The following is a 115,343-nucleotide window of genomic DNA, read 5'->3' as shown; positions in this document are numbered from 1 at the left end:
TCATTTCCCGGGTTGTTCTGCAATTCCCTTTCCAGCAGTTTGTAGGTATCGTTCCGGATCTCCAGCTCCCGGCGGGTGGTGCTGTCCAGCCCCAGCTCTTCCGGCGGCAGCGCCTTTAGCTCGTCCAGCTTCTGCTCGATCTGCGTAGTATAATATCCCTGCATTTCCGCTATTTCCGGCAGTACGACGCCGGCGTCTTTCTTCGCGTTCATTTTCAGCAGGATGCCGGCGTTGGCGATCAGTGCAACGAGTATGGCGGCCTTCCACCAGTGACGCGCGAGCATGCGCACCACCGTGGGACGTTGGCGTACCGGCAGCTCTTTTTCGAGGGCGGCCCAGACGCGCGGCCCCGGCCCTTCTTCTTCAAATTCGCTGCGATGCTGCTGTATGAAATCTTCCAGTTTCATTGCTTTATTTTTAGTTTCACGAGCTGCCGCACTTTTTCCTTGGCGCGCATGAACTGTGTTTTAACGGTCGATTCGGTGATCCCTAACAGGGCGGCTATTTCCCGGTGCGAATATTCCTCAAAGATGTAGAGGTTCAGCACGGTGCGGTACCCGTCCGGCAGCTCGCGGATGGCCTCTTTTACCATAGACACCGTGAGCGCGTGCGCTTCTTCATCCACTTCCGTTTCAACGGCTGCCTCCATCTCTCCCACTTCCTCCCAGCTGACCTTCTTTTTACGCAAATAGCTAAGGCAGTGATTGACCACGATGCGCTTGATCCAGGCGGTGAGGCTGCTGTCTGATTCCAGCTTTTCCAGGTTTTTGAACACCTGCACAAATGCCTCCTGCAGCACATCTTCGGCATCGCTGGAATGCCCCGTCATCCGCAGGCAGATGTTGTACATCGCCCTGGAATACGCCTCGTACAACTCATGGAAAGCCCGAACGTCGCCCTTGCGGCAGCGTACCACGATTTGATCTGTTACAGGCATTTTTTCCAAGGTCTCTGGTAATAAGCTCATATTAAAGACGGTGGTTCAGGAAAAGGGTTGCACGGGGAACGGGAATTTTTTCCGAAAATACGAAAAACAGAACGCAGCCCACGAGGGACTGCGTTCCTTCCATCCTTATATACCTAAAACATGATTAGGTACGCTGTTGATACTACTTCACCCGGTTCAGCTCGTCTTCCAGCCCGGTCTTGCGGTTGCGGGCCTCTTTTACGTTGGAGTTGCCGAAGCGGTAGGTGAAGGATGCACGGATCTGGCGGCTGTCCCAGCGGGTGCCCAGACTCACGTCCCGGTTGGCGGTGCTGTACTCGCCGCGGAAGCGTTGGGTATTGAAAACGTCGTTCACATTCAGCTTCACGGTGCCTTTCTTCTTCAACACCTGCTGGGAAAAGCCGATGTTGAAAGCGTACATGCTTTTCATTTTGAACAGTCCTTCGTCGGATATCTGCGGGGATACGTAGAAGAAGGATGCCTCGGCGGAGAGGGTCTTGCTCAAAGTAAAAGTATGCTGCGTCTGGCCGTAGAAGCCGCCGGAAGAGCGTTTGATCTGCTCTCCGCTCACCACCGTTTCAAACGCATTGTAGAAAACGGAAAGGTTGGTGAAGCTGTTCCACCATTTGGTGACGGGAACAGGCGCGGAGATGTTCAGGTTGACGTTGTCCCTTTTGGCGACGTTCATGTATTTATAGACGAGCACGGTGGTGTCTCCGGTCTTGGGGTCTACCCCCGGTTCCAGGATGCGGGACAGCATATCGTTGGTATGGCTGTACCCGATGGCCGTGTTCAGGAATGATTTGAAGGTGTGCCGCAGCTCAAAGTTGCTGGAAAACTGTGGCCGAAGGTTCGGGTTGCCGCCGGCCTTCGTATACCGGTCCAGGAAAAACTCGAAGGGGTTCAGGTTGTTGTAGTTCGGGCGCTGCAGCCGGCGGCTGTAGGACACTCCCCACTGATGATCGGTGCTGGCCTGGTAGCTGAGGAACACGCTCGGGAAAAAGTTCAGGTAGCTGGTGTCGTTCACCTGCTGCAAGGTAATGGAGTTGCCTTTCACGTTCGTCTGCTCCGCGCGCAGGCCGGCTTGTACGCCCAGCTTTTTGAACTGCCGGCTGTAGTTGATATACGCGGCGTTCACGTTTTCCTCGTAGATGAAATAGTTCGAGCGGTTGATGTCGTACTCCCATTGCGCCAGCTTGAGCGAATCGAACCGGGAATTGTTGTCCGAATTCACAAAGCTCAGCTTGATGCCTGCTTCCAGCTTCGCTTCTTTTTTCAGGGGATGCGTGTAATCGATCTTCACGGTTTTGATGTCGATGATGGAAGGCTGCAGGCTGCGGGTGGTATCTCCGCGGTAATATTGCTTGCCGCCGCCGTCCATGTAAGCGGAATACAGGAGGTTGTTGCGCTTGTCCACGTTGCGGGAGTAGTCCAGGTCAATGTTCAGCTCCTTGCCCGTAGTGTCCAGCCGGCCTTTGTAGTTCAGGTTCCAGGACTGCCGGTCCCACTTGGAACGGTTGTCTGTCTTCGTTTTCAGGCTGGAATCGATCGCCTCGCCGTTGCCGATCCAGGTCATGCTGTTGCCTTTCCCCGTCCAGTCGCCGAGCGATACATTCGCCATCACCCCGATCGTGTGGTTTTTGTTGATGAAATAATCCAGGCCGGCTTTGGCGCCGTGGTAATTGGATTTTTTGTCCAGGTAAGAATTCTGATCAAATACCATCCGGCCGCTCTCTTCCATGTTATCGCGGTAAATGTCCAGGTTCTCGAAGTTCCCGTTGTAATTGTAATTATAGGAACCGTACACGTTGATGTGCTCATTGCGGTGGTTGACGCTGACGCCCGTGTTGAGCTTGGGCAGCTTGCCCTGTCCCCCTCCGATATTCACGCTGCCGTTGGTACCGTAGGTGCTGTTCTTTTTCAGCTTGATGTTGATAATCCCGGCGTTGCCTGCTGCATCATATTTGGCGGAAGGATTGGCGATAAGCTCTATCTGGTCTACGTTAGAGCTTGGCATGTTTTTTAGCAGCAGAGCAACGTCCTGGGCTGACATGTTCGTGGGTTTGCCGTCGATCATAATGATCACACCGTTCTTGCCACGCATGGATATATTGTCGTCTTTATCTACCTGTACGCCGGGGGATTGCTGCAGCACTTCCATGGCGGTGCCTCCTGCGGCCACCACGCTGTTTTCCACGTTCACGACCATTTTGTCTGCTTTCTGCTCGATGAAGGGGCGTTTGGCGGTCACGTTCACTTCTTTCAGGTTGCGGGTGTCTTCTGACAGCACGAGGGCAGGCACTTTCACCGGGGCGCCGTTCACGGTGAAGGGTACACTAAAGGTTTTTTTCATGCCCATGTTTACGGCGGCTACGAGGTACCGGCCACCGGGGATGCCTTCAAACTCATATTTGCCTTCCACGCTGGCGATAGCCCCTTTCACCAGGGAGGAGTCTTTTACCCGCAGCAGGGTGATGGTGGCAAATTCCACCGGTTTTTTATCTGTACGGACGACCGTACCACTGATTCTTCCCTTTTGGGTTTGCTGGCCGTTGGGGGCCTGCGCCTGAGCCATGTTGTTTATACTAATCAGTAAAACGCTCAGGGTCAACAATTTGATGATCTTTTTCATATAAGGCGGATGTAGATTTAGATACTTGGCGATGCTTTTTCAATTCCTATAGTTCCTTTCTTAACTGTAGTTCCTTTCTTAAACAACTACAATGCAAAAGTAGGTATTATGCTTTACATAGTACATAAGTTTACACAAATGGTCATATTCTGGTGACGATTGGTAAAAACCTGTTTTAATGATTCGGGTAAAACGGGGATGTACGATATAGCCGGTTATAAGGAAGACGAAGGGAAAGGGGGTTTGTTACAAAGGGGAAGCTGAAATGGGGATGAGCGGGCGGAAACCGGGATGCTGCGGGCGGATTTAGATGCCCGGATGCGATGCACCGTTATCTTACGGAGAAAGGCGTTGCCGTAAAAGCGCCCTTTATAACGGGATACGGATTTAAAGCGGTCACATTGAGCGATCCGGATGGGTATGGGTTATGGTTCCACTGGCCGGCGGACAATCAGGGGTGATTATCGAAGCTGATGTTCGCGATCACGTCCGGCAGCATCTCCTGTAACTTTTCAAACACCACTCTTTCCTCTTTCCGGATGTGCGCTTCCAGGCTGCAGGCGATGTTATGCATGCCTTCCACCAGGTCCGCGTGGTCTACCAGCGCGCTGTACATGCCGGAAATGATGCGGTGTTCCTCCAGCAGCTCGTCCAGCAGCACATCTATTTCGGGATGATGCCCGCGGCACACCTCAAACAGATGGTCTTCCTTCTGAATATGCGGCACCATAATTTCCTGGAATACTTTTACGATGTAGGCCAGCTTGGATTGCGCATCCAGCGGGAACCCCTCGTAAGGGGCTGCGTCCTTTTTCAGATACCTGCAAACGAACAGCAGGCTTTTATGCTCATGCGATAGTGGAATCAGATTGGGATGACGCTGCATATATTAATGATGTGCGCTAGGCGGTTTTAAGCGGATTCGTTTTACGGGCGTACCAGATCAGCAGCGCCCCTCCTATCACGAGGCCGGTAGCGATGATCTCGGCCTGCGTGGGATGAAAGCCAAAGATGTCGTATTTCGTATTGACCCTGATCTTTTCCACGAAGAAACGTTCAATGCCGTTCAATATAAGATAGATACCGAAGATCACGCCGGGCGTGGTCACCTTTTTGCGGATCGCCATCAGTACAACGAAGAACAGTCCGCAGACAATGATCTCGTATAACGGTGTCGGGAACACGCCAACGGGCAGGGCGCTGCAATATTCATGATCGCAGTTCTGCAGCTGGATGCCGTCGTTCACCACGTTATGCGGATAGCTGTATGCAAAGAAGAAATCGGGCATGAAGCTGAGGGAAGCGGGCTTCTCGAAGCTGCGGTGCGGTACATTTTCGAGACTGCCGAACTGCCGCACGAAGTATGCGGAATCCCGGTGCAGTATCTCCTGATATTGCGCCGGCGAGATCTTCACCACTTTGCCGGTGGGATCGGTGCCATATGCGCTGTTATTGATACCCCAGTCCCCGTCGCCGGAAAACTGGCAGCCCATGCGGCCGATCGCGTAAGCCAGCATGAGGGCGGGCGCGGCGCTATCTACCAAGTGTTTCCAGTTGATCTTCTTTTTGCTGGCGTAGCGGATGATCACATATGCCGCTACGATCAGGCCACCGTAAAAGGTGAGGCCGCTGGCGGAGAAAAGAGAGCCCCAGGGATCTCTTACGAACTCGCCCCAGTTCTCGAGGTTGTGAAATATTTTGGCGCCGATCAGCCCGGCTACCGCGGCCTGTATGGTAAAGTCCGGCACCCGCTGGTGCGGCATTACCAGCACTTCCTCTTCCTTCGGTTTGGCCAGCGCTGTCTTTTTCTTTGAGCTGTATTTCCAGTAAGCCATCGCGGCAGCGCCTAATATGCCACCGATCAAGCTTCCCTGCGCGGATAATATATAATCACGCAGATCTCCCCCGCTGTTGCCACCAAGACCGGGAATCAATCCTATCAATTTAAAACCGAGGATAAATCCGATCACGGCGCTAACGGTCATGTCTCCCACCGATGCCGGCTGCCCGACCATTACCTTTTCCTTCACTCCCTGCAACAGGCCAAGCCGTTCCCGGCGCCGCAGCTCCGAGGTCAGCACATAAGCAGCGGCCAGGAAAGCAACGGCCACAAAGAAGCCGAACGTCTGCAATATCTTAAAAACCGGTATTTCGATCCCGAAGAGATCTTTGAACGCGTAGTATAAATTAGGATACATAGACAAAAAAAATGGTGATCTGAGTTTTCCTATGAACAAAGCCGAATTATATCAAAAGGAAAATCAAACCACCAAGTTACATTTCAAATGTGAATAATCAATTATGAATTACGTTTTGTCAATAATTAACTTTTGCGTAATCCGGATGATCCTCACATTCGGTCTCAACAGTACTCGTCAAATGCAGCCAGCAAATTGGTTGCAATCAGTTGTGCCGAGCGTCCTTCGATCATATGACGCTCTATAAAATGAACGAGCTGTCCATCTTTAAATAATGCAATGGCCGGGGAAGACGGCGGATAAGGCATCAGGTGCGTGCGGATCTGTTTCACCGCATCCGTATCAAAACCGGCAAAGCTGGTCGTCAGCCTGTCCGGCTTCTTCTCGCTGGTGGCAACGGCCATCAGCACACCGGGACGGGCAGTACCGGCCGAGCATCCGCATACGGAATTGATCATCACCAGGGTAGTGCCTTTCTGAGCCAGCACTTCATCTACTTTGGAGGGGCTCAGCAGCTCCTCAAAACCATTATCTGTAAGTTCTGCCTTCATAGGCATCACGAGTTCCGCAGGGTACATAATCTATGTTTTTTGCAAAGTTAAACAATATATTGATATTCTTCAATAAATTAAGAAAATGACATTATGTCTTTATAAGTTGTTTTATTACGACAAATTGTCTTTAAAATCAGGCTTTTTAGCAGCTTTCCGGCATTGGTATCTCCTTTGATCTATACCGGGCGTAACCGAAAAAAATGGTTTAACACTAAAAATAATAATGACTATGACACTCGTGAAATTCAATCATCAGCCTGCAAAGACCCTTGGTGGCATCATGGACGATATTTTTTCCAACAAATTCCTGAACAGGGATTTCATTACATCGGATTTCTTCGGCAGCCATGCGCCGGTGAACATCCGCGAAACCAAAGATGCGTATGCCCTTGAGGTAGTAGCGCCGGGCTTTGAGAAAGCCGACTTCTCCATCAACCTGGAAGGTCCCACACTGACCATCAAGGCGGAGAAAAAGGCCGAACAGAAAGAAGAAAATGAAAAACACATTCGCCGCGAGTTCAGCTTCCGCTCCTTCTCCCGCTCCTTCAAGCTGGATGAAAGCGTAGACGCTGAAAAGATCAACGCGAAATACGAAAATGGCGTCCTCAGGCTGACCCTGCCTAAAAAAGAAGAAAAAAAGGACACCGTTAAAGATATTACAGTTGCATAAGGGTTAGGAATAGTAAGTACAAGAGCCGCTCTCTCCAGAGCGGCTTTTTTTATGCCGCTCCCCCCGGAAATTTACCACTAACGTTGAATAGGCGGGTTGACAGATGGTATTACCTTGCCGGTACTTATAATGCTCCCCAATGATACCTGTGCTTAAAAGCATACGGAACCTGGCCAATGATCTCTATGGAAATACCGAATTAACGGTAACGGGCACACTTTTATCCAGAACGCCGGACCCGCTGGAACGCGCCCGCATTAAGATGCTGTTCGACTTCATCTTCTTCTACAGCCTGCTGCTGATACCGGTGATCATGCTGCTGATGTACGGGCAGGACTATACGAATCTCACTATCCATACCGGCTTCCTCGCCATTTTTGTGCTTTGCGCCGGGATGATGATGGCTGGCAACGGCACCGCGGTGGTGGGCGTGGTGGCAGCGCTCAACACGCTGGTGATGCCCATGTTCTCTTCCTTTACGAATGATCTGGACGTGTCCCTCTTATATGCTATTCCCTGGATGATGGCCTGCCTGCTGGGGTATTTCGTGGCGGGCATGCGCACGGCGGTGGCTTTGGGCGTTATCCTCTTCCTCTACCTGGGGCTGGTGGCGTTCATCAAGATCCGGCACATACCGGTTTTCCTGGCCACCTCGTATTCGGCGCCGGACAAGTATATGGCCACTCCCTTTATCATGGCGGGCTACCTGCTGGTCTGCCTCCGCGTATGGGGCCACTATTACCGCAACCTCGCCAGGCAGGAGCAGCTGCATACGTTGGAAAAGCAGCAGCAGCACTCCGCGCTGGTAGCGCAGAACCTCACCAAACAGTTCCTGCTGGTAAAGGGCCTCTCCCGCTCCGGCAAGAGTGAATACAAAGATGGGAATATTGAGTTGCTGGATGCCTGCTTCTCCGAGATCGAGAAACAATGCGATACCGCCATTCATTTCCTGGACGGCAGCAAGCCGGAGGAATAGCGCGTATCTACGAGATAAATGATCTTCCAGCCGGAGGCCGATTTCATCAGCTGAAACGAGTTGACCCCGCAATGCGAGAATTTTTCGTTGAGGTAAAACCGGTAGGGCGTCCACACGCTTGCCAGGGCCCCGTCCACCATGATCCGCTCAAAAGTGATCCGCTCATCCCACACGTCCGTGTGAGGCGCGCCCACCGCCCGGAGAAACTGCTGCAGGGAGCCGGTGACCAGTACCGGAGCACCCTCCTGCTTGCCCGAAATGGTCTGCAAAATGGCATTATCCGCGAACACAGCCTTTACCATCGCGCTATCACCATTTTTCATCCCCTCAAACAGTTTGTTAATGGCGCTCTTAACAAATTCCTCCTCTGAAGACTGTGCCCACACTGGACTTGAACATATGACTAATAATAGCAACGGGATTACATAACGCTGTTTCATAATATCAAAAATAAGTATATGAATACATCAGCCGCCGGCGGATCATATTAAAAGATACAACTAATTGGTATTTGCAATCGATGCAGGTGCAACTATTTTTGTGCTGTGCGATTTAGTTGCGGCCGTTCGTGATATGAAACCTTGAAGCAGACAGCACACCGCACCACACCGAAGAACGGCCAGATGGCGAACAGGGCACTTGCAGCCTTTAATGACAGGACAGGATAGGATATATTATACAGACCAGACTGCGAACTTTCAGCACGGACCTACAAACAAATTACGAGCGGGCTTCCACCCGATGAGAGCAAGGTTGATGGCCACCGTTGAGCCGCCGCCGTGAGGCATTTCTTTTTATTCCATACCATAAGTTTTCCTGAACGTTCCTTTTTATAACTATACCATGAGTGTTCGTTATTCCTTACATATGAAATATGTCCCGTTTTACACTATGCCTTGAAATCGTTTATCCCTTACTATGAATGTTGGATCGATCTATCCTATGAAATTATGGGCTTCCTGACAAGGGGGCCTGTTTTTTTTAGCGCCTTATTGAAAAAAGAAACCCCTCGGAGAACCGAGGGGTTTTTAAGTGGATTACTAACCCATTATTTTAATAACCCAAAATCTTGAGCATGCTCTGGGAGGTTTGCTCCTTCGCATATAACCAGTCTTTTAATTGTCCATTTTTGTCGTAGCCTACAATCACGTGTTTGGGCGACGGGATTAGGCAGTGTTTGATACCGCCGTAGCCGCTCAGCTGATCCTGGTAGGCGCCGGTATGGAAGAACCCGATATACAGCGGTTCCCCGTTCGTCAGTTTGGGAAGGAACACAGCGTTGATGTGCTCTTCCGAGGTGTAGAAGTCGTACCCGTCACAGGTCAGCCCGCCAAGATGCACCTCCTGGTATTCCTGGTCCCATTTATTAATAGGCAGCATGAGGAACTTCTCCCCGATGCCCCAGGTGTCCGGCAAAGTCGTAATAAAAGAACTATCGATCATGTACCAGCTTTCGCGGTCGTTCTGCATCTTTTCACCCAGCACGCTGTAGATCACCGCACCGCTCTCTCCCACTGTAAAGGAACCGAACTCGGTATAGATGTCCGGCACGGGTACCTTGTTCTTTTTACAAACACTCTTGATGTTGGCCACGATCTCGTTTACGATGTAAGCGTAATCGTAGTCGAACCCGAGGGAGTGCTTGATCGGGAAGCCGCCGCCGAGGTTGATGCTCTCCAGTTCCGGACAGATCTTCTTCAGCTGGCAATAAAGGTTCAGCACTTTGTTGAACTGGCTCCAGTAAAAGATATCATCCTTGATCCCCTTGTTCATAAAGAAGTGGAGCATTTTCAGCTCGAACTTCGGATTGCCCTTCAGCTTGTCCACGTAAAACTCGAGGATGTCGCGGGAGGCGATGCCCAAACGGGACGTATAAAAATCAAATGTCGGTTCCTCTTCTGCCGCGATGCGGATACCCAGCTTCACCGGTTCTTTGGATCGGACGAACTTTGCGTAGTCGTCCAGTTCCAGTTTATTGTCCAGCACCGGGAGCACATTGGTGAACCCGCTGTTGATCAGCTTGGCGATGCTCCGGGTATAAGTCTTGGTCTTATAACCGTTGCAGATCACGAACGTGTCTTTGGTGATCTTCTTGCGCTCGTACAGCTTGTTGATGATATCTATATCATAAGCGAAAGAAGTTTCAATGTGCACGTCGTGCTTCAGGGTCTCCTCCATGATAAAGGAGAAGTGTGAACTCTTGGTACAGTAACAATAATAATACTTGCCGTCGTACCTGTTCTTTTTGATCGCGTCCTGGAACATTTTCTTCGCCCTGTTGATCTGCATCCCGATCTTGGGAAGGAACGTCAGCTTGAAGGGTGTTCCGTACTTGTCAATTAATGCCCGGATATCCAATCCATTAAACTCCAGGTTGTTATCCTTCACTTCGAAGCCATCCTGTGGAAACTCGAAGGTTTGGTTAACGAGATCCGTGTAGGTGTTGTTCATTTAACGCTGTGAATGATTGTTAAGGATTAAACAATAAAACTTAAACCACATTTAAATGAGCTGGAAACTTCTGGTTTATACACCTACGTAAGTCGTTTCACCAGCAAAATTGGATGCAAATCTACTATTTTGTTCGAATGGAATTCCAAAAATCTTCCATCTTTTTTATGAAAGGGGAAAATGTGATACTATAAATTGATTATTAATTATTTATATCGATGAAATTACAATTAAAATATCAACAAAGAGCCGGTTTTATGCCGGCTCCTCTTTCTTTTACAATGCGTTCATTATCATTTCAATAGTTCCGAAGCCCGTTTTCCTTCACAGAAAATCAGGTCGAGGATGCTCAGGCCGGGCACAAACCCGGTGCGTTCCCCGAAAACCTGGGTGTACTGCGGCAGCTCCCCCGCACTTTTACCCGGCGCCAAAACATCCCGCAGATCCTGTATCCCCTCCGCCGGGTCATACGATTTCCGGAAACTCTCCGTATAGCTTACCGGCTTCTCCAGGCCAAGGACCGTTTCCGCCCATTCAAAGCAGGCCATGTTCCAGTCCAGCAGAAAATCGAATTTCCGCTCATACAGATCAGCCAGGCCGTCTTCAAAATATTCGAACCAGGGGGAGCGGCGGTAAGCCGAAGTCAAAGTCTTCCAGTGAAGGGCCTGCCATTTTTCTTCATGACTGATCCGGACGTCCTTCATGATCGTCCGCTGATTTTTTCCTTTCGTCAACGGAACGCTCAACAAGATCACTCCATTCGGTCCCGCAATGTAACACCGGTTCCTGTAACTCACCTTTTGGTAGTGTTCATATCGCTCAATCTTTAATATGTCGACCTCAATTAAAGTTTTATAAAATGAAATCGGCGGAAAATATTGAGATTCAATTAATAATGTTTTGAATTTCGACTGCTCTGTCATATAGTCACGATTAGAAATTAAAAGGTGTAAAATCCATTGTTTTTGCCCTCCTCAAATTAAATGTTAAGCATCAGTTATAACAACGTAATTTATTGGAAAACAGTTCATAGAATTTAATTAAATATGCTATCTACTTTAGCAAAATGTCATTTTAAGCTGAAATTTAAAAGTCAACAAAAATACTAAAGTTATTAGTTGAAAAAATGATTGATTTTGGGCTCATTTTACTTAAAGTAAAATTTTAAATAGGGAAGTTCTCTCCGACCCTTCGGAGCGATCAAATCTTAACGTCTTGTTAGAACATAGTTTCGTAGGTTTGGAGAAATTTCATTATCCGCCGTTCATGAAAAGGATTCAACAGTCAATTTTAGTGTTCCTCATTTGGGGAGTGGTCAGCGCTTGCGGGAACGTAAAAGACCTGGAATTTGTCCGGGTAGCCAGCGTTAATTTCGATCAGCTTGGCTTTTCCAAAAGCATCGTAAAAATGGAGCTCGCCTATTTCAACCCCAATAATTTTTCCCTCCGGCTTAAAGACGCCGAATTCGATCTTTTCCTGGACGACACCAAAGTGGGGCATTCCCTGCAGGACACGATGATCGATATCCCGGCGAAGGATACTTTCTATTTCCCGGTAAAACTGGAGGTGGATATGGGGAATGTTTTCCGGAATGTGCTCGGCGCGCTGACCAATAAAGAAGTGACCATCAAGGCCGCCGGAAATTGTAAAGTGGGCAAAAAGGGCGTATTTCTGCCCTTCCCGATCAAGTGCGAGACCCGCCAGAAAATCGACTTTTTTTGATTTTTGTGCGCGGTGTAAAGGGGATCTGGTAACGGCAAAAAAAAAGGGCCGGCCAGGAATCTGGTCAGCCCCCTCAGGCACAAAGCCCTGAAAATATCTTCTAGCCTTTCTTCTTCGGTTCCGGCCCTCCGCCGTCTTCCGGTTTCTTGCAGCACTTCGGCAATTCTTTGTAAGAATCCTCATTCGCCGTCACATCGTCCGCATCATATCCCGCATTGGCGATGCCGGTCTTAATGTTCTCCACATTGGTGCGGTCAGTATAGTATTTAACCGTCGCCACCTTTTTCTTGTAATCCACCAGCATGGATTTCACCCCTTCTTCCTGGTAGAAATAACGTTCGATCCTTTCTTTGCACATTTTACACTGCACGGTAGGAACGCTGATCTTGGCGGTCGCCAGGGTCCCTTTTTTCACCTGTGCCATCGCCGCTCCTGCCCCGCAAAGCAACAGCACCAGCACTAATTTGATTGTACGCATAGCATGATATATTTTATACAATATACGAAAATAATGAATATATCGATCCTTACTTCCCCCAAACGTCCGGCGCACTCCGCCAGTTCTGCAAAGTCTCCTGGTCATCAGCGGATACCAGGCCCTTTTCAACCGCCAGTTCGATCATGGCGCTGTAATTGCTGAGGGACTTGAACGGCACCCCCGCGCTTTCGAACGCTTTGGCGGCCACATCAAATCCATAGGTAAAGATCGACACCATGCCCATCACCTCGCCGCCTGCGGCGCGGATGGCCGCCACCGCTTCCAGGCTGCTTTTGCCGGTAGAGATCAGGTCTTCTATCACCACCACCGGCTGGCCCGGCTGCAATACGCCCTCTATCTGGTTGCCCATACCATGCTCTTTAGGCTTGGAGCGCACATAAATAAATGGTAATTTCAACTGATCGGCCACCAGGGCGCCGTGGGGAATGCCCGCAGTTGCCACGCCGGCGATCACCGCCGCATCCGGGAAAGTCTCGAATACCGTGTTGCACAATTCCGATTTGATGTAATCACGAACATATGGAAAAGACAAAACCGTACGGTTATCGCAATAAATGGGTGATTTCCAGCCGGAAGCCCAGGAAAAGGGCTTTGCCGGGCTAAGCTTGATCGCCTGGATCTGAAGCAGCTTCTCTGCTACCTGTTTTTCGCTGACATTGTTCATAACGGCGCAAAAGTACGAATTTGAATGCAGGGATGGATTATTTTTGCCGGATGGAAACACCCGTCAATATATATATCAACGAAAGGCCGCTGGTGATCGCGGATGAACATGCCTCCCTGCCCACGGAATATCATAACGCCCCTGTATACAGGGCGCCCGATGAAAAGGAGATCAGCCGGATAATAGACCAGCTGGAAAAGAATGAACTGGCAAATGCTGTGTTTCTTGACGCCGACCCCGTATCTTTATTCAACCGGGTAAAAGCGCACTTTACGGTGTTTGAAGCGGCGGGCGGACTGATCAGCAATCCTGCGGAAGAAGTGCTGCTGATGTTCAGACGGGGTAAATGGGACCTGCCGAAGGGGAAGCTGGACGAAGGGGAAACCCTCGAAGCCTGCGCCCTGCGGGAAGTACAGGAAGAAACAGGACTGCATAACATCAGCCTCGACGGAAAGATCACCGAAACCTTCCACTACTATCCCTGGAAGAACAAGAAGGTGCTGAAGCACAGCCATTGGTACCGCATGCGGTTCACCGGAACTGAATTGACCATACCACAGATAGAAGAAGACATCATGGATATTCAATGGATACGCCCCGAAAACCTGGGCAAATACATGCAATATTCCTATCAAAACATCATCGATGTGCTTCTCAAAGCTGGCTATAAACTATGACCTATGAATGCTCAAGCCCACTATGACAACCACCTGGCCGCGTTTTATGCCTGGATGACCGGCAATTTCGACACCAAACAGCAGGAACAGGAAGCCTATTTCTCCAACAAGCACATCACGCCCACCGGCAGTGCCGTAGCCATCGATCTCGGCGCCGGACACGGATTGCAGACCATTTCACTGGCTAACCTCGGCTTTACCGTGTATGCGGTGGACTTCAACCAGCACCTGCTCTCCGAGCTGAATGCCCGCGCCAAAGGCATGACCGTGCGCACCATCCTCGCCAACATCGCCAACGCGGCGCAGTACACTATGAACGCCGAACTGATCACCTGCATGGGCGATACGCTCACGCACCTGGAAAGCGTGCAGCAGGTGAACACGCTGCTCGGGGAATGGAACAGCATCCTGCCGGAAGGCGGCAAGCTCGTGCTTTCTTTCCGCGACCTCACACAGGAACTGGAAAAAGAAGAGCGCTTCATTCCCGTCCGCGCCGAAGACGAACGCATCCATACCTGCTTCCTGGAATATTTTCCGGGATTTGTACGGGTGTTTGATATGTTGATGGAAAAGCAGAACGGGCAATGGATCCAGAAAGTGAGCAGCTATCAGAAGCTGCGGCTCGGCATCGAGCAGGTGAAGATCATGCTGTCCGCCGCGGGTTTTGTGGTGCAGGACCATGAGGTGATACAGCGGATGCATTACCTGGTGGCAGTGAAACGGAAAGATTAAGCGGGGCAGGCTCCCCGGGGCCATGCAAGCCGGCCAATCACCGCTTCGGCAATACCGCCACCGTCAAACGGCTGACGCAGACCAGCTTCTCATGATCATCACAAATGCGGATGTCCCACACATGCGTGGTGCCGCCGATGTGCAAAGGCTTTGCCACCGCATGCACATACCCTTCCCGTACGCCGCGCACGTGGTTGGCATTGATCTCCAATCCCACGCATATTTGCTTTGCCGGATCGATGATCAACGCGGACGCCACGCTGCCCACGGTTTCCGCCAGCGCCGCGGAAGCGCCGCCGTGTAATAACCCGTACGGCTGTACGGTGCGGTGGTCCACCGGCATCATCGCCCGCAGGTAATCCGGGCCGATCTCCGTAAACTCCATGCCCAGGTAGGCGCCCATCGTGTTTTGCGCGTTCTCGTTGAGGTGATCGAGGGAAATATCAAGGGAGAACCAGACAGGTTTCATGTTGATGATTTTTTAAGGCTTCTTGTTTTGAATGGCCTTTGCCACCGGCTCCGGCAGGAACTGCGCGGCATCGCCACCGTGACGGATCACATCGCGCACCAGCGTGGAGGCGATGGTGGAATATTCCGGCGAACAGGTCAGAAAGATGGTTTCCACTTCGTGCTCCATCTTCCGGTTGATGTCCGCAATTGCTTTTTCATATTCAAAATCACTCACATAACGGATACCGCGCAGGATAAAACGCGCATTCACCGCTTTGCAAAAGTTGACGGTCAGCCCTTCATATGAAGCTACCCGGATCTTCGGCTCATGCCTGTAGATCTCCTGAATCCACTCCACACGCTGCTCCACACTGAACATCGGCACTTTCGTGGCATTGATCCCTATGCCGATGATCAGCTCGTCGAACAGCGGCAGCGCACGGTCGATAATATCGGTATGGCCGAGCGTAACAGGATCGAAAGTACCGGGAAATAAGCAAATACGTTGCATGCTGATGATATTATGGCCGGGCTATTTTTTAAGTTCTTCCCGGTTGATGAATATGGAAAAAATGGTGGTGCCGTAGTTCCGCTCGGTGCGGTAGTAGCTGAACTGCTTGTAGTTGTTGCGCGGCGTATGTTCCAGCACGAACCAGCCTTCGGGCTTCAGCAGCTGCTTTTCGAACACCAGCTTCGGCAGCTCGTCGATATTCCCGAGCGCGTATGGCGGTCCCGCGAAAATGAAGTCGAACTGCTCGTTGCATTGCTGCAGGAATCTGAACACGTCCATCCGCACCAGCTTCAGCGGGATGTTCAGCATGGCGGCGGTTTTGCTGATGAAATCCGCCATGGCGGTATCCTTCTCCACGATGGTCTGATCGGTGGCGCCGCGGGACGCCAGCTCATAGCTGATGCTGCCCGTGCCCCCGAATATGTCCAGCGTTTTCAGGGAAGCTATGTCGAGATTATTTTCGATGATGTTGAAGAGGCCGCCTTTGGCAATGTCCGTAGTGGGACGGGTATGCGGCATGTTCGCGGGCGGGCTGATGCGCCTTCCGCTCATCTCTCCTCCTATTATACGCATAAGGCCAACGCATAAAGATTGTGAAAATGATGGGCGGGCACATCGTTCATCTTCGCGATGTATAAAAAGTTATGCGGCTTCTTTACCCAGTCCAGCCGCGGCAGGAAGCGGTTCAGCTCCTGGTATACCTGTGAGTCGTGCGTGAGGGCGCCGCCCAGTTTGATCTTTGCCTGCTGCTCGTTCAGGCCCAGCTGGCGCAGGGAGTTGACGATATAATATACTATGTCGAGCCCGCTGCGGTAGGCGAACTGCTGCTGCAGCAGGAGCTTTCCCGCGGCATAGATGGTCAGTGCAAAATGCTGCGGCTGTATTTCTATGAACACCACGCCGTCCGAGAACTGCACATCATTATCCTGCCGGTACGATTTCAGCAATGCGGTGTAGGCATGCACCACGCGGTCGGAGGAGAACTCCTTGCGCAGGAAGCCCAGTATGTCCTTGTCGGTCGCGAACACATGCACCATGCCCAGGTCCGGAAGATGGTCCGCCAGCACGGCTTCCTGCATTTTTTCCAGGTGCGCCGCGTGCAGGAAATCCTTTTTCAGCTGCGACTGGTACAGCGATTCGGGCACCAGGGTGCTGTCCGGCGAATCAAAAGCCAGCAGCACATCCTTGAAAGCCGTGAACAGCAGCTTGTCCGCATCAAAGATCTGCTCGATCATTTCCAGGTCCGCCACCGCAAGGGTGCGGGGCTGGTAGCTGTAGCTCTTCAGGGCCAGGAACCTCCGGGTAACAGGCGACAGCACGGCATAACTGAATGTACCGCTGCCTATCAGTACCAGCAGAGTGCAGGTAGTGAGGTCCGTTTCCAGCAAAGAGGCATCGTCTATCGCGTATGTCGGTTGTATCGTGTAAGCCACGGGCATGCGTTTCTGATTGTAAAGCACAATAATAATCAAATTTGGGCAAAGGGTGTATTTTTGCCCCGCCGGAAAACAATATGCAAGTCAACTTATCGAACAGGCAGGTCTTCTCCATTGCGGGGCCTATCTGCCTGGCGCTCATACTGCCGCAGGTCAATCACATGACGAACGCCGCCTTTCTCGGGCATCTCGGGGAATTCCCCTTTGCCGTGAACGGCATTGCCGGTATCTATTACCTGGTCATGTACATGATCGCGCATGGACTGAACAACGGCCTGCAGGTACTGTTCGCGCGGCGCGCCGGTGAGCTGAACTACACGGGGATGGGCCGGTATTTTTCCAACGGCATCGTGCTGGCGCTGGTGTTCTCCTCTTTTGCCGTAACGGCCACCAGCCTTTTTGTGCCCGCTTTCTTCGGACGTACCCTGCATGATCCCGCCATCCGCGAGGCCGCCGCTGCGTTTATGCGTATCCGTATCTGGGGATTGCCTTTTTTGATGCTGATGGGCTTGTGCAACGCGCTGTACATCGGCACCAGCCATACGCGGCTGCTGGTCATTACCTCGTTGTTCCAGGAAGTGCTGAATATTGTGCTGGATTATGGATTGATATTCGGGAAGATGGGGCTGCCGCAACTGGGACTGAACGGCGCGGCCTATGCCTCCGTGATGGCCGAGATCACCGGCTGCGCCGTGGCCTTCGCCATGATCTTCGGGTTGAAATTCCATCGTACCTATCACCTGTTCGCCCGCCTGAAGCCGGACTGGGCGGCAATCCGCAACATCCTCACCATTTCGGCGCCGCTGATCGTGCAGTTCCTGTTCAGCATCGGCAGCTGGCTGATATTCTTCATTTTTATAGAACACCTTGGGCAAAGACCGCTGGCCATTTCCAATATGATGCGCAGCATTTTCGGGCTGTTCGGCATTTTCACCTGGGCGCTGGCCGCTACCTGTAATACGATGGTAAGTAATCTGATCGGGCAGGGGAAAGAAGAAGACGTGCTGAAGATGGTGAGGAAGATAGCCGGTTTCGCCATCATCTGCGCAATGGGCGTGAGCCTGCTGATCAATCTCTTCCCGTATCAGCTGCTGCGCATTTACACGGCAGACCTGACGATGATCACGGAAGCTATTCCCTCCATCCGCGTGTGTACGCTTGTTACCTTGCTGTCCGCCGTCACCGCCATCGTTTTCAACGGGGTGACCGGCACTGGCAATACGCGCATCAACCTCGCGATCGAATTTGCCGCCGTGGCGATATACCTTGTTTACTGTGTGATCGTGATCGAACGCTGGCGCAGCCCGCTGCACTGGGCCTGGGGCGCGGAGTTCGTGTACTGGACCACCATGTGCCTGCTGGCGTTGTGGTACCTAAGAAGCGGCAAGTGGAAAGGGAAGGTGATCAATTAAAGGAGAATGCCCGGCCACTGCTGAAAGCAGCATCTGATGCTCCATTACAAACAGGCCGTTTATTTACGGCGCACATGCGCCCACCTCACTGCATATCTTCCAGCATCTTTTTACACTCCGCCTTGATCCCCGGATCATCCTGGTAGATCGGGCGCAGCCGCATCACCTTGTTCAGCACCTCGAATGCCTGTGTTTCCTGGTTGTTCTCCCGGTAAACTTTTGCGAGATCGTAGTAATTGAGGATATAGGAGGGTTTCAGCTTCCTGCATTTTTCATAGTCCGCGATCGCCGCTTCAATGCTGCCGGGCGGCACGCCGCCGAACAATACTTTGGCCGCGGCTTTTTCAAGCGTGCTGAGGTTGGACAACTCATAATTCCACCGGCCCAGCAGGTGATACACCTCCCCATATTCCGGGTTGAACTTCAGCGCAAGGTCCGCATACTTCTTCACCTCCTTGAAGGCCGCTACTTTCTCTTTGGCCCCGGAGATCAGCGCGATGTGATTCAGGGCAACGGCCATCGCGTAGTTGGCAACGGCGTTCTCAGGTTCCACCTTCAGCGCTTCGTAGGCAAATATCTTCGCTTCGTTAAAATATTCCTGTTTGGCGGCTTTGTCTTTTTGCCGCTGGCCTTCGCGCGAGCAAATAAGGCTGGACTGGCTTTGCGCCACCGCATGACCGGGAGATACCTGCAGCACTTCCTTGTATTTATTCAGCGCCTCGACCTCTTTCATTTGTTTTTCAAGCTGCTGCGCCTGCGCGACCAGTTCATCTACAGTCTGCGCCCGGGTGGACAAAGTTGCCCAGCAGCAAAAGGCAAGAAGGATGGTTTTCTTAAGCATAGGATGATAAATTTTTAATGGGTAAACCAAATTTAAGGTTTAATCATTGCAAAATGAATATAATATGCAGAAAATCTTTATCTATTATATAAGTGGTATCAATATTCCTTCTCCAGGCTGACCACGGAGCAGGCCACATCCCCTCCGAGCGGAGGCGCCTGTTTTTTCAGCGTCACGCTGGAACGGCGGACAGCGGGGAAAGCGGATTTGATCTGAACGGAGATGTCGTGCACCACCTTTTCCAGCAGTGGCTGCGGCGTTTGCATGACCTGGCGGGCGATCGCGTGGAGCACTTCGTAGTTGACGGATTCGCTGAGCGATTCCGGATCTTCCGGCTCGGGGATGCTCACCCGGATGTCCAGCACAAAATGATTTCCGATGATCTGCTCTTCCTGATACAGGCCGTGGTAGGCGTAGAATTGCAGCCCTTCCAATGCAATTGTGAGCATAGTCTGAAGATTAAAAAAAGGTCTGCCTGCGGCAAACCGGTGAGTAATGTGACGAGCGGCGTGGCCAGTCCATTGCTGCCGAACGTGTTGACAGCAATCCGTAAACGCGGCATCATGATCTGCTACTGAAAGCAGTTGGCCCTGTTGGCCGTTACCAGCTTCTCTCTCCTCATGCTATCATTCATTGGATCACCGCTGTTGAAAGCAGTTGGCCTATGGCCGTTACCAGCTCCTCTCCTTATGCTATCATTGGATCACCCTTGTTCAAAGCAGTCTGCCGTACCTGGCTTCCCTCCTCCTGTGGCGGCTATTAAAACAGCCCGCTGCCGCTGGCAGCGGGCGTCATTATTATTGATGCTCTTTGGCAGAAAGGTAACGCTCCGCATCCAGCGCCGCGATACAACCGCTGCCGGCTGCTGTTACGGCCTGGCGGTAGATCTTGTCCTGCACGTCGCCGCAGGCGAATACGCCTTCCACGCTGGTACGGCTGCTGCCGGGGATGGTTTTGATATATCCCTGCTCATCCATGTCCAGTTTGCCTTTGAAGATATCGGAGTTCGGCTGGTGGCCGATGGCTACGAAGAACGCGCTAACGGGAATGTCTTTTTCCTCCCCGCTTTCGGTATTCCTGATGCGTACGCCGTCCACTTTGTTCTCGCCAAGCACTTCCACGGTTTCCGTGTTCCAGTACACCATAATATTGGTGGTCTTCAGCACACGGTCCTGCATGATCTTGGACGCCCTCATTTCATGACGGCGCACCAGCATATGCACGTTGGAGCAGATCTTGGAAAGATAGATCGCTTCTTCTGCGGCCGTATCTCCCGCACCCACGATCGCGGCTTCCTTTCCGCGGAAGAAGAACCCGTCGCACACCGCGCAGGCGGAAACGCCGCTGCCGTTGAGACGCTGCTCGGAAGGGAGGCCCAGCCATTTGGCGGAGGCGCCGGTGGCGATGATGATCGCGTCGGCGGTGATCGTCTTTTCTTCGTCTATCGTTACTTTATAAGGTTGCGAGCTGAAGTCCACCGCGGTGGCCATGCCATAGCGGATGTCCGCCCCCATGCGGCTGGCCTGCTTTTCGAAGTCCACCATCATTTCCGGTCCCTGGATGCCTTCGGGATAGCCGGGATAGTTCTCAACTTCTGTGGTGATCGTCAACTGCCCGCCGGGCTGGATGCCCTGGTACAGTACTGGTTTAAGATTGGCGCGGGCTGCATAGATCGCCGCGGTATAGCCTGCCGGTCCTGATCCGATGATCAATACATGTACATGCTCTTGAGATGTGTTGTTTTCCATGCTGTTGTTAGCTGTTGTTGGTTTTGATTTTGTTTATTTTGGTATTATAATGGTCCTGTAAGTGACGCCATACCCGCCCCAATAGCCCAATGCTCCCTGCACGTTGCCTGTAATGCGCGTGGGTGTGGCAAAAGGATTCCCGGTGCTGGTATATGCAAAGTCGGCGGTACGCCAGAAATCATAGGTACTGTGATCAACGTTACAGAATTTCAGGGTAACGGTATCCCCCCTGTCAAAAAATCCATACGTATCAAAGTCTATTGACTGGTTTTTATCTACCCCCGCATCCACCGGTACATCAAAGGTTGTGCCGTTGACCACCTGGTCGTCGAAGACCGAGTTGAGGCCCGGCAGAAACCGTTCTCCGTTCCGGGATGTGAAGTAGCGTACGTAGTTGCCTCGTTCCGGGGGGTCTGTCACTTTGACAAGCACCCTTGCCCGGGTGCCGCTGTCTTTCCCCTCCGCTTTCTTCCACCACATCGAGTCCAGCTTCAGGCTCGCAGCCGGGATGGTAGTGGTCGCATGCATGGTCTTCCCTTCAGCTTCTATCTTCAGCGTATAGCTCACCGTGCGTTCCCCCGTGAATGCGGTGCTTAGCCGCGCCGTATCCACGGTATAAAAGTACAAAATTACCCCCGCAGTTGTATCGCTTTTGTATTCACGCAGCTCGTGCGTGCTTGTTCCGTTAGACACGGTGATCCTGGCGTTATGCACAAACGACGCCGTCAGCTGTTTCGGTGTGATCCTGGAAAAGTAATTCAGGCTTCGGCTGAGGATCACCATGGGAAAGCGCCCGTCTTCAATGATCCCCTCCACTACCAGCTGGTCTTCCTTGCTTTGCAGGTCTACCGTGATCTCTTTCTCACATGCGGTGGCAAGCATGGCCGTGAGCAGGAGCGTAACAGAAGCTTTTCGCATAAGATGGATTTACTGCCCGGTGATCCGCGAAGGTATCACAGATTTCCGCAAAAAAGACAAGCGGCAGGCACTGCGCAGGCCGGGCATTCACAGATTTCCACAAAAAAAGCATTTGGCCGGCATCCCGCGGATCAAGGCATTCACAGATTTCCACAAAAAAAGCATCCCGCCCATGATCATAGGGCGGGATGCTTTATCCCAGATTTGTAGATTGTTTTAAACCAATTATCCCAGATAGGATTTAAGTGCGCCGCTGTAGCGGGCTTTCTGCAGCCTTTTGATGGCCCTTTCCTTGATTTGGCGGATACGTTCTTTCGTCAAATCGTACTTCTGTCCTATTTGTTCAATGGTTGCGCCGTTTTCACCATCCAGACCAAAGTAAGCGTTCACAATTTCCGCTTCGCGGGGGCTCAGGGATTTGAGCACGCGGCGGATCTCTTCCCTCAGCGAATCCTGCATCACATCGTCATCGGTCACATCGCCGCCTTCCAGCAGATCGCCCATCGCCACATCTTCCGCTTCATGCACAGGTGCGTCGAGGGACATATGGCGGGTATTGCTCTGGAAGATATTGTTGATCTCCGACTCTGACATTTCCAGTATCTCGGCCAGCTCTTCCGTGGAAGGCTCGCGCTCGTTCTCCTGCTCAAATGCCATGTAAGCCTTATTCGCTTTGTTATAAGTGCCAATTTTATTTTGCGGCAGGCGGACTAAACGCCCCTGCTCTGCCAACGCCTGTAAAATGGACTGGCGAATCCACCATACCGCGTAAGAGATGAATTTAAAACCTTTGGTTTCATCGAAACGTTGTGCCGCCTTGATCAGCCCTAAATTTCCTTCATTGATAAGGTCGCTGAGGCTCAAGCCCTGGTGCTGATACTGTTTGGCCACGGAAACAACGAAACGAAGGTTTCCTGTAGTTAATCTTTCGAGCGCCCGCTGGTCCCCCATTTTGATACGTTGGGCCAGTATGGTCTCTTCCTCTGGAGTTAACAAAGGGATCTTCGAGATTTCCTGCAGGTATTTTTCTACCGCCTGCGAATCACGATTGGTGATCTGGGTGGCAATTTTAAGTTGCCTCATATTTTTAAAGTATTGGTTTACGAATATTATAACAGCCGAAAAGAATATTTTGTTGTAACATTTAAATGCTATATCTTACACGGTTGCGAAATTAGCCTGCAAAGATCGTGCTAATCCCCCACTCTTCCAAATAACTTGATATGGTTTAAAGATGGGTTACGAATACCGGGGCAAGATGTGCGCTAAACGTTTCACTGTCAACTGTTCCGCACTTTGGCCATACAGTCTCTATGCCTGTATCGCTATAACAAAGTACAGCATATTAACGGAATTTTATAGCGTTTTAGTCACTATTTGCCAGGCTTTAGGCAAATTTTAACAATTGAGAAAGAAACACATTCAGATTAACAACTTCTCTAATTTATTCTAATACTCATTGCAAATTTTTCAATGGATTACAGGAGCGATACATTCACAAAACCCACTCCCGGCATGCTGCAGGCCATGCTGGCGGCAGACACCGGAGACGACGTTTTCGGGGAAGATCCCACGGTAAACAAACTGGAAGCCATGATGTCAGAACTTTTTGGCATGGAAGCAGCGCTTTACTGTCCTTCCGGCACAATGAGCAACCAGGTGGCGATCAAAGTACACACACAACCCGGCGACGAAGTGATCTGCAGTACCCTCGCCCACGTATACATCTACGAAGGCGGCGGCATCGCCTTTAACGCCGGCGCGCAGGTACGCGCCCTGGAAGGCGACCGCGGCATGATCTCCGCGCCCGACGTGGAAGCCGCTATCAATCCCGATGACGTACACAAGGCCCGCACCTCCCTCGTATGCCTCGAAAACACCTCCAACCGCGGCGGCGGATGCTGCTACAACTGGGACGATATTCTCCAGATCAAGGCTGTTTGCGCCGCGCATAATCTACAGCTGCACCTGGACGGCGCCCGGCTGTTCAACGCCCTTTTGTCCACCGGACAAACAGCCGCCGCCTACGGCGCTACGTTCGACAGCATTTCCGTATGCCTCAACAAAGGCATGGGCTGCCCCATTGGCTCCGTGCTGATGGGCTCCGCCGGCTTCATCCGCGAAGCCCGCCGCGTCCGCAAAAAATTCGGCGGCGGCATGCGCCAGGCGGGTTACATGGCCGCCACCGGCATCTACGCGCTGGAAAACCACCTGCACAGGCTGGCGGAAGACCACCAGCACGCCAAAATGATCGCCGCCGCATTGCTCGAAAAAGAATTCACCGGCCACATGCTGCCCGTGGAAACCAATATCCTCATCTTTGAAGTGCATGGCGGCTGGACGCCCGTCAAATTCCGTGACTATCTCGAGCGGGAAGGCATCCGCGTGATGGCCATCTCCCCCACGCAGGTGAGAATCGTGCTGCACCTCGGCATTACGCCCGAAATGGTGGAAAAGACCATCGACGTGATACGCGCCATGGCCTAACGGAAACGGCAATACGCACCGGCGCCCGGCCAGACCTAGTTCGTACTATCTGGATCAGCCGTTCAGGCTAATGGCGCCGTCCGCCCCCGTTATTTCCTAATCAGCCGCAGATTCAATATTTTTGCACTCCTGTAAAAGAAACTGCATATATTAAACAGCATGGAACTTTCGAAGAACTATATCCCTGCCTCGGCAGAAGACAAATGGTATCAATACTGGACGGAGCAACAATATTTCCGCTCCGTGCCGGACAGCCGCCCGCCCTTCACCATCGTGATCCCCCCGCCGAATGTGACCGGGGTGCTGCACATGGGGCATACCCTCAACGAAACCGTGCAGGACATCCTCGTGCGCCACGCCCGTATGAGCGGGTTCAATGCCTGCTGGGTGCCGGGCTCCGACCATGCGTCCATCGCCACCGAATCCAAAGTGGTGAACATGCTGAAGGATGAAAAAGGGATAGAGAAAAGCCAGCTGACAAGGGCCGAATTCCTCAAATATGCTTACGAGTGGAAAGACAAATACGGCGGCATCATCTACCACCAGATCAAAAAACTGGGCTGCTCGGTAGATTGGGAACGGGTGAACTTCACCATGGACGACCACTATTACAAAGCCGTGATCAGGGTATTTGTCGATCTCTACGAGAAAGGGCTCATCTACCGCGGCGCGCGCATGATCAACTGGGACCCGAAGGCCAAAACAGCGCTGAGTGATGAAGAAGTGGAATACAAGGAGCTGACCGGCAAGCTGTATCACGTGAAATACGCCGTGGTGAACGCCAATGGCGACGCTACCGGCGAATTTATCACCATCGCCACGCAACGCCCGGAAACCATCATGGGCGATACCGCCATTTGCGTGAACCCGGAAGATGAACGCTACGCCCATCTGAAAGGGCACTTTGCCGTGGTTCCCCTGGTGAACCGCAAAGTGCCGGTGATCTATGATACGTATGTGGACAAAGAATTTGGCACCGGCGCGCTGAAAGTAACGCCGGCGCACGATATCAACGACTATAACCTCGGCCTGAAGCACAACCTCCCCATTGTAGATACGCTGAACGACGACGGCACCCTCAGCGCCGCCGCGGAAGTATTTGTGGGAGAAGACCGCTTCCGCGCCCGCAAGAAAGTGATCGCCGCACTCGCCGAACAGGGCCTGCTGGTGAAAGAAGAAGAATACGCCACCCGCCTCGGTTACAGCCAGCGGAATCCGGATACGGTAGTGGAACCGCGCATTTCCACGCAGTGGTTCGTGAAAATGGCCGATATGGCACAGCCCGCGCTGGATGCCGTAGTGAACGGCAATGTGAAGATCCACCCCGGTGACCGCTTCCTGGCCACCTATAAATACTGGATGGAAAATGTGAAGGACTGGTGTATCTCCCGCCAGCTCTGGTGGGGACAGCAGATACCGGCCTGGTACGACGAAAGCGGCCAGTTCGTGGTAGCCGAAACGCATGAAGCCGCATTGCAGGCATATGCAAAGCAGTTCGGCCGCGAAGTAACAACGTTAAAGCAGGATGAAGACTGCCTGGATACCTGGTTCTCCTCCTGGCTCTGGCCGGTAGAGGTGTTCCACGGCATCAGCCAGCCCGGCAACGCGGACATCAATTATTATTATCCCACTTCCGTGCTGGTAACGGGACAGGATATCATTTTCTTCTGGGTGGCGCGCATGATCATGGCCGGCCTGGAATACAAGCAGGAAAAGCCTTTCAGCGACGTATACTTCACCGGTATGGTACGGGACAAGCTGGGCCGCAAGATGAGCAAGCAGCTCGGCAACTCGCCGGACCTGCTGGAGCTGATCGATCGGTTCGGCGCGGATGCCGTTCGCTTCGGCATCATGATCTCCTCTCCTGCCGGCAACGACCTGCTGTTCGACGAAGCAAGCTGCGAACAGGGCCGCAACTTCAACAACAAGATGTGGAACGCCCTCAAGCTCGTGAAGATGTGGACGCCAGCGGAAAATACAGCTGCACCCGCGCCAACCTTTGCCGTGGAATGGTTTGAGCACCGCCTCAACGAAGTACATGCAGAAGTGGAAAAGCTGTTCACCGATTTCCGCCTGAGTGAAGCGCTGAAAGCTATCTACAGCCTTATCTGGGACGATTTCTGCAGCTGGTACCTGGAATGGATCAAGCCCGGCTTTGAACAGCCCATCGATGCCGGTGTGTATGAAAAAACGATCGGCTTCTTTGAAAGACTGGTGCAGCTGCTGCATCCTTTCATGCCCTTCGTTACCGAAGAGCTGTATCACCTGCTGCGTGACCGCAAGGCGGGAGACGATCTCGTAATCCGCCAGTTCACCGCGCCCGCAGCCACTAACAGCGGCATCCTCGCGGAAGGCGCGCTCGCGAAAGAAGTGATCAGCAGCATCCGGGATGTGCGGAATAAAAACCAGATCAAACCGAAAGACACGATCGCACTGCATATCGAAACCCGCGAGGGGCAATCCTTCCAGCGCATCGAAAGCATTATCGCCAAACAGGTGAATGCTAACGAGATCGGTTATACGAAAGATGCCATCACCGGAGCCATCACGCTGGTGGTGCAGAAAGATAAATTCTACATCGTAACGGACATGCAGGTAGATCCCGCCGCACAAAAAGCGCAGCTGGAAAAGGACCTGGCCTACCAGAAAGGCTTCCTGCTCTCGGTGGAAAAGAAGCTCGCCAACGAACGCTTCATGCAGAACGCAAAACCCGAAGTAGTTGAAACAGAGCGCCAAAAGAAAGCGGACTGCGAAGCCAAGATCCTGGCGATCGAAGAAAGTTTGAAGACATTATAATTTCAGGGACCGTCCGGCGTTTTAGTAACCGGACGGTCTTTTTTCCTATGAGCAAGCAACTCCTGCATACTGTCATATTCGTTCTTTTCTGTACGCTGCATGCCACCGCACAGAGAAAACCACTGCGTTTCCGCACAACCTGGGCCATTTACCTGAGCGATTCGCTCCCCCGGCCGGACGTGTTGAAACTACTCGATTCCTCCCTGGTGGTGCGGGACGGCGGCAACAACAAATTCCCCGTTGTTTCCTTTGATTTCACCTACGAGCAGAAAGAACCTTACCTGAACGACACTACGAACCAGGTGGGATTTTATACGGAAGTAACCGGCGATTCCTTTAAGGACAACAAACTGTCGGAATTGTGGCGCAAGCACCTGAAAGAAACACTACAGAAAGGAGATGTGCTGCTTTTCAACAACATCGTCATCCGGTATACCGGCGACAAGCTGTACCGCGCGCCGGAACTGAAGATCATCGTCCGCTGATCTATTCCCCCGATCCCATCAATATTCCCCAGGCTTTCATAGACGGTATCCTGTCGAAAATAATTTTCAGCAAAGCCATGGCCGGAATGGAAATGAACATGCCCGCAATCCCCCATACCATGCTGCCGACAAACACGCCCAACAACGTGATCATGGCGTTGATAGATACCTTCGAACCTACGATCCTCGGCAGCAGCACGTTCGCATCCAGTAAATGAATCAGGAAAAGTACCAGTGATGCCCAGAGCGCCAGGCTCACCGTGCCGGTAGTCAGTGTAACCAGTAACGTTATAATGATCGTGATCACCATACCAATATAAGGGATCACATTGAAGATCGCGCCGATCGTGCCCAGCAGCACGGCATATTTGACGCCAAGCAGCAACAGGGCGGTGATATACAATGCCGCAACTACCACCATTTCAATGAACAGGCCCACTACATAGCTTTTCACCACCACCCTTGTGCGGGAGATCACATCATGCACTTCATCCGCATGTTCCCGGCGGAAAAGCTTCAGCAGGAACACCACCAGCAGCTTGCGGTAATACAGCAGAAAAAAGGTATACAACGGAATGAACACGAGGAACAGCACCAGGGAAGAAAGCGAGGATAAAGTATTTACGGCGAACTGCGACACCGTGGTGATACTCTTCGCCGCCGTGTCGTTGATCCAGGCGATCTGCTGATCGGAATCGACATGAAATTTTTCATCGATCCACAAGGTCAGCTGGTTGGCCTGCGCCATGAGGTTCTTTTCCAGCGTGGGCAGGTCAGACAAAAAAGTGGAAGTCTGCCAGGAAATGAAATACAGCAACCCCAGCATACAAATTACAAACAGCAACACGGCCAGTGTAGCCGCCAGCCCACGCGGCATCCGCAGTTTCTCCAGCCCCTGCGCCACCGGCAGCAGCAACAGCGCAAACAGGAAGCCGAAGGCCACCGGCGCCAGGATGTCTTTGGTGGTACGGAGGATCACCACGATCAGCACCAGGCTCAGCAAGGTGAGGCTCAGCTTCTGGTAGAACGGTTGTTTGTGCGTATTTCTCATCGTCTGGATTTAATAACTGAACAATTGCTGCAACGGAACGATCAGCTCAAAACGCCCCTTCCGCGAAGGATCGTACGGATCATCATTCAACAAATGACTGTACCGCACCCCAAAAGTAAAAGGCAGTACATTCCCGAGCTTCGTATCAAAGAACAGCTCCCCTCCCGCCGACGCATAGGTGAAATGCTGCCTGCGGCGGAAATGCCAGGATACACTGTGATCATAAAAAAGATTACCCCTCAGCCGCATGAAGTACAGCAGGTTCGCAAATCCCCAGTCAGGATAAGCGATCGGCAAATGATAGTTCGCACCCAGCTTGTACATGTGCGCATAAAACGGCTTCTCATACCCTCTCGCATACACGAAGTAGTCAGAGAACGCATACCGCTGCATGGTATCCTTCTGCTGGTAAGCTCCCTGCAATACAAGGCTATGATTGGCGGAAAGCCCCGGCAGGTAAAGGTCCAGCCGCCCGTACAGCTGCTCCGCCGGCACGTTGTTCAGCGTTTTATAATACCGCAGCTGCAAGGTCTGCGCGAAATGGGAGAAGATGTTCTGCACCGCACGGATGCGCTGGTTGGCAAAGCTGAAGCCCAGGTCGATGTACTGGATGTTGTCGTCCGTAAAGCGGTATTTGGAGTTCCCCGCGCGGTAGCGGGTCAGCTGGTGAAAATTGGTATTGAGCGTAAGGCTGCGGTAATACTTGCCGGACGTGAGGTTCAGCGGCAGGCTCAATCCTCCGTACCAGTCCAGTTCATTCCAGATCACCTGCACCGTATCGTTCACGCGCAGGTAGCGCTGCATGCGGTAATCCCCGCCCAGCCTGATATAGGGGTACCAGGCGCCATACAGCAGGCTCGCGCCCACGCCGGAGCTTTGTTCATTGGTGTTGTAATAATATCCGACGTTGCTTTGCAAAGTGCCGAGCACGTTCTCGCCGTAAAGGAACAGCCCGTATTCCGGATCGTCGATGCGGGGCAGCCAGCTGTGGAAATTGAAGATGCGGTGGGCTTTGGAATATTTGCTGACCTTGTAATTGCCCGGCGTTATCTTGCCGAGAATATCTCCTTCCCCGAAATCCGGCCGCAGCCAGGCACTGTGATGGTCTTTTTGCAGATCGATGGGCTTGCCGCCGGTTGCCGTGCGCAGCAGCTTGTAGCCTTCCGCCGTGAATTCGCTGAACACCAGCTTGCCGCCCACCGGCGCCATGTGCTGCACGCCATTCGGCCGGTCGGTGACCTGCTCCACGCGGCCGTCTTTCCAGGCGAATACGTTATTTACGTCCGTGAAGGCCGCGGTGAAATAAATATCGTCGCCCTGCACCGCGGGAATGCCGATGGTTTGGATGCCGAAAGGAACCAGCTCCTCCACACTACCATCTTCTGTGGACTGCCGGATCAACGCCATTTTGCCTTCATGGTCGCGCACGGCGCTGATGATAAAGCGGTCGTCTTCCGTGAATTTGGGATAGGTGTAGTACCAGTTGTGCGGGTTGGGCAAGCTTTTGATCACGGCGCCGGATTGTGCATCCAGTATTTTCAACGCATACTGTTGTGCGGTGGATACGGCTACTACAGCTACCTTCGCGCCATCGAAAGAAAGGTCGGGGGAGAAGCAGCGGCGCTCCTGCCGCAGGGTGCGCATGCGGCCGCTTTTGCGGTCGTATATCTTCACAACGGAATAATCTTTCCATCCCCAACGCGCATCATACCGGCTTTCAGTCCACAGCAGCCGGCCATTGCGGTAGCTGAAATAATCGTCGAAACCGATGCCCGGCGCCACGATCCGGGTTTCATGCCCTTCCGCGTCCCGCTCGTAGAAAGCGGGGATCTCTTTGAAAGAACGTTTGGATACGATCAAACCGCCGTTCTCCAGCGCGTACACGTATTTGTAATGCGTCACCGTGCGCGATGCAGGCGTGAGCGTATCGGCCGGTGGCGTGGATGCGGGTGTCCACTGCTTTTTATAATCTTCCAGCGAAGCCGCGAAAAAAGCGGCGGCATTCTTGCCGGTGCGGTGTTTGAGGCTTTGGGAGAACGGGTAGAACAGCCGGCGGTAGCGGACCGCATCGTCCGTTACGTCTTTCCAGAAATTTTGTCCGTATGACCTGCGGCCATAGCTCGTCATCAGGTAGCCGGTGGCATAGTGGTCGGGGATGTATTTGCGGTAAGACCCGTTGCGGATCTGCATGTAGGAATATCGTTTATCCGCCAGCGTGAGTGCCCGGAAATCGTCAAAGAACGCCGGGAGGCGCCCCCTGCCCTGCCTGCTCAGAGCCGTTTCCGTCACTACCGCATCGCCTTCCCAGAACCAGTCCGGCACCGCAATGTTCGTGATGGCCGCCTGCCCCAGCTCCCCGCCGAGGTAATAGAAGACTTTGCTCAGTCCCTTCCGGAAATTGCTGTTCTGCAACACGTGGCGGTATTCATGAAGGGCCAGCTGATCCACCCAGTTCAAAGCGCCCACGTCGTTGCTGGAAGGCGGCGGGGTCAGGAAGAACTCCGAGCGGAACGGGCCGAGCTGCACATAGCCGTTGGACTGCAGCGTCTGGTTCTGCAGTACGATGCTTACTTTTTGCTGCAGATCGCCGATGGAAGCACGGTTGTACCGGCTGATATGATGAATGATATCGGCCACCCGCCTCCCTTCCGCATCCATGCCCGCCGGGAAAATCACCCGGACCGTATCCGTATTGATCTGCCGCCATTTGAGGGAAGGCGGATTGCCGCCGAATTGCTGCGCCACAGCCTGTTGTAACAGGACGGTAGCGGCGGCCAGGCATAGAATTTTTCGCATAGGGAAGTAAATTACATACAATTTTTAAATTCTATATTAACACGCTGACATTCATGTGACAACGCACATTCTTCATTTTTCCGTATTTTTGCAAGATAAATAGTTCAGATATGGAAACAATCACGCAATCACCTATAAAATTGACGGAAGGCGCTGTAAAGGAGCTGACACGTATCCGGGAAGAAGACGGCTTTGATAAGTCCCAGTACCTGCGCATTGGCGTAAAGGGCGGTGGATGTTCGGGCTTGTCTTATGTGCTGGGTTTTGATGAGAAGATGGCGGACGATGAGGTGTATGAGATCGAGGGCATCCCGGTAGTGATGAAGAAGTCGCACGGTCTGTACCTGATGGGCATGGAAGTAGATTTCCAGAACGGCCTTAACGCGCGCGGGTTTACGTTCAGTAACCCGAATGCAAGTTCCAGCTGCGGCTGCGGCAGTTCGTTCGCGGTGTGATGAAAGAAATTTGTATGTAGACAGAAGCCTCCGCTTGCGGGGGCTTTTTTTTGTTGATGCCTCACCCTTTTTGATGATTTTTTTCTCTTAAAAGGATAAACATTGTTAACCTAAACATTCTCCTAAGATGAACCATCTACCGGATGAAGCCATTGTGAGTAAAATACTCCTTATCAGAGGCAAGAAAGTAATGCTCGATAAAGATCTGGCGGAATTATATGACGTGCCAACCAAAAGGCTGAACGAGCAGGTAAAGCGCAACATTAAACGTTTCCCTGAAGATTTCATGTTTCAGCTGAACCGCGCGGAGAAAAATGAGGTGGTCGCAAATTGCGACCACCTCGAAAGCCTGAAATTCTCCCGAACCCTGCCCTATGCTTTTACGGAGCATGGCGCCGTTATGCTGGCCAGCATATTGAACAGCGACCGGGCGATTGCAGTGAATATCCAGATCGTGCGCATATTTACCCAAATGCGGGAAATGATGCTCACCCACAAAGACATCCTCCTCCAACTCGAACAACTGGAAAGAAAAACCGCCGGGCATGACGACCAGATCACGCTGATCTTCGAATACCTCAAACAACTCCTCGCGCCTCCGCAGGAACCACGTTCCATGATCGGGTTCAGAAGGAACGCCATGGATTAAAACACAACGGCCGCCCCATACAGGAGCGGCCGTTGCCTTATTTAACAAAAGTTGATTATTTCGCGGATAAAGGCGGTGCTTTCTGGATCTGCACAGACTCTTTCTCCTGTGAAAGCGTGTTCTTCTTGTCGAAGTCCACCAGGATCGGCGCTGCCACGAAGATAGAGGAGTACGCACCGGTTATTACACCCACCAGCATTGCAAAGGCGAATCCACGGGTTACCTCGCCACCGAAGATGAAGAGGATCAGGATCGTCAGGAACACGGTTACGGATGTCATAATGGTACGGCTCAACGTTTCGTTGATCGCGCGGTTGATCACGGTCTTCGTATCGGCGCTCTTCGTCAGGCGGAAGTTTTCGCGGATACGGTCGAACACGATCACGGTATCGTTCATGGAGAAACCGATCACGGTGAGGATCGCCGCGATAAAGTGCTGGTCAATTTCCAGTGCGAACGGCACCCAGTTGCGGCAGAACGAGAACACGATCAGCGTCACGAGTACGTCGTGCAGCAGGGAGATCACTGTACCGATAGAGTACTGCCATTTGTTGAAGCGCAACAGGATGTACAGGAACACCACCAATACGGAAAGTATCGTCGCTTTCACGGCGCCCGTGCGCAAGTCGTCCGAAATGGTCGGCGCTACGGTTTGTGAGCCTACAATATATTTGCTGGCGAATGTCTGGTAATCCACATTCGCTTCGTAGTTGGCTTTAAGGCCTTCGAACAGCTTCTGTGAAACCTCTGCTGCGGCTTCATCGGAGTTGTCTTCGATCTTGTACGCAGTGGTGATGTTCAGCTGGTTGCTTTCACCGATCGTCTTCACATAAGGCTCTGATTCGAACACTTTGCTCAGGCTTTCGCGTACCGCTTCAGGATTCACTGCTTTGTCGAAACGAACGGTATAGCTGCGTCCGCCGTTGAAGTCAACACCACGGTCAAAACCGTTGATGAAGGAACCGATACCGAGCAGCAGCACGATAGCGGAAATGATGTAGGTGTATTTACGCATGCCTACGAAATCGTAGTTGGCATGTTTGAAGATCCTGCGGGAAATAGGCGTGAAATATTCCAGGTGCCTTTTCTTGCCTGTCCACCAGTCGGTGATCATACGGGATACGAGGATACCGCAGAACAGGGACAGCAGCAGACCGATGATCTGTGTGGTGGCGAAGCCCAGTACGGGGCCAAGACCGAAGTAGAACAGGATGCAGGCAGTGAGCAGGGAGGTGATGTGACCGTCCAGTACCGGCGCATAGGAGCGCTTGTAACCGTCTTCCACAGCTTGCTGGTAGGTTTTACCGCGGCTCAGCTCGTCCTTGATCCTTTCAAATATAATTACGTTCGTATCCACGGCCATACCGATCGTGAGCACCAGACCTGCGATACCCGGCATGGTGAGCGTGGCGCCCAGGGATGCGAGGATACCTACGGTAAAGAGCAGGTTGAGGATCAGTGCGATATTGGCTACCCATCCGCCGGTATTGAAGTATACCAGCATGAGGATGAAGATCACGGCAAAGGAAATGATGAAGGATTTGGCGCCCGCCTCGATGGACTCCTGTCCGAGGGTGGGGCCTACCACCTGTTCCTGAACGATCTTCGCGGGAGCGGGCATACGGCCGGATACGAGGATGTTCGCCAGGTCAGTGGCTTCTTCGAGGGTAAAGCTTCCGCTGATGGAAGAGTTACCGTTCGGGATTTCCGACTGGATGGAAGGGGCGGAATATACCACGTTGTCCAGCACGATCGCTACATAGTTGTAGGTACCGGGATCGTCAGGATTGGTGGGTTTCAGCGCGCGGGTAAGGTTACGCCAGTCGCGCGTACCGATGTTATCCATGCTCATGGATACTTCCGGCTGGTGGTTGTCCTGCCCGAAATCAGCCCTGGCGGCGATCACACGTTCACCGGTGATCTTGGCCTTGGGATTGGCGGGATTTACTTTGATACCATATACAGGAAGCGGCATATTGCGGTCTTCCTTGTTGGAAGGGCCGAATACGAATACCAGGTCGCGGGGCATTGCTGCCTTTACGCCGGGCATTTCCAGGTATTTACGGAAGGTGGCGGTATCGCGGGGATACATATAACCGAGCGTGGAACTGGGGATGATCTGTCCCTGCTGGTTCACGTTCGGCATGAAGATCGCGATCAGCGGGTTTTCCTTGCGGGCCTGTTCTACCTGCAAAGCTTCCAGGCTGGCGGAATCGCCGGCTTTTTTCACCGCGCCGGAGTCACCTGCCAGCAGGCTGGAAAGGCTTCCCGTTGTGTCTGCGGCAACAGGCGCTGCTGCAGCCGGTTTGGCGGAATCTGCCTCTTCGGTGGAATCATCTTTCGCGGCAGTGCCACCCAGACCGATCCTCACCGCTTCGTTCATCGGCGTCAATATGCCGTCGTAGAACTCACTGCCGGTCTTGTATGTTTCACGGAATTCCAGGTTGGCGCTAGCCTGCAGGTACCTGCGTACGCGCTCGGCATCGTCCACACCCGCCAGCTCCACGGAAATGATACCGCGGTTCTCGTCCAGGTTGATAGACGGAGAAGCAACCCCGAATTTGTCGATACGGTTCTGCAATACTTTATGCGTATTCCTGATCGCTGCTTTTGCTTCGTTGCGGATAATATTCAGCACCTGCTCATTGGAAGTGTTGAAAGTGATCTGCTTCTGCTGCGCATTAGCAAAGATAGAGGCCAGTTTCCCGTTAGGCGCCTCTTCTTTATAGGCTTCCCCGAACAGGGTCACAAAATCGGCCTGGCTATTCTTCTTACGCTCTTTTGCTTTTTCAATGGCTTTGTTGAAAGCAGCGTCCTTGGATTGACCGGAGAGGGCACGAACAACGTCTTCCACACTCACTTCCAGCACCACGTTCATACCGCCCTGGAGGTCCAGGCCAAGGTTCAGTTGCCTTTCTTTCGCTTTGGTATAGGTGGTAAACCAGGGAAATCCCGCAATCTGCTTGCCACTGGCGCTGTCCAGCATTTGATCCATTCTCTCTTTTACCAGGTCGCTCAGCGTGTCCTGGTAAAAGGCTTGTAACTCCTTGTTACCGGGATACTTTTGTTCTGCGGTCGGGTGTTGCCCGGCCACATACGCTTCGGCGGCGGTCTTTATCTTTTTCTCATAGTTCCGCACCACGAACGTGAAGGACAATTGATACAAAGAGATAAGGATCAGTGCGACAGCAAAAAATCTAACCAGTCCTTTTAGTTGCATTTTGTTTCGGATTAAATAAAAATTTTTAAGAGTTGCAAAGATAGAATTTAAATTGATATATTAAAGCCCGGATAAAAACAGTTACAGAATCAATATCCGGCTGATTTTGAGCTGATTCAGGCTTTAAAATTTCCTATCATGATGCACCGTTTTCCGGCGGCAGTTGCAATATTGGTTTTTTTTACGAACTGCCAAACATCCGGGCGCATAAATTCTGCTTCCATGGCCTCCAACAACCATAAATACCTGGATTCGCTCCTCCAGGCCAACGCCTCCCGCCTCTCCCCCGTGCTGCAAGATCCCGAAGCCCACCGGCTCCAGATCATCTATACGCAAATCGACCGTGATGCCCGAAACAAGCCGGTTTTCACCGATTTTACCTTCCATCTGTCCCCCAAACAATATTTCTATCCCGCCTCCACCGTCAAAATGCCGACGGCATTGCTCGCCCTGGAAAAGCTCAACCGGCTGGGGGTGGACAAATTTACGCCCATGTACACTGACAGCCTGCAAGGTATCTCGGAGGCCGTGACGGCAGACAGCAGTGCGGCGGACGGCCAGCCCTCCGTGGCCCATTATATTAAAAAAATATTCCTCGTAAGTGATAATGACGCCTTTAACCGGCTGTACGAGTTCCTCGGCCAGGAGGAGTTCAACCGCGCGTTATGGGAAAAAGGCTATGCTTCCGCCGAAATCCGCCACCGCCTCAGCGTTTCCCTTTCCGCAGAAGCCAACGGCACGACCAACGCCGTGCGCTTTGAAAAAGACGGGAAACAGCTGTACCGCCAACCCGCGCAAAAAAGCAATATTCAATTTTCCCCGCGGCATGACGAGGCCGGAACCTCCCATATGGCCAACGGCCGGCTCGTGGAGGGGCCGTTCAACTTCTCCGCCAAGAACCGGATCTCGCTGTCAGACCTCCACCAGATGCTCAAAAGCATAATTTTTCCGGAAAGTGTAACATCCGGGCACGCTTTTCGTTTAACTGAAGACGATTACCGGTTCTTGTACCGGTATATGTCGCAACAACCCACGGAAACCACCTGGCCGGCCTACGATTCCACGGAATTTCACAGGAATTATGTAAAATACCTGTTGGCCGGAGCAGATAAAGCGGTGCAGCTGCCGCCCGGGGTAAGGATCTTTAACAAACCGGGATGGGCATACGGGTTCCTGACAGATGTAGCTTATATCGTGGATGTTGACAAAGGCGTGGAGTTCCTGCTTTCCGCCACCCTGTACGTCAATAAAGATGGTGTGATCGGAGATGACAGATACGATTTTGAATCAACCGGCAAACCTTTCCTGCGGGAACTGGGGAAGATCATATATGAAGCAGAAATACAAAGAACAAGGAAATACAAACCGGACCTGGAACGTTATAAATTGACATATGATAAACAATAACAACCGTCAACTCAATCAATTCATCAATAAAAAAGAGAGCATGGTAACAAAGAAAAACCGTATCTGGGCAATGCTTGCATTGGTAGTGGCCATCAGCGGCCTGGCTTCATGTCTGAAGAACGAATCGACACCACAGAAACCCTACACTACACTGGTATTCTTTAGTGCAGCCCCCGTGTCTTATTCAACTGACATCTGGGTGAATGGCGCAAAAGCAGCATCTAATTTAACATACGCCACAGGCGGCGGTATCAACGCCGATCCGGGAAGCCTCAAAATAGATTTCAAGCGCAGCTCCGGCGACAGCCTGCTCGCTACCACTACCGCCAGCTATGATACCATGGGCTACTACACGCACTTTCTGTACGGTACCTCCCCCCTCGATGTATATACGATCGACGAATCACTGACCTTCGCTGATATCAGCACCACCAAGTCTAACGTCCGTTTCTTCCATATGAGCGCAGACGTAGGGCCGGTTGATTTCTACATCAATACCAACAAGGTTTCTCCCAGCCGTTATTATAACGACTTCCAGGGCGGCATGTACGACGAGTTCATGGCGGTAGATCCCAATACAGCTACCATCACCGTGAAAGCGGCCGGCACCGATTCCACGATCGCTGTCAAAAATGATGTACAGCTTGCACAGGGATATCCGCACACCATTGTACTGACCGGCATCAGCGCCAATACCGGTGATTTCAAACCGAAGATCACGGTGCTGAACCACTAATTTTTTTTCATCACTATAAGGACAGGTCCCGGGCTCACAAGGTCCGGGACCTTTTTTTGACTTTTTTGCAGTAGGTTTGCCGCGGTCAACCCAGGAAAAATTATAGCATATGCAACTAGCAGAAAGATTAACGCGCATCTCTGTGCCGCAAACCATCAGGATGGCAAAGCTAAGCCGCGAGCTGAAAGCACAGGGAATAGACATTGTGGACCTCAGCATCGGCGAGCCCGATTTTGATACGCCCGCACATATCCGCGAAGCCGCCAAGAAGGCGATCGATGAAGGCTTTACACATTATACGCCCGTAGCCGGTTATGCGGACCTGAAAGCCGCCGTAGCATATAAACTGAAAAGGGACAACGGGCTGGAATACAGTCCCGAGCAGATCGTTGTATCCACCGGCGCGAAGCAAAGCATCGCCAACGCTGTGCTGAGCATTGTGAATCCCGGCGACGAGGTGATCATTCCCACACCCTACTGGGTCACTTATTCCGAGCTGGTGAAGCTCTGCCAGGGCGTCGTGAAATTCGTGCCCTGTGGCATCGAGAATAACTACAAGATCACGCCCGCACAACTGGAAGCCGCCATCACTCCCCGTACGCGGCTGTTCATGTTCTCCTCTCCCTGCAATCCCACCGGCTCCGTGTATTCCCGCGAAGAGCTGGAAGGACTGGCGGCCGTGTTTGAAAAACATCCGGATATCTTCATCATCTCCGACGAGATCTATGAATACATCAATTATGTAGGGCCGCATGAAAGCATCGCCAGCTTCGGCAGCCTGAAAGACCGCACCATCATCATCAACGGCCTTAGCAAAGGCTTCGCAATGACCGGCTGGCGCCTCGGCTACCTGGCCGCTCCGCTGGAGATCGCGAAGGCCAGCGACATGATCCAGAGCCAGTTCACTTCCGCCACCTGCTCCATCTCGCAACGCTGCGCCATCACAGCGCTACGCGGAGAGCTGGATGCCACAAATGAAATGGTCGCTGCTTTCCGTGACCGCCGGGCTTTTATCTACAAAGCATTGCAGGAGATCCCCGGCCTGAAGGTCAATGAACCGGACGGCGCATTTTATATGTTCCCGAATGTGAGCGCTTTCTTTGGTAGATCTTATGAGGACAGCCACATCGCGAATGCGGACGATCTCTGCATGTATCTGCTGCACAAAGCCAATGTGTCCGTTGTAACGGGCGGAGCCTTTCAGCAGCCGGAATGCATCCGTATTTCCTATGCTACCGGCATGCCGCGGATCGAGGAGGGTATGAAGCGAATGAAGGAATGGTTGGGGAAATTGCAATAGCAATAAGCAAACAGGTGCGGCATTGCAACCGCCCATCTTGTATAAAACAAAACAGGGCTGTCCGTTATTTTCCGGCCAGCCCTGTTTTCATTAATTATATCCCGGGTTCTGGTCCAGCTTCGGGTTCAATGACCTTTCGCTGGTAGGGATCGGGTAGATCCTTTTATTCACATCGTTATCCGTTTTAAAGCCCCAGCTGTCTTCAAATTTTCCGAAACGGATGAGGTCGTTGCGGCGCCAGGTTTCCCATGCCAGCTCGCGGGCGCGTTCATCCAGCATATCGTCCAGCGTAACATTGCCCAGCTCCGGCGCTTTGGCGCGGGCGCGTATTTTGTTCACCAGCAGCAGCGCGGTCTGCAACTCGCCGTTCACCGCTGTGGGAGCGGCGCCACGGAGGATGGCTTCCGCTTTCATCAGCATGATGTCCGCCAGGCGGAACACCGGCACGTCGTTGTTGGAATGTCTTTCCTGCGGGTTCGCGTTCTTGTCGGGGAAATACTTGATGGAGCGCACGCCGCGTGCTTTCCCAAGTTCGTCATTGCCTACGTCCATCGTTGCCTCGCGTATAAGCGGCATTTCGGGGAAAAATTCCAGGTGCCATTGAATCTCCGCATTCGGATTGGGACCGTTGTATGAATTGTCCAGCGCCTTGTTGGTAGTGCGGATCAGGATAGGGTCGCCGTTGGCCTCATACTGCTTTCCTGCCAGCCAGGTGTTGTTCCGTTCATCATCCGGCAGGTTGAACTTCGCGTAGAAGGATGCAATGGTGCTTTGCGCGATACTGGGCCTGAAAGGCAGATCGTATTTATCCACCAGCGCGGGATGCAGGCCGAAGCGGGAGAACTGGTTGCCGAATATCTGGTTGGCATCGTAAGGCACCGCAAAGATCGTTTCGGTGATCTGCGGGCCGTTATCGGGCATGAAGATAGCGGCAAAAGATGCTTCCAGCTTATACCCTCCCTTTGCCAGGATGCTGTCCGCCATCGCTACGGCTTGTGTATTCATGGGCGTACCGATATAATACGCGGCGTTCAGGTACATTTTGGTGAGGATGGCGAAGGCGAGCCATTTGGTGGGGCGGCCGTAGGTGAATGCGCCTGTTTCGGCGCTCAGGCCGGGGATGGCAGCTTTCAGTTCTGTTTCGATGAAGGTGAAAACTTCCGCGCGGGTTTTCTGTTCGGGCGGTTCGCTGCTGCCCCATTCCGTAACGATGGGAATATTCGCGTACAGGTCCATCATAAAGAAATGAAACAGCGCGCGCATCGTGCGCATCTCGGCGATAGCCGTGGTCTTGGCCGCGCTTTCCGGCGCCGGTTCAAACAGGCGCATGATGCGGTTGGTGGTGTTGATGCCACCAAAGCCCCACTCCCACACACCTTTTACATTGGTATGGTCCGGGTTCCACTCATGCTTGTGCAGTACGCGGTACTGGCCGCCGTCGTCATAGTTACCGTCGCGCGCGGGGATGATGGCTTCGTCCGTTGAAAATTCCTGCATCCGCCAGTAGTCCACCGCGAAGCGGGAGGCCAGCTGCGTGTATACGGGACCGGTAGCCGCAATGAAACCTTCCTCCGTTGTGGGAAAGTTCTCCTCGGTGTACACGGATTCTATGGGAACGTCCAGGTTCGTACAGGCGCTGAAGGCGGAAACGGCCAGCAGAACGGACAATCGGATGCTATTTTTTATATGTAACATATCAGATGGTGTTAATGGTTAGAAGGTCATATTCACGCCGAGCAGGAACGATCTTGTTTTCGGGTAGAAGTTGTTATTATCGATGCCCGGTTCAAGGCCGCCGAGGTTGATCTCGGGGTCAATGCCGCTGTAGCTGGTGATCACAAAAAGATTGTTGGCGGACACATAGAAGCGCAGCCTGCGCACGGACCCGCTCTTCAACGGCACGGTATAACCCAGTGTGGCATTGTCCATCCGCAGGTAGTTTCCGCTCTCCATGTACCTGTCGGAGAGGAAATAAGCCTTGTCGTCCATCGCCGATTCCTGCAGCGTAAATACCGGGATGTTGTGGATGGCCGCGTCACTGGGACTGTTCAGGTTCGCGAGTGTGGCGTTCAGTATCTTGTTACCGGAAACACCACGCAGGAAAAAGTTGAAATCAAAATCGCCGTAGGTGAAGCTGTTGTTCCATCCGTAGGAAAGCTTTGGCTGCGCGCTGCCGGCGTAGAGGAAATCGTCGGAAGTAGGTGATACGGTAAGCGTTCCGTCGTTTTTCAGGAATTGTGATACGCCATCATCATTCTTGCCCATGTATCTCCAGATATAGAACGAGCCTACCGGCTGGCCTTCCACCACTTTCTGCGAAGTGTTGCCGGATTGCCCCTTGCCGCCGAGTACCGCTGTGGGAATGGAAGTCAACGTGAATTTATCGTTGGATAATGATTCGATGTTGTTCCTGTTATGCGCGAAATTCACGGCGGTGGTCCAGGTGAATTTCCGGTTCCTTACCGGCATGGCGTTGATCTGTATTTCTATGCCCTTGTTGCTCATTTTGCCGGCGTTGGCGATCAGCTCGTTCAGGAAATATTGCGTGGTGGGCACGCTGTATTCCCAAATGAGGTCAGACGTACGTTTGTCGTAAAAATCAATGGAGCCGCCGATGCGGTTGTTGAGAATGGAGAAGTCCAGCCCGATGTTCGCCATGCCGGTGCTTTCCCATTTCAGGTCGGGATTGGCATTTTGTGTGGGGCCGATGGAATTGGCGAGGCCGCCGTTGTAATAGAATTTGCCGGTGGTATTGTAGAGCAGTACGGCGGTGAATGCGCCGAAGCCCAGCGCATTACCCGTCACGCCATAACCCGCGCGCAGCTTCAGGTCATCCAGCCATTCAGCTTCCTTCAGGAAAGGCTCCTGCTTGATCCGCCATCCGGCAGACACCGCCGGAAATACGCCCCAGCGGTTGTTGACGCCGAATACGGAGGAACCATCACGGCGGGCGGACACCTGTAACAAATATTTATCGGCATACACATAATTCGCACGTGCGTAGAATGAAATGAAACGATATACATCGATGCTGGAGCTGCCCCAGTCGGGAATTACGCCCACCGGCAGATTGCCCACGCCGAGGTTGTTATAGCTCAGCGCATCGGATACAAAACCCTGGTTGGAGGATTGGAAACCGTCGTTGCGGCGGTCTTCCTGCCAGGAGTAGCCCGCCAGCAGCTTCAGGTTGTGGCGGCCGAAGGTTTTATCATAATTGAAGTACGTTTCCAGTATTTTTTTGGTGTTGCTGAACGCGCCGCGGGTGGCTTTGCCGTTGAGTTGCTGGGCGAGCGCAGAGGCGTGATTGTAATACACATCGCGGTTGATCTGCTCGTCCTGCATGGAAGCATTCACCGTGTAATTCAATCCTGGCAATACTTGCAGCTCCGCGCGGATATTCCCTAACAATATCTTCGTTTTGGTGCGGTCCTCATTGTTATCGATCAGCGAAACCGGATTGTAATAATCCCTTGTAGCTGTAAAGTCTTCCTTATACGTGCCGTCCGGGTTTTTAATGTTGACGGTAGGCATGTACAGCAGCATGTTCTGGAACACCAACTGGGGAATGCGGTGTTGCGTGGAGATGCTGTTGCTCAATGCCAGGTTAACTTTCAGCTTGTCATTAAACGCTCTTTGCTCGAGGCTGGCTCTAACGTTGATGCGTTCCAGTGAAGAACCTTTCATGATGCCTTCATTGCTCAGGTAGTTGATGCTCGCATCATACACCGTATTCCCCGCTCCGCCGCCGAGGGAAATGTTGTGGTTGTGCGACACGCCGTTGCGGGTCACTTCCTTTTGCCAGTCGGTGTTCGCGCCATCATCGTACGCGGGGTTCAGGCTTTTGCCGTTATCGTCCAGCCATTTGCGCAGCTGATCGCCGGTGAGCATTTCAATGCGGTTGGATACCTGTTCCAGCGCGGCGTATGCGTTATAGCTGACCCATTTCTGTCCTTCCTTCGCCCTTCGGGTAGTGACCATGATCACACCGTTGGCGGCGCGGGCGCCGTAGATGGCAGTGGAGGATGCATCTTTCAATACGTCGATGGATACGATATCATTCATCGAAACGAGTTGAATGGAAGCGCCGGGCACACCGTCGATCACGTAAAAGGGTTCCTGCGCTTCGCCGCTGCGCAAAGTGGACGGGCCTCTGAGCATGACGGCCGGCGTTCCGTTGGGATCGCCGCTGCGGGTGATATTGAGGCCGGGCACCTTTCCCTGCAGCAATTGTTCGGGAGAGGAAAATACGCCCTGGTTGAAATCCTTTTCCGTTACGTGGCTTACGGCGCCGGTGAGGTTGTCTTTTTTCGTTTCGCCATATCCTACCACCACTACGCTGCTGAGCATGCTGGCATCCGCTTTGAGGCGAAGCGCCAGCTCCCTGCGGCCGGCCAGCGGCATCAGCGCATTTTTGTAACCGATATAACTTAACAGCAACGTGTCCGTAGCCGGGTCCGCATTCAATACAAACGCACCCGCATCGTCCGTTGTGGCGCCGGAAGAAGTGCCTTTCACCTGCACGCTCACGCCCGGCAGCGCAATACCGCTTTCGGCGTCCGTAACGGAGCCTTTCACCGGCACCCGTTGCTTTTCGGGGGCTTTGATAATGATCACGCCTTCTTTTTCTGTAAACTCCAGGCCGGTGCGTTTCAGCAGATCGCGCAGCACGGCTTCCACCGTCTGGTTACTATAAGTTGCCTCTTCCACCTGGAATTTCTCCAGCAGGGCCGCGTTGTACATGATATCGATACCCGCCTGCGTCTGCAATTGCTTCAGCGCCGCGGCAAGCGGGCCTTTCTTTACCTGCAGCGCGGTAACGGTCTGTTTTACCTGCTGCGCGGAAACATCCTGTACTATGAAGCACATGGAGCATAGCAAAACTGCGAAGGTCAGCAGCCTGCGTGATAATGTAGTGATCGTGTTCATATGATAAGCGTTAAAGGATAAATTATTGTACGAGGTATTGCTGGTCTGATTGCCGGACGAACCGGATGCTGTTGCCGGTGATCTCGCGGAGCACATTCATCACCTGTTCCGGCTTCATCTTCATGTTGAGGGAGCCGCTGATCACCACGGGCTGCGGATGTTCCAGCGTGAACCGCACCGGGTAATAATTTTCCAGCATATGCAGCACCTCCGCGAGCGGCGTGTTATCGAAATTGAGGCGGTTGTTCTTCCAGCCTTCCGCCGCTTCGGGGTTGAAAGTGCCCGTAGCCACGGCTCCCCCGCTGCGGTCGTACCGGATCGTTTGCCCGGCGGATAGCAGTCCCAGTACATTCCCGCTGCGCGTTACTTTGATCTTTCCCGTATTCACGGCAATGTTCAGCGCCGGCAGATTGCGGTAGGCCCTGACATTGAAGGATGTGCCGAGCACGGCCACCTGCAGGCTGTCCACCGCCACGGTGAACTGGTGCGATGCATCCGGCATTACATCAAAAAACGCTTCTCCCGATACCAGCACGATGTTGCGCAGGTGGGCGTATTGCTCGGGGTATTGCAGTTCGGAATTGGGGCCGAGCCAGATGCGGGAGCTGTCCGGCAGCAGGATCATTTTCTGTTCTCCCAGGCCGGTGCGGAACACCTGGTAAACGGGCTTCGGCGAAGGGGATTGAAGGCGCAGCAACAGGTACCCGCCGAGCAGCACGGACACTACTGCCGCGGCAATGCCGGCCGGTTTCCACCAGACGGTGCCGCCGAGGGTCCGTTTGCGGATTGCCTTCAGCATTTTCTTTCGCAGCAGCTCTTTTTCCTGTGGCGATAGTTGTTTGCCGGTGTGGCTGCTTTCGGCAGCGAGGGAGTCCAGCCATTGCGCTACCAGCGTTTCATCTGCCGGGGTGGCGTTGCCACGCAGGTAACGGTCTATTAATTTTTCTACAGCGGAACGGATCAAGGTGGTCGTTTATTGGAAAGTTCCACAACCTTGCCTTTTTAACTATCCGGAGGGCGTTCTTAACAGTTTGGTAATACGGATCAGATGAGCATTAACAATTTGTGAATGATAGGCAATGCTTTACGATGGGCGTTGCTGAGCTGGTTGCGCACCGTTTGCTCCGCGGTGCCGTTGCGCAGCGCGATCTCGCGGATGCTCAGCTCTTCAAAGTAATAACACTGGAACACTTCTTTTTCCTTGGCGGGGAGGGCGTGCAGGTCTTCCTGCAGCTGGGAAAGGATATCTTTATGGATCAGGGTGTTAAGGGTCAGCTCGGAGCGCAGCTCCCCGTGGAGGATAAATTTTTCGAGATGCTTCTGCTTCAGGCCGTCGTCACGGAATTTACGGAGGATCTTCTTGCGCGTAGCGCTGAAAAGGTAGATGCGGATATGCGTGCTGATCTCCAGGTACTCCCTTCTCTCCCACAGTTCTACAAAGAGGTCCTGGATCAGGTCCTGCGCATCTTCTTCGCTTCCGAGAATGCGCAGGGTGTACTGGTAAAGCGCCTCCCAATAAGTATTGAAAAGCTCTTCAAACGCATCAAAATGCCCTTCGCGGAAACGGTTCACGAGGCTGTCTTGCATCAGGGTCATATATCTGTTTAATAACGTGGTTAAAGGTATAAGATGCAGCAGACAGAAAAATGCCCTTTCAAAAAAGTTTGCACAGGCTTAACATAGCCGCCCTATTGCTTTGCGACGGCCAGGAACTGCTGGTGCAGCGCCAGCACCTGCGGGATGACCATTTGCTGCTCATCGTTATAGATCACATAGTCGGCCAGCTTCATCTTGATCCTGTCATCGATCTGCTTGTGCATCCGGGCGAGCACATCATTGCGGGATACATGGTCCCGTTTCATAACGCGGTGGATGCGGAGCGCCTCGGGGGCATATACGCTGATCACGCTGTCTACATGATGAAAAGATGCTGTTTCGAACATCAGCGCGGCTTCCTTGATCACGTAGGGGCTTTTCTGCCGGGCGGCCCAGTTCTCCGAATCGCGGATGGTGGCGGGATGCACCAGGGAATTCAATACGGCCAACTGCTCCTTGTCATTGAAAACGATACCGGATATGAACTTGCGGTGAAGGGTGCCGTCTCCCAAATATGCCTCCGGCCCGAAATGCGCCTTTATCTGCTCTACCAACTGGGGATCTTTTACCATGATCTCTTTGGCCGCGTCATCCGCTGAATATACCGGAATACCCAATAACCTGAAAACCCTGGCGACCGTACTCTTTCCCGAACCTATGCCGCCGGTGATGCCGATGATGTACATTGAACTAAAATAAATAAAAAACGGGGCTTCATCAGATGAAACCCCGTTTTTTATTTTCAGGCAACTAGTCCTTATTTCGTTTCCGCTGCTTTCGCAACAGCATTGGTGTATTCCATGCTTACGGCGGAACGTTCGATCGTGAAGAAAGTACCGGGACTTACTTCGATCTGAAGGGTGTTGTTCTCGTTGATCTTTTTTACTTTACCGTGGATGCCGGCGATGGTCACTATCTTGTCGCCTTCTCTCAGGTTATCGATGAATTGCTTTTGCTGTTTGGCCTTTTTGGTCTGTGGGCGGATCATGAAGAGCCACATTACCAGGATCATACCGCCGAAGAACAGCAGGGACCCCATCCCGCCAAAACCACCTTGACCACCGCCTTGCTGAGGCGTCATTAATAATACGTTTAATAAGTTGTACATCGTATGTTGTTTGTTGTTTGAACGAATAAAGTTACTATTTCTTTACGATCGTGCACTGGATCTTTGGGCCGTTCACCGAGGGAGGATTGGTATTGGCCTGGATGTAAAGCTCCTTTTCCGTGTATCCTTCGGGCCTTCCCCGGCTGTCGAACCGCACCTTCATGTAAGCGCTTTCGCCCGGTTTGATGGGCTTTTCCGGCCATTCGGGCACCGTGCAGCCGCAACTGGCTTCCGCTTTGGTGATCAGCAGGTCTTTGTTGCCGGTATTGGTAAATTTAAAGGAATATTCCACTACCTCACCTTCCACGACGTTCCCAAAGTTATGGGATTCTTTTTCAAAAGTGATGACCGGGTACAGGCGGGCGGAGTCGGAAACTTCGGCGCCGGCGGCCTGCCCGCTGCCGGGTTCTTTCGCATTGTTGTTACAGGCGGCGAGCACCGCGGCGAACAACAATAATAAAGACAGGAATGATTTCATGATCAGGAATATTTTATGGTGACTGATTATTTGCGGGTACGGTCTGTTTTCTGCACCTGGTTGGTCTGCACAAGGTCCTTGAGGATATTGTCCAGTATGCCGTTCACGAACTGCCCGCTCTGCGGCGTGCTGTAGGCTTTCGCCAGGTCGATGTACTCGTTGATGGTCACCTTGGTAGGGATGGTCGGGAAATACAGGAATTCGCAAACGCCCATTTCCATCAGCAGCATATCAATGGCGGCGATACGCTCGGGGTCCCAGTTCTGCAGCTTGGGCCGGATCAGCTCCATGCAGTAATCTTTTTTATCGATCACGGTGAGCAGCAGTTCCTTCGCATAGTCCAGCTTCTCCCGGCTGATAAGCTGAAGGAAGTTGAAAAGCTGTGGTTTGGACAGGTAGTTGCCTACCAGGATGCCCATCATGTCCTCATCATCCCCCCAGTGCAGGAAGCTGTCTTCCATATGCTGGCGGAACAGCTCGTTCTTTTCAAGGATCTCCTTATAAATATATTCGATGATCTGTTTTTCGGAAGATTTGCTGCGGGAGGGCTCGCTGATATAGGTTTTATAGATCTCGCTTTCCGTGAGCTGGTAGTACAGCTTGCGGATCAGCTCGGGATCTTCCTGCCGGCGGAGCTTCCAGCTGTCCAGGTTCACCTGGAACCCCTTGTCCCCCAGCACCTGGAATACAAAGTCGTTCCCCGCAATCTTGGTGTTCACCGCCAGATCCGCCGCGGAGGGCAGATGCTTGGAGGCCCGGGCCTGCGCGTCTGTTTCCGCATATTGCGCCACGCGGGCGATGGAATACAGCAAATATGTGAATATCTGGCAGGTCTGGTCCAATTTCTCATTCAGCAAACTGGTGGCGGTTCCCGGTTTCAGGGCGCCCTGCTCCATGGTGTCCATGGCATACAGCGTTTGCATAACTTTTACCCGGATGTTTCTTCTACTGATCATGTACGCTAAGGAAAATGGCCGCAAATCTACTGTTTTAGGGGGACTTTTTAAAAAATAGTTCCGGGAAAGGCATCTTCTGGTCCCCCCAACATGATCAGGCCGGGTCAGATACTTCCGGCCTGACAACTTTGAAACCGGGTATTTTCCGCGCCAAACGGCAGTTTCTCCCAAAAACTGCCATCTCAAAATGAAAAAATGTCATTTCTTGACAGTCCCTCATAACTTTACTTATCTTTGCTTCCTGAAAATTTGACCCGAACGAGCGGTTGGCATAATCTTCGTTAACGGAAAAACCATCATTTTTCAACTTACCTTTTTAAAAATAGATTCAAAATGGCTAAAAAATTAAGTATTAAACCTCTGGCAGACAGGGTGATCGTAAAACCCGCAGCAGCAGAAGAAAAAACCTCTGGTGGTATCATCATCCCCGATACCGCTAAAGAAAAACCTCAACGTGGTACTGTGGTAGCGGCCGGTCCGGGTAAAAAAGACGAGCCCACCACCGTGAAAGTTGGCGACACCGTTCTGTATGGCAAATACTCCGGCCAGGAAATCCCCTTCGAAGGTGAAGAATATCTGATCATGCGTGAATCAGACATTCTGGCTATCATCTAATTAATTATTCCACTCAAAAGACAAGAAAACAATTACCATTATGGCAAAGCAAATATTCTTTAATACAGACGCCCGCAACAAAATGAAGAAAGGCGTTGACACCCTGGCAGATGCCGTTAAAGTAACCCTCGGCCCCAAAGGCCGCAACGTGGTGATCGAAAAGAAATTCGGCGCACCCAGCGTAACAAAGGACGGTGTTACTGTAGCTAAAGAAATTGAACTGGAAGACGCTATCGAGAACATGGGCGCCCAGATGGTGAAGGAAGTTGCTTCCAAAACCGCTGACATCGCCGGCGACGGTACCACCACCGCCACTGTGCTCGCTCAGGCGATCATCGGAGAAGGTCTCAAGAACGTAGCCGCAGGCGCTAACCCGATGGACCTGAAACGCGGTATCGACAAAGCGGTGAAAGCCGTTGTGGAGAACCTGAAAAAACAATCCGAAAAAGTTGGCAGCGATACCAAAAAGATCGAGCAGGTAGCTTCCATCTCCGCTAATAACGACAGCGAGATCGGTAAACTGATCGCTGAAGCGATGCGCAAAGTAACCAAAGACGGCGTGATCACCGTTGAAGAAGCGAAAGGCACCGAAACCACCGTAGAAGTGGTAGAAGGCATGCAGTTCGACCGCGGTTACCTCTCCCCCTACTTCATCACCAACAGCGAAAAAATGCAGGCCGAGCTGCAGAACCCCTACATCCTGATCTACGACAAAAAGATCAGCACCATGAAGGACATTCTGCACATCCTGGAGAAAGTAGCACAGCAGGGCGCTCCCCTCGTGATCATCTCCGAAGACCTGGAAGGCGAAGCACTGGCCACCCTCGTGGTGAACAAGCTGCGCGGCACCCTGAAAGTGGCTGCTGTAAAAGCCCCCGGCTTTGGCGACCGCAGAAAGGAAATGCTGCAGGACATCGCTACCCTCACCGCAGGCATCGTGGTAAGCGAAGAACAAGGTTATAAACTGGAGAATGCCGACCTGACTTACCTCGGCCGCGCTGAATCCGTGATCATCGATAAAGACAATACCACCGTTGTTGGCGGTAAAGGCGGTAAAAAAGACATCCAGGCACGTATCGGCCAGATCAAATCACAGATCGAAGTAACTACTTCCGATTACGACCGTGAGAAGCTGCAGGAACGCCTGGCGAAACTGAGCGGCGGTGTTGCCGTACTGTACGTAGGTGCTGCCACTGAAGTGGAAATGAAAGAAAAGAAAGACCGCGTGGACGACGCCCTGCACGCTACCCGCGCTGCCGTTGAAGAAGGTATCGTAGCCGGTGGTGGCGTAGCATTCATCCGCTCCATCGAAGGTCTCGAAAAGCTGAAAGGCGACAACGAAGACGAGCAGACCGGTATCGCCATCGTGAAACGCGCGATCGAAGAGCCGCTGCGCCAGATCACCGCTAACGCAGGCATCGAAGGTTCCATCGTGGTACAGAAAGTGAAAGAAGGCAAAGGCGACTTTGGCTTCAACGCCCGCACGGAAGTGTATGAAAAAATGCTGTCCGCCGGTGTGATCGATCCTACCAAAGTAACCCGCATCGCCCTGGAAAACGCCGCATCCATCGCTGGTATGCTGCTGACCACAGAATGCGTGATCGCTGACAAACCGGAACCCAAATCCGCAGCTCCCGCAATGCCGGGCGGCCACGGAATGGGCATGGATTATTAATCCTCCCGGCTCAGCCAAAATATCAGAGGGTGTCTCGAAAATAAGAGGCACCCTCTTCTTATTCGGGGTACCTGATGGATACAGGTAGCCGTTTAAACGATTCCCGGGCCTGCATTTTAATTTGGGAACATCCTCCATTTTTTCCTGTAACTTTCCACGCGGGTATCGCGTTTAACTGTTGTATTTTTGACAAATGCCTGCTGTTCGTATGATGATCAAACGTCTCTTTTTTTCCGGTCTTGCTATACTGGCCATCGCCATACTGCCAAGTTCCTGTCTCAAAAAGGATGACCCCGCGGCCGATTTTTTTGAGACTGTGCAGAATGATACACAGACCATCCGCGCCTACCTGCGCGCCAAAGCCAGGGATTCCGGCATTATCATCCACCCCAGCGGCCTCGTTTACAAAGTACTGGAACCCGGTAACGGCGTAGATACCATCCGCCTGGACCAGACGCCCACCGTTATCTTCAAACGCATGCTGCTGTGGGACGACCGGGTGCTCGAATCGTCCCAGAACCTTCCCACCGACTTCGACGGGCGCAAGCTCAAAGACCATATTGCCGGCTGGCAGATCGGCCTGCGCCTCATCAGCAAAGGCGGCCACATCCTGCTGTATATCCCTTCCAGCCTCGCTTTTGGGAAAACAGGCATCCCGGGCACCATCCCGCCCTCCGCCATCCTCGTCTGCGACGTAAAACTGATCGACTTTAAATAAACACCTTAAATATTCGTAATGAAGAGACACTACTTTGGGCTATTGGGCCTGCTGGCAGTTATGATGATGTTCGCAGCATGTAAGAAAGACAAAAAGGAGGAACCGCATGATCCGGTGAAACAGGCCGCCATCGATGAACAGCTGATACAAAAATATATTGCGGACAGCAGCATCACCGGCACGCTGAAAGACGATACCAGCGGGCTGCACTACAAGATACTGGCACACGGCACCACGCCGAACGATACGATCACGCTGGAAGACCGGATGAACATCACCTATACCGGCAAGCTGCTCAACGGCAATGTGTTTGACAGCGGCGAAAATACCACCTTGCGGGAAGCCCGCCTGAAAGGACTGATCAAAGGCTGGCAGATCGGCCTGCGCAAAATCGCCAAAGGCGATAAGGTGCTGCTGCTGATCCCGTCCGGACTTGGCTACGGCAACAGCAGCTCGGGTTCCATTCCGGCCAATTCGGTACTCGTATTCGAGGTCACGCTCAACAATTTCTATTTTTAAAGGGAATTATCATCCCATTATCATAATCGGCCCTGCCCTCAACCGGCAGGGTTTATTTTTTCTTTACCTTCACCGGTAAATCATTTTCATTGTGCCACACGAGTGCATTTCAGTATTTGACATCTTCAAGATCGGCGTAGGACCATCCAGCTCACACACCCTGGGTCCCTGGCGCGCGGCCATGCGTTTCATCGATGAACTGGGCGATCAGCTGCCCGAAGTAACGGCGCTCACCGTATTGCTCTACGGCTCGCTGGCGAAGACAGGCCACGGCCACGGCACCGATATCGCCGTGCTGCTCGGCCTTTCCGGCGATGATCCCGTAACGTTCGATGTAAACCAGATCACACCGAAGATCGACGGTATCCGCCGCGACAGGAAGCTGGTGCTGAACGGACAGCATACCATCGGATTTGATCCCGTTACGGACATTGAATTTCTTTTTGAAGAATCGCTGCCCTTCCATCCCAATGCGCTGACTTTCCTCGTTACCCTGCGTAACGGCGAACAGCTGGCCGCCACCTACTACTCCATCGGCGGCGGTTTTGTGGTGAAGGAAGGAGAGCTCAACAGTCAGCAGCACAGCGTGGAACTGCCCTTTCCCGTGGATACCGCGCGGCAGTTACTGCAATGGTGCATCAAAACAGGCTTTTCCATTTCTGAACTGGTGATGGAAAACGAGCAGGCATGGCGCAGCGAGGCCGCCACCAAAGAAGGCGTGCTGAAAATATGGCAGGTAATGCAGGAATGCATTTACCGCGGCTGCCACACCACGGGGGAACTGCCCGGCGGCCTGAAAGTGGGGCGCAGAGCGGCAGCCCTCAATAAAAAACTCCTGAAAGGACGCACGTATACCGATTATAATTCCTGGATCATGGCCATCCGCGACGGCGGACAGCATTTTTCGTATACGCTGGACTGGGTGAGCTGCTTTGCCCTGGCCGTCAACGAAGAGAACGCCTCCTTCGGCCGTGTGGTCACCGCGCCCACCAACGGCGCCGCCGGTGTAATACCCGCCGTGCTGCAATATTACATTGCGTTTTGTGACGGGCTGGATGAAGACCGCATCATACAATTCATGCTTACCGCTTCCGAGATCGGCAGCATCTTCAAGAAACGCGCTACCATCTCCGCCGCCATGGGAGGCTGTCAGGCCGAAATAGGCGTATCGTCCGCCATGGCCGCTGCCGCGCTCACCGAATGCCTCGGCGGATCACAAAGACAGGTGCTCATGGCCGCGGAAATCGCCATGGAACACCATCTTGGCCTTACCTGCGACCCCATCGGTGGACTGGTGCAGGTGCCCTGCATTGAACGCAATACCATGGGCGCCATTAAAGCCATCACTGCCAGCCAGCTCGCCCTGCAAAGCAATCCCGAGCTGGCTAAAGTATCGCTGGACGCTGTGGTGAAAACCATGTGGGACACTGCGCTGGACATGAATTCCAAATACAAGGAAACCTCCGACGGCGGCCTTGCCGTGAACATCCCCATCAGCCTGCCGGAATGCTGACAGCGTTCGAAAAAGTTCGGCCTGCCGGATGCTGACAGCGTTCGAAAAGTTCTGACCTGCCGGATGCTGGCAGTGCCCCGAAAAATTCCGCCTGCCGCATCAGCATCCCGCTAAAATTTCTATCAACAGTTACAAATAATAAAATACTTTTATATATTTGCGACTGTAAAAACGCTTTAATTTATGACCAGTCAGGATTGGTTGTTTATCATACTCGGAGCCGGCGCGGTAGTGCTGGTGATCTGGACGTTGAAAGATTCATTGAAGAAAACGGACAAAACGGACGCTGCCGCCACGCCGCCCGCCGCCGACCCGCGCAATGTGGTGCTGCCCCTGCAGTTGCAGGCATATGAAAGGATCGTGCTGTTCGTGGAACGCATATCTCCGCAAAACCTGATCAGCCGCGTTAACCAGCCCGGGTTCACCGTGCTGGACATGCAGCTCAGCATGGTGTCGAGCATCAAATCAGAATATGATCATAACGTATCCCAGCAGATCTACGTATCGCAGCAAGCCTGGGAAGCTGTGAAAACGGTGAAAGAACAAACCATTTCGATCGTCAACCAGATAGCGCTGAAACTCCCGCCAGACGCACCTTCCATCGAACTGAACAAGCAGATACTGGAACTGTTCATGCAGCAAAGGGAATCTCCGGTGGATATTGCCGCAGAGATCATCAACGCAGAAGCGAAGAAGCTGATGAAATGATCACAGGTCTTTCTTTTTGATCACCTCATTCAACAGATATCCCTTTCCGTTAAAAAGTATATACAAGGGCGTGGACCGGTACCAGGCCTTTCCATTTTCTTTCTTATGCACCTGTATGTGCAGATGCGGCTCGCTGCTGAACCCTGAATTTCCCACGCGGCCCAGCGGCTGTCCAACCGTTATCACATCCCCCTCCTTCACCATCACGCTGTTTTGCTTCATATGCCCCATAAATACGGTGTAAGTATCCGTTTCGATGACCACCATGTTCGTATTTTTCGGCCCGCGGTCCATATTCGGGGGAATGTTGTCGGGATTGCTGCTGTGGGCGCGCACGACGGTACCGCTGCAGGGGCTGTAAATCGTATCCCCGAAAATCGCGTAGTCTTCCAGGTTGCGGGAGAACACGGTATTGGCGCGGTTACCGAAATCGTTCAGCTTCACGATGTCCATTGCATAGATAGCGCCGCGCAGGCTGAAATGGAACAGGTTGGTAGGCAACCCCTTGCCGCCCTGTATCACGAAATAACGCCCCTTCTTCAATGGAAAATCCAGTTCCACCTTCTCCGGCACGCCGGTGGTGCCGGTGAAATACAGCACGCAGCAGGTGCCGAAAAAAACGATCAGCAATATTTTGTACAGTGGGTTGGTGGCGCGGGCCACGGGCTTGCGCGTCCACAGGAAATACAGCGCCAGCAAGAGGTACAGCCCGCCGAAAACATACTTTGCATAAATGCTGAGGAAAACCCAGGTGCCGTAAAGGTAGATGAACAGGCAAAGGGAAAACGACATCAGCGCCGTTAACATACCGTCCCGCAACGGTTTTCTGCATGCTTTCCTTAACAGGAAAATGCTCAGCACGCCAGCTCCGATCGTAATGGCCAGTAACAAGTAGGTGATCATAAACCAGTCAACAAATTTTATCGCAATTTATCGTTTTTAGAGTAACATTGTGCCTATGGAAAAGAAGATCAGGACCGATTCGGACATTGAAATCCGGCCCTTGTACACCAACCCTTTGCCGATGACGGAAATGCCCGGCGTTTTCCCTTTTACCCGCGGCATTCACGCTTCCATGTACCGGGACAAGCTGTGGACGATGCGGCAGTACGCGGGCTTCAGCACGGCGGAGGAATCCAACAAACGTTACCACTACCTGCTCAGCCAGGGCGTGATGGGCCTTAGCGTGGCATTTGACCTGCCTACGCAGATCGGGTACGATTCGGATCATCCGATGGCGGAAGGTGAAGTGGGAAAAGTGGGCGTGGCCATCGATTCGCTGGAAGATATGGAGGTGCTGTTCTCCGGCATCGACCTGGAAAAAGTATCTACTTCCATGACCATCAACGCCACCGGCTTCATCCTGCTGGCGCTGTACATTGCGCTGGCTAAAAAACAGGGCGCGGACCTGCAAAAGATCTCCGGCACGATCCAGAACGATATTCTCAAGGAATACGCCGCCCGCGGCACTTTCATCTACCCGCCACAGCCTTCCATGCGGCTGATCACGGATATTTTTGATTATTGCAGCCGCGAAGTGCCGAAATGGAACACCATTTCCATCAGCGGCTATCATATCCGCGAAGCGGGCGCCAATGCGGTACAGGAGCTGGCATTCACGCTGTCTAACGGCAAAGCCTATCTGAAAGCGGCGCTGGAAAAGGGGCTGGACATCAACATATTCGCCAAAAGGCTGAGCTTTTTCTTCAACGCGCATAACCACCTCTTCGAGGAGGTAGCCAAATTCCGCGCCGCCCGCCGGATGTGGGCGCAGATCACCAAAGACCTCGGCGCCACCGATCCCAAGGCGCAAATGCTGCGCTTCCACACACAGACCGGCGGCAGTACGCTCACCGCGCAACAGCCGCACAACAACATCGTAAGGGTGGCCGTACAAACGTTGGCGGCTACACTGGGCGGCACGCAATCCCTGCATACCAACGGGTACGACGAAGCGATCTCCCTGCCCACCGAGGCCGCGGCCCGCATCGCCCTGCGCACGCAGCAGATCATCGGTTATGAAAGCGGCATCGCCGATACGGTAGACCCGCTGGCCGGCTCCTTCTATGTGGAAGCCCTGACCAGTGAAGTGGAAACCCTCGCCTGGGAGCTGATCGGGAAGATCGATGCCATGGGCGGCGCCGTCAGCGCCATTGAACAGGGATTCGTGCAGGACGAGATCGCGAAGAACGCCTATCAATACCAGCAGGAGATCGAGAACGGCGAAAAGATCATCGTCGGCGTCAACAAATTTACCGTACAGGAAGAAGCCTCCGCGGAGGTATTCCGGATAGACGACAGCATCCGCATACTGCAATCTGAAAAACTGCAATCGCTCCGCGCGCGCAGGGACAACGGCAAAGTAAACGCCCTGCTTGCAACACTACAGGACAAGGCAAAGACAACGGAGAACCTGATGCCGCTGGTAGTGGAAGCCGTGGAAAATTATTGCACCCTCGGAGAGATCGCGGACGCCCTGCGAAAGGTATGGGGAGAGTATCGTTAAATGATTATCTTGCAGCTTTTAATTCCCGCATGAATCTTATTCATTACCAACATTGTCCCATTTGCGGATCAGCCAATATCCGCCAGCAGCTTACGGCAAAAGACCATACCGTATCCGGCGAAACATTCAGCATATGGGAATGCGATGCCTGTACCGGCAGGTTCACGCAGGACATACCGGACATCCGCCATATCGGCGGATATTACCAGTCGGCGGACTACATCTCGCATTCTGAAACACGCGAAGGGCTTATCAACAGGCTGTACCACAGCGTGCGCAAGATCACCATGCGCTCCAAGCAGAACTGGGTAAAATCCGCTTCCGGCGTAAAGCAGGGCAAGCTGCTGGACATCGGCAGCGGTTCCGGCGCCTTCCTCCATTATATGCAGCAGCTCGGATGGGAAGTGACCGGCCTGGAACCCGATGCCGGCGCGCGGGACAATGCCCGGAAACTATACAACCTCGAAACCTTCTCTGTGGAAGAGCTGTTCAAACTCGAAGCCGCGCAATTCGACTGCATCACCATGTGGCACGTGCTGGAGCATGTGCACGACCTGCACGGCTATCTCGACCAGATCCACAAACTCCTCAAACCCGGCGGCGCACTGCTCATTGCCGTACCCAACTATACTTCCACCGACGCGCGCATTTATGGCAGCCACTGGGCCGCATACGATGTGCCGCGGCATCTCTACCACTTCTCTCCCGCTTCCATGGAAGCGTTATTGCGGCAGCACCGGCTGAGCATTGTGCAGAAACATCCGATGGTGTTCGATGCGTTTTACGTGAGCCTGCTGAGCGAAAAATACCGCTCCGGCGGCATGCTGAAAGCCGGCTGGAACGGGCTGCGGTCTTACTGGAAGGCCTGGCGGCATGTGGACAAATGCAGTTCCATTGTGTATGAATGCAAGCAAACGAATTAGGCATAAAAAAAAGCGGGTGACACAACATCACCCGCTTTTTTTTATGCTGCTTTCTTTCGCAATTGCGTGGAGGTCTTTTTCCTTTTCGGATGCACCAGCTTCATTTCATCCACCAGATGCTTAGCGCCGGCAAACTTGTCGATAAGGAACAGCACATACCGGATATCTACCATGATGTTGCGGCAGATAGACGCATCGTAGTTGATATCGCTCATGGTGCCTTCCCAGGTACGGTCGAAATTCAGGCCGATAAGATTGCCGTAGGCATCCAGCGCCGGGCTGCCGGAGTTGCCGCCGGTAGTATGGTTGGAGGCGATGAAGCATACCGGCATTTTGCCTTTGGCGCCATATGGACCGTAATCTTTTTGCTCGTAGAGGGTGCGGAGTTTTTCCGGCACGTCAAACTCGTAATCACCGGGCTTGTATTTTTCCATGACGCCGTCCAGCGTAGTAGAGATGCCATATTCCACGGCATCGCGCGGCGTGTAGCCGTTCACTTTACCGTAGGTAATGCGCAGCGTACTGTTGGCATCGGGATAAAAGCGGCGGCCTTTCAGCACGTCCATCTGCGCCTGCATATAAGCGCGTTGTAAACGGGCCATATCGGGCAGGAAAGCGCTGTAGGGGTCGCTGACATGTTCCACATATCCATTCCGCAGGCCGATCAGCAAGCGCGTGGCGGGATCTGTCCATACCTCCCGCGATACCGTATCAAAAGGCCGGTTAAAGAACGCCGACAGCTTTTCGAATGATGTGAAAGCGGACTGGCTGTACATCTTCGTGGCAGTGGTCTTCCCGTCTTTATTCGTTTCCATCCAGATCTGATAAGCCTCTCCGCCAATTTTATTTGACGGCACTTCTTTAAAATAGATGTCCAGCAATGCGGTGGCTACTTCGCGGTCTACGTTGTTGTTATAGTTTTTGTAGAGGGATTCCATTTTTTCCAGGTACTGCTGCTTCAATGTTTCATATTCCTCTTTTGCATTTGGCTGCTGCAGCATGGTGATGGCGTCATCCGCAAAATCCAGCATTTCCACATTTCTTATCAGCTCCTGGTAGTAATCGCGCGCTACGGCGAACGGCGCGGATGCTTTGTACAGGCTGTTCAGTGAATCGAGCACGCTGCGCTGCGCCGGGGTGGCCAGCTGGCGGAAGCGTTCTTCATATTTGAGTTTCCGGTCGATGCCGCCGGTGCTGCGGACGCCCTGCATCTCGCCGATCCATTTTTTCCAGGCGTTGGCGGTGCTGGCGAATTTGGCGGCATACTGTATTTTGATCTGCTCGTCTTTCCGCATGAACCCGTCGATCACCTTGAGGGCGGCATCGCGCATGCCTACCTTTGCGGGGTCCTGACCCTCTACTGTGAGCTTCAGCGCCTCCGAGGGCAGGTACTCACTGGTGCGGCCCGGAAAACCGAATACCATGGTAAAATCGTTCTCCGCAACACCATCCAGCGAAATGGGCAGGAAGTGTTTGGGATTCAGCGGCACGTTGTCTTTCGAGTATTCGGCAGGCTTGTTGTCCTTGCCGGCATAAATACGGAAAAGGGAAAAGTCCCCGGTATGGCGCGGCCACATCCAGTTATCCGTATCGGCGCCGAACTTCCCGATGGAAGAAGGCGGCGCCCCCACGAGGCGGATGTCCTTATAGGTTTCCGTCACGAACAGGAAATACTGGTTGCCTTCAAAGAAAGGCTTGATCACTACATCCTGGTAGGTTTCCTTTTTAAGTCCGCTACGGATCGTTTGAAGATTTTTGTCGATCACCGACTGCCGTTCACGCTCCGTCATCTGTGCGGTAACGCCTTGCAGCGCCTGTTTGGTGACACTTTCAATACGCACGATGAACGTGGCGAACAGTCCCGGATTGGGCAGCTCTTCGCCGCGGTTGCGGGACCAGAAGCCGTTTTCCAGGTAATTGTTTTGTACGGAGGAATGTTTCTGTATGGAGCTGTAGCCGCAGTGATGGTTGGTGAGCAGCAAGCCCTGCGAGGAAATGATCTCCCCGGTGCAAAATCCCCCGAAGCTCACGATCGCATCTTTCAGGCTGCCTTTGTTCACGCTATAGATATCCGCCGCGCTGATCTTCATGCCCATGCCTTTCATTTCCTTTTCATTGAGGTTGGTGAGCAGATGGGGAAGCCACATGCCTTCCGTGGCGGCGGCAGAAAAGTGGATCAGGAAAAGCGCTGCCAGCAGTAAATATTTCCTCATAAGTAAGATTGTCTTTAGTGTCATCAAAACGGCAATTTAGGGAAATAACAGATGTTAATACTCATTTAATATTAACCCATTACATTTGCCTAAGATACTTCCACTATGGCTTTGCATCAGGGTCGGTTTTCTCATACGCAACGGCAGGCCGCTTTTGAAGCTGCGGTGATCAGCTATTGGGATAAGCTGCTGGGCATCGCCACGGCCAAGACCAACCGCAATGACGCGCCGGACGTTGTGCAGGACGTGTTCCTTTCTTTATGGGAAAAATGGGAGGAAGCCCCGAAAGGCGAATCCCTCGAATATTACCTGCTGCATGCCCTGAAGCTCCGCATCTATAACTATTACCGCACCACCAGCCGCTACCAGGCGCATCTCAGAACGCTGGAACAGATGCTGCAGGAAACGCTCGAAGTGGTTTTCATCCGGGAAGACATGCAGACCCTCCGCGAATCATTCCTGGACGAGGCGCTGGAAACCCTCTCACCTTCCCAGCGGCAGCTGTTCCTGCTGCGCACCCGGCACCAGTATTCTTACCGGAAGATAGCGCAACTCCTTAATATTGAGCCCGCTTCAGCGCGGGTGCTGTATGCCCGGGCGCTGCAGCAGGTGAAATCGTATATCCACTCCAACCCCGCCCTGGCCGCCCGGTTAATGTCCACCATCATCTTGTTTACAATTCCTTAATCTGTTCCGGGTTAACATTTTTGCTCCGCCGGGTATTCTTCAATAGATGGAACCACAAAAATACCCCGGGGCAAAAGCCCTCCTGGAAAAATTTCATGCCGGCAAATGCACGCCCGAAGAGCTGGCTTTGCTGGACGAATGGTATGAGAGCCTGGGCAAAGAGCATGCGGACGGCCTCTCTACCGGTGAAGCCACCGCCATGCGGGAAGCCTTCCTCAACAGCTTCCGCGGTAACCTGCCGCAAAGCAGGGTCTTCTGGCTGTTCCGGCCCGCCGTGAAGCGGATGCTTGCCGCATCTGTGGTATTGACGGCCGGGCTGGCCGTTGCCTGGATATATGCCCGCCGCACGCCGCCTGCTCCATCCGAAAAAAATACCCTGCTCGTACAAAACGGCTCGGGCGCCATCAAAAAGGTCATCCTGCCCGATAGTTCCGAAGTGTGGCTGAACGCCAATGCTTCTCTTCGCTGGGAAGAAGACCCCGCAAAGCAGGAACGGCACCTCGCGCTTACCGGCGAAGGTTTTTTTGATGTGCAGAACGATAGCCGCCGGCCCTTTATCATTCATACGAGGGACCTCACGATCCGCGTGCTCGGCACCACCTTCAGCGTGGAAGCCTACCCCGGCGAAAAAATGAGCCGCGTATCTCTCCTTAGCGGAAAGGTACAGGTCCATGCCAAAGCGGACAACACGGTCGGCGCCATTCTCCGGCCCGGTTACGCCGCGAAGTACACGCCCGGAGATACCGGCTTGCTGGTAGCCGAAGAAGATATGAAACTGGCTACCACCTGGAAAGAAGGAGGATTTACAGCCTCCGGCCTTTCCGTACACGACGCCATGGTGCGCCTTTGCGAAAAGAACGGATACAGCGTGCGTTGGATGAATAAAAAAGATATAGAGAAAAATATCACGGTGGCCTTCCCTCCGCAAAGTTTTGAAAAAATGCTCGGCAACCTGTGCTATATGAATCACAAACGGTTCAGCATTTCCGGGAAGCAGGTAACTATTTATTAATACGCAGGGCCCCTGAAATACCCCTGTAAAAACAACACATCATGAAGAAAAAATTTACCAGACCGGAACAGCATGCCCACCGGCAACGGACGGCTGTTCCCACATTGTTGCGCCTGTGCCTGTTCATGGGCCTGCTACTGCTATCTGCTCCCGGCTTCAGCCAGCAGACAGCCCTGAATGAGCGTGTGAAATTAAATATCAGCAAAGCATCCCTTTCCAGCGTACTGGATGCCCTTGACAAACAAAGCCGTTATTCTTTCAGCTTTATCACCGGGGATTTCGACAAGATCACGGTAAATGATTTTGAAGCAAACAACATCACGCTGGGCGAAGCCCTGAACCTCCTGCGCACCAGGGCGGGCATAGAATTCAACGTGAGCAATACTTCCATACTTTTCCGCAAAGCAGCCGCACCGGCCGCCACAACCATCCCGGCCCAGTCCCGCGACCGCAAGGTAAAAGGCCGGGTAGCCACTTCTGACGGCGAACCCGTGCCCGGTGTGACCGTATGGGTGAAAGGCACCGAAAAAAGGGCCATCACCGATGCGGACGGCCGGTACGAGATCAGCGTAAATGAAGGCGATGTGCTGCGCTTCAGCTCCGTGGGCTTCGAGAACCGGGAACTGCCGGTAGAGAAGTCGGGGGAAATGGACGTAGTGCTGGCGAACAGCCGGCAGTCGCTGAACGAAATAGTGGTGCTCGGCTACGGCACCGCCAAGAAAGCGGACCTGTCCGCCGCAGTTTCCGTAGTGCCGGACATGGAGCAGATCAGGAGCCGCCCCGTGCTGAACGTACCCGCCATGATCCAGGGGAAGGTGGCCGGTGTGACCGTAGTCAATAACGGCGGCCATCCCAACAGTTCCCCCAAGGTAACGATCCGCGGCGTGGGCTCAAGAGCAACGGAAAGCGTGCTGTATGTAGTGGACGGCGTGCCCAACGCCCCGTACAATCCCGCGGACGTTGAATCCATCACCATACTGAAAGATGCCGCTTCCGCGGCGATATACGGCGCTTTCTCCGGCTCCGCGGGCGTGATACTCATCACCACGCGCCAGGCCAGAAAAGGGGCGCCCGGCGTTGAATACACCGGCTTCACCGGCATCAAGAACGCCTGGAGGCTGCCGCAGTCCCTCCGCGCGGAAGACGAAGCCAAAGTATCCAACCTTGCGTACACCAACGCCGGCCTTACGCCGCTCAGCGGCTGGGACGCCTCCGTGAACCCTTACGCACAGGTGACCCGCACGGACTGGATGGACGAGATCTTCCGCACCGGCATCGTTCAACGGCATACCGTCAGCGTGAACGCGGGAACCGACAAATTCTCCACCCTCCTGCAGGCGAGATATGAAAACGAAGAAGGCACCCTTATCAATACCTACAACAAAAACCTTTCGCTCCGCCTGAACGCTTTCTACGAATTCAGCCACAACATCAAGGTCCGCCAGGAACTGTTCTGGAACAATAACGACAACCGCGGCACGGAAACATCCAGCGGCTACAGCGGCAGCATCCTCTCCGCGATCTACATGCCGCGTTCCGCCACACCGTATTATGAAGATGGAACATTCGGCGGCGTAGGCCCCCGCGAATCCGACTACCTTGGCATCCACGGCGACGCCATCAACCCCGTTGCCACCCTGCTGCGGAACAAACCTTTCAACAAAGGCAACGACCTGCAATCCGTCACCGAGCTGTCGGTATCCGACATCGTGAAAGGCCTGAGCTTCCTCTCCCGTTTCGCCTACCGCAGCAATAGCTCGCTGTGGAAGAACTTCGAGCCGCGCAGGACCGAGCCCGGCAAGCCGAACAACCAGAACACGCTCTCCTACTCCACCAACCGCGAGTATAGCTGGATATGGGAGAACACCGCCACGTACAACCGCATTTTTAACAAACATAACATCGGCGCCATGGCATCTGTAACGGCGCAGGAAAACGGCGCGCGCTCCTTCAGCGCGGCAGCAAAAGGCATCGAGAACGAAGCGGACTGGTCAAGATTCTTCATCAACGCCAGCATCTTCGATCAGAACCGCCCGACGGACGATCAGTGGGAAGACCGCAACCTCTCTTACGTAGGAAGAATTTCCTATAGCTGGGCAGACCGCTACTTTGTGACCGGCAGCTACCGTTTTGATATCGCCGGCCGCCTGGCGGCAGACAACCGCGTGAAAGGCTTCCCCGGTATTACCGCGGCCTGGAAACTCAGTTCCGAACCGTTCTTTAACGTGAAAGGCGTTGACCTGATCAAGATACGCGCCAGCTGGGGACGCATCGGCAACATTGGTTCCGTTGGCCGCTACTACGGCTATCCCAAGCTCAGCTCCAACCATACCTACCAGGTGGGAGAAACCTCTCCGCAGTCCAATGCGCTGTATATGAACAGCCTTTACAATCCTGATCTTACCTGGGAAACTTCCAGGCAATCCGATATCGGTCTTGATATCAGCCTGATGGATGAAAGACTGAACATCACCGTCGATTATTTTGACAAGCTGACGTACGACCTTATCAAATTGCAGGATACCGACTGGCCCAATACCTTCGGTTTTGGCGCGCCGCTCATCAACCAGGGCGAGATCCGCAATACCGGTTTTGAAGTGGCCGCCAGCTGGCGCGACCAGGTGGGCATGCTGCGCTACGAGATCGGTGGTAACATCGCCACGCTGAAGAACAGGGTAGCTTATATCGATGATAATGCCAACTCTTTCTGGTCGCACGGCGATGCGTGGAGAGGCGTATTGAATCCCTACCGCTCTGTTGTTGACCAGCCTTATTATTCTTACTGGCTGATCCGTAACGATGGTATCTTCCAGTCGGATGCGGAAGCCGCGGCTTATACAAAAGACGGCACCCGCATCCAGCCGAATGCAAAAGCGGGCGACCTGAAATTCATCGACGAGAACAATGACGGTCAGATCAATGATGCGGACAGGGTTTTCATGGGCAGCGCTTTCCCGGATTTCACCTACGGCTTCACCGCTAACCTGACGTGGAAAAATTTCGATCTCAGCATGTTCTTCCAGGGCGTAGGCGGCGTGAAGATCTTCCATGCTTTCAAACAATCCACGCTCAACGGCGCCGAACAGGGCTACAACCGCTGGGATAAAATCCTCGATGCCTGGTCCCCCGAAAACACCGGCTCGGACATCCCGCGCATATCCGCCAACGATCCGAACAAAAACTTCCAGACAGTGTCTGACTGGTATCTCGAAAACGGTAATTACCTCCGTCTCAAGAACCTGCTCATCGGCTACACTTTCCCTAAAATGTCGTGGAACGCGGGTCTGCGCGTATATGTGAGCGGCGACAACCTGCTCACCTTCACCAAATACACCGGCATGGACCCGGAAGTAGGCGGCATTGGCCTGGATGGCGGGCAATTTCCCCTTTCACGCATCTTTTCCGTAGGTGTTAAACTGAACCTCTGATCTAGCAAACAAAAAATCTAAACGGATGAAAAAGAAACTAAACAATATATTATTGCTGACATTGCTGGTGACAGGACTGAGCGCCTGCACCAAAAACTGGGTGGATACCAAACCCAACGGCGAACCCACCACCGCCTTCTTCTGGCAAAGCGATGAAGACCTTGAAAAAGCCGCGGCCGCTTTGTATGTGCCCATGCGTTACGAATCTACCTGGGGCCGTGACCTGTTCTGGATACAGGTAGCGAGCGACGACCTGGTAGTGGGACGTGTAAAGGCGGAAGCGGAAAACATCAAGAACTTCATTCCCTCCGGCCGCGAAGGTTATCTCACCACCGCATGGAATGATCTTTACTGGCTGGTCAACAAAGCCAACCAGATCATTGAAGGCATCCCCAATGCCGTGAATGTAACGGCATCCGTGCGTGACCGTACGCTCGGGGAAGCGTATTTCATGAGAGGTTTTGCGCATTTCTGGATCGCTTATATCTGGGGGCATGAGGACCAGGGCGTGCCTTTCGACGGGCCGGAGCTGGAAGGCTATGGAAGCCGCATCCCGCCGCAGCTGGCTTCTGTAAAAGACAACTACGCGCAGATCGTCAAAGACCTGGAAAAAGCCGCTGAACTGCTGCCCTTCTTTGAATCCTACGACGCCGCCAATCGTGGCAGAGCGCATAAAGCCGCGGCCTGGGCATACATGGTAAAAGCCTACGCTTACTGGGCGCAATTCGATCAGACCAAATGGGAACCTGTTCCCGCATTATGTGACAAGATCCGCACTGAAGGCAACCGCGGGCTGGTAACCGGCATGGGCAGCGGAGCGGCGAACTACCGCGCCGTATTTACCATCGCCCAGAACTGGGGGTCGGAATACATCTGGTCCGTTACCTCCGGCGTGCAGGGCGGCTCCGAGTTTCCCGGCGTTATCCTCGAAAACAAAGGCTGGGGCATTTACAATGGATGGGGATACTTCCAGCCCACGGAAGAACTGTACGACGAATATGAAGCCAACGATCCGCGGCGCGAAGTGACCATTCTCAAGTTCGGCGACAAGTTCACCTACTTCGGCGTGGAACGCGATTACTTCTCCACCAACAGCCTCTCCGGTTTCCAGATCAACAAATACATGGAACCCTACAGCTACGGCGCTGATGAAGACGCCGGCAGCAACCCGAACATCAACCCGAATGGCGACTATCCCACTACGCGCCTCAACCTCCCGTTGATCCGCTACGCGGAGATCCTGCTGTTCAAAGCGGAAGCGCTCATCAACCTCAACAGGGCCGGCGAAGCTACCGCGCCGCTGAACGAGATCAGGAACCGCGCGGGCCTCGGAAACATCGGCGTGCCCACGCTGGAAGACCTCAAGCATGAGCGCCGCGTGGAACTGGGCTGCGAGTGGACGGACCGGCTGCAGGACCTGAAACGCTGGGGCGATTACGATATGATCAATGCCCCGCTGCATGGACGGAGCCACGCCAATTCCACCGATCCCGCATCCCCCTATACCATCAAAGAGATATGGCCGAAACGCAGCTTCGATCCCAACCGCCACATGGCCTGGCCGATCAACCCGGATGAAATTTCCCGCAGCAACGGAAAATATAAACAAACACCGGGCTGGCCCCAATAATGCCTGCCTGACCCAAAAGAGCTGTCCCAAAAGTAACCGGGACAGCTCTTTTACTAACCTTGCAACACATGAAGTATTTATTTCTCCTGCTATTGATCGCTCCCGCCGTTTCAGCCCAGCAGCGCGTTTACACCGCCGCAAACGGCCACAGCCATAATGATTACAAACAGCACATTCCCTTTCTGCTGGCCTATTACGCCGGCATGGGTTCCATAGAGGCCGATGTTTATCTCCGTGACGGCCAGCTGCTGGTAGCACATGAAAAGGAAGAGCTATCCACTGCAAAAACACTGGAAAGCCTCTACCTGCAAGCCATTGCCAAACTCCCGCCAGACAGCGCAAGAACGCTGCAACTACTGATCGACATCAAAGAAAGCTACAAAGACGTGATTCCCGCGCTGGTGAAAGCACTGCAACCCTATTTGCATGATCTGAACCGTCACGCTGTGCGCGTTGTGCTCAGCGGAAATATTCCGCCGCCGGAAAAATTCGCGGACTACCCGGATTATATTTTTTACGACGGACGACCCGCGGTGAAATACAATGCAGCGCAACTCGAACGGATCGCGATGATCAGCGATAACCTGCGCAACTACTCCGTCTGGAACGGCAAGGGAACACCCACGCCAGAGGACACGAAAAAACTCGCCGCTGTAGTGCGGCAAGCACATGATCAGGGAAAGCCGTTCCGCTTCTGGGGAACGAAAGATAACCCCAACACCTGGTCCGAACTGGAAAAGCTGGGCGCGGACTGGATCGGGACGGACCACCCGGAAGACCTGCGCGGCTTCTACGCAGGCCGTGAAAGGCTGCAATACACCAGTCCCGCTGCTTACAACATCTATCAACCTACCTACAATACAGACGGCGCTAAAAAGCGCGTAAAGAACGTGATCCTGCTGATCGGTGACGGCATGGGGCTGGCGCAGATACAGGCGGCACTGACCGCCAATGGCGGAGCGCTGCATTTGAGTATGTTCCGGCACATCGGGCTTTCCCGTACGGAAGCGGTGAACTCTGACATCACTGATTCCGCCGCAGGCGGCACGGCCATGGCCAGCGGTAAAAAAACGAATAACCGCTATGTGGGCGTAGATACTGCCGGCCGGCCGCTGACGGCTATTCCGGATACGCTTTCCCGGTACGGCATCAAAAGCGGCATCATCAGCAGCGGTGATGTCACAGACGCCACACCCGCTGCGTTTTACGCGCATCAACCCGAACGTTCTTCCACCTTTAAAATTGCAGCCGACCTGCTGACCAGTAACATTGATATACTCGTTGGCAGTAACCGTAAAAGTTTCATCGCCAACCCGGATGCACAACTGATGAAGAAGTTGCAGCAGAAAGGATTTACTTACTCTTCAGACCTTGCCGCTTTTAACAGCACTGAAAGCGGGAAGCACCTGGTATTACTGCATGATTCTGTATGCAGACCCGTAAAAAAAGGCCGTGGCGCCATGTTACAGGCTTCGCTGGAAAAAACGGTCAGCCTGTTATCCGCGAATGAACAAGGCTTTTTTATCATGGCGGAAGGCGCGCAGATCGATTACGGCGGCCATGCCAATGATCTTCCTTATGTGATCACCGAGCTGCATGATTTTGACAGGATGATTGGCGATGCGCTTCGTTTCGCGGATACGGACGGTGAAACGCTGGTGATCGTTACAGCGGACCATGAAACCGGGGGGCTTAGCATCCAGGATGCATCTTATCGCAGGAGGTTTGTGCGCGGTCATTTCAGTTCGGATGATCATACGGACATCATGGTGCCGGTGTTCGCCTATGGACCGGGAGCGGCGGCGTTTATGGGGATGTATGAAAATACGGGGATATTTGACAGGATCGTTAGGTTGATGACGGGGAAGTCGGAATCTGGCAAAATCACTGTTGATCAAAGCCCGGGATACTCGCAGCACGATCGTTAATCAGAAAAACAGCGTCCAGCAAGCCTTGCAACTTTTCATAGAGCAGCAGAAGGTCTGCCCTACGTTCAGGACTATCGTATGACGTCTCATTACTGGATAGCATTTCAGATAACCAGCTCCAAAGATTCGCCCTTAGTTCCGGCAGATCATAGAGAACACAAAAACGGTGAATGGCCCTTAGCGGGTCAGCCACTTCATCTTTCTGTAAATGTGTATAATGGAATATCGGTGAACACTGCTGCATAATAATAACCGTTTAAAAGACACTAACAATCGGGGGGGGGGGTACCTACGCGAGGCGATCCTCCAGCCTTTGCTTTCTTTTCCTCCAATCCGGCAATAGTTTTTCAAGTAATTTGAAAAACTGCCGGGTATGATTGTGATGCACCAAATGACATAGTTCATGAACAATCACGTATTCAATACAGCTTTTGGAAGCTTTAATTAATTCCAGATTCAAAATAATACTCCCTTTTCCCGTGCAACTTCCCCATCTTCCGGACATCTTGCGAATGACCAAGCGAGGTGTTTCTTTCCAATATCGTTTTATCCTCGGAAGCCAAGCCTCAAACAGTTCGCGGAATACCGCATTTGCTCTTTCCTTTTGCCAACTGCCGATAATTGCCTTAACAACCGTCGGACTTGTATCATCACTGTAAACCCATAGCTGCCCCCTATATACTTTTATCATTCGTTCCGTAGCCTTTACTACCTTCAGTTTATGTTGACGGCCAAGGTAAAGGTGAGTTTCCCCGCTAACGAACCGCCGGGGCGAAAGCGGCACCGGAAAACGGCTGAAGTACTCCTGCTGTTTTAATATCCAGGGCGCCTTCAATTTTACTTTTTCCAATATTTTATCCTCGGGAAAACTATTCGGTGCATTAACTACCACCATACCATCCGGTCGTACCTGGATAGTCAGGCTTCTCCTCGTGGTGCATTGCAATACAAAATCAATCTTCCTTGCGCCAAATCGTATGAATCGCTGCATTACTTATCTGTGTTTCGATTCTGCAATTTTAATGCTTTCATCTATCAGGTAATCAAATCGCTCCAGATCCGGATCAAATTTGTATTTGTCGGTGAAATCAAAAAGCAGATCATCTATTTCAATACGGATCTTACCTTTGACGTCCTCGTTTTTGTACCAGTCTATCACCGGTTTACCATTATCATAAATATTATCGTTTACCACATTATCAATTCCCAATGCAATCGCTACCGCTATGCCCACACTATCCCGCTCTTGCTTCAATATCTCTTTCAGCTCTTCCGATACCAGGTTATAATAGGCTATAGCATTGGCATTATCCAACAATTCCTCCGGCACATCATTGCCGTGGCCGGCAAAAAACTCAGACTCCCGTTGCATCATGCGCGCCAGGTATTCGGCCTCATCAATCCGATGCTGCCGGTAGTCATCTATTGTCTGAAGAATAAGTTCTGACAGGCGTTTATAAAACACCTGATCATCATTCATTTTTATACTGATAGCCCTGGCTGTACGGCTGGCAATGTGGTCCGCTTTGGCGGCCTTGCCGGTAATACGCTCCAGCTCCGCTTCCCTTTTTTCCTTGTCGAATATATTTACCGGGCCAGTGATCTTCAAAACTTCCCCATCTGTAGTGATATGTTTGTCGATCAGTTTTTGCACCTGGGCCTCATATTCGCTGTAATTCAATTCATCCGAGTAACGGCGCATCACGGAAGCCCGGAGGCCAAGGAAAAATGCGAGATCATTTTTATAAGTATCCACCACCTGTGCCGGGGTATCTCTGATAAAGGTAACACTGGCAAGGGCCAGTTTTAATAAACGGGTGAACAATGACAGTTTTTTGTAAAACTCATACCGGATGGCTTCATCACCCAACAAAACTTCATATGCTTCGCTATCCAGCTTATTTCTGACGTCCTTAAAAATCTCCTTCAACCCGGAATGTGCCTGCGGAAGTTGCAACAGTTCCTTCGCAATATCAACAAGCGTATCGCCGAGATCAATATCATCTATCAGGGTGTCATCATTGGCATACATTTTCAATGCGCCGTCAAGATTTTCGAGGTTGCCGAAATAGTCAACGATCAGGCCATGATCTTTCCCCGGCGCTAAACGGTTTACCCTTGCAATGGCCTGTAGCAGGGTATGTTCCTTTAAGGACCGGGTGAGATACAGCACCTGGTTTACCGGGGCATCAAAACCGGTGAGCAATTTATCTACTACGATAATAATCTCCGGCTGATCCCTGTATTTAAAATTGTGTACAATATTCTTTTCATACTTATCCGGCGTACCATACCGGCCCATCATGGCTTTCCAGAATTTCTTTATCTGGTCATCGCTTTCCTCGAAGGCATCTTCTTCCCCTTCCCGGTCGTCCGGTGGAGATATGACCACATCCACCGATACTTTACCCAAGGCTTTAAAGGCGTCCCGGTAGCGGACGGCTGCCAGTTTTGTAGGCGCCACCAGCTGCGCTTTAAACCCTGTAGCCTGGATATGATCTCTGAAGTGAAGAAATATATCTTTCGCCGTATTGTCAATAAAGTTGATGGATTGAACGATCTTGTTTCTGGCCGAGAATTTCCGCTTCGCGTTCGCCTTGCCGTAGTCTGACACATCCTCGGAAACGATATCAAAGTATTCATCCAGCGGCTTCGCATTTACATCCATTAGGTTATGACGGCCCTCGTACAACAGGGGTACAACCGCCCCATCTTTCACCGCGTCATTGATAGCATAAATATCGATCAGACCTCCAAACTTGCTGGCTGTATTCCGTTCCGCCTTTAATAAAGGTGTACCGGTGAAAGCGATGAAGCAGGCATTGGGGAACACTCTTTGCATATTTACGTTAAACGCTCCATACTGGCTTCGGTGTCCTTCGTCTACAAGTACAAAAATATCCGGAGAAGTAAAGGGCTCGGCTATCTTGACTGCATTCTCAAACTTGTTGATGATAGTAGTGATGATTGCATCGTCCTTATCCTCCAGCAGTTCTACGAGGTGGCGTCCGGTGGTAGCCTGCCTTACCGGCTTCTTGCATTTTTTAAATGTCTCTTTTATTTGTTCATCCAGTTCCAGTCTATCCGACACCAGCAGGAGCCGGGGATTTTTGATGGCCGGATGGTTGGCGATCAGTTGCGCCAGCATAACCATGGTCAGGGATTTTCCGCTCCCCTGCGTATGCCAGAGCACACCGCCCTGACGGGTACCGTCCGGTTGCTTTCTTGTGATACGGTCGATGATTTTGCGGACTGAAAAATACTGCTGATAACGGGCTATTTTCTTTTCCCCATCATCGTACAATATGAAATTATACATCAGGTCGAGCAACCTGTGTCGGTTGCAGAGGTGATACAACAGCTCGTCCTGTGCCGTTACGGCTACTTCCTGTTGCTCCAGTTCGGTAAAATAAGGCAATACATCCCGGTAGCGGTCTTTAAAAAGTACGGTACGTTCATTATCCGGCAACGGAGCATTTTTCAATTGCAGGAGTTTTGCCGGATCTTGCTCCCGGGCTTCGGCAGTCCGATATTTTTCTTTCCATACGCCCCAAAATTTCTTGTGAGTATTGGTGGTGCCGTATCTTCCATCGTTTACAGCCGTGGAAATCAGTAGGTTGGAATAGTGATACAGCGAGCGGATGCCATCTTCCTGCTGGTTTCGGGCATGCTGCTCGATCGCTTTGTCAACCGGTTCTTTCAGTTTCGGGCTTTTACATTCGATCACCACCATGGGAATACCATTGATGAAGAGTACGATATCGGAACGGTAAGTATCTTTCCTGCCTGTTCTTGTGACGTCAAATTCATCCGTGACGTGATATACATTGTTTTCCGGATGTTCCCAGTCGATATACCGGAATGTAAAGCTCTTTTTATCCCCTAGAATGGTTTGTTCCAGGCTTTTACCCAGTGTTACAAGATTATAGAAAGCCTGGTTGGCACTTATAAATCCTTCATATACCGGTAAATCGCGCAACGCAACAATACCGTTATTGATATTCGCATCGTCAAAGGGAAATTCCCTCCCCTTATACTCGATCTTGTTGATCTTCTTCAGTTGCTCCTTTAAGATACTCTCCAACAGCACATTGGCATTGCGGCCTCCCCGGGCCTCCAACGCTTCCTCGGGCGTCAGGTAGCGATACCCGAGCTTCATCAGGAGTTGAAGCGCTGGTATCTGGGAAATGTGGGTTTCTTTTAAAGACGGTGTGCTCATTGTAGATTGATTTTATGCGGCCGGTTCGGGTGTTTTCACGCGGACTTCGCCGGTGAGGAGTTTTTGCATGAGGTATTTCTTTTGTTGTTGAAGATATTCGAGCTTGCTTTTATAATATTCTATCTCTCTACTGGCATCATCCAAAACACTAGCTATTGTATCCTGTTCTTCAAGTGAAGGATGAGGCAATTTTATCATACTAAAATCCTCATAACTTACCTGCTTGCCATCACGTATTCCTATTACTGCTACTGCTAAATGGCCAATAAAATCATAAGATTTGAAATAGTGCTTATAAAATCGAGGGGAGATTTCCCTTTTGGGCTTCAACACAGTATAAGCAGGGCTTACGATTCCTCGATACTCGGAATATTCAATTCCACCTTGAAATGATCTCAGACTAATAACAAAGTCTCCTCTTTCTACTAACTTAAATGAATTTACGTCACCGGTTGGCATAGTAACCCTTGCTTCCAGCATAGTTCTTGGAATAATTCCCTTATCCTGTGTAGCAGATAATAGTATCTCCCCATCGGTATTTTTATTTGATATACTTTTAAAAACTTCGTTTGCAGCCAATTTTCTCCATTTTTTCTTTGCAAAAGCAGGAATTCTCCTTTTTCCTGTCAACAACTGCTGCATCAATCCTTTATTCCGGTTTTGTAAGGCAGAAATCAGATTCTGTGTAATTGAAAGAGCTTCGTCCCAACTTGCCAAAATTTTAACAATGCTTTGTTGTTCGGAAATTGGAGGCAAAAGCACTTTATAAGGTATAATATGTTTATTGTTGATTTGAGGTATAGTTGATGTATCAGCAATCTTATAAAGTTCGATTTGGCTAATTTTATAATACAAAAATTCGCTATCCAGTTGTTCATCCAGTGGAAAAATAGCCATTAAGTTGCTATCAATTTGAGCTTTAACTTTAGATATCCGCACTTTATTATTAAGAATAGCAGCTCCTCTTTTGGGAAAAATAATCGAGTACTCAGGAATCAAATTTTTCTCCAAATCTGTATATTCTCTGCTTGTCTTCTGATATTTACTATTATTGTTTAAATCTTCAACCTTTAAATAAGGATATATCCCCTTCAAATGAAGACTCTGCTTATCAGGACTATTCCCGCTAATAATATTAACTAAATCCCCCAGTCTCTTAGCTTTCCATCCTTGTGGTCTTTTATCTGTAATACTTTTTCCCTTAACATTTGGAATTGTCTTATTACTCATCTTTCTTACTTTTATTTTTAGCAGGAAGTTTTTTCGCCATTTTATCAAAATCACTTTCAAACCGCTGATCCTGCACAATGCGGAACTTCTCAAACTCCTTTTCGGCCAGCTTCTTTGCAATATCATGCCGGATGCTACCGGCGTCTTTCAGGATATTATATTCGTTGAACTGCAGGAATCCGTCCAGCTTACCCACCCAATCTGTCATGCTCATGGGGATCTGCCGTTTAGCCTGATTCTCTGCATAGTCGAGGTACATGGAAACAATGCGGTTCAGTTCGTCTATCTCCTCTTCGCTCATGTAGTTTTTGGCAATGCTTACATCGGATTTCATGATTTTACCGTCCGGCGCATGCTTCCAGGTTGTGAGGCCCATGTTAGGTTTGGTGGCATCCACCCGATTGTGGATAATCTCCGCGGCAGTTTGACCGGTGATCGCCCAGTGCAGCTTGTTCTGCACCGTTTTATAAAAAACCTGTGTAGTGTCTGCCGCTGGATCGTAGTCGATACTGCATTGTGCGTAGATATCCGTGATCTTCTGATAAAAGCGGCGTTCACTGGCCCTTATTTCGCGGATGCGTTCCAGCAATTCGTCAAAATAGTCCTTTCCGAACTGCTTGCCCTGCTTCAACCGTTCATCATCCATTACAAATCCTTTGATGATAAATTCACGCAGGGTTTTGGTAGCCCATATGCGGAAACGGGTGGCTTCAAGGCTGTTCACCCGGTAACCAACCGCTATTATAGCGTCCAGGTTATAAAACTCAACTTCCCGCGAAACTTCCCTACTGCCTTCAGTTTGAACTATCCGGAATTTCCGGATAGTTGCCTCCGGTTCCAGCTCAGAACTATTGAATATATTTTTAATGTGTTCATTTACAGTACGAACATCCACACCAAACAGTTCTGCCATCTTTTTCTGTGACAACCAGAATGTTTCATCTTCAAAAAACACTTCAATTTTACCATTCCCTTCCGGGGTGGAGTAAAGTAAGACCTGAAACTTTTCCATGTGCATGATTTAAAAACCCAGCTCCTTTAAATATTCCTCCATTTTTTTCTCCACCACATCCAGTTCCAACCTCAACTTCTTTATTTCTTCCTGCGTAGCTTTGATATCAATTTCTTCTTCTTCCTCGAACGTATCTACATAACGGGGGATATTCAGGTTGTAATCATTTTCAGCAATCTCTTTTATAGTAGCCCGGTAAGCATATTTATCCTCAATCACTTGTCCTCTCTCACCAGCTAGTGGTTGAGCCGCTCTAAAGGCCTTATATGTATCTACCATATGTTCAATATCTGCGGGACGCAATCTGTTTTGATTTTTCCCGGATTCAAACTCACGGCTGGCATCAATGAACAGTACATCTTTATTCTCTCCTTTCCCTTTATTAAAAATGAGGATGGCCGCCGGTATGCCGGTACCAAAAAAAAGATTGGCAGGTAACCCGATCACTGCTTCAAGCAGATTAGATTGTATCAGTTCCTTCCGGATCTTTCCCTCGCCGCTGCCACGGAACAATACTCCATGCGGCGCAATTACGCCCACTTTACCGGTATCTTCATACGCCGTTTCGATCATATGCGTAATAAAAGCATAATCTCCTTTGCTTTTAGGTGGAATCCCCCTGTGAAAGCGGCTATAACGGTCAGTTGAAGCATTTTCCGCGCCCCATTTGTCTAGTGAAAAAGGCGGATTGGCTACCACAACATCAAACTTCATCAATTCATCGTCTTCCAGCAAACGCGGATTGTTGATCGTATCGCCCCATTCAATTGTAGCATTATCCATTTCATGCAGGAACATATTCATCCTGGCCAACGCCCAGGTGCTGCCATTATTTTCCTGGCCATAGAGGGAAAAGTTATTATTACCGACTTCCCTCGCCACTTTGATCAGCAAAGAACCGGAACCGCAGGTCGGGTCACAGATGCGGTTTCCCGGTTGTGCATCCACCAACTTCGCTAACAATGTTGATACTTCGCCGGGCGTATAAAACTCTCCGGCCTTTTTACCAGCTTCGCTGGCAAATCTTGCGATCAGGTATTCGTATGCATCGCCGATCACATCATTTCCTTCCAAATGAGAAGGTTGAAGATCGAGTGCCGAAAAATCAACCAGCAGGTTTTTCAGGCGACGGTTCCGGTCATTCGTCTGGCCGAGGTTTGCCTCACTGTTGAAATCAATATTCCTGAAAACGCCCTCCAGCTTAGTGCGGTTAGCGTCCTCCAGCATATCCAGTGCCTTATTGATCACTTCTCCCAACTCCTTGTTATTCCGTTCTTCAAATAACCGGTCGAAAGTACAATCATCCGGCACCATAAAGCGCTCATTCCGCAACGCTCGCTCTACACGAATTTTCTCGTTCTTGTATTTTTCCGCATAAGCTTCCCTTCTGTCTTTCCATACATCCGTCAGATATTTCAGGAAGAGCATGGTGAGAATGTAATCTTTATACTGTGTAGGATCAATTGTACCGCGGAATGTATCGCAGGCTTTCCAGACTATATTATTGATCTCCTTTTGAGTAAACTTCTTCATATGACTACCTGATTATTTTTGACATAATTATTTTATATAATTCCTTTTTCTGGCGGATCATTTCTTCCGCAATACGTATCTCGGCCGCATGACCCGTTGAGAATGCCACTATTTGCTGCTGACGCTTCAGTGGAGGAACCGTGATTTCCAATGCACCCAATTCCGATTTACGGATAGAAAAAATATTGGTACCTCCACCCAGTTGCCGGAATGCTGATTTACTTTGTGGTGCATTTAGTACAGCTGCCAGGTATTCCGGATAAATAGCTGAGGATTTCGGCCGGAGTACAAAAAAGATAGAAGACGCAACCGCAGGGCCGTATTCTTCCCGGTAACACCAGGCAAACAGCCTGTTTCCTTTTCCGACAAACAGCACATCACCATCCTTGAGTAAAAATTCCGCACTTTTTTCGTCATAGCTGATATACTCTTCCTCTTCCGGCATCCACCTTCCTTCCTCGTCGAACTGCCGCACCTGCAAGTACAGAATATTTCCCCGTTCTATGGGAACTACATGTAATCCAAAGCGAATATTCGCAATATCTTTCACATTTGCACGAATTGACTCCCTCATTTTTATTTTATTGTAGATGATTTCATAATGCGAAAATAACAATCATTACCGAAGAGTTAAAATTTATTTTTATTGTAGAGTTATTCGAATAAAGTACACTTTGGTCAGGCCCCCCTCTCCCATAGCTATTTCTATGAGATAAGCCATATATAAGCCATATATAACCCATATACAACTCATATATAAGCCATCCTAATAAGATATGGGTTATCTATGGCTTATCATTGTGTTGATAATTACTTTATAATAAATTGCCTGAATAAGACCGGTATTTCATTGCTATCCCGTACATAAAAATGAACGATCCGGAAATTCCGGATCGTTCATTGAATGCTCAAAACGAAACGAGGCTGCTTCCTTTCTTCGGAAAACAGCCTCGTTTTACTATGAAGTAGTTCGTTATTACAGATGTATCGCCTCTCCGTAAGCCACTTCGATCGCATCTTTCACGCTTTCGCTCATGGTCGGGTGCGGGTGGATGCTGTTGAGCACTTCTTGGTAGGTGGTTTCCAGTGTGCGGGCGGTAACGGTCTGCACAATGGCTTCCGTTACGTTCATGCCGATCATGTGGGTGCCGAGCCATTCGCCGTATTTGGCGTCGAAGATCACTTTCACGAAACCTTCGGTAGCGCCTGCGCCCACAGCCTTTCCGGATGCGGAGAAGGGGAACTTGCCTACTTTCACTTCGTAGCCGGCTTCCTTCGCCTGCTTCTCGGTATAGCCTACGGAAGCTATTTCGGGTGAGCAATAAGTACAGCCCGGAACGTTGTTATAGTTGATCGGTGTCGGCTTGTGGTTGTATTTTTTCTCGTTGTAGGCGAAGGCTTCCACGCAAATGATGCCTTCTTTGGAGGCAACGTGCGCGAGGGCCTGGCCGGGAACGATGTCGCCGATCGCGTAAACGCCGGGAACATTGGTCTGGTAATATTGATCTACCAGCACCTTGCCTTTGTCGGTTTTCACGCCGAGGGTCTCCAGGCCGATATTTTCGATGTTGGCGGTGATGCCTACGGCGCTGAGCACTACGTCCGCTTCCAGGGAGATTTCACCGGTGGCGGTCTTTACTTTGGCCTTTACGCCGGACTTGGTAGCTTCTACTGCTTCCACGCTGGCGTTGGTCATTACGTCGATGCCTTTCTTCTTGTAGATCTTTTCGAGTTCTTTGGAGATATCTTCATCTTCTACCGGAACGATGCGCGGCATGAACTCAACGATGGTCACCTTGGTGCCCATGCTGGCGTAGAAATAGGCGAACTCAACGCCGATGGCGCCGGAGCCTACCACGATCATGCTTTTCGGCTGTGTGGGCAGGTTCATCGCTTCGCGGTAGCCGATCACGGTCTTGCCGTCGAACTTCAGGTTCGGCAGCTCACGGGCGCGGGCGCCGGTGGCGAGAATGATATGTTTGGCTTCATGAACGGCAGCTTTACCGTCCTTGTCGGTCACTTCTACTTGTCCTTTTGCTTTGAGCTTCGCGTTCCCCATGATCACATCGATCTTGTTCTTTTTCATCAGGAACTGAACGCCTTTGCTCATTTTATCGGCAGCGCCGCGGCTGCGTTTGATCACCGCGGGAAAATCCGCTTTGGCATCACCCACCGTTACGCCGTAATCTTTGGAATGCTGGATATATTCCATTACCTGCGCTGATTTCAACAATGCCTTGGTCGGGATACATCCCCAGTTCAAACAGATTCCGCCCAGATTCTCTCTTTCCACCACAGCTGTTTTGAATCCCAGTTGAGAAGCCCGGATAGCCGCCACGTATCCACCGGGGCCACTACCAATTACGATTACGTCGTATGCCATATTGCTAGATTTTTATAATAAAACTTGGCAAATGTAGCAAAAAAAAGTAAAGTTTAAATAGATACGGCTGTATAGATGACAGTGGCAGGAGATAGCATCAAAACAGATGAAAGCGCTGAACGGCTGGCAGGCTGCCCATAATAGAAAGAGGGTGTATCGCGTATCGGATACACCCTCTTTCTATTATATTTCGATATTAAGGTTTACCGGAGGTCTACTACTTCCACGCCGGGGTATTTGGACGGGTCGAAAGTAAAGGTGGCGTCACTTACAGCGCCGTTGGGCGTGAAGTTGCTGATCTCGTAAGTATATTTGTTGCCATTTTTCTCGAATACTTTCATGCGCGCCAGCGTCTGCGTCTTTTTATCCACGTCTACCAGCACTTTGAAGAAGGTCTTTGATTTGTCGGTCGGTGTCAGCTCTATGTTCTGCAGCACCTTGCCTTTTTCAGTGGATTCACCGGTGAGGCGGTACAGGAAGTCCTTGTCGTAGAAGTTGGTGAAGATCTTGGCGGGCGTCATGCTGTTGTTGCTATGGTCCACGTTGCTGATGGTCACTTCGTTCACATCCTTCACGTAAGTCCAGGAAGTCTGGTTATCGCTGATGATCTCCTGTTCGCCCATCACTACTTTATATTTCGGGCCCTTCACGTATACCGATCCTTTCTTTGAGTCGGATACGCTGTTGTTCGCTCCTTCTATTTTCAGTATGAAATTGGCGATCACAGATTTGAGGGATTTGAACTTTTTGCTCACGTTGTCCAGCACCGCTTTGGCTTTCGGGTCGCTCTGCCCCGATGCTGCCGCAGGCGTCCTGGTCTGCGCCACGCTTCCGAATACCATTCCGCACATGATCAATCCCGTTAATACTGTTTTCTTCATTCTCTTGGTTTTAATTAGTTGCAGGAAGTAAGACAAATGTTATGCCGATACGTTTAAGCGCTCCTGTTAAAGATTTGCAAAATTGACATTTTTCCGGCAAAACCGGAAGCCGTTACCCGTCATTCACCCAAATTATAACATACTGTTAAGGATTTCCTCGAGGTCCGATTCGGTTTTCACCATCACGTCCCGCGCCTTGCTGCCCATGTTAGGGCCTACGATGCCGGCGGCTTCCAGCTGGTCCATCAGCCTTCCGGCCCTGTTATAGCCCAGTTTCATCCTCCTTTGCAGCAGTGATGTGGAGCCTTGCTGGTTCTGTACGATCACCCGGGCGGCTTCCTCGAAGAGGGGGTCCCTGTCCGCCAGGCTGAAGTCCTTCCCTTCCATCTCCTTTTCATCAATGTATTCCGGCAGCAGGAAAGCGTCCGGATACCCGCGCTGCTCCCCGATGAACTCGGCCACGCTTTCCACTTCGGGCGTGTCTACAAAGGCGCACTGGAGGCGTACCAGCTCGCCGTTGAAGGAAATGAGCATGTCTCCCTGCCCGATCAGCTGTTCGGCGCCGCCGATGTCCAGGATCGTGCGGGAGTCTATTTTAGACGACACTTTGAAGGCAATACGTGCGGGGAAGTTGGCTTTAATGGTACCGGTGATGATATTGACGGACGGGCGCTGCGTGGCGATGATCAGGTGTATGCCCACGGCACGGGCCAGCTGCGCGAGGCGCGCAATGGGCATTTCCACTTCCTTGCCGGCCGTCATGATCAGGTCTGCGAACTCGTCGATCACCAGCACAATGAACGGCAGGTAGCGGTGCCCTTTCTGCGGGTTCAGGCGGCGTTGCGTGAATTTGCCGTTGTACTCGCGGATGTTGCGGGTGCCGGCTTCTTTGAGCAGGTCGTACCGCAGGTCCATTTCAATACACAATGCGTTGAGGGTATGCACCACTTTCTTGGTGTCCGTGATGATCGCGTCCTCTTCGCCGGGCAGTTTGGCGAGGAAGTGCTTTTCGATGAGCTTGTAAAGCGACAGCTCCACTTTCTTCGGGTCTACCAGCACGAATTTCAGCTGGGACGGATGTTTTTTATACAGCAGTGATACGAGCAGGGTGTTGATGCCGACGGATTTACCCTGCCCCGTGGCGCCCGCCATCAGCAGGTGGGGCATTTTGGCCAGGTCCGCAATGAAGTTCTCGTTGTCGATCTTCTTGCCGATGGCGATGGGCAGGTCCATCTGGCTGTGCTGGAACTTGTCTGATGCCAGCATGTTACGCAGCGATACGATGGTCTTTTTCACGTTCGGCACTTCAATACCGATGGTACCGCGCCCCGGGATGGGCGCGATGATGCGGATGCCGAGGGCGGAGAGGCTCAGGGCGATGTCATCTTCCAGGTTCTTGATCCGGGAGATGCGGACGCCCGCGGCTGGCACGATTTCGTAGAGCGTTACCGTGGGACCTACCGTGGCGCTGATCTTCTGGATGGAAATATCGTAGTTCTTGAGCGTGTCGATGATCTGGTTTTTATTCTTTTCCAGCTCCGATGCGTCCTGCACGATCTTGTCCGATCCGTGATTTTCCAGCAGGTCGAGCGCCGGATATTTGTAATCGCGCAGATCGAGGGTGGGCTCGTAGGGGTCGGTCTGCACTGGCTCCCTCACCACTGCGATCTCTTCTATCTCTTCGTCCGCCGGATCTTCATGCGAAGGCTTGATCTCGAACGCCACTTCCTCCGCAACGGAAGGCTTTTTCCTTGGCTGCGGAAGCGGCGCCGGTTCTGGTTCAGGCTCTGGTTCAGGCATCGGCTCCGGTGCTGGTTCAGGCTCCGGTGTTGGCGGAATGTAGGTGATAACGGATTCCTGCTCTTCTTTTTCCACCAGCTGCAACCCGGTGTCATATTCCTCTTCTTCCGACGGCGGGATCACGGTGATGGTGCTGCCGTCGCCTTTCAGCGCGTTGTTCTTAGCGACAAGCGTCGGCGCCGGCATTTGCATTTCTTCTTCCTCTTCATCCGGCTCGCCGAAGCCGGCGAAGGGCTCCGGTTTAGGAGGTTTGGGCTTGCGTTCCGGCCACTTGAAGTCCACATTGAACTTCCAGATCACCCAGCTAAGGCCGGCCAGTATCAGCAACAGCGCCGCGCCGGTTTTGCCCAGGAACCCGCTGGTCCACTTGTTGAGCGCATCGCCGAGCGCGCCGCCCCAGGGGAATACCGCGCTGCCGGCCACAAACGACAAAGCCATGCTGATGAACAGCAGGCCGAAAAGAATATATTTCACATTGCGCCATACCCGGAACACCCGGCGGCCCACAATGAAATTGATACCGATGATGAAAAAGAAAAAGCAGAAAAGGTAAGATGCCACGCCAAAGCCCTTGTAAAAGAACCAGTGCGACACAAAAGCGCCAAGGCGCCCCAGCAGGTTGTCCACCTCTATTTCGTGCATGAACAGCACCTGTGAAGAATAGCGGAACACCTTGTCCTGGTCTTCTTCCCAGGTAAAAAGATAAGAGGTGAATGCAATAAAGCAATAAAGGGACAACAAAAGAAAGAACGCGCCAAGAACTTTGTGGGTGCGCTCGTCTTTTACCAGTTCCTTCACCTTCACTTCCGCCTCTTTATCCGGCTTCAGTATATCAGGATCTGGGGCCTGCTCTTTTTTCTTTTTCGGTTCTTTCTTTTCTGATTTCAGTTTATTACCTGCCATATTCGAAATCAAAATTAACTATTGCCGGGGCATTACGGGAAAAATTATTTCGTGATGCCCGACTGCTGTTGCACCCATGCGGTGATAACGTCCAGCGTTTCAGGTGATATGGTTTCTGTCAGCTGCCCGTATTCCGGTACCGTACAGGCTTTGCAATGCTGGAATAAATGGTTCAATCCTTCAAACGAACGGGTGGTGATATTATTATTGCCCGCCTGCTTCAGCCCGTTTTCCCATCCTTTCAGGTTGATATCGTATATCACCTGTATGTCCCGTGTGCCATTAAGCGCCAGTACGGGGCATTTTATCTTTGGATAGAAATGTTGCGGATCATGCCTGATGATGGAAAGAAATTCCTTGCTCATTACCTTCTGTACACCGCTGTTGACGAATGTTTCCGCCTTTACCATTTTCTTTGTGTTGCTGTCCAGCGCCGCATACACACCCTGCAATCGCTGCAGGAGCTTCACCCGCAGCATATCATCATTTGTTTCCTCCGCTATCAGCTCCATCAGGCTGCGCTGGATGCCTACGTTGTGCGTCACCATCTTTTCCGGCAACCCCATCGACCGGTTAACGGCCTCTGTTTGCGCGATCATCACATCCACACCGTTCACGCCCGGCCCCGCCAGCGCTACCAGGAATGCAAGACCCGGCTGCTCCGCCGCCACGATCTGCCCGATCTGGCCGCCTTCGCTGTGCCCGATCAGCCCGATCCTTTTGGCATCCACATCCGGCCTTAGCAGGAGGTATTCAAACGCGGTCTTCGCATCACGCGCAAAATCGCTGATGGAAGCCCCGCTGTAGGTACCGGTAGAATTCCCTACGCCGCGGTCATCATACCGCAATACCGCGATCCCGTTGCGGGTAAGCTGGTCCGCCAATACGAGAAAGGGTTTGTGGCCCATAATTTCCTCATTGCGGTTCTGCGGCCCCGAGCCGGTTACGAGTATAACGGCGGGGAATTTGCCATTTCCCTGCGGCTTTGAAAAGGTGCCGGCCAGCGTCAACGTATCGATGGTGTTTTCAAACTCCACTTCTTCCGTTGCGTAAGGGAACGGCGGTTTCGGCTCCTGCGGCCGCTGGGCGGACACGCCGGAACAAACCGTCATCAGGACAAAAAAAATCGCAGGTATCTTCATTCGCATTTTTATGTTTTCAAAGCCGGATGTTCTCCGGTTATGCTTTTTTGAGCACGCCGAGCAACAGCATCACCCATCCCGCAATAAAGCTCAATCCGCCGAAAGGCGTAACAATGCCCAGCTTGCGCAGCCCCACGTGCTCGCTCATGTTCAGGCAGCCCATGATGTACAGCGAGCCTGAGAAGAGCAGGATGCCAAGCAGGAAAAACCGGCCGGCCCATACCAGCTGCGTGGAAGGGATGTGCGCATACAGGATGCCGACTGCCAGCAGGGCGAACACATGGTAAAAATGATAGGTCACGCCGGTCTGGAAAGTGGCGACGGACTCCGGGGGCACCAGCTCTTTGAGTTTGTGTGCGCCAAAAGCGCCGAGCACCACGGCGAGCGCACCTAACAGTGCCGCCCATACGAGAAATGTTTTATGCATTACGGATCAGTTTATCAAATGTTTCCAAAGATACCTCATCATCGCTGATAATGATCTGACTTTGCTCATAAAACGGCTGCCGTTCCGCCAGCTTCTTTTCTGTGAACGCCGTCAGATCTTCCTGCGAAAGGTCCTGTATCAGCGGGCGTTTATATTGTTTGCGCTGAAGGCGCTCCACGATAACGGGAACGGAAGGGTTCAGCCAGATGGTGATACCGTTCGCGTTCATAAAGTCCATCGCGTCTGAAAAGCAGGGCGTACCGCCGCCGCAGGAGATCAGGAAAGCGTCGTTGGAGAGCGTCAGCTCGCGCAATACCTCGCCTTCGAGCGTCCTGAAATATTCTTCTCCTTTTTCTGAAAAGATATCCGCAACGGACATGTCTTCCCGCTCCACGATCACTTCATCCAGGTCAAAATAAGGGAGGCCGAAATGCCCGGCCAGCTGTTTGCCCCAATAGGATTTTCCGGCTCCCATGAAGCCGATCAGGAATAGTTTCATCTTGATGTTTTAGCTCCTGATACCCAAACCAGGCATAGGTCGTTATCAAATAAATATTGCAAGCTGAGGCAGGCCATCGTTTCCCCTTTCAGAAAATCACAGGTGAGCATGCCGGTAGTTTGAAAAGGGAAAGCCTGCAGCTGCATGTGCGCCCTGAAATCCAGCCCTCCCATGCCATACCATTTATACACCGCTTCCTTGGCAGACCAGCAAACCGTCTGGTGGTACAGCTTGTTGTCCTTCGACAGGAATGCGGCTTCCCGCGGGGCAAGGAACTTGTGGGCTACCTTGCCGATCTTCGGCTGCGCCTGCTCGATGTCTATGCCCACATTCTCCCGGGTGCTCACAATGGCAGCGGCAAATTCCCCGCAATGGGAAATGGAAAAATAATAAGGATTTCCCGGAATATAAGGCTTCCGGCTGTCCATGACCCGGATATCGTTCACCGGCAGCTCCGGGAACAGCTGCACCAGCAAATATCTGCCGGCGAAGTGCTGGAGGCGCTTATGGGGATGATGTACTTCCGGCTCGATCGCCACTTTTGTCCTGAAAAAGGCTTCTTCTTCACCAATTTTCCACACTCCGAGTTTCGTATCCTCATCTATTTGTATCGTACGTATTAAAGGCATAAATTCGCCGCATTAAACGCGAATTTAACGGGAAATACCCAACTGGCCTAACCTAAACAAATCACAATCATGATCTTGTCTGACAAACGGATACTCGAGGAAATTGAAAAAGGGACTATCGTGATCAGCCCTTATGATCGCAAATACCTGGGGACCAACTCATATGACGTGCATCTGGGGAAACACCTGGCGACGTATAAGGACCGCGTGCTGGATGCCCGCAAACACAACGAGATCGAGCATTTCGAGATACCGGAAGAAGGTTTTGTACTGCAGCCGGACACCCTGTACCTGGGCGTAACGCTGGAATATACCGAAACCCACGCCCACGTTCCTTTCCTGGAAGGCAAGTCCAGCACCGGCCGACTGGGTATCGACATCCATGCCACCGCCGGCAAGGGCGATGTGGGATTCTGCAACACCTGGACGCTCGAGATCTCCTGCGCCCAACCCGTACGCATATACGCAGGGATGCCGGTGGGACAGCTGATCTATTTCGCGGTGGAAGGCGAGATCGAGACCTTTTACAACAAGAAAGGCAATGCTAAATATAACGGTCGCACCGTGCGCCCGGTGGAGAGCATGATGTGGAAGAACGAGTTTTAACCGGGAAAGCCCGCATGGTAAGCTTCTGCTGGCAACGGCTACCAGCATCAGTTTTCACTCCAATGCCTGATACGCCAGTATCCTGAATTTCCGTACGAATTCCCCATAATATGCGTAAGGAGATACGTTGGTGAATACCAGCATGATCAGTTTTTCCTCCGGATCGATGGTATATTCCGAGCAGTAAGCGCCTCCCCAGGTCAGGGAGCCCACACTGGCCTGATCTCCGTAACGGGAGTTCTCCGTAATGATCTGCAATCCCAGCCCGAATTTATCATGCCTGTCCCACACCTCACTCTCCCCTATCTGGTTGCGGCCCATCAGCGCCACTGTTTTGCGTGAAAGCAGCCGTACATGATTGAACTCCCCGCCATTGAGGATCAGCTGACAGACCTTCGCATAGTCCGCCGCCGTGCTCACCAACCCCGCTCCCCCAAGGTACAGCGTCTGCTTCCCGGCAATGGGGAATTTCCGGTTGGATTCGCTGGCGTGCAGGGTGATAGGGCTTTCCATGGTTGGTTTGGCGTACAGTTCCACCAGCCGGTCTGCTTTGGACGGCGGCAGATAGAACCAGGTGTCCTGCATACCCAGCGGCGTAAAGATCCGATCCTGGAAAAAATCGTTCAGGGATTTGCCGGAAAGCACTTCCACGATCCTGCCGGCAACGTCCGTATTATAGCCGTAGGTGAATTGTGCGCCGGGGTCGTGCGACAGCGGGCGTTTGGCTACTTTTTTCACGATCTCTTCCGTTGTAATGGCGTCCAGGGAGCTGAGGTAAGTCATGCTTCCGCCAAACAGCTGGCTGTCCAGCTCCGTACCATAGCCAATGCCAGCGGAGTGCGACAGTAAATGCCGGATAGTTGGTGGAGTTTTGGGAGCGCGCGTTTCGATCTTACCAGTGGTTTTATCATAGCTCACGAGCACCTGTATGTCTTTAAATTCCGGCAAATATTTGGCGATGGGATCATCGAGGAAGAACTTCCCTTGCTCGTAGAGCATCATCATGGCGATGGTCGTGATAAGTTTGGTCTGCGACGCGATGCGGAAGATATCCGTAGTTTTTGCCGGGATGCGTTTTTCAATGTTGCTGAAGCCGTAGGCTTTATGATGAACGATCTGGCCGTTGCGGGCAATGAAAGTGACTGCGTTGGGCGCGTAACCGTTTTTGATGGCTTCGTTGAAGAAGCTGTCCAGTCGCTTGAGCCGTTCGGGAGAGAAGCCCGCGGCGGAAACAGATGCGGCGGGTTTAAGCTGTTGCTGCGCATTGGTTTGGAAGGTGATGCCGGCAAGCAACAAAAAGGTAAGGAGCTTTTTCATAATCGTGATTGTGCCAGAAAAATAATCCGGATCAGGCACAAATCAAAATGGAAGCGTTAAGGGGAGGAGTTGCAAAATGATTTACGGGTTATTAAAAAATGATGTAATTTTATAAAAGAACCCGGAGGAGTGCTTTTCCCCCAGGTCTCCGAATCTTAATGAAACAGATCAAAAAGATTCTTGAGTTTTGTAGCTAAACTTACTACTCTAGTAAGACCATCCAGGATAACTCTGAACCTGGATGGTTTTTTTTGTGTTCTATTTTTCATTAAACAGAACTGGCTGTTTTGTCAGCCAATAACATTGCTTTCTACATGTCTAATGTGTTAATCACAATGTTAAATTTCTTGATTGGGTCAGCAATTTCCAATCCATGAAAAAGCACTTCATGTTTTTCAAATATAGATGAATTGACAATACAAAAAATCAATTTTGAAAATTTGATTTTGATTCGATCAGAATGATTGTAAATGAAAAAGAGAAACGCAGTTTCCCGCATTTCTCTTTCAGAAATATTCATCGAAATAACTACTTCAACAACTCATCCATCAACGCATTGAACTCCTTCTTATACTCCTCGAAATGCACGCCAGTACCAGGCCCGTTGAACCCTGTATGCACTTCCTTCACCTTCCCGGTCTTATCAACATAGATCGTAGTTGGAAAACCTTTGATGCCTGTGAGCTGCGGTAAAGTTTTCTCTGCTTTCTGCGGATCGGAAGGTGTTACACCGGTCAGCAGCACAGGATATGTTACATCAAATCTTTTTGCAAAACCTTCCGCTGCTTTCTTCGATTTTTCAAAATCTGTCGTGCGCTCGTAACACAACATGATGATCTCCACACCACGGTCTTTATTCAGCTTATACCATTCACTCAGGTAAGCGGTTTCATCCATGCAGTTGGGGCACCATGAACCGGAGAGCTGAACGATCACAGCTTTATTTTTAAAGCGGTCGTCTTTGATGGATACTTGCTGACCGTTGAGATCGGGGAACGTGAAATCCAGCACGGCGCCGGTTTCTTTCACGGTAGCAAGCGTGGTGGCGTCCTGCAATTGTGCACTGCTGTCTTTCTTCGCGCTGAATTGCCGCGTGGCGGTAAACCCTTGCAGGAACACGCCATCGGTAAGCGTAGAATCATTTTTCACCAAGGCGGAGAAGTGGTAGGCATGGGAGCCGTCGAAAGTGGACAGCTTCAGCGTGTCGCCGTCCACCACGCCTTCGAGGAAGCGGTAATCGCCGGTGGTGGTCAGGAACGTGCCCTGCACTTTGTTCCCTTCCTGCCGGAACTCCCCGATCGCAAAGCTGCTGTCCGTTTTACCGGGCGTTTTGAAATATGTCGGCCAGCGTCCGCTGACATTGAACTTTGCCTCTGTGGAAGTCGGGAAGCGTTCGGACACGTTGGGGAACGCTTTAAACGTTATGCTGGCATCGCTGTCAGCCAGGTGGCGGACCCATTGGCCCTGCAGGCTGCCGTCCGCCTGCAAGGCAGTTTTGAATTCAGAATCAAAGAAAGGCATCCGGATAAAAACGGAATCCCCTTCCTGCCGTATATCGTCCACCAGCATGCGTTCGCCGGCGTTGATGATATGAATGGTCTTTTTACCGCTGCTGTCTGACACGTTGAAGTTGAACACAATATCACCGCCATCTTCGCGGACGAGGTGCCCCTGCCAGGTGCCTGTGGCGAGCTGCGGTGCAGGTTGCGTGCTGCATGCGGCAAGGCCCGTCATCAATATCCATATTAATTTTCTCATCATTACTTTTTTGATCCTTTTAAACATAATTCCGCGCGCCGAACAGCAGGCTACCAATACGCACCAGCGTACTGCCTTCTTCCAGCGCTATTTTATAGTCCCCGCTCATGCCGGTGGACAGCTCTTTAAAATCATCGCGGCCCGCGAAATACTTTTCCTTTACGGCTGCATGCAGCTCTTTCAGCTCCGCGAACTCGCGGCGTATCTGCGCCTCATCATCCGTATTACTGGCCATTCCCATCAGTCCCGCTACCCGCACATGCTGTAAATCGCCGGTTTCATCCAGCAACTGATACAGTTCCTGTCCGTTCAGCCCGAACTTCGTTTCCTCCGTGGCAATATGCACCTGTAGCAGGCAATCGATCACCCGGCCCTGTTTCGCCGCCTGCTTATCGATCTCCCTGAGCAGCTTTGCACTGTCTACTCCATGGATCATGCTAACAAAGGGCGCGATATACTTTACCTTGTTGCTTTGAAGATGGCCGATGAAATGCCACTGTATGTCCTGCGGCAGCTGCGAAGCCTTATCTACCAGCTCCTGCACGTAGTTTTCACCGAAAATGCGCTGACCGGCCTCATACAGCGCCATGATGTCCGAAACGGGTTTGATCTTTGATACGGCTACCAGGCGGGCATGATGATGGTCGGTTTCGCTGAGCACCTGCCGGTAGGCGGTTAAATTCACTGCCATATTCCTACAAAAATAATAGACTTCCGGCATTTATGAGCAGTCCCTTTATATATTGCCGCATCTATCGGCCTACATTGCTGCAAATTTTTCAACAATTCAGGGAAATTGCTAAAAGCCGTTTAATTCTGATACCCCGATTTTTTTACATCCTCATTTTAAAATAGGTTTGTAAACACCACAATCTACGAACATATGCATTTTCAATTGACCGAAGAACATCTGATGATCCAGAAAGCAGCCAGGGATTTTGCTGTAAATGAATTATTACCGGGCGTGATAGAAAGGGATGAATTGCAGAAATTTCCGGCGGAACAGGTAAAAAAACTGGGCGAGCTGGGTTTTCTGGGCATGATGGTGGACCCGCAATACGGCGGCGCCGGGCTGGATACCGTATCCTACGTACTGGCGATGGAAGAAATATCGAAAGTAGACGCTTCTGCTTCCGTGGTGATGAGCGTTAATAATTCACTGGTATGCTGGGGACTGGAAACCTTCGGTACGGAAGAACAGAAACAAAAATACCTGGTACCGCTGGCCAAAGGCGAGATCATCGGCGCATTCATGCTGAGCGAGCCGGAAGCCGGTTCCGACGCCACTTCGCAGCGCACCACCGGGGAAGATAAAGGGGATCATTACCTGGTGAACGGCACCAAGAACTGGATCACCAACGGCAACACCGCCAGCGTTTACCTGGTGATGGTCCAAACGCATCCTGAACTGGGCAGTAAAGGCATCAACGCGCTGATCATAGAAAAAAGCATGCCGGGCGTGACCATCGGCGCAAAAGAAAACAAGCTCGGCATCCGCGGCAGCGATACGCACAGCGTGATGTTCCAGGACGTGAAAGTGCCGAAGGAGAACAGGATCGGGGAAGACGGCTTTGGCTTCAGGTTCGCCATGAAAACACTGGGCGGCGGCCGTATCGGGATCGCTTCACAGGCCCTGGGCATTGCCAGCGGCGCATATGAGCTGGCATTGAAATATTCGAAAGAAAGAAAAGCCTTCGGCAAGGAGATCTGCCAGCACCAGGCCATCCAGTTCAAGCTGGCGGACATGGCCACCCGCATTGAAGCGGCGCGGCTGCTCTGCCTGCGCGCGGCATGGGAGAAAGATAATCACCTGGACTATACACTAAGCGGTTCCATGGCAAAGGTGTTTGCCTCCGAAACCGCCATGTGGGTGACCACCGAAGCGGTGCAGGTACACGGCGGCTATGGCTATGTGAAGGAATACCATGTGGAGCGCCTCATGCGCGATGCAAAGATCACACAGATCTACGAAGGCACTTCCGAAGTGCAGCGGATCGTGATCAGCCGGAGCATACTTGGCTAAAAAAAATGTATGCGGTTACACCAAAACAGTATATGAAAAACATCAAGATCATCGAAGTCAAGTCCGAAATCGGGGCGGGTACCCGTGGCGCCAGCCTTGGCGTGGATGCGATCAAGATCGCCGCGCTGGACTTTATGAGCAGCTTCTTCGTTCATTTTCCCACAGAAGAAATAGAAACCGAAAACAGGCTCCTGTTTGAACCGATAGAATCGCCTTACGCCAAACGCATCAAAGGCACCTATACGATGTACGAGCGCGTCAGCAAAAGCGTGTGCGATACCGTCAAAGCTAACTGGTTCCCCGTGGTGCTTTCCGGGGATCACAGCACCGCCGGCGCCACCATCGCGGGGCTGAAAATGGCGCGGCCGAAGGCCAAGCTCGGCGTGATCTGGATCGATGCGCATGCGGACCTCCACACGCCTTACACCACACCTTCCGGTAATATGCATGGCATGCCCATCGCGGCATCCATTGCGGAAGACAATATGGACCATAAGGTGCATGAAGTGGACGAGCATACGGTGAAGATGTGGAACCAGCTGAAGAACATCGGCAAGATAGCGCCGAAGGTGCTGCCGGAGGATATTGTATTCATTTCCCTGCGGGATTATGAGAAGGAGGAAGATCACCTCATCAAGAAATACGGGATGAAAGTGATCACTACCGGCGAAGTGCGCCGCAAGGGGCCGGAGAATGTGGCGCGTTCTGTATTCCGCTACCTCAGCAATTGTGAATATATCTATGTGTCGTTTGACGTGGACAGCCTGGACGCTTCTATTTCACGGGGCACCGGAACGCCCGTCAGCAACGGTTTGCGGGAAAGAGAGGCGGAAGATCTCATTTCCAAGTTCATGCAGCACCGCAAGATCTGCTGTTTCGAGATCACGGAAGTGAACCCTACGCTAGACCGCGAGAACCTCATGGCGGAGATCGCGTTCAATATCCTGCAGCGCAGCGTCAACGTGCTGATGATGAACTGACCGCTGGCTTCCATACTGCCCGCTCGCGTGCTGAAGCTGATGATAAACTAGATCCCGAAATACGCCATCAGCCATCCCACCACCTCGCTATAGCTCCTGATGCCATGCTCCTGCTGGTTCGCCTTCAGGTACTGGTCGTACAGCACAGCGGAATAATCATCGATCGGCCCTTCATATTTCCGGTAGAACATGGAAAGGCGGCGCACATCTTCCCGCACGCCGGTATCCGTTTGGTCCCACAAAAGCCTCGCGTAATAAGCGTTCCGCCGTCCCAATTGCCGGACGCTGTACAGCAGCATCTCGAAGCTGGCGGCATAACGGAAACGGCTATCCGTCATATTGCTGGCCACAATATACCCGATGAAATTGGCGGCTTCCTCGGGGGCATAGCCTACCTGGTGGGCAATTTCATGGCAGGTGGTGAAGGGCTGGATGAAGACGGGCACGGTGGTGTTCACCTGGGCTTCGTGGGTGAAGGGGTTCATATACCCCGTGACACCAAGGTAGTTCAGATACTCCCCGAACATGGACGATTTAACGGATGGATGCTGGTACCGCAATACCGGCAGGGAATCCGACAAACGCCGGTACCCCTCCGCCGCCAGGCTGAACATCTCCGTTTTCTCCAAAGGCCGCAATCCGGATGCTTCCAGCGCCGCTTTCTCCCGGTTGGTGATCTTCACCAGCGTATCCGTGAGCATGTACAGATCAGCCGTCGTATATCGCTCCATTTTCAGCTGCAGGTCCTCCGCCAGCGTATGCCGCCGGTAATGTCCTCCCCAGCATAACAAAAACGTAAAATACAACCACATCAAAACGGCTGCTCCTTTCAAAGCCATATACAGCAAGCGTTTCCACCGGCCACGAACCAGGTTCCATATCATTCTTAATATAAAAATTATACCAACTATGAGCCAGATGATGTATATTACATCGCCTATGCTTATTGGCACCATGCCGGTAATTTTTCTTAATAGCGTACTGATAAAAACGTACCACCTATGAAAATAAAGGTCCGCCAGCCAGCCACCCGCTGCAAACAACCCGTTCAACAACAAAATTGCTGACATACAGATGGCGATCGATATTAACTGTTTCCTGATCTGGTCGTTCGTCTCCATTTTAACTTAAAGGAACATGATAGATGAAAAAATCACACCGGATATTGCCGGGGCGCTCTCCACACAATTATCCGTGAAAATACAGATAAAAGACGCTGAAAGAGTACAGGGCGGTGACATAAATGAAACCTGGCGCCTGCGGACCAACGCGGGCGAATGGTTCCTGAAGCTCAACGACGCCCGCCGCTACCCGGATATGTTCCTCCGGGAGCAGGACGGCTTGGAGGAGCTGCGCCAGACCGGCCACATCGGCGTGCCCCAGCCCATCTGTCACGGCCGGGCGGGCAACCGCTCCTTCCTGGTCACGGAGTACGTGGAAAAAGGCACCGCCTCCAACGATTTCTGGGAAAACTTCGCCGCCGCCGTTGCGAAGCTGCATCAGCAAACACAGCCTTACTTCGGGCTGGGCGCGCCCAATTATATCGGTTCCATCAAACAACATAATACCCCCTACTCCACCTGGTCTGTGTTCTACGCCTTCAACCGCCTGCTGCCGGTAGGCCGTATGGCGTATGATCTGCGGCGGCTGGACAAACAGATGATGCAGCAGCTGGAATCCATCTGCAAGCGGCTGCCGGAGCTGTTCCCGGATGAACCGCCCGCATTGCTGCATGGCGACCTGTGGAGCGGGAACTTCCTGGTAGGCACTAACGGCAAGGCATATATTTTCGATCCGGCGGTCTACTACGGCCACCGGGAAATGGACCTGGCCATGACGCGGCTGTTCGGCGGGTTTGACACACGCTTTTACTATACCTATCACGCCATAAAACCGCTGGAAGCAGGCTGGCAGCAGCGCATAGGGCTATGCCAGCTGTACCCGCTGCTGGTACATCTTGTACTGTTCGGTGGTAATTACTACAACGATGTGAAGGAAATACTCAATGGGGTCTGAGCCGGTTACTGCCCGGCTTTCACAAATTCGTACATCTTTTGCAGTTCTTCTTCGATCACCGGAAAATGCTGGTTCACTTCTTTGGTGATATCTTCGAGCATGGCCGGTAATTTCTCCAGCTCTACAGCTTTACGGAGATAAGCTTCCAGCCCTTCCATCTTTTGTGTGATCCAGGTCAGCCCCACCATGGAGAAGTTAGGTTTGATCTTGTGTACCTGGAACTTGAGCTGTTCCCAATCATGATCTCTGGCCACGGTCTCCAGCTTGCCCATCTCTTCCCGGATGGTCATTACAAAGATCTCGAACAGGTCGATCGCATAACCGATGTTGCTTTCGTAAAGCGTATTCAGGTACCGGACATCCAGGCCGGGGTGAAATTCATAACCACTAATATTTTGCACTTCCATAATGATTTCAGTTTCGTCTTCGTTGAGGTATTTGTTCAACACCTGCAACAGTTGATCAGGTGTATAGGGCTTCGTTAGAATGTCCGTGATGCCGATGTTGCGGGCCAGCGTAACCGTGCTTGGCATGGCGGCCGCGGTGGTGGCGATCACGGGTGTGGCCACATTGGGCTTGCTTTCATCTTCCCTGATCTTTCTCGCCAGCTCGAACCCGTCCATTCCCGGTATCCGGATGTCCATCAGCACAAGATCATACTGCCGGGAATCGAGGAAATAGAGCGCATCCGGCCCGTTCGTTGCCAGCTGGTAATCCACATGATATTTTTCCAGCAAGCTGATAACATATTTCAGGTTCATCTGGTTGTCTTCCACCACCAGCACTCTCGACTGCCCGAAGTTAAACCGGGCGTGGCGGCTTTCCAGGTCTGACGCAGCGTCCGGCTGCACGGGCTTGCCCGTGTCTGTGAAAGGCAGCGTGAAGGAAAAGCAGGTACTGTATTCCCCTCCTTCCTGTACGCTGATCTTTCCGCCCTGCAGCTCCACCAGCTGCTTGGCGATCGCCAGGCCGAGGCCGGTGCCGCCGTAGCGCTCGCGGATATCTTTCTCCGCCTGCTTATAGTTCTGGAAGATCAGTTCCAGTTTGTCTTTCTGAATGCCGATGCCGGTGTCGCAAACAGAGAACCGGAGCCAGAGAGCGTTACCTTGTATATCTTCCAGGCTGGCCCTGATGGCGATCTCCCCTTCTTTCGTGAACTTTTCCGCATTCCCCAGCAGGTTCATGAGGATCTGGTTCAGGATCATGTCGTCACCGATCAGCAGGGTATCGATCCTTTTGTCGATGTCTACCGTCACTTTTACCGGCCGTTGCCCGAGCTTCAGCTGGAAAGTGTGCTTCATGCTCTGCACCAGCTCCCGGAGGTCGAATTCCCGGGCGTTCACTTCCTGTTTGCCGGCCTCTATCCTGGAAATATCCAGGATGTCCGTAATAAGGCCGTGGAGGATGCCGGATGAATGCTTCAGTATCTTTATATACTCCTTTTGTTCCTCGTCCGGATTTGTTTCTTCCAGCAAATGCGCCATGCCGATGATGGCATTGAGCGGCGTCCGGATTTCGTGGCTCATATTAGCCAGGAATTCCTTTTGCGCGCGCTGGGCGTCTTCCGCGGCCTGGCGGGCCGCTTCCAGCTCCTGTTGCAGGATCTTCTGCGGCGTCATGTCCATATGAATGCCCACGCCTCCCACCGCGTTGCCTTCGCGGTCGTAAATATTGCCGGAACTGGCCAGCACCCATTTACGGGAGCCGTCTTTCAGCACTATTTCCATGTCGTACAGCAGGGCCACTTTCTTTTCCACGCGGTAACGGCGGAGATTGCGGGCGTATTCCCGGTTCTCCTCCGGTACGAACATATCTGTAATATTGCGGCCTATCAGTTCATCTTCCGTATACCCCGAAAGGCGGCAGAAGCTTTCATATACCTTCGTGATATTGCCTTCGAGGTCCGTTTCACACAGGGCGGCATTGAGATTGTCCAGTATCACCCGGTACTTCTCGTCGGTGCGTTTCAGCTCTTCCTGCCAGACGCGGTGACGGGTCACGTCCACGATCTGCCAGATGCTGCCGGCGAAACGGCCTTCGTCGTACACCGGAATATAGCTCACTTCCCGGATATGACCATCCCTGAACACCATTTCCCAGCCGAAAAACGGCTTTTTCCGCTTCTTCAACTCCTTCATTTTCAACTCAAACGCGGCAGCGTCCGTCACGTAAGGCGTAATAAATTCGATCATCCCGCGGAATGACTTGTTAATGATATTGCCATCGTAACCGTTGCCGGTGTTGAAATATTCCATGAAAACGTCATTGCCCCAGATAAAGCGGTGCTTTTCATCCGAGACCAGGACGCCTGCATTGGTATTTTGCAGGTAAACAGCAATGGGGAGCGCAAATATATGGGGCAGTCCTTCCGCCTGGGAGGAAGGGGACTTCAAAGAACGCTTCTTGATCCGGCCTATTCTTCCTTTGGGTGTCATGTCGTCTGCTGAATAGGGTACTTTATAGGATTTCATAAGGCATTTGTACAATTTATCCTAAAACGGTATGAAGTTAGGAAATTTGACACAACTGTCTATCAATAAATATCTGATATTTTTATAAATTTTTATATATAAAATCAGTATGAGTATCAGCAAAAGTAGGAAATTTTTGCTTTTGGAAATATTTGATTACCTTTGCATCCCTCTAAAAGTGAGGTTTTTGATATGAAGCATCTCCGCGAATTTGACATAGCTTTTGTCGGTCTGACGCCCGGAGTGCACACATTCCAATACCAGATCACTGATAGTTTCTTTGAAAACTACGGGCCGCAGGATTTCTCGAACTGTAACGCCACGGTAAAGTTACAATTTGACAAGAAGAATAACTTCTTTTTGCTGAAATTCGAGGTGGGGGGTACGGTAACCGTTACCTGCGACCGCTGCGGACAGCCGTTTGAAATGCAGTTGTGGGACGATTTCAACCAGGTGGTAAAGCTGGTGGAAAATCCGGAAGAGCTGAACACGGATGAAGATCCGGATGTGACTTATATCGCCAGAACGGAATCACACCTGAATGTGGCCGATTTTGTATATGAGTTCATCAACCTCAGCATTCCCATGCAGCGCATTCACCCGGATGACAGCAACGGCAAAAGCGGTTGCGATCCCAAGGTGCTGGAAATGCTGGATAAAATGAAGCAGCAGGGCGAGGACAAAACGAACCCGATCTGGAAAGGATTGGAGAAGTTCAGGGACAATTAATATTAACAAGAACAATTAAAAAACAAATAAAATGCCGAATCCTAAACGCAGACATTCGCAACAAAGATCAGCTAAAAGAAGAACGCATTACAAGGCTTTTGCTGACACTTTAAGCACAGACAGCGCTACCGGCGAAGTGCACCTGAGACACCGTGCCCACTGGGTAGAAAACAAACTGTTCTACAAAGGAAAAGTAGTACTGGAAAAACAAGCCGCTGCTAAATAATAATTTTTACTAATTTTACCCCGAGCTAACAGACAAACTACAGTTCATGAGAATCGGGCTAGATATGATGGGTGGCGACTTTGCCCCCGCAGAAGCAGTAAAAGGAGTAAAATTATTTTTAGACGGTGATGCATCCAATGCGCATCTTGTGCTGATCGGTGACGAGCAGGCCCTAACACCCCTGTTAGCCGATGCGCAGCTGAACCAGTCAAGATATACAGTTGTTCATTCATCCCAGGTAATAGGGATGAATGAACATCCTACCAAAGCACTCAAGGAAAAGCCGCATTCCTCCATCTCCATCGGCTTTCATCTTCTTCAGAACAAAAAGATCGATGCGTTTATCAGCGCCGGCAATACCGGAGCCATGATGGTGGGCGCCATCTACTCCATCAAACTGATCGAAGGCATTCAGCGGCCTACCATTTCCACCGTGGTTCCACGGGAGAACGGCTCGTACGGTCTTTTGCTGGATGTGGGCATCAATGCGGACTGCAAACCGGAAAACCTGGTACAGTTCGCCGTTCTCGGCTCCCTCTACTCCCAGTACATCATGGGTACGGACAAACCGAAAGTGGGATTGCTCAACATCGGTGAAGAGGAAGGCAAAGGCAATCTTCTCGCTCAGGCCACCTATCCCCTGCTGAAAGAGAACACGCACCTGAACTTCATCGGTAACGTAGAAGGACGGGACGTTTTCAAGGATACGGCGGATGTGATCGTTTGTGAAGGCTTTACCGGCAACGTGATACTGAAAATGGCCGAATCTTTCCACGATGTGGCCGTTCGCCGCAATATCAAGGATGATTATATGGACAAGTTCGATTTCGAGCAATATGGCGGTACGCCTGTGCTCGGCGTGGCGGAGCCGGTGATCATCGGGCATGGTATTTCCGGGCAGCGCGCGTTCTCCAATATGATCGGGCTGGCGAAGAAAATGATCGAAAGCAAGTTGTTGGAGAAGATCAGGGAGAGCTTTGTGGAAGTGAAATAATTATGCTCTCCGAAAGATAATTGAAGATGACCACGTGGTCATCTTTTTTTGTTTCCTCTACCCCACCACCGGCAGCTTCACATAAAACGTAGTGCCAATACCGGGAGAAGTAGTAAACCAAATCTCCCCGCCAGCCTGCTCCACAATGTTCTTGCACATCGCCAGGCCCAGGCCCGTACCAGACGACTTCGTGGTGAAATTCGGCACAAAGATCTTCGGCTGCACCTCCGGCGGAATGCCGGTACCGTTATCGGTCACCTTTACCACCACATCTTCCCCTTCATCCTGCATGCTGATGGCAATATGCCCTTCCTTCCCTTCGGGAATGGCCTGTATGGCGTTTTGCAGCAGGTTGGTGAAAAGCCGGTTGATCTGCGTTTTATCGGCATCCACCTTATACGGCTTTTCATTCCGCTCAAAATAAATATGGCATTCGGGGTTGCTCATGTACAGTCCCGTTACGGAAGACAGCAGCTCGCTCAGCGAGAACACTTCGTTGTTGACCTTCGTGATATGCGCGAAAGCAGCGAAGTCCGATGCGATGTTGGACAAGTGTTCGATCTGCTCCACCAGCGTGTTCGCCACATTCCTGGAAAGGGCTTTCACATCCGGGGAATCGTTGGCGATAGCACGCTGCAGGTACTGGATGCTGAGCTTCATCGGCGTCAGCGGGTTCTTGATCTCGTGCGCCACCTGCCGGGCCATTTCCCGCCAGGCGCCCTCCCGCTCGCTTTTCGCCAGCATGGCGGCACTCACTTCCAGCTTCTGCACCATCTTGTTATATTCCTTTACCAGCAAACCTATCTCATCTTCCTTATCCCATTCCACCGGCTCGTTCTGCTGCCCAAGGTTCACGCTTCGCAGCTTGTCCGTGATCAATGAAAAAGATTTGGTGATGGTATTGGATATCAGCAACACGAGCAGGCCGGCGATCAGGAAAATAAATGCGTTGATATTGATGAGCGCCACGAGGAACGTGGAGATCTGCTGGTTCAGCTCCGTTTGTGTGGCGAAATACGGCACATTGAGATAGGCGAAGGCGCCATCCTTGTCCCGCAGCGGAATGTAGCCGCTGATGTATTTCATTTTTCCGATCTGCTCTTCCTGGATGTACTGGATCTTCCGGAGCTTCGACAGCTGATAGAAAGCCACCGGGTTCATAGCGCCGGAGATCAGCCCTTTTTCTATCATGAGCGGCTGCGCGGACAGTTGCAGGTTCCCGCGCGTATCATAAATATTCACGTCCACATTATGCTCTGTGGCAATGACGCCGATGTTGCGGGACAGATCGGCAAGGAAAATGGAATCGTAGATGGTCTCCACCTGGTCCAGCATGCGCTGCGAATAAAAGACCGCTTCTATGTCCCGCGCAATGCTGTGCACCGTTCTGCTCAGCCTTTCCGCGTTCTCCGCGCGGTAACGGTTGATGAAGAACAGGATGGTGGCGAGCCCCAATGCCAGGAATGCAAAGGCCACGGCAAAGATGATCGTGCTCTGCACTTTGTTGCGGATGCTGAGCTTCAGGAGGGACTGAAGGTTGGAAATGCGCAGCCTCGCCTTTACCAGCAGGTCTACCAGGCTGTAAATACCGATGATCAGCAGGAAAAGGCAGAACATGTAAGCGAACAGCGTGATAAACTCCAGGAAGTTCCGCGTGGGCTTTGCCACCACCACCAGCTTGTCTTTCGAATCTTTATAGTACAGCAGCGAATAACCCTTCTGTTCATCGAACACCGCATCGGCCACGGGGATCTCCGCGGGCGTGAGCCTTGCCTTGAAAGGATAATTGTTGTGATTGGTCACGAGCACGCCTTTGTTGTAGACGGCATAGGAGTACCGGTCCGTGTATTCCGACGCGGCATCGTGCATGGCGCTTTCGATCAGCAATTCGGGATAAAGCCGGTCCGGCTGCGCTATTTCCGGTTCCGAGCGTACTTCGTAAAAGAGGTAGCCGGACACGGTGTCCCCCGGCCCATAGATCTCCTTCTTACCGATATAGCTATAGTCATTAAAGCTCCTTTCATCGTAATAAAGATCGCGGCCGAGCACATGCGGCAGTTCGCTGCCCACCATGATGCGGTCCTGCAACGATTCAAAGCTGGTGCGGCCACTGTTAAAAAGCGGCTGGCCTTCTTCATCGAATGTAAAGAAGAGCACGTTGAACCGGCTGATGTAGCGGGAGAAATATTTTTCCTGCAAGGTGCGCTCAAGCTGCCGTTTGCTGGTGCGCGTGCGTTCCGAAAAGAAGTTTTTGACCTGGGGTTCCTGCGCCAGCCGTTCGCCTACATCGTTGAGCAGGGTTTCCAGGTAGGGATCGCGCTGCTTGGAAAGGTTCATGGCCACGCGCATGCGGCTGGTCTGCTCTTTCTGGTTGTTATAGTAGATGAGCACGGCGGAGGTAGTGACGGTCATCACCAGCATCCACACGATGAAAGGCAGCGTGGCGCTACCCTGGCTGAAACGCAGTTCCAGCAAGTCCAGCAGCACAACATACCCCAGCAGCCAGAACATGAAAGCCACGGAAGCGCTGAGGTCCGGCGCATTGAAGCGGAACGCCAGCCATACCAGTCCCACCACCAGCAGGGAAATATACTTGGCGCGGTACTGAAAATCCGTCAGCTGGTTGAGCAGGTAGTTGACGATCTGTGAAAAGAAAAGAAAGCTGATGGCGATGAAACCGAGGCTCATGCTGCCGATCACGCTGTATTCATTCAGACTGAAAAAGTTGGTAACGTCATAAGATATCTTGGAGTCGATCACCAGGCTGCGTATCAGTTCCAGCAGAAACTGCCCCACGATGAACATCACCAGCCCCGCCGCGCCGATGATCAGGCGGCTTTGCCATTTGGTGCGGACGACCGGCGGGTGAATAGTGCGCACATGCTGCCGGAAGAACAGGATCAGCCAGAAGGCCAGCAGCACGTTCAGCAGCAGGTCCCCCAGCGACTTGAATATCTCGTCTTTCGCGTAGATCGTGGGATCGAAAAGATTCAGCGCGCGCAGGTCTATCGGGAAGTTATAAACGTAGCTGAGCACCCTGAACAGCAGCACCACGCCCAGCAAAAACAAAAACCCCCACAGCGGCGTGAGCTTGCGCGCCATCAGCGTGGCAAACAGGTTGATGAAGATCAGCACGCAAATACAACCCACCGTCAGCAGCAGCATGCTCGTGAGGCTGGGCGACGGCTCCTGCAGGCCGGGATTATAAAAAAGGTAGAACAGTATCTTCTCATTCGCATCCAGCACCGGCAGTCCCGGCGGACGCAGATGGATGGCGTATTCCCGGCCGATGGCCGGGCGGCCGTAAAACTGGTTCTGCAGGTAATCGTTGTTGATGGCGAATTCCTGCTTCACGGGGATCAGTCCCACTACATATTTCATCGGCTGCACCTTGCGGCAGAGCATCACATAGTATCCGTTCACAAGGCGGCGGAAGGTCACGCCCTCCCGCAGGCCTTCCTGCACCGGGGGGGCGATGGAGCTGGTGCTCCAGAAACGTGGCTGCAGGCCCGTCTGGGTGCTGTCGTACGCAAAAACATAATAGCTTTCCCGGTAAATATCCTGCAAGGTTTGCTCCTCGTAGGAGCCTTTAAACAGCGCATTAACGATGGCGGTATCATCCGCCAGTTCGTTAAAATCTTCCTGCCGCGACCGGATGTCGCTTTCCAGGCTGCGCTGCACGCCGTGCGGGGAGGAATAATAGCTCCAGTAGTTGTTGAACAGGAATGCGAACGTGAACAGCCATGCCGATATAATAAGCAGGTAGCCGTTACGGAGGAAAAACAGTCTTATTTCTTTTATATCGAGCATAGATTATTCCCCTTCCTTTACCTTGTTCCACAGGCCGTCCATTTCCGCGAGGCTCATTTCATCGAGCCGGCGCCCTTCGGCCGCGGCCATTCCCTCCATTGCGCGGAAACGGCGGATGAACTTCTTGTTCGTGCGTTCCAGCGCATTCTCCGCATCGATCTTCATGAACCGGCTGTAGTTGACCAGGGAAAAGAGCAGATCGCCAAATTCGGCCTCCATTTCATCCGGGCGCCCGTCTTCCACCGCTTCTTTCAATTCTTCCATTTCCTCCCTCACCTTTTCCCACACCTGTTCCCTGTTCTCCCATTCAAACCCCACCTGCTTCGCCTTTTCCTGCAAACGCATGGATTTCACCAACGCGGGCAGCGACACCGGCACGCCGCTTAAAACGGACTCCTTGCCTTCTTTCAGCTTCAGCTTTTCCCAGTTCTGCTTCACATCCTCTTCGTTTTCCACCTTCACGTCCCCGTAAATATGCGGATGACGGGCCACCAGCTTGTCGCAGATACCCGTAATCACGTCGGTGATATCGAATTGCCGCTGCTCGGAGCCGATCTTCGCGTAAAAGACGATATGCAGCAGGAGGTCCCCCAGTTCTTCTTTAATGCCCTTGAAATCCTGTTCGGTAATGGCGTCCGCCAGTTCGTACAGCTCTTCTATGGTGAGCTGGCGGAGGGATTGGAGCGTCTGTTTCCGGTCCCAGGGGCATTTCTCCCTCAAATCGTCCATGATCTGCAATAATCGGCTAAAGGCTTGTTCAGGCTGCATAAGGTACATATTAAGGAAATTCCGGGCAAGATATCCCCCTTTCCGCAAATTTCCGGCCGTTTCCATTGTTAATTTCTTTTTCTTGGCGGAAAATCCAATTTACTTAGCTTTGCGGCCTTAGCAAAATCGTAAAAGAAACTTATATGAATCCGAAACACGTGGCACTCATTTCTGCTGAGCTGAACATATCCCAGAAGCAGGCTGAGAATACCATGACCTTACTGGCAGAAGGTTCTACTGTGCCTTTCATCAGCCGTTACCGGAAAGAGCAGACGGGCAGTCTGGACGAGGTACAGATCGGCAAGGTGGAGGATATGAAAAAACGGTATGAGGAGGTGGATGAACGCCGGGCCTTCATTATCAAGACCATCACGGAGCAGGAGAAAATGACCCCTGAACTGCTGGGAAAGCTCGAAGCCTCCTGGGTGCTGGCGGAGCTGGAAGACATGTACCTGCCCTACAAGCCCAAGCGCAAGACCCGCGCTACCGTGGCCATCGAAAAGGGCCTGGAGCCGCTGGCGAAGCTGCTGCTGGAGCAAGCGGACAATGCCCCCGAAGAAGCCGCCAAAGCATTCATCAATGAACAGGTAGCCACCACCGAAGAAGCCCTCAAAGGTGCGCGCGACATCATCGCGGAGTGGATCAACGAAAATGCCGAGCTGCGCGACAAGCTGCGCAAGCTCTTCACCCATACCGCCGTGCTTTCTTCCAAAGTGAACGAAGGCAAGGAAGCGGAGGGCGTCAAGTATAAAGATTACTTCGACTTCCGCGAGGAGCTGTTCTCCATCCCCTCCCACCGCGTGCTCGCCATTTTCCGCGGCGAGGCCGAAGGGTTCCTGTTCGCCAGCATTACGCCGGTGGAAGAGGAAGCAACGGAGATCATCCAAAAACAATTCGTTACCGGCCATACCGCCAGCTCCGAACAGGTGACCAAAGCCGCCGCGGACGCCTACAAACGCCTGCTGCGCCCATCCCTCGAAAACGAGTTCCGCGCGGCGGCCAAGGAAAAGGCCGACAACGAAGCGATAGAAGTGTTTGCCGAAAACCTGCGCCAGCTGCTGCTGGCAGCGCCGCTCGGCCCTAAGGCCGTGATCGCCGTCGATCCCGGTTACCGTACCGGCTGTAAGGTGGTGGCGCTGGACAACCAGGGCAATATGCAGGACAATGACGTGATCTACCCGCTGGAAAAGAACTACAAAAGCCAGGACGCAGAACACCTGCTGCGCAAATGGGTGGATAAATACGATATCGCCGCCATCGCCGTGGGCAACGGCACCGCGGGCCGCGAAACGGAAGAGTTCGTGAAAAAGATCGATTTCGGACGGAAGGTGAACGTGTTCATGGTCAATGAAAGCGGCGCCTCCGTATACTCCGCGTCTGAAGTAGCCCGCGAAGAATTTCCCGATCATGATGTGACCGTGCGCGGCTCCGTATCCATCGGCCGCCGCCTGATAGATCCGCTGGCGGAACTGGTGAAGATCGATCCCAAATCCATCGGCGTGGGTCAGTACCAGCACGACGTGAACCAGAGCCATCTGAAGCAGAGCCTGGACCGCATTGTGGTAAGCTGCGTGAACAACGTGGGCGTAAACCTGAACACGGCCTCCAAGCACCTGCTGGCGTATATCTCCGGTCTCGGCCCTTCCCTGGCGGAGAACATCGTAAAATACCGCAAGGAGAACGGCGCGTTCAAAAACCGCCAGGAACTGAAAAAAGTAACGCGGTTGGGCGACAAAGCCTTTGAACAGTGCGCGGGCTTCCTGCGCATCGAGAATGGCGACAACCCGCTGGACAACTCCGCCGTGCACCCCGAGCGCTACCCCGTGGTGGAAGCCATCGCCGGCAAGCAGCAATGCACCGTGCAGGAACTCATGGGCCGCGAAGACCTGCGCAAGCACATCAACATTAAAGATTTTGTCAGCGAGGAAGTAGGCCAGCTCACGCTGGAAGACATTCTCAAGGAACTCGCCAAACCCAGCCGCGACCCGCGGGACGAGATATCCATCTTCGAATATGCCGAAGGCATCAAGAGCATGGAAGACGTGAAACCCGGCATGGTAGTGCCCGGCGTGGTGACCAATATTACCGCCTTCGGCGCGTTTGTAGACATCGGGGTGAAGCAGGATGGCCTGGTGCACATCTCCCACCTGTCCAACAAATTCATCAGCAACCCCAATGAAGCGGTAAAGCTGAACCAGAAAGTGACGGTAACCGTACTGGAAGTAGACATCGCGCGCAAACGCATCTCACTTTCCATGAAGGACAGTCAGCCTGCCGCCGGTGGTGGCGGACAGCGCCGTGAGCGGAAGGACAGCAAGCCTGCGAAGGAAGCGCCGCTGAACGACTTCCAGGCAAAGCTGCTGGCATTGAAATCGAAGTTCAAATAACGTGAAAAATAAAGCGGGTGTATCAGATTTGATACACCCGCTTCTTTATCCCGTAAAAAATACTTCCGTCGTCTATTGCGCTGCCCCCACCGGTTCTTCAAACTTCTTCTTCCAGTCCCGCAGCTTCTGCGGATAAGCCGTATCGCCGCGTTCCCCGAAAAGCGTTACCACCTTATTCCGCGCAATCCCCACATATAACAGGTCCTGCTTCATGTCCACCGCCAGCGCCGCTTCTTCCACGGTGCAGTTATGCGGTTTACATCCTTCGTTAAAAAGAACGCCTGATTCCACTTCAATGGGCGGCGTTACTTTGTACCGCTGGATGAAATCATTTTCTTCCTTTCCCAACAGCTGCTTCATGCGGTCTTTCAATGGCTTTTGCTGCAGGAGTTTTACATCGGCCGCATACTTCCCGTCGAAGCCCTCATAAGCCGTCCACGACTCCACCAGCGTAGGCGTCAGGGCGGTATCCGTGATCTGGATCATGGTGTCCGTCGGGATCATGGTCATGGAATCCGGCGTCTGCTGCTGGTCCTGCGTACTGGAAGTGGACTGGCACGCATATACGAAGATCGCGAAAGCTGCCGTCCATGCGATATGTTTCATGATTTATGGTTTGATGTCGAATTCGTAGATCGGGTCTATCCGGGAATCCGGCGGCATATGGAAAACGGGTTTGATCAGTCCGTCTTTCAATCCGTATACCCACCCGTGCAAATGCGGCCTTTGTTCCTTGCGCCAGGCTTCCTGGATGGTGATGGTCTTGGCCAGGTTCATCACCTGCTCCTGTACGTTCAGCTCTATCAGCCGGTCCACCTGCTCGTCATGCGTGGGCAGCGCGTTGATCTCGTCGCGGTGGATGCGGTATACGTCCTTGATATGTTTGAGCCAGGGGTTGATGATGCCGAGATTGTCGCTCGTCATCGCCGCCCTGACACCGCCACAACCGTAATGGCCCACCACCAGCACGTGTTCCACTTTGAGGACCTTCACGGCATATTCCAGCACGGTGAGCAGGTTCATGTCCGTATGCACGACCATGTTGGCGATATTGCGGTGTACGAAGATCTCGCCGGGCTGCGTATCGGTGATCTCGTTGGCCGGTACGCGGCTGTCTGAACAACCGATCCACAAAAACTTGGGCGCCTGCTGATCTTGCAGGCGTTTAAAAAAATGTTTGTCTTCCGCCACTTTTTGCGCGGCCCATACTTTGTTATTCGCCAGCAGTTGTTCAAATGGGTTCATGCTTACAGATTATTTTCCGGTGAATACCGGCGCCCGCTTCTCGAGGAAGGCCTGCATGCCTTCTTTCTGATCTTCCGAAGCAAAGAGCAGGTAAAAATTCTTTCTTTCAAAATGCAGTCCTTCGTCCAGCGTGCTGTCGAACGCCCGGAGAACGGATTCTTTCGCCATCTTCACGGCCAGCGGGCTTAGCTGCGCGATCTCCGCGGCGAGGCGGAACGCTTCTTCCAGGTACAATTCCACCGGCACCACGCGGTTAATAAGACCGGCCTTCCATGCTTCATCCGCCGTAATGAATTTCCCCGTCAATACCATTTCCATCGCCAGCGCCTTTCCCACTGCTCTGGTAAGGCGTTGCGTACCGCCCGCGCCGGGCATTACGCCGATCTTTATTTCCGGCTGCCCGAACTTCGCCGTTTCACTGGCCACGATCATATCGCAAAGCATCGCCAGCTCACATCCTCCGCCCAGCGCAAAACCACTGACCGCCGCAATAAGCGGCTTCTTTATTTTTTTGATGGCATCCCAGGTACTGAACTGGTCTACATTATACATGTCCATCGCCGTGCGGCCCGCCATCTGCCTGATGTCCGCGCCGGCGGCAAATGCTTTTTCATTCCCGCTCAGCACGATCACCCGCACCTGTTCATCCTCGTCCAGCGCCCGGAGCGCATCGCGCAATTCGGTCATCAATTGCAGGTTGAGCGCATTCAGTTCCTTCGGCCGGTTCAGCGCGATGTGCGCCACATGCGGCTGCGCCTGTTGGTGTATGATTAAAAATTCAGGGGTCATAATGACGATATTATCAGGCAAATATCAGTATAAATAACAAAAATAACAGCAACACAATGATAGTGCCGGCGAAATAAACGGCCAGCGAGAGTATGCCTCTCCATAAAGCGCCCATGAATGTTTTGCGGTAAACGTTGCGCAATGCGAAAATATAATAGAAGAACACCACCCACATCATCCACATGTAAAGATCCTCGTAGTGCAGCAGCTGGTTGATCAGCATGAAGGGGATGGACAGCAGGAAGATGAAGGTATGGATGTGGATGGAAAAGATGGCATGCTCCGCATAATACATTTTGTTCCTCATGAAGAACCACTTCATCACTAATGCAAAGAACGGCAGCAGGATGAACATAAGCTTGGGATAGTGATGCGTGAATTTTTCCTTGAGCACGTCTTCCGTGCGGTCGCCATACCGCTCCCGCAGGCTCAGCATCTGGGCGATGAATTTGCGTTGCAGGAATCCGTCCTGTTCTACGGCGGGCAGCGACTGCTGTACGGAATCATATTCGCGCACGGTGCGGCTTTCTCCGCCGAGGAACGGCGCGCCGCCGAATTCGAGCGCGCGCATCGCCTTTTTTATTTCGATGGAATCTTCCGCGTTTCCGGCGTGAGCCAGCGAATCCTGCAACCGCTGCTGAACCTCCGCAATCGTATTGCTGGCCGATTCCCGGGCTTTGGTGCCGGTTTTCACGTTAATGCTGTCTTCCCCGCCGCTCACAATGCCCAGCATCAGGAAGAACACGAAAGAGGTAAATACGTATAGCCGTATGGGGTTGACGAAGTCCGCGCGGTGGCCGATGAGGTACCTTTTGGTGAGGTAGCCCGGGTAAAAAAAGAGGTATTTGAGGGTGAGAACGAATTTGGAATCATAATGGGTGATATCCTGGAAAAAGTGGTTGAGCAGGTGGCCGAACGATTCTTTCGTTTCTACATTTTCCTGCCCGCAATGCGAGCAAAAGCGGTCCGGCACCTCCGTTCCGCAATTCAGGCAGGTTTTGTCTTTTCTCAGGTGTTGTGTTTTCACGATCCGGATTTCGGTTAAAGATGGCTAAAGATAAAAGATTTATACGTTTTGTTTTGTTCGAACGTTAGTATTTTTGCAGCGCTGCCACAAGCGGGCATCAGAATTATGAATATACTGAAAACACTATTCGCCGGGCTTTTACTGGCATCCGGCAGTCTTAAAGCACAGTACTTTTACCAGGATGTGTACAATACGCAGCAAACAGCGGCTACCATGGCTACTTTCAAGGCCAACAAAGTCAGCTTTCAGCATGTGAAAACGCTGGATGCGAACCAGCAGACGGACAATGATTTCATTTGCATCCGGGGGATGAACGCCAGCTTCCGGCAGATGCGGGCGGTAACGCAAAGCCGCGTCAGCGGCCGTTCGGTACTCACCTCATCCTTCAATAGCGCCGGCCGGCTCACCAAAACGGTAGACAGCTCGGAGACCGCCATCAGCACCGCGCTGTACCATTACGATGCGGCCGGGCGGCTGTCGCACATCCAGACCAGCTCCAAAGGCCGCGAAGAGAAGTTCCGGATGACGGAAGACCGGTGGTTTCAGTATGACACTCTGGGCCACCTCACGGGCCTGGCCATTAAAAAAGGCGGGCTGGATTCCACGTTTGTTACGATCAAGACCGATACCAGCGGGCATGTTACCGAAGAAGCGCATCCCGGCCGCCAGCGTGTATATTATAATTATGATGCGCAAGGCAGGCTGACGGACGTGCTGCGTTACCATCCGAGCCGCAAGCGCATGCTGCCGGACTACAGCTTTGAATACGACGCCGCGGGGAAAGTATCACAGATGACCGTGATCAATATCGAGCGGGGAGATTATCTGATATGGAAATACAGCTACGATGAAAAGGGGTTGCCGCAGCGGGAGGATTGTTATGGTAAAGGGAATGAGCTGCTGGGGATGGTGCGGTATACTTACGAATACTTTCAGTAAAGCCGGAAGCCCCTGGTGGCGGGGGCTTCCGGAGATTTCTTAATAAGGGATCGTTTCATCCATATCATATTTCATCCCCTCATACCCGAGGATCCTTCTCATCAGCCCCAACTGCCCGAACAGGTAACTTTCCCGATCCATCGCCATACCCACCATGTTCAGCCTGTTTTCTTCCACAAAACCTACATTCATCCCGAAGGGATACGCTTCGTCCAGCTCCTTTTCGGTCACCGCCAGCAGCCGTTCGTAAACCGGGGCGGAGATCTTGTGCCATTCTTTCTTCAGCGTGTCTATGGAAGGGTATTCCGCGTTGGGGTCAAGGGCCTTTGCATCCTTGAAAAGCGCTTCATGCGGGTCTTTGTGGTCCAGCCCGAGTATATCACCCAGCCAGTAACGGCAGTTGACAAGGTTGCCCGTCATCCAGAGGATGTGGTTGGTCCTTCCTTCTACCCTAACGCCAGCGTCTTTGTCTTTAATGCCGTTCAGCACATTGTCGAACACGCGGGTGTGCATCCGGTACTGGGGGATGACGATTTTTATAAGTGCAGATGCTGCTTTCATGTGATGTTGTTTTTAGTGGTGATAATGCGTTGTCTGTTTCACTACAAACTTAACATTTACCGCCGCCCCGGTGTTGTGCAAAACGGGACAAACTGGGAGGTGTTTTATGCCATATTTTAACGGCCATGGTACAGGTAGATAGCCCCGTACGTCCAGTTCGGCCCCTTCATACCCGGGTAATTGAACCTGTCCATCATCAATGAAACGTACCTGAAAGGATAGCCCTCCGGCATTTGCACCACATTGGGCCATACCCTGGTATTAGCCGTTTCATCCCACGGCGGCAGGTCCATTTTCAAAGTACCCGCTTCTTTCAGGTCCGGGTAAGTGTAAATAAATATCTCGCGCTCGGAGCTTCCCGAGAAACAGTACAATTTACCGTCGATCTTTTGAATGGAAGTACCGGTGGAATTGTGCCGCACGGGGCCGGCGATCTTTTTATACCCCTTGTTCCAATGGTCTGATTCCAGGATGATGGCCTTGTAGCCATCCTGGTTAACGCAGGTGAGCATGCGCCATTTCTTCGCTTTTTCATCATAGAGGATATGCTGATCTTCTATATCGCCTACAACCCCGAAAGCAGCAGCGTTCATCACGGAAAAACCGAACCTTGGGTCCCGTTTACTTTCCACCGCCAGCAGTTGTTTCTTTTCTTTATCGGGATTCGCATAGGCACTGAATCCGGTGGTGATGCCGCGCCAGATGCGTTGCGTTCTGTCGTAAAAAATATGGGAGGCTATTTCGTTCCTGAGCAGGCCATCCTGCCGGTCGAACAGGATCACGCCTTCCAGTTTAACATCGAACACGGTGGGGTTCATGCTGAAAACGCCCTGTATATGGTGCGGCAATGCCCGCCCGCGGATGGACATGGTATACCATAACCGGCCGCCGTCCAGAAAAGGCGCTCCGTCTTCGTACGTGATCGGCCGGATGTCAGCCAGTCCCATGCCGGTTGTCAGCGCTGCTTCCACCCCGTTGATGGCAACCTGCCCGGATGTAAGGCCCACAAAGAGATTCGACTGAAAAGAATGGATACGGTCCTTGGCGCGCAGATCGGCATACATATTAAAATCGACCTGCCCTATTACCACCGGCAAACCAGCAGACTGATGGTACAGCACCAGGCCGCTGCCCAGCATTTGCAGGATGATCTTTCCTTTCAGGTCCGCTATTTTGTTCTGCGTAACCATAATGGACCGGTCTACCGGCTGCGCCAGGGCATCTTTCCGGAACAGGAAGCGTACATCCGTTAGCGTATTGTTTTTAGCACTCACTGTGATAAACAGCTGTTCTCCGCTAACAGTATCTCCAAATTCAAAACCTGCTTCCCCTTCGCCAGTCCAGGCATGAAGATCGATCGTATAGGTGGCAAAAGGATTGAAACCGCCGAACCAGATAGCGGTGGCCGATTTTTCCGTTGATGCAATCACCAGTTTGTCTTTATCAACAGATACCGTTGCATGATCTTTCAGGTAATGCCGGGCGGGATGCATGGCCGTCATACCAACGATGTTCGCCGGTTCCAGTTTTGCCAGCGGGATGGACTGCTTTTCGTCAAAGATCATGCGCTGCACGCCCTGTCTGACGAATTTTATCTCATCGGGCTTTGTTTGCCCCTGCGCGGCCAGATGACAGGAGAAAAGAGTGTAAAGGACGAGAAACGGCAAACGTGGTTTCATACGCTCAAAATGAATTTAACCGGAAGATAGCTTGCGTCTGAGGAATTTCCCAGCTATTTTTAATAAGCTGGATACGATTATAATTAACCAAAACGATTATATATGAGAATGATTCTGACATTAGTGTTTATCACGGCACTATGTATGACAAGCTTTTCGCAAAGCATCCAACAAACACAGGATAGGAAATATTCCTACGCTTATATCTTAGTTGAAGGGAAATTGTTTTCTAAAAAATTGAAGGTGACGGTTGACTTCGGTGACACGCCAGAACAGATAAAAGCAGGCAAGGAATTTTCCGAAAAACTGACAAACAAGAAATCCTATGCAGCAGTATTGAACTATATGGTTGAAAACCAGTTTGAGCTTGTTGAAACACTTGATTATGCGTCAAGTTACATGGGATCAGGAGGAACGGATGGTATTGTTTTTATTATGAGAAAAAAATGATCCCTACGAGAACCTATTGCAATTACTCAGATGGAAAATTGTGCAGCGTTTGAGGAAAAAAAAGAAGCCTTTAGTTTTACGCTAAAGGCTTCCGTGTACCCGGGACGGGAGTCGAACCCGTACGGGCCTTGCAGCCCACAGGATTTTAAGTCCGGCGTGTCTACCAATTCCACCACCCGGGTATCCTGCCTTGTAAATGTAAAACATTCACAAAGAACTTTAAACAAAAATTCCAAACCGCTTTGGACAGTTTGGAACATCGCTTGGAGCGGAAGACCGGGCTCGAACCGGCCACCCCGACCTTGGCAAGGTCGTGCTCTACCAAATGAGCTACTTCCGCTTATGAATAAGAACTTTTTTCGTTGGGATTGCAAAGATAGGAATTGTTTTAAATCTGCAAAGTATTTTTTTGGATTCTGTATACATGCTGATCCATAACTCGTTCCTGAAGCGGTTTGCTAAAACTCCTTATCCCCAAACTCACTGGCCGGCAGCTTCGATTTCCCGCTCAATCTGTTCAGGTTAAAACCGAGATTCAACAGGAACACGTCCGTTTCATAAATGTAATTCGTGGTAGTATAAAAATCCGGGCCGCTCGTGGTGATGCGCTGGCGTTGCGTCTGCCCCCACCCGAGGTCCATGTTCTGCCATTGCAGCGTAGCGGAAAAGCGGCCGTTCAGGAACGTCTTTTTCAGGGAAGTATTCGGCACCAGGAACCTGGAATCTTCACCCTGCGCTGTTGGCCGCGCCGAAAGATAGTTGACATTCCCCTGCAAGCTCCATGATGATCCCAGTCTGAAAGTAGTATTAACATTAACGGAATACACCCAGTTACTGTTATCAACACGGGAATTTACGCCCAGGATATTCAGGTTACCGTTGATCCTGTAATTATAAATATTGCCACCCAGGTACAGGCTCCACCATTTTACCGGCTCCAGGCTCGCGCCGGCTTCCAGGCCGAATGTGCGCGCGGCTTCGGCATTGGTGAATACCCGGTTCAGGATCGTATCGGCATACACGCTGTTCACCCGCTGGATCGGGTTTTTGATATGCTGATAGTAGAGGGTGGTGAAAAATGATCCCTTTTTAAAATCATGGATCAGTCCCAGTTCCGCCAGGTCAATGAACGAAGGCAGCAGATTCGGGTCACCCTGTTCCAGCGTTTCGGAATGCTCGCGTTCCGGTATCGGGTTCAGCTCGAAATTGTTGGTGCGTTGAATTCTTTTACTATATCCTGCTTTTGCTTTCCAGCCCTCACGGAGGGTATACATCAGATTCAGAGAGGGGAATAAATTGGAGAGATCCAGCTTGTGTGCCGTGGGATCGAAAGAAAGCGCTACGGTCCGCACAGCGTACTCATATCGTAAACCTGCCGTGTATTCCAGTTTTTGCTCATTTCCGGAATACTGGGTATAAATTGAATTGATCCGGTTGCGGGTTTTGGCTGATCCCCTGAACCTGTCTGCATCCGGCTGGGAAGTGGCCGGTGTAACGAAATAATCAAATTTGCCGTTCTGCGTATCGTATCTGAACTGGTAGCCGCTTTCGAGTTTCCCTTTCCCGATATTGACCGCATAATCCAGCTTGAACCGGTAGCCGTCAATCGGGTTTTCATATGGATTGTACACCTCCTGCAACATGTGCGAGGTTTCCGGGTAGTCCAGGTTTTTGTTCCGGGTACTGCCAAAGAGCCGCGCACTTTCAAACAAGGCGGAGGCGGTTAAAGTGGACTTGTTCCGGAACCGGTGGGTGTAGTCGATATTACCCAGCGAAAAATTCCCTTCCTTGATCTGCAGGTTCGAGTTAAAATAGGTCGTGCTGCGGATCAGCTCTCCGCTGGTAAGGTCGGAGGCCGTATTATTGTAAAGAATGTCCGCCAGCCGCGCCTGGTACCTTTTACCGATGAAAAATCCCGCGGAAAACGTATTGTTTGTATCCGGTGAAAAAGTGACGGAAGCCCGGCCCGCATAATTGTATTTGTCAAAGCTTCTTTCTCCTTCCGATGGAAACCGGGTGATGATATCCGCGTCGAAGTTTTTCGTATAAACATCCCCTTCCCGGTAACCGGAATTATCGTTCCGCGTATAGTTACCGCTGACAGCAACATCCCATTTGTTCTTTCTGAAGCTGACGGTCAGGTCGCCGCCAAAGCGTTGTGGTTTTTCCTTGTTACCATGATCGGTGGTGCTGGGCAGCCCCGCCAGCGCATTGGCCGAAATGGTAAATCCGTCGGCAGCGCCTTTTTTGGTGATAATATTGATGATGCCGCCTTTGCCGTCCGGATCATATTTTGCAGACGGAGAGGTAATGAGCGCGATGTTCTCGATAGCATTTGCAGGAAGCTGGCTCAGAACAGTCTGTGCGTCTGTAACAACCGGTTTTCCGTTGACCAGTACCAGGAAGTTGGAAGAACCGCGCACGCTGATATTACCCTGACCGTCCACCGATACGGAAGGAAGGTTTTTGAGCACGTCCACCGCGTTCCCTCCTTTTGCCGCTTCAAACTGCCCCGCGCGGAATGTCTGTTTGTCGATCCGGTTCGATACGTTCGACTGAGTACCGGTGACGTTCACCTCATCCAGCAAGGCGCTTCCGCGGTTGAGAACGATCTTGTCAAGATTCAGCTGCTGCCCCTCCGCCAGCGCAATGCCGCTGACGTATATGGTTTCGTACCCGATATACAAAATCCTCAGATGATAGTTTCCGGCGTGTAGCCTTTCCAGTGAAAAGCCCCCTTTTGCATTGGTGACGGCGCCCGTAATCAGGGAAGAATCTGTGGTTTTAAACACGGCCACACTGGCATATTCCAGCGGTTGGCCGTTCTTTTTATCGGTAACGGTTCCGGTGATGGAGGCTTTTTGTGCAAGCGCTACCTGTGTAGCCGCCAGTAAAACAGCAAGGAGAATAAATCTAAGGTTCATCTGAATGATTGTAAAATCACCGCAAATATACCAGCCCGGTTTAAACCTCCATTGTAAGATTCAGGGCAATTATTGTACAATTATTTTTTCAAAAGCGCCAGTTCACGGTACTTTCCGGGAGTCAGATTCGTGTACAGCTTAAAGAATTTCGCGAAGTGAGGGGTGTCCGAAAACTTCAATAACGCGGCAATTTCTTTCACCGGCTTGACCGTGGCGGAAAGCAACATTTTGGCCTCGAGTAACACGCGCTCGTTGATGATGGCGGAGGCCGTTTTGCCGGCCGACTTCTTACAGATTTCGTTTAATGTGCCCGTGGTAGTATTCAGTTTGGCGATGTAGAATTTCAATTGCCGGCTGTCAAGGAAATTGTCGTTCACCAGCCGCTTGTATTGCTGAAAAAGTCCATCTGAAAATGTAAGTACATCCTT

The 115,343-nt window shown here is 51.9% G+C and carries 98 protein-coding genes and 2 tRNA genes (2 of these 100 only partly in view); 37 read left to right on the top strand and 63 right to left on the bottom strand.

All coding sequences use genetic code 11. The features are described from left to right. The 6 genes from CCY01nite_RS15595 to CCY01nite_RS15570 all read right to left on the bottom strand — a co-directional run. Positions 1-407 carry the 5' portion of a hypothetical protein gene (locus tag CCY01nite_RS15595; RefSeq protein ID WP_146863532.1) on the bottom strand. 127 nt of this gene lie to the left of the window's left edge, so the window shows 407 of its 534 coding nt (coding positions 1-407); its start codon is at positions 405-407; the stop codon falls past the left edge of the window. Beyond that, a complete protein-coding gene (locus CCY01nite_RS15590; protein WP_186831082.1) occupies positions 404-937 on the bottom strand; it encodes an RNA polymerase sigma factor in 534 nt (177 codons plus the stop codon). Before CCY01nite_RS15590 ends, CCY01nite_RS15595 begins: the two co-directional genes overlap by 4 nt. Before the next feature lie 172 nt (positions 938-1,109). After that, positions 1,110-3,578, bottom strand: coding sequence for a TonB-dependent receptor (locus tag CCY01nite_RS15585; protein WP_146863526.1), 2,469 nt, complete (start codon positions 3,576-3,578; stop codon positions 1,110-1,112). A 451-nt stretch (positions 3,579-4,029) separates the two neighbouring features. After that, positions 4,030-4,464, bottom strand: coding sequence for a hemerythrin domain-containing protein (locus tag CCY01nite_RS15580; RefSeq protein WP_146863523.1), 435 nt, complete (start codon positions 4,462-4,464; stop codon positions 4,030-4,032). 16 nt (positions 4,465-4,480) lie between these two features. Further along, positions 4,481-5,776, bottom strand: coding sequence for a prolipoprotein diacylglyceryl transferase (locus tag CCY01nite_RS15575; RefSeq protein ID WP_146863520.1), 1,296 nt, complete (start codon positions 5,774-5,776; stop codon positions 4,481-4,483). Between the two features lie 164 nt (positions 5,777-5,940). Then, entirely contained in the window at positions 5,941-6,354 is a 414-nt protein-coding gene (locus tag CCY01nite_RS15570; protein ID WP_146863517.1) for a BrxA/BrxB family bacilliredoxin, read from the bottom strand. A 205-nt stretch (positions 6,355-6,559) separates the two neighbouring features. On the opposite strand from CCY01nite_RS15570, the gene CCY01nite_RS15565 reads away from it, so the two are divergent. Continuing rightward, positions 6,560-7,000 carry an Hsp20/alpha crystallin family protein gene (locus tag CCY01nite_RS15565; protein WP_222614393.1) on the top strand — a complete coding sequence of 147 codons (441 nt, stop codon included), beginning with the start codon at positions 6,560-6,562 and terminating at the stop codon, positions 6,998-7,000. A 139-nt stretch (positions 7,001-7,139) separates the two neighbouring features. Beyond that, a complete protein-coding gene (locus CCY01nite_RS15560) occupies positions 7,140-7,976 on the top strand; it encodes a hypothetical protein (RefSeq protein WP_146863514.1) in 837 nt (278 codons plus the stop codon). Here CCY01nite_RS15560 and CCY01nite_RS15555 read toward each other — a convergent pair. The 3 genes from CCY01nite_RS15555 to CCY01nite_RS15545 all read right to left on the bottom strand — a co-directional run bounded on the left by CCY01nite_RS15555 (position 7,943) and on the right by CCY01nite_RS15545 (position 11,350). Beyond that, positions 7,943-8,416: a nuclear transport factor 2 family protein gene (locus tag CCY01nite_RS15555; RefSeq protein WP_146863511.1), complete on the bottom strand. Its 474-nt coding sequence runs from the start codon at positions 8,414-8,416 to the stop codon at positions 7,943-7,945. The two genes, CCY01nite_RS15560 and CCY01nite_RS15555, sit on opposite strands and share 34 nt — an antisense overlap. A 613-nt stretch (positions 8,417-9,029) precedes the next feature. Next, positions 9,030-10,427, bottom strand: a complete 1,398-nt coding sequence (locus CCY01nite_RS15550; RefSeq protein ID WP_146863509.1) for a type III PLP-dependent enzyme domain-containing protein — start codon at positions 10,425-10,427, stop codon at positions 9,030-9,032. Between the two features lie 293 nt (positions 10,428-10,720). Continuing rightward, the gene (locus CCY01nite_RS15545) at positions 10,721-11,350 is read right to left on the bottom strand and encodes a WbqC family protein (protein WP_146863507.1); all 630 of its coding nucleotides are present in this window, start codon (positions 11,348-11,350) and stop codon (positions 10,721-10,723) included. A gap of 343 nt (positions 11,351-11,693) precedes the next feature. Between CCY01nite_RS15545 and CCY01nite_RS15540 the strand changes: the two genes are divergently transcribed. Further along, on the top strand, positions 11,694-12,149 hold the full coding sequence (locus CCY01nite_RS15540) for an LEA/WHy family protein (protein WP_146863505.1): 456 nt from the start codon (positions 11,694-11,696) through the stop codon (positions 12,147-12,149). A 100-nt stretch (positions 12,150-12,249) separates the two neighbouring features. Here CCY01nite_RS15540 and CCY01nite_RS15535 read toward each other — a convergent pair whose 3' ends face one another. Beyond that, positions 12,250-12,627, bottom strand: a complete 378-nt coding sequence (locus tag CCY01nite_RS15535) for a heavy-metal-associated domain-containing protein (protein WP_146863503.1) — start codon at positions 12,625-12,627, stop codon at positions 12,250-12,252. A 49-nt stretch (positions 12,628-12,676) separates the two neighbouring features. Next, on the bottom strand, positions 12,677-13,312 hold the full coding sequence (gene pyrE, locus CCY01nite_RS15530) for an orotate phosphoribosyltransferase (RefSeq protein ID WP_146863501.1): 636 nt from the start codon (positions 13,310-13,312) through the stop codon (positions 12,677-12,679). Positions 13,313-13,362: 50 nt separating this feature from the next. Between pyrE and CCY01nite_RS15525 the strand changes: the two genes are divergently transcribed. Both CCY01nite_RS15525 and CCY01nite_RS15520 read left to right on the top strand, forming a co-directional pair. Next, entirely contained in the window at positions 13,363-13,989 is a 627-nt protein-coding gene (locus tag CCY01nite_RS15525; protein ID WP_186831081.1) for an NUDIX hydrolase, read from the top strand. A 3-nt stretch (positions 13,990-13,992) separates the two neighbouring features. After that, entirely contained in the window at positions 13,993-14,721 is a 729-nt protein-coding gene (locus CCY01nite_RS15520; protein WP_146863495.1) for a class I SAM-dependent methyltransferase, read from the top strand. 37 nt (positions 14,722-14,758) lie between these two features. On the opposite strand, the gene CCY01nite_RS15515 is transcribed toward CCY01nite_RS15520, so the two are convergent. Genes CCY01nite_RS15515 through CCY01nite_RS15500 form a run of 4 tightly spaced genes read right to left on the bottom strand, consistent with a single transcriptional unit; the run spans position 14,759 to position 17,142 of the window. Next, positions 14,759-15,190 carry a hotdog fold thioesterase gene (locus CCY01nite_RS15515; protein ID WP_146863492.1) on the bottom strand — a complete coding sequence of 144 codons (432 nt, stop codon included), beginning with the start codon at positions 15,188-15,190 and terminating at the stop codon, positions 14,759-14,761. Between the two features lie 12 nt (positions 15,191-15,202). Next, on the bottom strand, positions 15,203-15,682 hold the full coding sequence (coaD, locus tag CCY01nite_RS15510; protein WP_146863489.1) for a pantetheine-phosphate adenylyltransferase: 480 nt from the start codon (positions 15,680-15,682) through the stop codon (positions 15,203-15,205). Positions 15,683-15,703: 21 nt separating this feature from the next. Then, positions 15,704-16,255 (bottom strand): RsmD family RNA methyltransferase, encoded by a 552-nt coding sequence (locus CCY01nite_RS15505; protein ID WP_146863486.1) that lies wholly within the window; start codon positions 16,253-16,255, stop codon positions 15,704-15,706. Beyond that, positions 16,246-17,142, bottom strand: a complete 897-nt coding sequence (locus CCY01nite_RS15500; protein WP_146863483.1) for a DUF3822 family protein — start codon at positions 17,140-17,142, stop codon at positions 16,246-16,248. The genes CCY01nite_RS15505 and CCY01nite_RS15500 overlap by 10 nt, the downstream gene beginning before the upstream one ends. A gap of 53 nt (positions 17,143-17,195) precedes the next feature. Here CCY01nite_RS15500 and CCY01nite_RS15495 point away from each other — a divergent pair, with 53 nt between their 5' ends. Then, positions 17,196-18,530 carry an MATE family efflux transporter gene (locus CCY01nite_RS15495; RefSeq protein WP_146863481.1) on the top strand — a complete coding sequence of 445 codons (1,335 nt, stop codon included), beginning with the start codon at positions 17,196-17,198 and terminating at the stop codon, positions 18,528-18,530. Positions 18,531-18,615: 85 nt separating this feature from the next. Here the strand turns inward: CCY01nite_RS15495 and CCY01nite_RS15490 are convergent, their stop codons facing one another. From CCY01nite_RS15490 to CCY01nite_RS15470, 5 genes are all read right to left on the bottom strand, one after another. After that, positions 18,616-19,371 carry a tetratricopeptide repeat protein gene (locus CCY01nite_RS15490; protein ID WP_146863478.1) on the bottom strand — a complete coding sequence of 252 codons (756 nt, stop codon included), beginning with the start codon at positions 19,369-19,371 and terminating at the stop codon, positions 18,616-18,618. Between the two features lie 98 nt (positions 19,372-19,469). Beyond that, complete coding sequence (gene folB / locus CCY01nite_RS15485; protein WP_146863475.1) at positions 19,470-19,820, bottom strand: dihydroneopterin aldolase; 351 nt, start codon at positions 19,818-19,820, stop codon at positions 19,470-19,472. Between the two features lie 348 nt (positions 19,821-20,168). Next, entirely contained in the window at positions 20,169-21,119 is a 951-nt protein-coding gene (gene trxB / locus CCY01nite_RS15480) for a thioredoxin-disulfide reductase (protein WP_146863472.1), read from the bottom strand. 33 nt (positions 21,120-21,152) lie between these two features. Next, positions 21,153-22,037, bottom strand: coding sequence for a DUF4249 domain-containing protein (locus CCY01nite_RS15475; protein WP_146863469.1), 885 nt, complete (start codon positions 22,035-22,037; stop codon positions 21,153-21,155). A gap of 225 nt (positions 22,038-22,262) precedes the next feature. Then, on the bottom strand, positions 22,263-23,120 hold the full coding sequence (locus CCY01nite_RS15470) for a sigma-70 family RNA polymerase sigma factor (RefSeq protein WP_109698810.1): 858 nt from the start codon (positions 23,118-23,120) through the stop codon (positions 22,263-22,265). Between the two features lie 390 nt (positions 23,121-23,510). Between CCY01nite_RS15470 and CCY01nite_RS15465 the strand changes: the two genes are divergently transcribed. From CCY01nite_RS15465 to CCY01nite_RS15455, 3 genes are all read left to right on the top strand, one after another. Continuing rightward, on the top strand, positions 23,511-24,524 hold the full coding sequence (locus CCY01nite_RS15465; RefSeq protein ID WP_146863466.1) for a threonine aldolase family protein: 1,014 nt from the start codon (positions 23,511-23,513) through the stop codon (positions 24,522-24,524). 159 nt (positions 24,525-24,683) lie between these two features. Beyond that, entirely contained in the window at positions 24,684-27,320 is a 2,637-nt protein-coding gene (locus CCY01nite_RS15460) for a valine--tRNA ligase (protein ID WP_146863463.1), read from the top strand. A gap of 47 nt (positions 27,321-27,367) precedes the next feature. Continuing rightward, positions 27,368-27,805: a hypothetical protein gene (locus tag CCY01nite_RS15455; protein WP_146863460.1), complete on the top strand. Its 438-nt coding sequence runs from the start codon at positions 27,368-27,370 to the stop codon at positions 27,803-27,805. 1 nt (position 27,806) lies between these two features. Here the strand turns inward: CCY01nite_RS15455 and CCY01nite_RS15450 are convergent, their stop codons facing one another. Together CCY01nite_RS15450 and CCY01nite_RS15445 are read right to left on the bottom strand one after the other, a co-directional pair. Then, entirely contained in the window at positions 27,807-28,856 is a 1,050-nt protein-coding gene (locus tag CCY01nite_RS15450; protein WP_146863458.1) for an AI-2E family transporter, read from the bottom strand. A gap of 9 nt (positions 28,857-28,865) precedes the next feature. Next, positions 28,866-31,652 (bottom strand): hypothetical protein, encoded by a 2,787-nt coding sequence (locus CCY01nite_RS15445; protein ID WP_146863455.1) that lies wholly within the window; start codon positions 31,650-31,652, stop codon positions 28,866-28,868. A gap of 110 nt (positions 31,653-31,762) precedes the next feature. Here CCY01nite_RS15445 and CCY01nite_RS15440 point away from each other — a divergent pair, with 110 nt between their 5' ends. Continuing rightward, complete coding sequence (locus CCY01nite_RS15440) at positions 31,763-32,107, top strand: HesB/IscA family protein (RefSeq protein WP_146863452.1); 345 nt, start codon at positions 31,763-31,765, stop codon at positions 32,105-32,107. Between the two features lie 127 nt (positions 32,108-32,234). Continuing rightward, positions 32,235-32,756, top strand: coding sequence for an ORF6N domain-containing protein (locus CCY01nite_RS15435; protein WP_146863449.1), 522 nt, complete (start codon positions 32,235-32,237; stop codon positions 32,754-32,756). Positions 32,757-32,811: 55 nt separating this feature from the next. On the opposite strand, the gene secDF is transcribed toward CCY01nite_RS15435, so the two are convergent. Next, positions 32,812-35,976 (bottom strand): protein translocase subunit SecDF, encoded by a 3,165-nt coding sequence (gene secDF, locus CCY01nite_RS15430; protein ID WP_146863446.1) that lies wholly within the window; start codon positions 35,974-35,976, stop codon positions 32,812-32,814. Between the two features lie 222 nt (positions 35,977-36,198). On the opposite strand from secDF, the gene CCY01nite_RS15425 reads away from it, so the two are divergent. From CCY01nite_RS15425 to CCY01nite_RS15415, 3 genes are all read left to right on the top strand, one after another. Further along, positions 36,199-37,383 (top strand): serine hydrolase, encoded by a 1,185-nt coding sequence (locus CCY01nite_RS15425; RefSeq protein WP_146863443.1) that lies wholly within the window; start codon positions 36,199-36,201, stop codon positions 37,381-37,383. 40 nt (positions 37,384-37,423) lie between these two features. Next, positions 37,424-38,119, top strand: coding sequence for a DUF4397 domain-containing protein (locus CCY01nite_RS15420; protein ID WP_186831080.1), 696 nt, complete (start codon positions 37,424-37,426; stop codon positions 38,117-38,119). Positions 38,120-38,228: 109 nt separating this feature from the next. Then, positions 38,229-39,419, top strand: a complete 1,191-nt coding sequence (locus tag CCY01nite_RS15415; RefSeq protein WP_146863437.1) for a pyridoxal phosphate-dependent aminotransferase — start codon at positions 38,229-38,231, stop codon at positions 39,417-39,419. Positions 39,420-39,509: 90 nt separating this feature from the next. On the opposite strand, the gene CCY01nite_RS15410 is transcribed toward CCY01nite_RS15415, so the two are convergent. The 8 genes from CCY01nite_RS15410 to nusB form a co-directional block, all read right to left on the bottom strand. After that, positions 39,510-41,114, bottom strand: a complete 1,605-nt coding sequence (locus CCY01nite_RS15410; protein WP_146863435.1) for a RagB/SusD family nutrient uptake outer membrane protein — start codon at positions 41,112-41,114, stop codon at positions 39,510-39,512. A gap of 18 nt (positions 41,115-41,132) precedes the next feature. Next, complete coding sequence (locus CCY01nite_RS15405; protein ID WP_186831079.1) at positions 41,133-44,345, bottom strand: SusC/RagA family TonB-linked outer membrane protein; 3,213 nt, start codon at positions 44,343-44,345, stop codon at positions 41,133-41,135. Positions 44,346-44,367: 22 nt separating this feature from the next. Then, the gene (locus CCY01nite_RS15400) at positions 44,368-45,309 is read right to left on the bottom strand and encodes a FecR family protein (protein WP_146863429.1); all 942 of its coding nucleotides are present in this window, start codon (positions 45,307-45,309) and stop codon (positions 44,368-44,370) included. Positions 45,310-45,389: 80 nt separating this feature from the next. After that, entirely contained in the window at positions 45,390-45,941 is a 552-nt protein-coding gene (locus CCY01nite_RS15395) for an RNA polymerase sigma factor (protein WP_146863426.1), read from the bottom strand. 92 nt (positions 45,942-46,033) lie between these two features. Further along, the gene (coaE, locus tag CCY01nite_RS15390) at positions 46,034-46,627 is read right to left on the bottom strand and encodes a dephospho-CoA kinase (protein WP_146863423.1); all 594 of its coding nucleotides are present in this window, start codon (positions 46,625-46,627) and stop codon (positions 46,034-46,036) included. A gap of 71 nt (positions 46,628-46,698) precedes the next feature. Then, a complete protein-coding gene (yajC, locus tag CCY01nite_RS15385; RefSeq protein ID WP_246129947.1) occupies positions 46,699-47,022 on the bottom strand; it encodes a preprotein translocase subunit YajC in 324 nt (107 codons plus the stop codon). A 61-nt stretch (positions 47,023-47,083) separates the two neighbouring features. Continuing rightward, the gene (locus tag CCY01nite_RS15380) at positions 47,084-47,527 is read right to left on the bottom strand and encodes a DUF1573 domain-containing protein (protein ID WP_146863417.1); all 444 of its coding nucleotides are present in this window, start codon (positions 47,525-47,527) and stop codon (positions 47,084-47,086) included. 26 nt (positions 47,528-47,553) lie between these two features. After that, a complete protein-coding gene (gene nusB, locus CCY01nite_RS15375; protein WP_246129946.1) occupies positions 47,554-48,450 on the bottom strand; it encodes a transcription antitermination factor NusB in 897 nt (298 codons plus the stop codon). 366 nt (positions 48,451-48,816) lie between these two features. On the opposite strand from nusB, the gene CCY01nite_RS15370 reads away from it, so the two are divergent. The 6 genes from CCY01nite_RS15370 to CCY01nite_RS15345 all read left to right on the top strand — a co-directional run bounded on the left by CCY01nite_RS15370 (position 48,817) and on the right by CCY01nite_RS15345 (position 54,231). Next, positions 48,817-49,098 carry a co-chaperone GroES gene (locus tag CCY01nite_RS15370; RefSeq protein WP_146863411.1) on the top strand — a complete coding sequence of 94 codons (282 nt, stop codon included), beginning with the start codon at positions 48,817-48,819 and terminating at the stop codon, positions 49,096-49,098. Positions 49,099-49,138: 40 nt separating this feature from the next. Continuing rightward, a complete protein-coding gene (gene groL / locus CCY01nite_RS15365) occupies positions 49,139-50,773 on the top strand; it encodes a chaperonin GroEL (RefSeq protein ID WP_146863408.1) in 1,635 nt (544 codons plus the stop codon). A gap of 208 nt (positions 50,774-50,981) precedes the next feature. Next, positions 50,982-51,491 carry an FKBP-type peptidyl-prolyl cis-trans isomerase gene (locus CCY01nite_RS15360; RefSeq protein WP_186831078.1) on the top strand — a complete coding sequence of 170 codons (510 nt, stop codon included), beginning with the start codon at positions 50,982-50,984 and terminating at the stop codon, positions 51,489-51,491. 18 nt (positions 51,492-51,509) lie between these two features. Next, entirely contained in the window at positions 51,510-52,010 is a 501-nt protein-coding gene (locus CCY01nite_RS15355; protein WP_146863402.1) for an FKBP-type peptidyl-prolyl cis-trans isomerase, read from the top strand. 91 nt (positions 52,011-52,101) lie between these two features. Further along, entirely contained in the window at positions 52,102-53,523 is a 1,422-nt protein-coding gene (locus tag CCY01nite_RS15350) for an L-serine ammonia-lyase (RefSeq protein ID WP_146863399.1), read from the top strand. Between the two features lie 183 nt (positions 53,524-53,706). Then, positions 53,707-54,231: a DUF7935 family protein gene (locus CCY01nite_RS15345; RefSeq protein ID WP_146863396.1), complete on the top strand. Its 525-nt coding sequence runs from the start codon at positions 53,707-53,709 to the stop codon at positions 54,229-54,231. On the opposite strand, the gene CCY01nite_RS15340 is transcribed toward CCY01nite_RS15345, so the two are convergent. Continuing rightward, positions 54,232-55,134: a M23 family metallopeptidase gene (locus CCY01nite_RS15340; protein WP_146863393.1), complete on the bottom strand. Its 903-nt coding sequence runs from the start codon at positions 55,132-55,134 to the stop codon at positions 54,232-54,234. A gap of 55 nt (positions 55,135-55,189) precedes the next feature. Here CCY01nite_RS15340 and CCY01nite_RS15335 point away from each other — a divergent pair, with 55 nt between their 5' ends. Next, complete coding sequence (locus CCY01nite_RS15335) at positions 55,190-56,737, top strand: acyl-CoA mutase large subunit family protein (RefSeq protein WP_146863390.1); 1,548 nt, start codon at positions 55,190-55,192, stop codon at positions 56,735-56,737. Between the two features lie 29 nt (positions 56,738-56,766). Next, a complete protein-coding gene (locus CCY01nite_RS15330; RefSeq protein WP_146863387.1) occupies positions 56,767-57,660 on the top strand; it encodes a methyltransferase domain-containing protein in 894 nt (297 codons plus the stop codon). 41 nt (positions 57,661-57,701) lie between these two features. On the opposite strand, the gene CCY01nite_RS15325 is transcribed toward CCY01nite_RS15330, so the two are convergent. Then, complete coding sequence (locus tag CCY01nite_RS15325; RefSeq protein WP_146863384.1) at positions 57,702-59,873, bottom strand: S46 family peptidase; 2,172 nt, start codon at positions 59,871-59,873, stop codon at positions 57,702-57,704. Positions 59,874-59,978: 105 nt separating this feature from the next. On the opposite strand from CCY01nite_RS15325, the gene CCY01nite_RS15320 reads away from it, so the two are divergent. From CCY01nite_RS15320 to CCY01nite_RS15300, 5 genes are all read left to right on the top strand, one after another. Beyond that, the gene (locus CCY01nite_RS15320; protein ID WP_146863381.1) at positions 59,979-60,560 is read left to right on the top strand and encodes an RNA polymerase sigma factor; all 582 of its coding nucleotides are present in this window, start codon (positions 59,979-59,981) and stop codon (positions 60,558-60,560) included. 46 nt (positions 60,561-60,606) lie between these two features. Next, positions 60,607-61,572 (top strand): FecR family protein, encoded by a 966-nt coding sequence (locus tag CCY01nite_RS15315; RefSeq protein ID WP_146863378.1) that lies wholly within the window; start codon positions 60,607-60,609, stop codon positions 61,570-61,572. A 41-nt stretch (positions 61,573-61,613) separates the two neighbouring features. Continuing rightward, the gene (locus CCY01nite_RS15310; RefSeq protein ID WP_222614391.1) at positions 61,614-65,000 is read left to right on the top strand and encodes a SusC/RagA family TonB-linked outer membrane protein; all 3,387 of its coding nucleotides are present in this window, start codon (positions 61,614-61,616) and stop codon (positions 64,998-65,000) included. A gap of 25 nt (positions 65,001-65,025) precedes the next feature. Beyond that, entirely contained in the window at positions 65,026-66,630 is a 1,605-nt protein-coding gene (locus CCY01nite_RS15305; RefSeq protein WP_146863375.1) for a RagB/SusD family nutrient uptake outer membrane protein, read from the top strand. 68 nt (positions 66,631-66,698) lie between these two features. Beyond that, positions 66,699-68,558 carry an alkaline phosphatase gene (locus CCY01nite_RS15300; protein ID WP_146863372.1) on the top strand — a complete coding sequence of 620 codons (1,860 nt, stop codon included), beginning with the start codon at positions 66,699-66,701 and terminating at the stop codon, positions 68,556-68,558. 289 nt (positions 68,559-68,847) lie between these two features. Here CCY01nite_RS15300 and CCY01nite_RS15295 read toward each other — a convergent pair whose 3' ends face one another. The 13 genes from CCY01nite_RS15295 to CCY01nite_RS15235 all read right to left on the bottom strand — a co-directional run bounded on the left by CCY01nite_RS15295 (position 68,848) and on the right by CCY01nite_RS15235 (position 85,216). Next, positions 68,848-69,549: a M48 family metallopeptidase gene (locus CCY01nite_RS15295; RefSeq protein ID WP_146863369.1), complete on the bottom strand. Its 702-nt coding sequence runs from the start codon at positions 69,547-69,549 to the stop codon at positions 68,848-68,850. 3 nt (positions 69,550-69,552) lie between these two features. After that, complete coding sequence (locus tag CCY01nite_RS15290) at positions 69,553-72,777, bottom strand: type I restriction endonuclease subunit R (protein WP_146863366.1); 3,225 nt, start codon at positions 72,775-72,777, stop codon at positions 69,553-69,555. 12 nt (positions 72,778-72,789) lie between these two features. Continuing rightward, positions 72,790-74,007, bottom strand: coding sequence for a restriction endonuclease subunit S (locus tag CCY01nite_RS15285; protein ID WP_146863363.1), 1,218 nt, complete (start codon positions 74,005-74,007; stop codon positions 72,790-72,792). After that, positions 74,000-75,019 carry a virulence RhuM family protein gene (locus CCY01nite_RS15280; protein WP_146863361.1) on the bottom strand — a complete coding sequence of 340 codons (1,020 nt, stop codon included), beginning with the start codon at positions 75,017-75,019 and terminating at the stop codon, positions 74,000-74,002. The genes CCY01nite_RS15285 and CCY01nite_RS15280 overlap by 8 nt, the downstream gene beginning before the upstream one ends. Before the next feature lie 9 nt (positions 75,020-75,028). Next, complete coding sequence (locus CCY01nite_RS15275) at positions 75,029-76,552, bottom strand: type I restriction-modification system subunit M (protein WP_146863358.1); 1,524 nt, start codon at positions 76,550-76,552, stop codon at positions 75,029-75,031. A gap of 4 nt (positions 76,553-76,556) precedes the next feature. Beyond that, positions 76,557-77,102, bottom strand: coding sequence for a restriction endonuclease subunit S (locus CCY01nite_RS15270; RefSeq protein WP_186831077.1), 546 nt, complete (start codon positions 77,100-77,102; stop codon positions 76,557-76,559). Positions 77,103-77,528: 426 nt separating this feature from the next. Further along, positions 77,529-78,935: a dihydrolipoyl dehydrogenase gene (gene lpdA, locus CCY01nite_RS15265; protein ID WP_146863352.1), complete on the bottom strand. Its 1,407-nt coding sequence runs from the start codon at positions 78,933-78,935 to the stop codon at positions 77,529-77,531. 203 nt (positions 78,936-79,138) lie between these two features. Next, a complete protein-coding gene (lolA1, locus tag CCY01nite_RS15260) occupies positions 79,139-79,816 on the bottom strand; it encodes an outer membrane lipoprotein periplasmic chaperone LolA1 (RefSeq protein WP_146863349.1) in 678 nt (225 codons plus the stop codon). Positions 79,817-79,948: 132 nt separating this feature from the next. After that, positions 79,949-82,519: an FtsK/SpoIIIE family DNA translocase gene (locus tag CCY01nite_RS15255; RefSeq protein ID WP_146863346.1), complete on the bottom strand. Its 2,571-nt coding sequence runs from the start codon at positions 82,517-82,519 to the stop codon at positions 79,949-79,951. Positions 82,520-82,563: 44 nt separating this feature from the next. Beyond that, positions 82,564-83,631, bottom strand: a complete 1,068-nt coding sequence (locus CCY01nite_RS15250) for an alpha/beta hydrolase family protein (RefSeq protein WP_186831076.1) — start codon at positions 83,629-83,631, stop codon at positions 82,564-82,566. Positions 83,632-83,698: 67 nt separating this feature from the next. Then, entirely contained in the window at positions 83,699-84,088 is a 390-nt protein-coding gene (locus CCY01nite_RS15245) for a DUF423 domain-containing protein (RefSeq protein WP_146863339.1), read from the bottom strand. Beyond that, positions 84,081-84,587 (bottom strand): shikimate kinase, encoded by a 507-nt coding sequence (locus tag CCY01nite_RS15240; RefSeq protein ID WP_146863337.1) that lies wholly within the window; start codon positions 84,585-84,587, stop codon positions 84,081-84,083. The genes CCY01nite_RS15245 and CCY01nite_RS15240 overlap by 8 nt, the downstream gene beginning before the upstream one ends. Then, entirely contained in the window at positions 84,584-85,216 is a 633-nt protein-coding gene (locus CCY01nite_RS15235) for a 4'-phosphopantetheinyl transferase family protein (RefSeq protein WP_146863335.1), read from the bottom strand. Before CCY01nite_RS15235 ends, CCY01nite_RS15240 begins: the two co-directional genes overlap by 4 nt. A 69-nt stretch (positions 85,217-85,285) precedes the next feature. Between CCY01nite_RS15235 and dcd the strand changes: the two genes are divergently transcribed. Continuing rightward, a complete protein-coding gene (gene dcd, locus CCY01nite_RS15230; protein WP_146863332.1) occupies positions 85,286-85,822 on the top strand; it encodes a dCTP deaminase in 537 nt (178 codons plus the stop codon). 54 nt (positions 85,823-85,876) lie between these two features. Here the strand turns inward: dcd and CCY01nite_RS15225 are convergent, their stop codons facing one another. The 3 genes from CCY01nite_RS15225 to CCY01nite_RS15215 all read right to left on the bottom strand — a co-directional run bounded on the left by CCY01nite_RS15225 (position 85,877) and on the right by CCY01nite_RS15215 (position 89,588). Next, complete coding sequence (locus tag CCY01nite_RS15225) at positions 85,877-87,139, bottom strand: serine hydrolase domain-containing protein (RefSeq protein ID WP_146863329.1); 1,263 nt, start codon at positions 87,137-87,139, stop codon at positions 85,877-85,879. Positions 87,140-87,667: 528 nt separating this feature from the next. Further along, positions 87,668-88,897: a TlpA disulfide reductase family protein gene (locus CCY01nite_RS15220; RefSeq protein WP_146863326.1), complete on the bottom strand. Its 1,230-nt coding sequence runs from the start codon at positions 88,895-88,897 to the stop codon at positions 87,668-87,670. 19 nt (positions 88,898-88,916) lie between these two features. Beyond that, positions 88,917-89,588 (bottom strand): YggS family pyridoxal phosphate-dependent enzyme, encoded by a 672-nt coding sequence (locus CCY01nite_RS15215; protein WP_146863323.1) that lies wholly within the window; start codon positions 89,586-89,588, stop codon positions 88,917-88,919. Between the two features lie 192 nt (positions 89,589-89,780). Here CCY01nite_RS15215 and CCY01nite_RS15210 point away from each other — a divergent pair, with 192 nt between their 5' ends. Together CCY01nite_RS15210 and CCY01nite_RS15205 are read left to right on the top strand one after the other, a co-directional pair. Continuing rightward, on the top strand, positions 89,781-90,920 hold the full coding sequence (locus CCY01nite_RS15210; RefSeq protein WP_146863320.1) for an acyl-CoA dehydrogenase: 1,140 nt from the start codon (positions 89,781-89,783) through the stop codon (positions 90,918-90,920). A 32-nt stretch (positions 90,921-90,952) separates the two neighbouring features. Then, on the top strand, positions 90,953-91,900 hold the full coding sequence (locus CCY01nite_RS15205) for an arginase (protein ID WP_146863317.1): 948 nt from the start codon (positions 90,953-90,955) through the stop codon (positions 91,898-91,900). Positions 91,901-91,947: 47 nt separating this feature from the next. Here the strand turns inward: CCY01nite_RS15205 and CCY01nite_RS15200 are convergent, their stop codons facing one another. Beyond that, positions 91,948-92,970, bottom strand: a complete 1,023-nt coding sequence (locus tag CCY01nite_RS15200) for a DUF3810 domain-containing protein (RefSeq protein WP_186831075.1) — start codon at positions 92,968-92,970, stop codon at positions 91,948-91,950. A gap of 67 nt (positions 92,971-93,037) precedes the next feature. Between CCY01nite_RS15200 and CCY01nite_RS15195 the strand changes: the two genes are divergently transcribed. After that, complete coding sequence (locus tag CCY01nite_RS15195) at positions 93,038-93,916, top strand: fructosamine kinase family protein (protein ID WP_146863311.1); 879 nt, start codon at positions 93,038-93,040, stop codon at positions 93,914-93,916. Between the two features lie 5 nt (positions 93,917-93,921). Here the strand turns inward: CCY01nite_RS15195 and CCY01nite_RS15190 are convergent, their stop codons facing one another. Further along, entirely contained in the window at positions 93,922-96,387 is a 2,466-nt protein-coding gene (locus CCY01nite_RS15190) for a PAS domain-containing hybrid sensor histidine kinase/response regulator (RefSeq protein ID WP_146863308.1), read from the bottom strand. A 192-nt stretch (positions 96,388-96,579) separates the two neighbouring features. On the opposite strand from CCY01nite_RS15190, the gene CCY01nite_RS15185 reads away from it, so the two are divergent. From CCY01nite_RS15185 to plsX, 3 genes are read left to right on the top strand one after another with little or no spacing between them, the layout of a single operon-like run. Next, positions 96,580-97,116, top strand: coding sequence for a YceD family protein (locus CCY01nite_RS15185; RefSeq protein ID WP_146863305.1), 537 nt, complete (start codon positions 96,580-96,582; stop codon positions 97,114-97,116). Between the two features lie 31 nt (positions 97,117-97,147). Then, entirely contained in the window at positions 97,148-97,342 is a 195-nt protein-coding gene (gene rpmF, locus CCY01nite_RS15180; protein ID WP_146863302.1) for a 50S ribosomal protein L32, read from the top strand. A gap of 46 nt (positions 97,343-97,388) precedes the next feature. After that, positions 97,389-98,336: a phosphate acyltransferase PlsX gene (gene plsX / locus CCY01nite_RS15175; protein WP_146863299.1), complete on the top strand. Its 948-nt coding sequence runs from the start codon at positions 97,389-97,391 to the stop codon at positions 98,334-98,336. Between the two features lie 57 nt (positions 98,337-98,393). On the opposite strand, the gene CCY01nite_RS15170 is transcribed toward plsX, so the two are convergent. Together CCY01nite_RS15170 and mazG are read right to left on the bottom strand one after the other, a co-directional pair. Beyond that, complete coding sequence (locus tag CCY01nite_RS15170; protein ID WP_146863296.1) at positions 98,394-102,146, bottom strand: sensor histidine kinase; 3,753 nt, start codon at positions 102,144-102,146, stop codon at positions 98,394-98,396. A gap of 3 nt (positions 102,147-102,149) precedes the next feature. Beyond that, positions 102,150-102,914, bottom strand: coding sequence for a nucleoside triphosphate pyrophosphohydrolase (mazG, locus tag CCY01nite_RS15165; RefSeq protein WP_146863293.1), 765 nt, complete (start codon positions 102,912-102,914; stop codon positions 102,150-102,152). A 143-nt stretch (positions 102,915-103,057) separates the two neighbouring features. On the opposite strand from mazG, the gene CCY01nite_RS15160 reads away from it, so the two are divergent. Further along, complete coding sequence (locus tag CCY01nite_RS15160) at positions 103,058-105,301, top strand: Tex family protein (protein WP_146863290.1); 2,244 nt, start codon at positions 103,058-103,060, stop codon at positions 105,299-105,301. Positions 105,302-105,373: 72 nt separating this feature from the next. Here CCY01nite_RS15160 and CCY01nite_RS15155 read toward each other — a convergent pair whose 3' ends face one another. From CCY01nite_RS15155 to CCY01nite_RS15140, 4 genes are read right to left on the bottom strand one after another with little or no spacing between them, the layout of a single operon-like run. After that, entirely contained in the window at positions 105,374-105,907 is a 534-nt protein-coding gene (locus CCY01nite_RS15155) for an Ivy family c-type lysozyme inhibitor (RefSeq protein ID WP_146863287.1), read from the bottom strand. Between the two features lie 3 nt (positions 105,908-105,910). Further along, on the bottom strand, positions 105,911-106,546 hold the full coding sequence (locus tag CCY01nite_RS15150; RefSeq protein ID WP_146863284.1) for a carbonic anhydrase: 636 nt from the start codon (positions 106,544-106,546) through the stop codon (positions 105,911-105,913). 9 nt (positions 106,547-106,555) lie between these two features. Next, a complete protein-coding gene (locus tag CCY01nite_RS15145; protein ID WP_146863281.1) occupies positions 106,556-107,335 on the bottom strand; it encodes an enoyl-CoA hydratase-related protein in 780 nt (259 codons plus the stop codon). A gap of 13 nt (positions 107,336-107,348) precedes the next feature. Next, positions 107,349-108,362 (bottom strand): DUF3667 domain-containing protein, encoded by a 1,014-nt coding sequence (locus CCY01nite_RS15140; RefSeq protein WP_186831074.1) that lies wholly within the window; start codon positions 108,360-108,362, stop codon positions 107,349-107,351. Between the two features lie 105 nt (positions 108,363-108,467). On the opposite strand from CCY01nite_RS15140, the gene CCY01nite_RS15135 reads away from it, so the two are divergent. Further along, positions 108,468-109,301: a hypothetical protein gene (locus tag CCY01nite_RS15135; protein ID WP_146863274.1), complete on the top strand. Its 834-nt coding sequence runs from the start codon at positions 108,468-108,470 to the stop codon at positions 109,299-109,301. Between the two features lie 39 nt (positions 109,302-109,340). Here the strand turns inward: CCY01nite_RS15135 and CCY01nite_RS15130 are convergent, their stop codons facing one another. Further along, on the bottom strand, positions 109,341-109,862 hold the full coding sequence (locus CCY01nite_RS15130; protein WP_146863271.1) for a DinB family protein: 522 nt from the start codon (positions 109,860-109,862) through the stop codon (positions 109,341-109,343). 116 nt (positions 109,863-109,978) lie between these two features. Further along, positions 109,979-111,541: a glycoside hydrolase family protein gene (locus CCY01nite_RS15125; RefSeq protein WP_186831073.1), complete on the bottom strand. Its 1,563-nt coding sequence runs from the start codon at positions 111,539-111,541 to the stop codon at positions 109,979-109,981. Between the two features lie 102 nt (positions 111,542-111,643). Between CCY01nite_RS15125 and CCY01nite_RS15120 the strand changes: the two genes are divergently transcribed. Continuing rightward, positions 111,644-111,991 carry a hypothetical protein gene (locus CCY01nite_RS15120; RefSeq protein ID WP_146863268.1) on the top strand — a complete coding sequence of 116 codons (348 nt, stop codon included), beginning with the start codon at positions 111,644-111,646 and terminating at the stop codon, positions 111,989-111,991. Between the two features lie 96 nt (positions 111,992-112,087). Here CCY01nite_RS15120 and CCY01nite_RS15115 read toward each other — a convergent pair. From CCY01nite_RS15115 to CCY01nite_RS15100, 4 genes are all read right to left on the bottom strand, one after another. Continuing rightward, positions 112,088-112,173: transfer RNA gene (locus tag CCY01nite_RS15115), tRNA-Leu, on the bottom strand. 82 nt (positions 112,174-112,255) lie between these two features. After that, positions 112,256-112,331 (bottom strand) — tRNA-Gly (locus CCY01nite_RS15110). 118 nt (positions 112,332-112,449) lie between these two features. Next, positions 112,450-114,915 carry a TonB-dependent receptor gene (locus CCY01nite_RS15105; RefSeq protein ID WP_146863265.1) on the bottom strand — a complete coding sequence of 822 codons (2,466 nt, stop codon included), beginning with the start codon at positions 114,913-114,915 and terminating at the stop codon, positions 112,450-112,452. A gap of 80 nt (positions 114,916-114,995) precedes the next feature. Further along, positions 114,996-115,343, bottom strand: partial view of an AraC family transcriptional regulator gene (locus CCY01nite_RS15100; protein WP_186831072.1) — the end only. Its footprint extends 483 nt past the window's final position; only the last 348 of its 831 coding nucleotides appear in the window; its start codon lies beyond the right edge, outside the window; it ends in the stop codon at positions 114,996-114,998.

Origin of the sequence: Chitinophaga cymbidii, from assembly GCF_007992715.1 — a bacterium.
Classification (GTDB): Bacteria; Bacteroidota; Bacteroidia; order Chitinophagales; family Chitinophagaceae; genus Chitinophaga; species Chitinophaga cymbidii.
Note: the sequence above shows the minus strand (reverse complement) of the source record. Positions and strands in the feature narration are given on the sequence as shown.

Excerpts from the sequence above, each read along its gene's own strand:
- CCY01nite_RS15590 (WP_186831082.1), bottom strand. The coding sequence starts at position 937 with ATGCCTGTAACAGATCAAATCGTGGTACGCTGCCGCAAGGGCGACGTT.
- CCY01nite_RS15585 (WP_146863526.1), bottom strand. The coding sequence starts at position 3,578 with ATGAAAAAGATCATCAAATTGTTGACCCTGAGCGTTTTACTGATTAGT.
- CCY01nite_RS15580 (WP_146863523.1), bottom strand. The coding sequence starts at position 4,464 with ATGCAGCGTCATCCCAATCTGATTCCACTATCGCATGAGCATAAAAGC.
- CCY01nite_RS15575 (WP_146863520.1), bottom strand. The coding sequence starts at position 5,776 with ATGTATCCTAATTTATACTACGCGTTCAAAGATCTCTTCGGGATCGAA.
- CCY01nite_RS15570 (WP_146863517.1), bottom strand. The coding sequence starts at position 6,354 with ATGTACCCTGCGGAACTCGTGATGCCTATGAAGGCAGAACTTACAGAT.
- CCY01nite_RS15565 (WP_222614393.1), top strand. The coding sequence starts at position 6,560 with ATGACACTCGTGAAATTCAATCATCAGCCTGCAAAGACCCTTGGTGGC.
- CCY01nite_RS15560 (WP_146863514.1), top strand. The coding sequence starts at position 7,140 with ATGATACCTGTGCTTAAAAGCATACGGAACCTGGCCAATGATCTCTAT.
- CCY01nite_RS15555 (WP_146863511.1), bottom strand. The coding sequence starts at position 8,416 with ATGAAACAGCGTTATGTAATCCCGTTGCTATTATTAGTCATATGTTCA.
- CCY01nite_RS15550 (WP_146863509.1), bottom strand. The coding sequence starts at position 10,427 with ATGAACAACACCTACACGGATCTCGTTAACCAAACCTTCGAGTTTCCA.
- CCY01nite_RS15545 (WP_146863507.1), bottom strand. The coding sequence starts at position 11,350 with ATGACAGAGCAGTCGAAATTCAAAACATTATTAATTGAATCTCAATAT.
- CCY01nite_RS15540 (WP_146863505.1), top strand. The coding sequence starts at position 11,694 with ATGAAAAGGATTCAACAGTCAATTTTAGTGTTCCTCATTTGGGGAGTG.
- CCY01nite_RS15535 (WP_146863503.1), bottom strand. The coding sequence starts at position 12,627 with ATGCGTACAATCAAATTAGTGCTGGTGCTGTTGCTTTGCGGGGCAGGA.
- pyrE (WP_146863501.1), bottom strand. The coding sequence starts at position 13,312 with ATGAACAATGTCAGCGAAAAACAGGTAGCAGAGAAGCTGCTTCAGATC.
- CCY01nite_RS15525 (WP_186831081.1), top strand. The coding sequence starts at position 13,363 with ATGGAAACACCCGTCAATATATATATCAACGAAAGGCCGCTGGTGATC.
- CCY01nite_RS15520 (WP_146863495.1), top strand. The coding sequence starts at position 13,993 with ATGAATGCTCAAGCCCACTATGACAACCACCTGGCCGCGTTTTATGCC.
- CCY01nite_RS15515 (WP_146863492.1), bottom strand. The coding sequence starts at position 15,190 with ATGAAACCTGTCTGGTTCTCCCTTGATATTTCCCTCGATCACCTCAAC.
- coaD (WP_146863489.1), bottom strand. The coding sequence starts at position 15,682 with ATGCAACGTATTTGCTTATTTCCCGGTACTTTCGATCCTGTTACGCTC.
- CCY01nite_RS15505 (WP_146863486.1), bottom strand. The coding sequence starts at position 16,255 with ATGCGTATAATAGGAGGAGAGATGAGCGGAAGGCGCATCAGCCCGCCC.
- CCY01nite_RS15495 (WP_146863481.1), top strand. The coding sequence starts at position 17,196 with ATGCAAGTCAACTTATCGAACAGGCAGGTCTTCTCCATTGCGGGGCCT.
- CCY01nite_RS15490 (WP_146863478.1), bottom strand. The coding sequence starts at position 19,371 with ATGCTTAAGAAAACCATCCTTCTTGCCTTTTGCTGCTGGGCAACTTTG.
- folB (WP_146863475.1), bottom strand. The coding sequence starts at position 19,820 with ATGCTCACAATTGCATTGGAAGGGCTGCAATTCTACGCCTACCACGGC.
- trxB (WP_146863472.1), bottom strand. The coding sequence starts at position 21,119 with ATGGAAAACAACACATCTCAAGAGCATGTACATGTATTGATCATCGGA.
- CCY01nite_RS15475 (WP_146863469.1), bottom strand. The coding sequence starts at position 22,037 with ATGCGAAAAGCTTCTGTTACGCTCCTGCTCACGGCCATGCTTGCCACC.
- CCY01nite_RS15470 (WP_109698810.1), bottom strand. The coding sequence starts at position 23,120 with ATGAGGCAACTTAAAATTGCCACCCAGATCACCAATCGTGATTCGCAG.
- CCY01nite_RS15465 (WP_146863466.1), top strand. The coding sequence starts at position 23,511 with ATGGATTACAGGAGCGATACATTCACAAAACCCACTCCCGGCATGCTG.
- CCY01nite_RS15460 (WP_146863463.1), top strand. The coding sequence starts at position 24,684 with ATGGAACTTTCGAAGAACTATATCCCTGCCTCGGCAGAAGACAAATGG.
- CCY01nite_RS15455 (WP_146863460.1), top strand. The coding sequence starts at position 27,368 with ATGAGCAAGCAACTCCTGCATACTGTCATATTCGTTCTTTTCTGTACG.
- CCY01nite_RS15450 (WP_146863458.1), bottom strand. The coding sequence starts at position 28,856 with ATGAGAAATACGCACAAACAACCGTTCTACCAGAAGCTGAGCCTCACC.
- CCY01nite_RS15445 (WP_146863455.1), bottom strand. The coding sequence starts at position 31,652 with ATGCGAAAAATTCTATGCCTGGCCGCCGCTACCGTCCTGTTACAACAG.
- CCY01nite_RS15440 (WP_146863452.1), top strand. The coding sequence starts at position 31,763 with ATGGAAACAATCACGCAATCACCTATAAAATTGACGGAAGGCGCTGTA.
- CCY01nite_RS15435 (WP_146863449.1), top strand. The coding sequence starts at position 32,235 with ATGAACCATCTACCGGATGAAGCCATTGTGAGTAAAATACTCCTTATC.
- secDF (WP_146863446.1), bottom strand. The coding sequence starts at position 35,976 with ATGCAACTAAAAGGACTGGTTAGATTTTTTGCTGTCGCACTGATCCTT.
- CCY01nite_RS15425 (WP_146863443.1), top strand. The coding sequence starts at position 36,199 with ATGGCCTCCAACAACCATAAATACCTGGATTCGCTCCTCCAGGCCAAC.
- CCY01nite_RS15420 (WP_186831080.1), top strand. The coding sequence starts at position 37,424 with ATGGTAACAAAGAAAAACCGTATCTGGGCAATGCTTGCATTGGTAGTG.
- CCY01nite_RS15415 (WP_146863437.1), top strand. The coding sequence starts at position 38,229 with ATGCAACTAGCAGAAAGATTAACGCGCATCTCTGTGCCGCAAACCATC.
- CCY01nite_RS15410 (WP_146863435.1), bottom strand. The coding sequence starts at position 41,114 with ATGTTACATATAAAAAATAGCATCCGATTGTCCGTTCTGCTGGCCGTT.
- CCY01nite_RS15405 (WP_186831079.1), bottom strand. The coding sequence starts at position 44,345 with ATGAACACGATCACTACATTATCACGCAGGCTGCTGACCTTCGCAGTT.
- CCY01nite_RS15395 (WP_146863426.1), bottom strand. The coding sequence starts at position 45,941 with ATGACCCTGATGCAAGACAGCCTCGTGAACCGTTTCCGCGAAGGGCAT.
- coaE (WP_146863423.1), bottom strand. The coding sequence starts at position 46,627 with ATGTACATCATCGGCATCACCGGCGGCATAGGTTCGGGAAAGAGTACG.
- yajC (WP_246129947.1), bottom strand. The coding sequence starts at position 47,022 with ATGACGCCTCAGCAAGGCGGTGGTCAAGGTGGTTTTGGCGGGATGGGG.
- CCY01nite_RS15380 (WP_146863417.1), bottom strand. The coding sequence starts at position 47,527 with ATGAAATCATTCCTGTCTTTATTATTGTTGTTCGCCGCGGTGCTCGCC.
- nusB (WP_246129946.1), bottom strand. The coding sequence starts at position 48,450 with ATGCAAACGCTGTATGCCATGGACACCATGGAGCAGGGCGCCCTGAAA.
- CCY01nite_RS15370 (WP_146863411.1), top strand. The coding sequence starts at position 48,817 with ATGGCTAAAAAATTAAGTATTAAACCTCTGGCAGACAGGGTGATCGTA.
- groL (WP_146863408.1), top strand. The coding sequence starts at position 49,139 with ATGGCAAAGCAAATATTCTTTAATACAGACGCCCGCAACAAAATGAAG.
- CCY01nite_RS15360 (WP_186831078.1), top strand. The coding sequence starts at position 50,982 with ATGATGATCAAACGTCTCTTTTTTTCCGGTCTTGCTATACTGGCCATC.
- CCY01nite_RS15355 (WP_146863402.1), top strand. The coding sequence starts at position 51,510 with ATGAAGAGACACTACTTTGGGCTATTGGGCCTGCTGGCAGTTATGATG.
- CCY01nite_RS15345 (WP_146863396.1), top strand. The coding sequence starts at position 53,707 with ATGACCAGTCAGGATTGGTTGTTTATCATACTCGGAGCCGGCGCGGTA.
- CCY01nite_RS15340 (WP_146863393.1), bottom strand. The coding sequence starts at position 55,134 with ATGATCACCTACTTGTTACTGGCCATTACGATCGGAGCTGGCGTGCTG.
- CCY01nite_RS15335 (WP_146863390.1), top strand. The coding sequence starts at position 55,190 with ATGGAAAAGAAGATCAGGACCGATTCGGACATTGAAATCCGGCCCTTG.
- CCY01nite_RS15330 (WP_146863387.1), top strand. The coding sequence starts at position 56,767 with ATGAATCTTATTCATTACCAACATTGTCCCATTTGCGGATCAGCCAAT.
- CCY01nite_RS15325 (WP_146863384.1), bottom strand. The coding sequence starts at position 59,873 with ATGAGGAAATATTTACTGCTGGCAGCGCTTTTCCTGATCCACTTTTCT.
- CCY01nite_RS15320 (WP_146863381.1), top strand. The coding sequence starts at position 59,979 with ATGGCTTTGCATCAGGGTCGGTTTTCTCATACGCAACGGCAGGCCGCT.
- CCY01nite_RS15315 (WP_146863378.1), top strand. The coding sequence starts at position 60,607 with ATGGAACCACAAAAATACCCCGGGGCAAAAGCCCTCCTGGAAAAATTT.
- CCY01nite_RS15310 (WP_222614391.1), top strand. The coding sequence starts at position 61,614 with ATGAAGAAAAAATTTACCAGACCGGAACAGCATGCCCACCGGCAACGG.
- CCY01nite_RS15305 (WP_146863375.1), top strand. The coding sequence starts at position 65,026 with ATGAAAAAGAAACTAAACAATATATTATTGCTGACATTGCTGGTGACA.
- CCY01nite_RS15300 (WP_146863372.1), top strand. The coding sequence starts at position 66,699 with ATGAAGTATTTATTTCTCCTGCTATTGATCGCTCCCGCCGTTTCAGCC.
- CCY01nite_RS15295 (WP_146863369.1), bottom strand. The coding sequence starts at position 69,549 with ATGCAGCGATTCATACGATTTGGCGCAAGGAAGATTGATTTTGTATTG.
- CCY01nite_RS15290 (WP_146863366.1), bottom strand. The coding sequence starts at position 72,777 with ATGAGCACACCGTCTTTAAAAGAAACCCACATTTCCCAGATACCAGCG.
- CCY01nite_RS15285 (WP_146863363.1), bottom strand. The coding sequence starts at position 74,007 with ATGAGTAATAAGACAATTCCAAATGTTAAGGGAAAAAGTATTACAGAT.
- CCY01nite_RS15280 (WP_146863361.1), bottom strand. The coding sequence starts at position 75,019 with ATGGAAAAGTTTCAGGTCTTACTTTACTCCACCCCGGAAGGGAATGGT.
- CCY01nite_RS15275 (WP_146863358.1), bottom strand. The coding sequence starts at position 76,552 with ATGAAGAAGTTTACTCAAAAGGAGATCAATAATATAGTCTGGAAAGCC.
- lpdA (WP_146863352.1), bottom strand. The coding sequence starts at position 78,935 with ATGGCATACGACGTAATCGTAATTGGTAGTGGCCCCGGTGGATACGTG.
- lolA1 (WP_146863349.1), bottom strand. The coding sequence starts at position 79,816 with ATGAAGAAAACAGTATTAACGGGATTGATCATGTGCGGAATGGTATTC.
- CCY01nite_RS15255 (WP_146863346.1), bottom strand. The coding sequence starts at position 82,519 with ATGGCAGGTAATAAACTGAAATCAGAAAAGAAAGAACCGAAAAAGAAA.
- CCY01nite_RS15250 (WP_186831076.1), bottom strand. The coding sequence starts at position 83,631 with ATGACGGTTTGTTCCGGCGTGTCCGCCCAGCGGCCGCAGGAGCCGAAA.
- CCY01nite_RS15245 (WP_146863339.1), bottom strand. The coding sequence starts at position 84,088 with ATGCATAAAACATTTCTCGTATGGGCGGCACTGTTAGGTGCGCTCGCC.
- CCY01nite_RS15240 (WP_146863337.1), bottom strand. The coding sequence starts at position 84,587 with ATGAAACTATTCCTGATCGGCTTCATGGGAGCCGGAAAATCCTATTGG.
- CCY01nite_RS15235 (WP_146863335.1), bottom strand. The coding sequence starts at position 85,216 with ATGCCTTTAATACGTACGATACAAATAGATGAGGATACGAAACTCGGA.
- dcd (WP_146863332.1), top strand. The coding sequence starts at position 85,286 with ATGATCTTGTCTGACAAACGGATACTCGAGGAAATTGAAAAAGGGACT.
- CCY01nite_RS15225 (WP_146863329.1), bottom strand. The coding sequence starts at position 87,139 with ATGAAAAAGCTCCTTACCTTTTTGTTGCTTGCCGGCATCACCTTCCAA.
- CCY01nite_RS15220 (WP_146863326.1), bottom strand. The coding sequence starts at position 88,897 with ATGAGAAAATTAATATGGATATTGATGACGGGCCTTGCCGCATGCAGC.
- CCY01nite_RS15215 (WP_146863323.1), bottom strand. The coding sequence starts at position 89,588 with ATGGCAGTGAATTTAACCGCCTACCGGCAGGTGCTCAGCGAAACCGAC.
- CCY01nite_RS15210 (WP_146863320.1), top strand. The coding sequence starts at position 89,781 with ATGCATTTTCAATTGACCGAAGAACATCTGATGATCCAGAAAGCAGCC.
- CCY01nite_RS15205 (WP_146863317.1), top strand. The coding sequence starts at position 90,953 with ATGAAAAACATCAAGATCATCGAAGTCAAGTCCGAAATCGGGGCGGGT.
- CCY01nite_RS15200 (WP_186831075.1), bottom strand. The coding sequence starts at position 92,970 with ATGTCAGCAATTTTGTTGTTGAACGGGTTGTTTGCAGCGGGTGGCTGG.
- CCY01nite_RS15195 (WP_146863311.1), top strand. The coding sequence starts at position 93,038 with ATGATAGATGAAAAAATCACACCGGATATTGCCGGGGCGCTCTCCACA.
- CCY01nite_RS15190 (WP_146863308.1), bottom strand. The coding sequence starts at position 96,387 with ATGAAATCCTATAAAGTACCCTATTCAGCAGACGACATGACACCCAAA.
- CCY01nite_RS15185 (WP_146863305.1), top strand. The coding sequence starts at position 96,580 with ATGAAGCATCTCCGCGAATTTGACATAGCTTTTGTCGGTCTGACGCCC.
- rpmF (WP_146863302.1), top strand. The coding sequence starts at position 97,148 with ATGCCGAATCCTAAACGCAGACATTCGCAACAAAGATCAGCTAAAAGA.
- plsX (WP_146863299.1), top strand. The coding sequence starts at position 97,389 with ATGAGAATCGGGCTAGATATGATGGGTGGCGACTTTGCCCCCGCAGAA.
- CCY01nite_RS15170 (WP_146863296.1), bottom strand. The coding sequence starts at position 102,146 with ATGCTCGATATAAAAGAAATAAGACTGTTTTTCCTCCGTAACGGCTAC.
- mazG (WP_146863293.1), bottom strand. The coding sequence starts at position 102,914 with ATGCAGCCTGAACAAGCCTTTAGCCGATTATTGCAGATCATGGACGAT.
- CCY01nite_RS15160 (WP_146863290.1), top strand. The coding sequence starts at position 103,058 with ATGAATCCGAAACACGTGGCACTCATTTCTGCTGAGCTGAACATATCC.
- CCY01nite_RS15155 (WP_146863287.1), bottom strand. The coding sequence starts at position 105,907 with ATGAAACATATCGCATGGACGGCAGCTTTCGCGATCTTCGTATATGCG.
- CCY01nite_RS15150 (WP_146863284.1), bottom strand. The coding sequence starts at position 106,546 with ATGAACCCATTTGAACAACTGCTGGCGAATAACAAAGTATGGGCCGCG.
- CCY01nite_RS15145 (WP_146863281.1), bottom strand. The coding sequence starts at position 107,335 with ATGACCCCTGAATTTTTAATCATACACCAACAGGCGCAGCCGCATGTG.
- CCY01nite_RS15135 (WP_146863274.1), top strand. The coding sequence starts at position 108,468 with ATGAATATACTGAAAACACTATTCGCCGGGCTTTTACTGGCATCCGGC.
- CCY01nite_RS15130 (WP_146863271.1), bottom strand. The coding sequence starts at position 109,862 with ATGAAAGCAGCATCTGCACTTATAAAAATCGTCATCCCCCAGTACCGG.
- CCY01nite_RS15125 (WP_186831073.1), bottom strand. The coding sequence starts at position 111,541 with ATGAAACCACGTTTGCCGTTTCTCGTCCTTTACACTCTTTTCTCCTGT.
- CCY01nite_RS15120 (WP_146863268.1), top strand. The coding sequence starts at position 111,644 with ATGAGAATGATTCTGACATTAGTGTTTATCACGGCACTATGTATGACA.
- CCY01nite_RS15105 (WP_146863265.1), bottom strand. The coding sequence starts at position 114,915 with ATGAACCTTAGATTTATTCTCCTTGCTGTTTTACTGGCGGCTACACAG.